Annotated in this window: 111 protein-coding genes, 3 pseudogenes and 1 riboswitch (2 of these 115 only partly in view); of the genes and pseudogenes, 56 read left to right on the top strand and 58 right to left on the bottom strand. The window is 69.5% G+C overall.

Features of this window, described 5'->3' with window-relative positions; translation table 11 throughout:
* From ACIRRY_RS10330 to ACIRRY_RS10310, 5 genes are all read right to left on the bottom strand, one after another.
* A protein-coding gene (locus ACIRRY_RS10330) for a hypothetical protein (RefSeq protein ID WP_403970877.1) crosses the window boundary here: on the bottom strand, positions 1–1,044 show its 5' portion. Its footprint begins 114 nt before the window's first position; 1,044 of the gene's 1,158 nt are visible here — the first part of the coding sequence; the start codon lies at positions 1,042–1,044; its stop codon lies off the left edge, out of view.
* Between the two features lie 63 nt (positions 1,045–1,107).
* On the bottom strand, positions 1,108–2,130 hold the full coding sequence (locus ACIRRY_RS10325) for an NlpC/P60 family protein (RefSeq protein WP_403970243.1): 1,023 nt from the start codon (positions 2,128–2,130) through the stop codon (positions 1,108–1,110).
* Positions 2,131–2,375: 245 nt separating this feature from the next.
* On the bottom strand, positions 2,376–3,410 hold the full coding sequence (locus ACIRRY_RS10320; RefSeq protein ID WP_403970240.1) for an NlpC/P60 family protein: 1,035 nt from the start codon (positions 3,408–3,410) through the stop codon (positions 2,376–2,378).
* Positions 3,411–3,620: 210 nt separating this feature from the next.
* Complete coding sequence (locus ACIRRY_RS10315) at positions 3,621–4,964, bottom strand: NYN domain-containing protein (RefSeq protein ID WP_403970237.1); 1,344 nt, start codon at positions 4,962–4,964, stop codon at positions 3,621–3,623.
* 38 nt (positions 4,965–5,002) lie between these two features.
* Positions 5,003–5,242 carry a hypothetical protein gene (locus ACIRRY_RS10310; RefSeq protein WP_019067815.1) on the bottom strand — a complete coding sequence of 80 codons (240 nt, stop codon included), beginning with the start codon at positions 5,240–5,242 and terminating at the stop codon, positions 5,003–5,005.
* Positions 5,243–5,403: 161 nt separating this feature from the next.
* On the opposite strand from ACIRRY_RS10310, the gene ACIRRY_RS10305 reads away from it, so the two are divergent.
* Positions 5,404–6,138, top strand: coding sequence for a rhomboid family intramembrane serine protease (locus ACIRRY_RS10305; protein WP_403970234.1), 735 nt, complete (start codon positions 5,404–5,406; stop codon positions 6,136–6,138).
* Positions 6,135–6,416: an Lrp/AsnC family transcriptional regulator gene (locus ACIRRY_RS10300; RefSeq protein ID WP_403970231.1), complete on the top strand. Its 282-nt coding sequence runs from the start codon at positions 6,135–6,137 to the stop codon at positions 6,414–6,416. Before ACIRRY_RS10305 ends, ACIRRY_RS10300 begins: the two co-directional genes overlap by 4 nt.
* A 135-nt stretch (positions 6,417–6,551) precedes the next feature.
* Here ACIRRY_RS10300 and ACIRRY_RS10295 read toward each other — a convergent pair whose 3' ends face one another.
* The 6 genes from ACIRRY_RS10295 to ACIRRY_RS10270 form a co-directional block, all read right to left on the bottom strand.
* A complete protein-coding gene (locus tag ACIRRY_RS10295) occupies positions 6,552–7,928 on the bottom strand; it encodes an aminotransferase class V-fold PLP-dependent enzyme (RefSeq protein ID WP_403970228.1) in 1,377 nt (458 codons plus the stop codon).
* A 166-nt stretch (positions 7,929–8,094) separates the two neighbouring features.
* A riboswitch (SAM riboswitch) is annotated at positions 8,095–8,211 on the bottom strand.
* A 76-nt stretch (positions 8,212–8,287) separates the two neighbouring features.
* Complete coding sequence (gene trpD, locus ACIRRY_RS10290) at positions 8,288–9,352, bottom strand: anthranilate phosphoribosyltransferase (RefSeq protein WP_403970225.1); 1,065 nt, start codon at positions 9,350–9,352, stop codon at positions 8,288–8,290.
* A gap of 134 nt (positions 9,353–9,486) precedes the next feature.
* Positions 9,487–11,139: a cytochrome bc complex cytochrome b subunit gene (locus tag ACIRRY_RS10285; RefSeq protein WP_403970223.1), complete on the bottom strand. Its 1,653-nt coding sequence runs from the start codon at positions 11,137–11,139 to the stop codon at positions 9,487–9,489.
* On the bottom strand, positions 11,136–12,191 hold the full coding sequence (locus ACIRRY_RS10280; RefSeq protein WP_403970220.1) for a Rieske 2Fe-2S domain-containing protein: 1,056 nt from the start codon (positions 12,189–12,191) through the stop codon (positions 11,136–11,138). Before ACIRRY_RS10280 ends, ACIRRY_RS10285 begins: the two co-directional genes overlap by 4 nt.
* Positions 12,188–12,997, bottom strand: a complete 810-nt coding sequence (locus ACIRRY_RS10275; RefSeq protein WP_403970217.1) for a c-type cytochrome — start codon at positions 12,995–12,997, stop codon at positions 12,188–12,190. The genes ACIRRY_RS10280 and ACIRRY_RS10275 overlap by 4 nt, the downstream gene beginning before the upstream one ends.
* Before the next feature lie 80 nt (positions 12,998–13,077).
* A complete protein-coding gene (locus tag ACIRRY_RS10270) occupies positions 13,078–13,698 on the bottom strand; it encodes a heme-copper oxidase subunit III (protein ID WP_019067823.1) in 621 nt (206 codons plus the stop codon).
* A 157-nt stretch (positions 13,699–13,855) separates the two neighbouring features.
* Here ACIRRY_RS10270 and ACIRRY_RS10265 point away from each other — a divergent pair, with 157 nt between their 5' ends.
* Positions 13,856–14,257: a hypothetical protein gene (locus tag ACIRRY_RS10265; RefSeq protein WP_200685468.1), complete on the top strand. Its 402-nt coding sequence runs from the start codon at positions 13,856–13,858 to the stop codon at positions 14,255–14,257.
* Between the two features lie 116 nt (positions 14,258–14,373).
* Here the strand turns inward: ACIRRY_RS10265 and ACIRRY_RS10260 are convergent, their stop codons facing one another.
* The 4 genes from ACIRRY_RS10260 to coxB form a co-directional block, all read right to left on the bottom strand.
* A complete protein-coding gene (locus tag ACIRRY_RS10260) occupies positions 14,374–15,639 on the bottom strand; it encodes an Ig-like domain-containing protein (RefSeq protein ID WP_403970213.1) in 1,266 nt (421 codons plus the stop codon).
* Positions 15,640–15,769: 130 nt separating this feature from the next.
* The gene (locus ACIRRY_RS10255) at positions 15,770–16,168 is read right to left on the bottom strand and encodes a cytochrome c oxidase subunit 4 (protein WP_403970210.1); all 399 of its coding nucleotides are present in this window, start codon (positions 16,166–16,168) and stop codon (positions 15,770–15,772) included.
* Entirely contained in the window at positions 16,165–17,901 is a 1,737-nt protein-coding gene (gene ctaD, locus ACIRRY_RS10250; RefSeq protein WP_393042638.1) for a cytochrome c oxidase subunit I, read from the bottom strand. The genes ACIRRY_RS10255 and ctaD overlap by 4 nt, the downstream gene beginning before the upstream one ends.
* Positions 17,898–18,890 (bottom strand): cytochrome c oxidase subunit II, encoded by a 993-nt coding sequence (gene coxB / locus ACIRRY_RS10245; protein ID WP_403970206.1) that lies wholly within the window; start codon positions 18,888–18,890, stop codon positions 17,898–17,900. Before coxB ends, ctaD begins: the two co-directional genes overlap by 4 nt.
* Positions 18,891–19,197: 307 nt before the next feature.
* Between coxB and ACIRRY_RS10240 the strand changes: the two genes are divergently transcribed.
* Positions 19,198–20,571 (top strand): cysteine desulfurase/sulfurtransferase TusA family protein, encoded by a 1,374-nt coding sequence (locus ACIRRY_RS10240; protein WP_403970203.1) that lies wholly within the window; start codon positions 19,198–19,200, stop codon positions 20,569–20,571.
* 95 nt (positions 20,572–20,666) lie between these two features.
* Here ACIRRY_RS10240 and ACIRRY_RS10235 read toward each other — a convergent pair whose 3' ends face one another.
* Positions 20,667–21,641, bottom strand: a complete 975-nt coding sequence (locus ACIRRY_RS10235) for a carbohydrate kinase family protein (RefSeq protein WP_403970200.1) — start codon at positions 21,639–21,641, stop codon at positions 20,667–20,669.
* A 131-nt stretch (positions 21,642–21,772) separates the two neighbouring features.
* Between ACIRRY_RS10235 and ACIRRY_RS10230 the strand changes: the two genes are divergently transcribed.
* Both ACIRRY_RS10230 and ACIRRY_RS10225 read left to right on the top strand, forming a co-directional pair.
* Positions 21,773–22,042, top strand: coding sequence for a hypothetical protein (locus ACIRRY_RS10230; RefSeq protein WP_403970198.1), 270 nt, complete (start codon positions 21,773–21,775; stop codon positions 22,040–22,042).
* A gap of 170 nt (positions 22,043–22,212) precedes the next feature.
* Positions 22,213–24,156 (top strand): hypothetical protein, encoded by a 1,944-nt coding sequence (locus ACIRRY_RS10225; RefSeq protein ID WP_403970195.1) that lies wholly within the window; start codon positions 22,213–22,215, stop codon positions 24,154–24,156.
* Positions 24,157–24,292: 136 nt separating this feature from the next.
* Here the strand turns inward: ACIRRY_RS10225 and ACIRRY_RS10220 are convergent, their stop codons facing one another.
* Positions 24,293–24,649 carry an iron-sulfur cluster assembly accessory protein gene (locus ACIRRY_RS10220; protein ID WP_019065032.1) on the bottom strand — a complete coding sequence of 119 codons (357 nt, stop codon included), beginning with the start codon at positions 24,647–24,649 and terminating at the stop codon, positions 24,293–24,295.
* 286 nt (positions 24,650–24,935) lie between these two features.
* Here ACIRRY_RS10220 and nadA point away from each other — a divergent pair, with 286 nt between their 5' ends.
* A complete protein-coding gene (gene nadA / locus ACIRRY_RS10215) occupies positions 24,936–26,120 on the top strand; it encodes a quinolinate synthase NadA (RefSeq protein WP_403970192.1) in 1,185 nt (394 codons plus the stop codon).
* A 21-nt stretch (positions 26,121–26,141) separates the two neighbouring features.
* Here nadA and ACIRRY_RS10210 read toward each other — a convergent pair whose 3' ends face one another.
* From ACIRRY_RS10210 to ACIRRY_RS10195, 4 genes are all read right to left on the bottom strand, one after another.
* Entirely contained in the window at positions 26,142–26,825 is a 684-nt protein-coding gene (locus ACIRRY_RS10210; protein WP_403970189.1) for a response regulator, read from the bottom strand.
* Positions 26,822–28,051, bottom strand: a complete 1,230-nt coding sequence (locus tag ACIRRY_RS10205; protein ID WP_403970186.1) for a sensor histidine kinase — start codon at positions 28,049–28,051, stop codon at positions 26,822–26,824. Before ACIRRY_RS10205 ends, ACIRRY_RS10210 begins: the two co-directional genes overlap by 4 nt.
* 185 nt (positions 28,052–28,236) lie before the next feature.
* Entirely contained in the window at positions 28,237–28,515 is a 279-nt protein-coding gene (locus ACIRRY_RS10200) for a hypothetical protein (RefSeq protein ID WP_403970184.1), read from the bottom strand.
* 34 nt (positions 28,516–28,549) lie between these two features.
* Positions 28,550–29,344: a PspA/IM30 family protein gene (locus ACIRRY_RS10195; protein ID WP_200690067.1), complete on the bottom strand. Its 795-nt coding sequence runs from the start codon at positions 29,342–29,344 to the stop codon at positions 28,550–28,552.
* Between the two features lie 259 nt (positions 29,345–29,603).
* Between ACIRRY_RS10195 and ACIRRY_RS10190 the strand changes: the two genes are divergently transcribed.
* From ACIRRY_RS10190 to ACIRRY_RS10180, 3 genes are all read left to right on the top strand, one after another.
* Positions 29,604–30,242: a DUF3043 domain-containing protein gene (locus ACIRRY_RS10190; protein ID WP_403970875.1), complete on the top strand. Its 639-nt coding sequence runs from the start codon at positions 29,604–29,606 to the stop codon at positions 30,240–30,242.
* An 83-nt stretch (positions 30,243–30,325) separates the two neighbouring features.
* Positions 30,326–31,027, top strand: a complete 702-nt coding sequence (locus ACIRRY_RS10185) for a class I SAM-dependent methyltransferase (protein ID WP_403970181.1) — start codon at positions 30,326–30,328, stop codon at positions 31,025–31,027.
* Between the two features lie 81 nt (positions 31,028–31,108).
* Positions 31,109–32,203: a S1C family serine protease gene (locus ACIRRY_RS10180; RefSeq protein ID WP_403970178.1), complete on the top strand. Its 1,095-nt coding sequence runs from the start codon at positions 31,109–31,111 to the stop codon at positions 32,201–32,203.
* A 77-nt stretch (positions 32,204–32,280) separates the two neighbouring features.
* Here the strand turns inward: ACIRRY_RS10180 and ACIRRY_RS10175 are convergent, their stop codons facing one another.
* Positions 32,281–32,493, bottom strand: coding sequence for a hypothetical protein (locus tag ACIRRY_RS10175; protein ID WP_403970176.1), 213 nt, complete (start codon positions 32,491–32,493; stop codon positions 32,281–32,283).
* Positions 32,494–32,674: 181 nt separating this feature from the next.
* On the opposite strand from ACIRRY_RS10175, the gene ACIRRY_RS10170 reads away from it, so the two are divergent.
* Positions 32,675–33,877, top strand: coding sequence for a bifunctional adenosylcobinamide kinase/adenosylcobinamide-phosphate guanylyltransferase (locus ACIRRY_RS10170; protein WP_403970173.1), 1,203 nt, complete (start codon positions 32,675–32,677; stop codon positions 33,875–33,877).
* Here the strand turns inward: ACIRRY_RS10170 and ACIRRY_RS10165 are convergent.
* Positions 33,866–34,402 (bottom strand): class I SAM-dependent methyltransferase, encoded by a 537-nt coding sequence (locus tag ACIRRY_RS10165; RefSeq protein ID WP_403970170.1) that lies wholly within the window; start codon positions 34,400–34,402, stop codon positions 33,866–33,868. The genes ACIRRY_RS10170 and ACIRRY_RS10165 overlap by 12 nt on opposite strands.
* Positions 34,403–34,540: 138 nt before the next feature.
* On the opposite strand from ACIRRY_RS10165, the gene cobT reads away from it, so the two are divergent.
* The 3 genes from cobT to ACIRRY_RS10150 all read left to right on the top strand — a co-directional run bounded on the left by cobT (position 34,541) and on the right by ACIRRY_RS10150 (position 38,289).
* The gene (gene cobT / locus ACIRRY_RS10160; protein WP_403970167.1) at positions 34,541–35,794 is read left to right on the top strand and encodes a nicotinate-nucleotide--dimethylbenzimidazole phosphoribosyltransferase; all 1,254 of its coding nucleotides are present in this window, start codon (positions 34,541–34,543) and stop codon (positions 35,792–35,794) included.
* 69 nt (positions 35,795–35,863) lie between these two features.
* Positions 35,864–37,630 carry a phosphatidylglycerol lysyltransferase domain-containing protein gene (locus ACIRRY_RS10155; protein ID WP_403970164.1) on the top strand — a complete coding sequence of 589 codons (1,767 nt, stop codon included), beginning with the start codon at positions 35,864–35,866 and terminating at the stop codon, positions 37,628–37,630.
* Positions 37,627–38,289, top strand: a complete 663-nt coding sequence (locus tag ACIRRY_RS10150) for a hypothetical protein (protein ID WP_403970161.1) — start codon at positions 37,627–37,629, stop codon at positions 38,287–38,289. Before ACIRRY_RS10155 ends, ACIRRY_RS10150 begins: the two co-directional genes overlap by 4 nt.
* A 17-nt stretch (positions 38,290–38,306) precedes the next feature.
* Here the strand turns inward: ACIRRY_RS10150 and ACIRRY_RS10145 are convergent, their stop codons facing one another.
* Positions 38,307–39,074: a hypothetical protein gene (locus ACIRRY_RS10145; RefSeq protein ID WP_403970158.1), complete on the bottom strand. Its 768-nt coding sequence runs from the start codon at positions 39,072–39,074 to the stop codon at positions 38,307–38,309.
* Between the two features lie 60 nt (positions 39,075–39,134).
* Between ACIRRY_RS10145 and cobS the strand changes: the two genes are divergently transcribed.
* Positions 39,135–39,920, top strand: coding sequence for an adenosylcobinamide-GDP ribazoletransferase (gene cobS / locus ACIRRY_RS10140; RefSeq protein WP_403970155.1), 786 nt, complete (start codon positions 39,135–39,137; stop codon positions 39,918–39,920).
* Between the two features lie 232 nt (positions 39,921–40,152).
* On the opposite strand, the pseudogene ACIRRY_RS10135 reads toward cobS, so the two are convergent.
* Positions 40,153–40,566 (bottom strand): annotated as a pseudogene (locus ACIRRY_RS10135) (hypothetical protein); the annotation flags it as partial.
* 334 nt (positions 40,567–40,900) lie between these two features.
* On the opposite strand from ACIRRY_RS10135, the gene ACIRRY_RS10130 reads away from it, so the two are divergent.
* The 3 genes from ACIRRY_RS10130 to sucB all read left to right on the top strand — a co-directional run bounded on the left by ACIRRY_RS10130 (position 40,901) and on the right by sucB (position 45,968).
* On the top strand, positions 40,901–42,424 hold the full coding sequence (locus ACIRRY_RS10130; RefSeq protein ID WP_403970152.1) for a leucyl aminopeptidase: 1,524 nt from the start codon (positions 40,901–40,903) through the stop codon (positions 42,422–42,424).
* A gap of 304 nt (positions 42,425–42,728) precedes the next feature.
* Positions 42,729–44,117, top strand: coding sequence for a dihydrolipoyl dehydrogenase (gene lpdA, locus ACIRRY_RS10125; RefSeq protein ID WP_200691806.1), 1,389 nt, complete (start codon positions 42,729–42,731; stop codon positions 44,115–44,117).
* Positions 44,118–44,174: 57 nt separating this feature from the next.
* On the top strand, positions 44,175–45,968 hold the full coding sequence (gene sucB / locus ACIRRY_RS10120; protein WP_403970149.1) for a 2-oxoglutarate dehydrogenase, E2 component, dihydrolipoamide succinyltransferase: 1,794 nt from the start codon (positions 44,175–44,177) through the stop codon (positions 45,966–45,968).
* Between the two features lie 84 nt (positions 45,969–46,052).
* On the opposite strand, the gene ACIRRY_RS10115 is transcribed toward sucB, so the two are convergent.
* Complete coding sequence (locus tag ACIRRY_RS10115; RefSeq protein ID WP_403970146.1) at positions 46,053–46,703, bottom strand: hypothetical protein; 651 nt, start codon at positions 46,701–46,703, stop codon at positions 46,053–46,055.
* Positions 46,704–46,958: 255 nt separating this feature from the next.
* Between ACIRRY_RS10115 and ACIRRY_RS10110 the strand changes: the two genes are divergently transcribed.
* The 8 genes from ACIRRY_RS10110 to ACIRRY_RS10075 all read left to right on the top strand — a co-directional run bounded on the left by ACIRRY_RS10110 (position 46,959) and on the right by ACIRRY_RS10075 (position 56,118).
* Complete coding sequence (locus ACIRRY_RS10110) at positions 46,959–47,582, top strand: GntR family transcriptional regulator (protein WP_019065401.1); 624 nt, start codon at positions 46,959–46,961, stop codon at positions 47,580–47,582.
* 1,198 nt (positions 47,583–48,780) lie between these two features.
* Positions 48,781–51,492, top strand: coding sequence for a pyruvate dehydrogenase (acetyl-transferring), homodimeric type (gene aceE / locus ACIRRY_RS10105; protein ID WP_403970143.1), 2,712 nt, complete (start codon positions 48,781–48,783; stop codon positions 51,490–51,492).
* A 242-nt stretch (positions 51,493–51,734) separates the two neighbouring features.
* The gene (locus tag ACIRRY_RS10100) at positions 51,735–52,715 is read left to right on the top strand and encodes a helix-turn-helix transcriptional regulator (RefSeq protein WP_403970140.1); all 981 of its coding nucleotides are present in this window, start codon (positions 51,735–51,737) and stop codon (positions 52,713–52,715) included.
* 174 nt (positions 52,716–52,889) lie between these two features.
* A complete protein-coding gene (locus ACIRRY_RS10095) occupies positions 52,890–53,411 on the top strand; it encodes a DUF4240 domain-containing protein (RefSeq protein WP_403970873.1) in 522 nt (173 codons plus the stop codon).
* Positions 53,412–53,480: 69 nt separating this feature from the next.
* Positions 53,481–54,008, top strand: a complete 528-nt coding sequence (locus tag ACIRRY_RS10090; protein ID WP_403970137.1) for a carboxymuconolactone decarboxylase family protein — start codon at positions 53,481–53,483, stop codon at positions 54,006–54,008.
* 139 nt (positions 54,009–54,147) lie between these two features.
* Entirely contained in the window at positions 54,148–54,927 is a 780-nt protein-coding gene (locus ACIRRY_RS10085; RefSeq protein ID WP_403970134.1) for an SDR family NAD(P)-dependent oxidoreductase, read from the top strand.
* 187 nt (positions 54,928–55,114) lie between these two features.
* Complete coding sequence (locus tag ACIRRY_RS10080; RefSeq protein WP_403970131.1) at positions 55,115–55,594, top strand: hypothetical protein; 480 nt, start codon at positions 55,115–55,117, stop codon at positions 55,592–55,594.
* A 146-nt stretch (positions 55,595–55,740) separates the two neighbouring features.
* Entirely contained in the window at positions 55,741–56,118 is a 378-nt protein-coding gene (locus ACIRRY_RS10075; RefSeq protein ID WP_403970128.1) for a hypothetical protein, read from the top strand.
* Positions 56,119–56,205: 87 nt separating this feature from the next.
* Here ACIRRY_RS10075 and ACIRRY_RS10070 read toward each other — a convergent pair whose 3' ends face one another.
* Positions 56,206–56,436 carry a hypothetical protein gene (locus tag ACIRRY_RS10070; protein ID WP_403970125.1) on the bottom strand — a complete coding sequence of 77 codons (231 nt, stop codon included), beginning with the start codon at positions 56,434–56,436 and terminating at the stop codon, positions 56,206–56,208.
* 247 nt (positions 56,437–56,683) lie between these two features.
* On the opposite strand from ACIRRY_RS10070, the gene ACIRRY_RS10065 reads away from it, so the two are divergent.
* The 3 genes from ACIRRY_RS10065 to ACIRRY_RS10055 are packed head-to-tail and all read left to right on the top strand — an operon-like array spanning position 56,684 to position 59,651.
* A complete protein-coding gene (locus ACIRRY_RS10065) occupies positions 56,684–58,102 on the top strand; it encodes an ATP-binding protein (protein WP_403970122.1) in 1,419 nt (472 codons plus the stop codon).
* Positions 58,090–58,464 carry an ATP-binding protein gene (locus tag ACIRRY_RS10060; RefSeq protein WP_403970119.1) on the top strand — a complete coding sequence of 125 codons (375 nt, stop codon included), beginning with the start codon at positions 58,090–58,092 and terminating at the stop codon, positions 58,462–58,464. The genes ACIRRY_RS10065 and ACIRRY_RS10060 overlap by 13 nt, the downstream gene beginning before the upstream one ends.
* Before the next feature lie 56 nt (positions 58,465–58,520).
* Positions 58,521–59,651: a lipid II:glycine glycyltransferase FemX gene (locus ACIRRY_RS10055; RefSeq protein WP_403970116.1), complete on the top strand. Its 1,131-nt coding sequence runs from the start codon at positions 58,521–58,523 to the stop codon at positions 59,649–59,651.
* Between the two features lie 122 nt (positions 59,652–59,773).
* On the opposite strand, the gene ACIRRY_RS10050 is transcribed toward ACIRRY_RS10055, so the two are convergent.
* Positions 59,774–60,598, bottom strand: a complete 825-nt coding sequence (locus tag ACIRRY_RS10050) for a peptidoglycan recognition protein (RefSeq protein WP_403970113.1) — start codon at positions 60,596–60,598, stop codon at positions 59,774–59,776.
* Between the two features lie 188 nt (positions 60,599–60,786).
* On the opposite strand from ACIRRY_RS10050, the gene ACIRRY_RS10045 reads away from it, so the two are divergent.
* Positions 60,787–61,971 carry a MarP family serine protease gene (locus ACIRRY_RS10045; RefSeq protein ID WP_403970110.1) on the top strand — a complete coding sequence of 395 codons (1,185 nt, stop codon included), beginning with the start codon at positions 60,787–60,789 and terminating at the stop codon, positions 61,969–61,971.
* A gap of 25 nt (positions 61,972–61,996) precedes the next feature.
* Here ACIRRY_RS10045 and ACIRRY_RS10040 read toward each other — a convergent pair whose 3' ends face one another.
* A complete protein-coding gene (locus ACIRRY_RS10040; protein ID WP_403970107.1) occupies positions 61,997–62,485 on the bottom strand; it encodes a GNAT family N-acetyltransferase in 489 nt (162 codons plus the stop codon).
* Between the two features lie 74 nt (positions 62,486–62,559).
* Here ACIRRY_RS10040 and ACIRRY_RS10035 point away from each other — a divergent pair, with 74 nt between their 5' ends.
* The 4 genes and pseudogenes from ACIRRY_RS10035 (at position 62,560) to ACIRRY_RS10020 (ending at position 65,802) form a co-directional block, all read left to right on the top strand.
* Positions 62,560–63,456, top strand: coding sequence for a TIGR01777 family oxidoreductase (locus tag ACIRRY_RS10035; protein WP_403970104.1), 897 nt, complete (start codon positions 62,560–62,562; stop codon positions 63,454–63,456).
* Between the two features lie 167 nt (positions 63,457–63,623).
* Positions 63,624–63,794: a hypothetical protein gene (locus tag ACIRRY_RS10030; protein ID WP_403970100.1), complete on the top strand. Its 171-nt coding sequence runs from the start codon at positions 63,624–63,626 to the stop codon at positions 63,792–63,794.
* Between the two features lie 190 nt (positions 63,795–63,984).
* Positions 63,985–64,260 (top strand): annotated as a pseudogene (locus ACIRRY_RS10025) (FAD-dependent oxidoreductase); the annotation flags it as partial.
* A gap of 171 nt (positions 64,261–64,431) precedes the next feature.
* On the top strand, positions 64,432–65,802 hold the full coding sequence (locus ACIRRY_RS10020; RefSeq protein WP_403970871.1) for an FAD-dependent oxidoreductase: 1,371 nt from the start codon (positions 64,432–64,434) through the stop codon (positions 65,800–65,802).
* Positions 65,803–65,903: 101 nt separating this feature from the next.
* Here ACIRRY_RS10020 and ACIRRY_RS10015 read toward each other — a convergent pair whose 3' ends face one another.
* Positions 65,904–67,340, bottom strand: a complete 1,437-nt coding sequence (locus ACIRRY_RS10015; RefSeq protein ID WP_403970097.1) for a regulator — start codon at positions 67,338–67,340, stop codon at positions 65,904–65,906.
* A gap of 284 nt (positions 67,341–67,624) precedes the next feature.
* On the opposite strand from ACIRRY_RS10015, the gene lipB reads away from it, so the two are divergent.
* The 4 genes from lipB to ACIRRY_RS09995 all read left to right on the top strand — a co-directional run bounded on the left by lipB (position 67,625) and on the right by ACIRRY_RS09995 (position 70,713).
* On the top strand, positions 67,625–68,422 hold the full coding sequence (lipB, locus tag ACIRRY_RS10010; RefSeq protein ID WP_403970094.1) for a lipoyl(octanoyl) transferase LipB: 798 nt from the start codon (positions 67,625–67,627) through the stop codon (positions 68,420–68,422).
* A 105-nt stretch (positions 68,423–68,527) separates the two neighbouring features.
* Entirely contained in the window at positions 68,528–69,493 is a 966-nt protein-coding gene (gene lipA, locus ACIRRY_RS10005) for a lipoyl synthase (protein WP_403970091.1), read from the top strand.
* Positions 69,494–69,747: 254 nt separating this feature from the next.
* Positions 69,748–69,948, top strand: a complete 201-nt coding sequence (locus ACIRRY_RS10000; RefSeq protein WP_329248202.1) for a hypothetical protein — start codon at positions 69,748–69,750, stop codon at positions 69,946–69,948.
* 60 nt (positions 69,949–70,008) lie between these two features.
* Entirely contained in the window at positions 70,009–70,713 is a 705-nt protein-coding gene (locus tag ACIRRY_RS09995; protein WP_403970088.1) for a DUF4191 domain-containing protein, read from the top strand.
* A 267-nt stretch (positions 70,714–70,980) separates the two neighbouring features.
* Here the strand turns inward: ACIRRY_RS09995 and ACIRRY_RS09990 are convergent, their stop codons facing one another.
* The 4 genes from ACIRRY_RS09990 to ACIRRY_RS09975 all read right to left on the bottom strand — a co-directional run bounded on the left by ACIRRY_RS09990 (position 70,981) and on the right by ACIRRY_RS09975 (position 74,358).
* Positions 70,981–71,742: a polymorphic toxin-type HINT domain-containing protein gene (locus tag ACIRRY_RS09990; RefSeq protein WP_403970085.1), complete on the bottom strand. Its 762-nt coding sequence runs from the start codon at positions 71,740–71,742 to the stop codon at positions 70,981–70,983.
* A gap of 61 nt (positions 71,743–71,803) precedes the next feature.
* On the bottom strand, positions 71,804–72,310 hold the full coding sequence (locus tag ACIRRY_RS09985; protein WP_403970082.1) for a flavin reductase family protein: 507 nt from the start codon (positions 72,308–72,310) through the stop codon (positions 71,804–71,806).
* 202 nt (positions 72,311–72,512) lie between these two features.
* Positions 72,513–73,682: an acyl-CoA dehydrogenase family protein gene (locus ACIRRY_RS09980; protein WP_403970079.1), complete on the bottom strand. Its 1,170-nt coding sequence runs from the start codon at positions 73,680–73,682 to the stop codon at positions 72,513–72,515.
* Positions 73,683–73,887: 205 nt separating this feature from the next.
* Positions 73,888–74,358 (bottom strand): RDD family protein, encoded by a 471-nt coding sequence (locus ACIRRY_RS09975; protein ID WP_403970076.1) that lies wholly within the window; start codon positions 74,356–74,358, stop codon positions 73,888–73,890.
* A 198-nt stretch (positions 74,359–74,556) separates the two neighbouring features.
* Here ACIRRY_RS09975 and glnA point away from each other — a divergent pair, with 198 nt between their 5' ends.
* The 3 genes from glnA (at position 74,557) to ACIRRY_RS09960 (ending at position 77,456) form a co-directional block, all read left to right on the top strand.
* Positions 74,557–75,966 (top strand): type I glutamate--ammonia ligase, encoded by a 1,410-nt coding sequence (gene glnA / locus ACIRRY_RS09970; RefSeq protein WP_019064482.1) that lies wholly within the window; start codon positions 74,557–74,559, stop codon positions 75,964–75,966.
* A gap of 234 nt (positions 75,967–76,200) precedes the next feature.
* On the top strand, positions 76,201–77,130 hold the full coding sequence (locus ACIRRY_RS09965) for a restriction endonuclease (RefSeq protein ID WP_403970073.1): 930 nt from the start codon (positions 76,201–76,203) through the stop codon (positions 77,128–77,130).
* A 113-nt stretch (positions 77,131–77,243) separates the two neighbouring features.
* The gene (locus ACIRRY_RS09960) at positions 77,244–77,456 is read left to right on the top strand and encodes a hypothetical protein (protein ID WP_403970070.1); all 213 of its coding nucleotides are present in this window, start codon (positions 77,244–77,246) and stop codon (positions 77,454–77,456) included.
* Positions 77,457–77,501: 45 nt separating this feature from the next.
* On the opposite strand, the gene ACIRRY_RS09955 is transcribed toward ACIRRY_RS09960, so the two are convergent.
* The 16 genes from ACIRRY_RS09955 to ACIRRY_RS09880 form a co-directional block, all read right to left on the bottom strand.
* Complete coding sequence (locus ACIRRY_RS09955; protein WP_403970067.1) at positions 77,502–78,743, bottom strand: tyrosine-type recombinase/integrase; 1,242 nt, start codon at positions 78,741–78,743, stop codon at positions 77,502–77,504.
* Positions 78,744–78,828: 85 nt separating this feature from the next.
* Positions 78,829–79,080 (bottom strand): helix-turn-helix domain-containing protein, encoded by a 252-nt coding sequence (locus ACIRRY_RS09950; RefSeq protein ID WP_403970869.1) that lies wholly within the window; start codon positions 79,078–79,080, stop codon positions 78,829–78,831.
* Positions 79,081–79,564: 484 nt separating this feature from the next.
* Positions 79,565–81,040, bottom strand: a complete 1,476-nt coding sequence (locus tag ACIRRY_RS09945) for an ATP-binding protein (protein WP_403970064.1) — start codon at positions 81,038–81,040, stop codon at positions 79,565–79,567.
* Positions 81,041–81,042: 2 nt separating this feature from the next.
* Positions 81,043–81,930, bottom strand: coding sequence for a bifunctional DNA primase/polymerase (locus tag ACIRRY_RS09940; protein WP_403970062.1), 888 nt, complete (start codon positions 81,928–81,930; stop codon positions 81,043–81,045).
* An 84-nt stretch (positions 81,931–82,014) separates the two neighbouring features.
* Positions 82,015–82,452 carry a hypothetical protein gene (locus ACIRRY_RS09935; RefSeq protein ID WP_403970060.1) on the bottom strand — a complete coding sequence of 146 codons (438 nt, stop codon included), beginning with the start codon at positions 82,450–82,452 and terminating at the stop codon, positions 82,015–82,017.
* Positions 82,449–83,051 (bottom strand): hypothetical protein, encoded by a 603-nt coding sequence (locus tag ACIRRY_RS09930; protein WP_403970058.1) that lies wholly within the window; start codon positions 83,049–83,051, stop codon positions 82,449–82,451. The genes ACIRRY_RS09935 and ACIRRY_RS09930 overlap by 4 nt, the downstream gene beginning before the upstream one ends.
* A gap of 14 nt (positions 83,052–83,065) precedes the next feature.
* A complete protein-coding gene (locus ACIRRY_RS09925) occupies positions 83,066–83,260 on the bottom strand; it encodes a hypothetical protein (RefSeq protein ID WP_142154060.1) in 195 nt (64 codons plus the stop codon).
* The gene (locus ACIRRY_RS09920; protein ID WP_403970054.1) at positions 83,260–83,448 is read right to left on the bottom strand and encodes a hypothetical protein; all 189 of its coding nucleotides are present in this window, start codon (positions 83,446–83,448) and stop codon (positions 83,260–83,262) included. Before ACIRRY_RS09920 ends, ACIRRY_RS09925 begins: the two co-directional genes overlap by 1 nt.
* A gap of 17 nt (positions 83,449–83,465) precedes the next feature.
* Complete coding sequence (locus tag ACIRRY_RS09915) at positions 83,466–83,720, bottom strand: hypothetical protein (protein WP_403970051.1); 255 nt, start codon at positions 83,718–83,720, stop codon at positions 83,466–83,468.
* 140 nt (positions 83,721–83,860) lie between these two features.
* The gene (locus tag ACIRRY_RS09910) at positions 83,861–86,098 is read right to left on the bottom strand and encodes a cell division protein FtsK (protein ID WP_403970049.1); all 2,238 of its coding nucleotides are present in this window, start codon (positions 86,096–86,098) and stop codon (positions 83,861–83,863) included.
* 127 nt (positions 86,099–86,225) lie between these two features.
* Positions 86,226–86,543, bottom strand: a complete 318-nt coding sequence (locus ACIRRY_RS09905) for a hypothetical protein (protein ID WP_403970046.1) — start codon at positions 86,541–86,543, stop codon at positions 86,226–86,228.
* A 13-nt stretch (positions 86,544–86,556) separates the two neighbouring features.
* Positions 86,557–86,940, bottom strand: a complete 384-nt coding sequence (locus ACIRRY_RS09900; RefSeq protein ID WP_403970043.1) for an RRQRL motif-containing zinc-binding protein — start codon at positions 86,938–86,940, stop codon at positions 86,557–86,559.
* A complete protein-coding gene (locus ACIRRY_RS09895) occupies positions 86,940–87,938 on the bottom strand; it encodes a DUF2637 domain-containing protein (RefSeq protein ID WP_403970040.1) in 999 nt (332 codons plus the stop codon). The genes ACIRRY_RS09900 and ACIRRY_RS09895 overlap by 1 nt, the downstream gene beginning before the upstream one ends.
* Positions 87,935–88,618 carry a GGDEF domain-containing protein gene (locus ACIRRY_RS09890; RefSeq protein WP_403970038.1) on the bottom strand — a complete coding sequence of 228 codons (684 nt, stop codon included), beginning with the start codon at positions 88,616–88,618 and terminating at the stop codon, positions 87,935–87,937. Before ACIRRY_RS09890 ends, ACIRRY_RS09895 begins: the two co-directional genes overlap by 4 nt.
* Entirely contained in the window at positions 88,615–88,944 is a 330-nt protein-coding gene (locus ACIRRY_RS09885) for a hypothetical protein (protein ID WP_403970035.1), read from the bottom strand. Before ACIRRY_RS09885 ends, ACIRRY_RS09890 begins: the two co-directional genes overlap by 4 nt.
* Entirely contained in the window at positions 88,941–89,228 is a 288-nt protein-coding gene (locus tag ACIRRY_RS09880) for a hypothetical protein (RefSeq protein WP_403970033.1), read from the bottom strand. The genes ACIRRY_RS09885 and ACIRRY_RS09880 overlap by 4 nt, the downstream gene beginning before the upstream one ends.
* 976 nt (positions 89,229–90,204) lie before the next feature.
* Here ACIRRY_RS09880 and ACIRRY_RS09875 point away from each other — a divergent pair.
* Together ACIRRY_RS09875 and ACIRRY_RS09870 are read left to right on the top strand one after the other, a co-directional pair.
* Entirely contained in the window at positions 90,205–90,963 is a 759-nt protein-coding gene (locus ACIRRY_RS09875) for a helix-turn-helix domain-containing protein (RefSeq protein ID WP_403970030.1), read from the top strand.
* Between the two features lie 2 nt (positions 90,964–90,965).
* Positions 90,966–91,439, top strand: a complete 474-nt coding sequence (locus tag ACIRRY_RS09870) for an NUDIX domain-containing protein (RefSeq protein WP_403970027.1) — start codon at positions 90,966–90,968, stop codon at positions 91,437–91,439.
* On the opposite strand, the gene ACIRRY_RS09865 is transcribed toward ACIRRY_RS09870, so the two are convergent.
* The 4 genes from ACIRRY_RS09865 to ACIRRY_RS09850 all read right to left on the bottom strand — a co-directional run bounded on the left by ACIRRY_RS09865 (position 91,427) and on the right by ACIRRY_RS09850 (position 95,483).
* Positions 91,427–91,993 carry an HD domain-containing protein gene (locus tag ACIRRY_RS09865; RefSeq protein WP_403970024.1) on the bottom strand — a complete coding sequence of 189 codons (567 nt, stop codon included), beginning with the start codon at positions 91,991–91,993 and terminating at the stop codon, positions 91,427–91,429. The two genes, ACIRRY_RS09870 and ACIRRY_RS09865, sit on opposite strands and share 13 nt — an antisense overlap.
* A gap of 1 nt (position 91,994) precedes the next feature.
* Positions 91,995–92,456 carry a GntR family transcriptional regulator gene (locus tag ACIRRY_RS09860; RefSeq protein WP_403970021.1) on the bottom strand — a complete coding sequence of 154 codons (462 nt, stop codon included), beginning with the start codon at positions 92,454–92,456 and terminating at the stop codon, positions 91,995–91,997.
* A 463-nt stretch (positions 92,457–92,919) separates the two neighbouring features.
* Positions 92,920–94,020 carry a DUF5677 domain-containing protein gene (locus ACIRRY_RS09855; RefSeq protein WP_403970018.1) on the bottom strand — a complete coding sequence of 367 codons (1,101 nt, stop codon included), beginning with the start codon at positions 94,018–94,020 and terminating at the stop codon, positions 92,920–92,922.
* A gap of 380 nt (positions 94,021–94,400) precedes the next feature.
* The gene (locus ACIRRY_RS09850) at positions 94,401–95,483 is read right to left on the bottom strand and encodes a DUF5677 domain-containing protein (RefSeq protein ID WP_403970015.1); all 1,083 of its coding nucleotides are present in this window, start codon (positions 95,481–95,483) and stop codon (positions 94,401–94,403) included.
* Between the two features lie 531 nt (positions 95,484–96,014).
* Between ACIRRY_RS09850 and ACIRRY_RS09845 the strand changes: the two genes are divergently transcribed.
* The 5 genes from ACIRRY_RS09845 to ACIRRY_RS09825 all read left to right on the top strand — a co-directional run bounded on the left by ACIRRY_RS09845 (position 96,015) and on the right by ACIRRY_RS09825 (position 99,230).
* Positions 96,015–96,275 carry a hypothetical protein gene (locus ACIRRY_RS09845; RefSeq protein WP_403970013.1) on the top strand — a complete coding sequence of 87 codons (261 nt, stop codon included), beginning with the start codon at positions 96,015–96,017 and terminating at the stop codon, positions 96,273–96,275.
* 2 nt (positions 96,276–96,277) lie between these two features.
* A complete protein-coding gene (locus ACIRRY_RS09840) occupies positions 96,278–97,324 on the top strand; it encodes a hypothetical protein (protein ID WP_403970010.1) in 1,047 nt (348 codons plus the stop codon).
* A 3-nt stretch (positions 97,325–97,327) separates the two neighbouring features.
* Positions 97,328–97,588, top strand: a complete 261-nt coding sequence (locus ACIRRY_RS09835) for a hypothetical protein (RefSeq protein WP_403970007.1) — start codon at positions 97,328–97,330, stop codon at positions 97,586–97,588.
* Between the two features lie 122 nt (positions 97,589–97,710).
* On the top strand, positions 97,711–98,634 hold the full coding sequence (htpX, locus tag ACIRRY_RS09830; protein ID WP_403970004.1) for a zinc metalloprotease HtpX: 924 nt from the start codon (positions 97,711–97,713) through the stop codon (positions 98,632–98,634).
* Positions 98,635–98,636: 2 nt separating this feature from the next.
* Entirely contained in the window at positions 98,637–99,230 is a 594-nt protein-coding gene (locus ACIRRY_RS09825) for a hypothetical protein (RefSeq protein WP_403970002.1), read from the top strand.
* A 2-nt stretch (positions 99,231–99,232) separates the two neighbouring features.
* Here ACIRRY_RS09825 and ACIRRY_RS09820 read toward each other — a convergent pair whose 3' ends face one another.
* Together ACIRRY_RS09820 and ACIRRY_RS09815 are read right to left on the bottom strand one after the other, a co-directional pair.
* The gene (locus ACIRRY_RS09820; RefSeq protein WP_403969999.1) at positions 99,233–99,553 is read right to left on the bottom strand and encodes a hypothetical protein; all 321 of its coding nucleotides are present in this window, start codon (positions 99,551–99,553) and stop codon (positions 99,233–99,235) included.
* 545 nt (positions 99,554–100,098) lie between these two features.
* A complete protein-coding gene (locus ACIRRY_RS09815; RefSeq protein ID WP_403969997.1) occupies positions 100,099–101,439 on the bottom strand; it encodes a DUF2252 domain-containing protein in 1,341 nt (446 codons plus the stop codon).
* Between the two features lie 185 nt (positions 101,440–101,624).
* Between ACIRRY_RS09815 and ACIRRY_RS09810 the strand changes: the two genes are divergently transcribed.
* Positions 101,625–102,809, top strand: a complete 1,185-nt coding sequence (locus ACIRRY_RS09810; RefSeq protein WP_403969994.1) for a winged helix DNA-binding domain-containing protein — start codon at positions 101,625–101,627, stop codon at positions 102,807–102,809.
* A 263-nt stretch (positions 102,810–103,072) separates the two neighbouring features.
* On the opposite strand, the gene ACIRRY_RS09805 is transcribed toward ACIRRY_RS09810, so the two are convergent.
* Positions 103,073–103,387 (bottom strand): hypothetical protein, encoded by a 315-nt coding sequence (locus ACIRRY_RS09805; RefSeq protein WP_403969991.1) that lies wholly within the window; start codon positions 103,385–103,387, stop codon positions 103,073–103,075.
* Between the two features lie 163 nt (positions 103,388–103,550).
* Here ACIRRY_RS09805 and ACIRRY_RS09800 point away from each other — a divergent pair, with 163 nt between their 5' ends.
* Together ACIRRY_RS09800 and ACIRRY_RS09795 are read left to right on the top strand one after the other, a co-directional pair.
* Positions 103,551–103,910: an arsenate reductase family protein gene (locus ACIRRY_RS09800; protein ID WP_403969989.1), complete on the top strand. Its 360-nt coding sequence runs from the start codon at positions 103,551–103,553 to the stop codon at positions 103,908–103,910.
* Positions 103,911–104,181: 271 nt separating this feature from the next.
* Positions 104,182–104,868 (top strand): hypothetical protein, encoded by a 687-nt coding sequence (locus tag ACIRRY_RS09795; RefSeq protein WP_403969986.1) that lies wholly within the window; start codon positions 104,182–104,184, stop codon positions 104,866–104,868.
* A 3-nt stretch (positions 104,869–104,871) separates the two neighbouring features.
* Here the strand turns inward: ACIRRY_RS09795 and ACIRRY_RS09790 are convergent.
* Positions 104,872–105,246 (bottom strand): annotated as a pseudogene (locus tag ACIRRY_RS09790) (alpha/beta fold hydrolase); the annotation flags it as partial.
* Between the two features lie 393 nt (positions 105,247–105,639).
* Here ACIRRY_RS09790 and glnII point away from each other — a divergent pair.
* The 5 genes from glnII to ACIRRY_RS09765 all read left to right on the top strand — a co-directional run.
* Positions 105,640–106,668 carry a glutamine synthetase gene (glnII, locus tag ACIRRY_RS09785; protein ID WP_019064469.1) on the top strand — a complete coding sequence of 343 codons (1,029 nt, stop codon included), beginning with the start codon at positions 105,640–105,642 and terminating at the stop codon, positions 106,666–106,668.
* A 374-nt stretch (positions 106,669–107,042) separates the two neighbouring features.
* Entirely contained in the window at positions 107,043–107,612 is a 570-nt protein-coding gene (locus tag ACIRRY_RS09780; RefSeq protein WP_403969983.1) for a winged helix-turn-helix domain-containing protein, read from the top strand.
* 59 nt (positions 107,613–107,671) lie between these two features.
* Positions 107,672–108,709: an NAD-dependent epimerase/dehydratase family protein gene (locus ACIRRY_RS09775; RefSeq protein ID WP_403969980.1), complete on the top strand. Its 1,038-nt coding sequence runs from the start codon at positions 107,672–107,674 to the stop codon at positions 108,707–108,709.
* 174 nt (positions 108,710–108,883) lie between these two features.
* Positions 108,884–110,140, top strand: coding sequence for a sensor histidine kinase (locus tag ACIRRY_RS09770; protein WP_403969977.1), 1,257 nt, complete (start codon positions 108,884–108,886; stop codon positions 110,138–110,140).
* Positions 110,125–110,457 carry the 5' portion of a response regulator gene (locus ACIRRY_RS09765; protein WP_403969975.1) on the top strand. The gene runs 321 nt beyond the window's last position, so the window shows 333 of its 654 coding nt (coding positions 1–333); it begins with the start codon at positions 110,125–110,127; its stop codon lies beyond the right edge, outside the window. Before ACIRRY_RS09770 ends, ACIRRY_RS09765 begins: the two co-directional genes overlap by 16 nt.

The raw sequence follows: 110,457 nt of genomic DNA, 5'->3' as shown, positions 1-110,457 counted from the left end.
GCCGACCGCCCGGTAGAACCTGCCCAGTTGGGCGACCCCCCACCGGTCCTCGATCATCCGGCAGGCCAGCCAGCCGCCCTCGTACGCCTGGGCCAGCTTCGTGGGGTCGCTGCTGAAGCCGAAGTCCTTGTCGGTGGGGAGGGCGGTCGGGACGTCGCCGTCCAGGACGGCGCGGTACAGCTCCGGGGCGGCCTGGGTGGGGGTGCGGCCGGTGCCTCGGTAGCCGATCCAGTCGGCGTAGCCCTCCGAGAGCCAGAGGGGGGTGGCGGCGGTGGTGTGGGCGCGGGTGGCGACGTGGGTGGTCTCGTGAGTGAGGACGACCTGTTTGCCCACCGGGCCCAGCAACGCGTACGCGTCCGGGTTGACGATGATCCGGTCCGCAGGCGCGCTGCCCGAGCCGCCCGCCTCGCCCGTCGTCACCGCGGCGATGCCCCGGTAGGAGGCCGCCGGTGCGCCCAGGAGCCCCGCCATGCCGTCCAGGGAGCCAGGAACGAGCACGACGACGTGCCGGGTCCAGTCCGTGCCCCAGGCGTCCGACACGGCCGGTACGGCGTGATCCGCGAGGGAACGGAAGGTCCGGAGACTGTCGGCGCCCTGCCCGACGCCCATCACGAGGCTGTGCGCGCCCTTGACGACGCTCACCTTCCCCTGGTCCCACAGCTGTTGGCCGGACTTCTTTCCGGGCTTGTCGGTGCCGACGTACCACTGCCCGTCCGCGGTGAGACGCAGGCCGAGCGTGCGGCCGACCGTGACGGGTGAGGTGTCGTAGCCCTTGACCCGGTAGCTCAGTTCGGCGTCGGCGGTCGCGGTGGCGCCGGTGCGGTGCAGCGAGGTGAGGCGGTAGGACCAGGAGGCGAAGGGGACGGCGCTCAGGTTCTCGTACGCCGTGCGGGCACCGGTCCTCGTGTACGCCGTCTCGTCGTGGTGCAGGACGGCCGTGGACTGACGGTCGAGAAGGCTCTGGACCGCAGCCTTCGCGCTGTCCGCCGCCGGCGGGCCACCGCACCCCACCAGCGAGCCGAGCAGCAGACACAGCGCGAGCACTCCGGAGCGCGACGCCCGCCTACGACCAGTCACTTCCCGATCGTACGACCCTTTCGCGACGGTTCAGACCCGCGTGACCGACGAGATCGGCATCATGCCGACGGGGTCGTAGCGCACCGGCGCACCGGGGTAGGGGGCGTGGATGACCTGGCCGTTGCCCACGTACATGCCGACATGGCTGGCGTCGGAGCGGTAGACGACCAGGTCTCCGGGCTGGGCCTGGGAGAGCGGGATCCGTCGGCCGGCGTAGCGCTGCTCCTGCGAGGTGCGCGGGAGGTGGACGCCCGCCTGGGAGTACGACCACTGCATCAGGCCGGAGCAGTCGAAGCCGCCGGGGCCGTTGGCGCCCCAGATGTACGGCTTGCCCAGGGCCATGCGGGCGGCGGCCACCGCGGCGGCGGCGCGGCCCGAGGACGGGACACCGGCGCCGAGGTCGGGGATGTCCTCGCGGGCGGAGCGGGAGGCCCGGTCGAAGGAGGCGCGCTCGGCGAGGGGCATCTGGTTGAGCAACTGCCGGGCCTTGGCGAGTTTCCGTTCGACGGTCTTCTTGTGGGTGGCGACGGCCTTGCGGCTGCGCTCCAGTTCGGCGAGGTGCCCGGCGGCCTCGGTGCGTTCCTGCGCGAGCTCGCGCATGGCCTCCTGGAGGTCCTTGAGCTGGCCCGCCTGCTGGTTGGTGATCCGGTCGAGGACGGAGGCCTTGTCGAGGTAGTCGGCCGGGTCGTCGGAGAACAGCAGCGCGACGGTGGGGTCGATGCCGCCGGAGCGGTACTGGGCACCGGCGAGCGAACCCAGCGCGTCCCGCATGGTGTTGATGCGCTGCTGCTGCCGGGCGATCCGGTCCTGGGCGTCGCTCACCTGCCGGTGCAGCGCCCCGGCGCTCTCGTCGGCCTTGTCGTAGGCCTCGGTCGCCCGCTCGGCCTCCTGGTAGAGCCGGTCCACCTCGGCCCGGGAGTCGTCGTGCGGCGCGGCCACGGCGGAGCCGGCCGGCAGGGCGCCGAGGGCGGCTGCGGCGGCGGACAGGACACAGACCGCGGCACTGGCGCCTCGGTCGAACCCGGACGGTGCAAGGCGACGACGGGATCCCACGGGAAGCCGCACTTCCTTCCGCTGGCGGACACGGACCGCTCCCCCTGTGCGGGGAAACGCGCCAGACAGTAGCTCTGTGAAGGGGTGCGGGCCAAAGACCTCCGCGGACACATAACGTGACGCCCCGCCCAAGACGCAGGTCATGGGCGGGGCGTGGAGTCAGCGTGGTGTGTCGCGATTCGCCCGTTCGGGCGGTCCGGAAGGACCGAACCGGGCCGGAGCGAACCGGAGGAGACCGGGTCGGATCAGATCCGGACGCCGAACTCGAAGGTCATGTTGCCGATCGCCTCGTAGCGGACCACGGCACCGGTGTGCGGGGCGTGCAGCACCTGGCCGTTGCCCGCGTAGAGACCGACGTGGTGGTAGTCGCCGTAGAAGATGACCAGGTCGCCGACCTTGAGGTCGCTCTGGCTGTAGATCCGGGTGCCGGCGTTGGCCTGCGCCTCGGACGTGCGGGGTATGGAGACGCCGGCCTGCGCGTAGGCCCAGGAGGTGAGGCCCGAGCAGTCGAAGGAGGACGGTCCGGAGGCGCCGTAGACGTACGGCGAGCCGATCACGGACTGGGCGGCGGCGAAGGCGGAGGCGGCGCGGCCGGAGGCGGAACCGGTGGTGCCGAGGTTCACCCGCGAGGTGGAGCGGCTGGCGGCCTGCGCCTGCTGCGCGTCCAGGGCCGCCTTCTCCTTGGCGGTCAGGGTGTTGAGCAGTTTGTTGGCCGCGGCCAGCTTGGCCTTGACCTCGTCCTTCTTCTTCTTGAGCTCGGTGCGGGTGGCGGAGAGGTCCTTGAGCTTGGTGCTCGCCTCGGCGCGCTCCTGCGCGAGTTCACGCTGCTTGCCCTGGATCTTCGTGAGCGCCTCGACCTGCTGGGCGCTCAACTGGTCCATCGTGGACGCCTTGTCGAGATAGTCGTCCGGGTCCGAGGACAGGAACAGCTGGATCGAGGGGTCGATGCCCCCCGTGCGGTACTGGGCGCTCGCCATCGTGCCGAGGCCGTCCCGGAGCTTGTTGAGCTCCTCCTGGCCGCGGGCGACGTTGTCCTGGATGGTGGAGATCTCCTTCTGGAGCTTCTCCTGCTTCTCCTGGGCGCCGTCGAGCTTCTCGGTGGCCTGCTCGGCCTGCTCGTAGAGGGCGTCGACCTTCGCCTTGACCTCGTCCTTGGTGGGCTTCTCGCTGGGCGCGGCGTTCGCGGCCTGGGAGCTGAGAACAACGGCGGCAGCGGCTGCGGTGGTCAGCACGGTCACACGCGCGCGGCTCGGCTGCTTCGGTCGACGGTGGGACGCCACGGAGTCGGGCTCCTTCTATTGAGTGATCACCCGTTCGGAGGTTCGAGGCCTGACCCTAGTGATGTTTCTGTGATCAGTTCAAATCCTCACACGAAAAAATGCTGTCACTCAAAGCATTCTTTGCACATAACCAACAAGCAGTGATGGTCGATTGACGCTACGTTGCGTGACGGTTCGGTCAATTCCGGCATTAAACCTGTACGTTGACGTTCACGACAGTCGCTTGAGGAGTACCGCAGAAGCGACGGGCCGGGCGCCCGCCTTCGCGATGCCGTCGGCCACCTCGCGGTCGGTCGACGCGACGATGACGGGCCGGCCCGGCGGCTCCGCGCGCACCAGCTGGCGGATCAACTCGTCGGCGGTGACGCCCGGTTTGGAGAACAGCACCCGCACTCCGCGCGGCGGCGCGAGCAGCACGGGCGCGGCCAGCTCGGCCCCGTCGAAGACACAGGTGACCTCGGCGCCGGTCTGCGCGGCGAGCTGCGAGAGCTGCCCCAGCAGCCTCAACCGCTGCTTCTCCAGGGGCATTTGGGGATAACCGGTCTTGGTGACGTTGTAGCCGTCGACGACCAGGTGGGCCTGCGGCAGCGCGAGCAACTGGTCGAGGATCGCGGGGTCGTTCTCCGACAGCGCCCGCGCGGCGATGTCCTTCGGGGTCATTCGTCCCGGTTCGACCGCGTCGACGGTCTCGGCGGGCCGTACGGAGACGGGCGGCAACGCCAGTTCCCTGCGCAGCCCCTGGGTCGCCTCCAGCACGGTGTCGAGCAGCAGCCGCACCCGCATGTCCTCGACGCTGCGCCCCTCACGGGCGGCCTTGCGGGTGGCCTCCAGGGCCGCCTCCGACTCGCTGAGGCGCGCCTTGAGCCGCCGGGTCTCGATCTCGCCCGCGGACACCTGTGCCTGGCCCTCGGCGCGCGACGCGTCCGTCTCGGACCGCAGCTTGCGCAGGGCGGCCTCGCCGCGCTTGATGTCACTGTGCGCGGAACGCAGCTTGCGGTGCAGCGACTCCGCTTCCTTCTTCGCCGCGTCCAGTTCGGTGCGCAGCCGCTCGGTCTCGGTCCGGGTCGCCTCCCGCGCCTGGTCCAACTCCTCGCGCAGCCGCTCCAGTTCGGCCCGGCTCTCCTCGTCGGCGCGCTCGGCGTCGGCGCGCAGCGCCTCCTCGCCCGCGGCGGTGACGAGCTTCACCCAGCCGGTGGGGCGCAGAACATAGGCCGCGGCCGCCACGTCGAGCGGGTCCGCGGCCGGGGGCGGTGAGCCGGAGTCGAGCGCGCCGGCGAGCTCCGACTGGGCCTCTCTCAGCTTCTCCCCGATCCGCTGCCGGAACAGCGGATCGGTCTCCAGGGCGGCGGCCATCGCGTTCCCGGCGAACTTGGCGCGGCGGTTGGGGGCGAAGCGGGCGTACTGTCGTAGCTGCGCGGGCAGTTCGGAGACGGTGAGGCCGCCGAAGCCGTCGGAGACGATCTGTACGACCCTTCTCCGCACGCCGTCGGGCAGCGGGCGGTCGAGCACCTCGGCGGCGCCGTCGCCCGGCCCTCCGCCTGAGTTCTCCACCATCCCTCACACCCCAACCGTCTGTGCGGGGCCACTCCCTCTCAGGAGCCGGCGCCCGGCCTGTCCACGAGTTCCACCTGATCCACGGCGTTGCACCAGCGGCAGCGCACCGACTCGATGGTCTCACTGACCACCTCGCGCTCCTCCACCTTCGGCTCACCCGCCAGGTCCAGGTGGAGGTACTCCACGACCTTCGACGAACGCGTCACGTCGAAGCGCGTGAGGTTGCCGCAGAGGGTGCAGCGCCACCGCGTCGAGGCGGTCGGCAGGGGTACCGTCATCGTGGCTGTCCGCTTCCTTCTCGTTCGAGTTTCCGTGATCGCCGGTTTCCCCGGCGAGTGTGGCTCGTAACCCTACGGCCTGGCGGGTACTCGCCGCTCGGCCGTCCACAGCGGCGAGGCACTCCGCCCGACTGCGTCCCGTTACGTCATGCTCTGTGGTCATGATCAGCAACTGGGGCCCGGCGCTCGTCAGGACGTTCCGCGGCACCTCGACGCCCATGACGTACACCCTGATCGGCCTGTGCTGCCTGATCTTCGTCCTCGGCCCGGCCTCGGGTTTCGTCCCGTCCTACGGCACGGGGGACGCGCTGCTGGTGGCGCAGCGGGCGTACTTCCGCCGCTGGGGTGTGGTCCCGGCCGACCTGTTCGCGAGCCCGGCCCGAGAGGCCCTCACCCCGGTCACGGCCCTGTTCATCCACGGCAGCTGGATCCATCTCCTCGGCAACATGCTCTTCCTCTACGTCTTCGGAGCGATGACCGAGGAACGGCTGGGCCGGGTCGAGTTCACCCTGTTCTACGTGGGCTGCGGCTACCTGGCGCTGCTGGGGTACGCGGTGGCCAACGCCGGCTCCGCGCAGTCCCTCGTCGGCGCGTCCGGGGCGATCTCGGCGGTCCTCGGGGCGTTCCTGTACTTGTTCCCCCGGGCCCGCGTGACGAGTCTCCTCCCCTTCCTCTTCTTCCTGCCGCTGCGCTTCCCCGCGTGGGTGGTCCTGCCCTTCTGGGCGGCCCTGCAGTGGCTGGCGGCGGGGCAGGCGGCGCAGGGGCCCGGGGTGGCGTACCTCGCCCACCTGGTGGGCTTCACGCTGGGGTTCGGCTACGCGTGGGTGAGATTCGGTCGTACGACTAGAGTTGGGCCCGCCCCAGTAACGGTCCCCGAGGGAGAGAACCAGCCGTGATCACCGCGATCGTCCTCATCAAGACCAGCGTGGACCGGATTCCGGAGATCGCCGAGTCGATCGCCGCGCTCGAATCTGTGAGCGAGGTCTTCTCTGTCACCGGTACGTATGACTTGATCGCGATGGTGCGGGTGCGGGAGCACGAGGATCTGGCCGAGATCATCCCCGGGCGGATCAGCAAGATTCCCGGGGTGGAGGGGACGGATACGCACGTGGCGTTCCGGACGTACTCGCAGCATGACCTTGAGGCGGCGTTCGCGATCGGGTTGGACTCGTGAGGTTGAGCGCCTAGTGGGGTGGGGGCGCGGATCGTTTGCGGCTGACCGTCCGTTGTGGCTGGTCGCGCAGTTCCCCGCGCCCCTAGGGGGTTGCCCTTGGCGTGCGTCGAGACGGCGCCGTCGGGACAGTCGGAATCACACCGCCGGGACGCAGCGGCCGTTCTCCGTGTGGTAGTTCCACTTCGCGCCGTTCGTCACCAGTTCTCGTACCGCCGTCACGAAGCGCTCGACGTGCTCGTCCGGGGTGCCCGCGCCGAAGCTGACTCGGATCGCGTTGAGGGACTTCTCGCCGGGGGCCGCTTCGGGGGCGCCGCACTCGCCCTGGGTCTGGGGGTCGCTGCCCAGGAGGGTGCGGACGAGGGGGTGGGCGCAGAAGAGGCCGTCGCGGACGCCGATGCCGTACTCGGCGGAGAGGGCCGCGGCGAAGTGGGAGCTGTTCCAGCCGTCGACGACGAAGGAGATCACGCCGACGCGCGGGGCGTCGTCGCCGAACAGGGACAGGACCTTCACCTGCGGGACCTCGGCCAGGCCCGCGCGGACCTCGGCGATCAGGTGCTGCTCGCGGGCCACCAACGTGTCGAAGCCCGCCTCCGTCAGCGCCTTGCAGGCCGACGCGATGGAGTAGGCGCCGATGACGTTCGGGGAACCGGCCTCGTGGCGGGCGGCGCTGTCGTGCCACTCCACGTCCACTCCCCCGTCCTCGCGCCGGGTGACCTTGCGGCTGGCGCCGCCGCCCGCGAGGTAGGGGTCGGCCGCCTGGAGCCAGTCCGCGCGGCCGGCCAGGACGCCGGAGCCGAAGGGGGCGTAGAGCTTGTGGCCGGAGAAGGCGATCCAGTCGACGTCGAGGTCCTGGACGGACACCGGGTGGTGCGGGGCGAGTTGGGCGGCGTCCAGGACGATCCGGGCGCCGTGGGCGTGAGCCGCCGCCGCCAGCTCCCGTACCGGCCACAGCTCGCCGGTGACGTTCGAGGCGCCCGTCACGCAGACCAGGGCCGGGCCCTGACCCTCTTCATTGGACACAGTGCGGGCGGCGAGGGCCTGCTCCAGGGTCTCGACGGCCTGGGCCGGGGTGCGCGGGGCGTTGAGGTAGGTGACCTCGGCGTCCTTCCAGGGGAGGAGGGACGCGTGGTGCTCGGTCTCGAAGACGAAGACCTGGCAGTCGGCGGGAAGGGCCGCGGCGAGGAGGTTGAGGGAGTCCGTGGTCGAGCGGGTGAAGATCAGCTGGTCGTCGGGGCGGCAGTCCAGGAACTCCTCGACCGTCCTGCGGGCGTTCTCGAACAGGTCGGTGGAGAGCTGCGAGAGATAGCCGGCGCCGCGGTGGACGCTGCCGTAGTACGGGGCGTAGGCCGCCACGTCGTCCCAGACGCGCTGGAGGGCGGGGGCGCTTGCCGCGTAGTCGAGGGCCGCGTAGGTGACCTCGCCACCCGTCACGAGCGGGACGGTGACATCCCGGCCCAGAACGGGCAGCGGGGGACAAACGGTCTGGGCGACGGCAGCGGTGGAGACAGACATGGCGAACTCCCGTGAGAGGCAAGGCGGTTCCGCCGTGCGAGCGCGGACGACTCAAGCACGGTGAAGGGTGAAAGGGGGTATGCGGAGGCGGGGCTCGACGCCCTATCGCATTCGCTTGCTCACAGAGGGCTCCCTCGATGACCAGGACCCCTGGTGTCTTTCGAGGGGCCCGCGCTTGCCGCAGACCTCGCTGCCTACGGCCTGGTCTTCACCCGGGGCACCCCGCCACGGACGGAGGGTTGCCGGACAGTCGGCCGGGGCCTCATGACTGTCACTCATGACCTGATCAGAAAACTTACGTGAGGTGATCGCCGTCCCGCAACCCGTGTCCGGATCGCGGGACGACAACCCCCGTGGCGCTACGCGTTGCTGGCCGCGGCCCAGCGCTCCAGGGTCCGCTTGGCCGCTCCCGAGTCGATCGACTCCGCCGCCTTCTCCATCCCGGCCCGGAGCTGATCCGCCAGCGGCCCGTCCCCCGGCTCCAGGGCCACCAGGGCCGCCGCGGAGTTCAGGAGTACGGCGTCCCGTACGGGGCCCGTCTCGCCGTCCAGGAGGCGGCGGGCGACGCCGGCGTTGAACTCGGGGTCTGCGCCGCGCAGGGCCTCCACCGGGACCAGTTCGAGGCCGACGTCCCTCGGGTCGAAGGACTCCTCGGTGACCTTGCCGTCGCGGACGATCCACACCCGGGAGGTGGACGTGGTCGTCAGCTCGTCGAGGCCGTCGTCGCCGCGGAACACCAGGGAGGAGTTGCCCCGCTCGGCGAAGACGCCCGCGATGATGGGCGCCATCCGCGGGTCCGCGACCCCGACCGCCTGGGCCCGCACCTTGGCGGGGTTGGTCAGCGGGCCCAGCGCGTTGAACACCGTGCGGATGCCCAACTGGCCGCGCGCGGCGCCCGCGTGACGCAGCGCCGGGTGGAACTTGACCGCGAAGCAGAACGTGATCCCGGCCTCCTCGGCGACCTCGGCCACCCGCCGCGGGGTCAGCTCCAGGTTGACGCCGAGCCGCTCCAGGACGTCGGAGGCACCGGACGCGGAGGACGCGGCCCGGTTGCCGTGCTTGACGACCTTCGCGCCCGTGCCGGCGATCACGATCGAGGACATCGTGGAGATGTTCACCGTCTTCGCGCCGTCGCCGCCGGTGCCGACGATGTCCACCGTCCGCCCCGACACCTCGATCACGTTCGCGTGCTCGTACATCGCGCGCACGAGCCCGGTGATCTCCTCGACGGTCTCGCCCTTGGCCCGCAACGCCACCACGAACCCGGCGATCTGCGCGTCCGTCGCCTCGCCGCGCATGATCTGGTCCATCGCCCAGAACGTCGCGTCGGCGTCCTGGTCCTGGCCGTACAGCAGGGCGTTCAGTACCTCGGGCCAGGAACGGGCCGCCGCGGTGTCGCCTCCAGCGGGGGTCACAGCGCTCATACGGCCGCTCCTGGGTGTCGTAGAGAAATGGTTCAGCGATGTGCCCCCACCCTATCCAGCGCGGGACACGGCGAAGGGCCCCGTCCGGTGTTCGGACGGGGCCCTTCGACTGTGGCGTGGCGACGCCTCAGCGATCAGTGGTGGCCGTGGCCGCTCGTGATCTCCTTGTACTCCTCGACGGTGGGCTTGGGGATCTGGGACTCCTCGCCGTAGTACGCCTCGCTCAGCTTGGCGCGCAGCTTCTGGGAGCCCTTCACCTTGCGCTCGACGCCGTTGTCGTCGACCGTCGCGCCGATCGCGGCCGGCACGTACTGCTCGTGCGCGGTGAGCGTGTGCAGCGCGTCCTGGCTGAGCGGCTCGTGGATCTCAACGAACTCACCGTGCGGCAGGCGCTTGATGACGCCGGACTCGCGGCCGTGCAGCACCTTGTCCTTGTCGCGGCGCTGGAGGCCGAGGCAGACCCGCTTGGTGGCGAGGAACACGAGGACCGGCACGACGAAGAAGCCGACGCGCACGAACCAGGTGATCGAGTTGATCGACAGGTGGAAGTGCGTGGCCCAGATGTCGTTGCCGCCACCGACGAGCAGGACGAAGTACCAGGAGATCCACGCGACACCGAAGGCCGTACGGGTCGGGGCGTTGCGCGGGCGGTCCAGGATGTGGTGCTCGCGCTTGTCGCCGGTGACCCAGGACTCGATGAACGGGTAGACCGCGATCGAGACCAGGACCAGCGGGAAGATCACCAGCGGGATGAACACGCCCAGGACGAGCGTGTGACCCCAGAAGTTGATCTCCCAGCCCGGCATGACACGGATCAGACCCTCGGAGAAGCCCATGTACCAGTCGGGCTGGGCGCCCGTGGACACCATGTCCGGACGGTAGGGACCCATGGTCCAGATCGGGTTGATCGAGGCGAGCGCCGAGACGGCCGCGATGACACCGAAGACCAGGAAGAAGAAGCCTCCGGCCTTGGCCATGTAGACCGGCAGCAGCGGCATGCCGACGACGTTCTTGTTGGTCTTTCCGGGGCCCGCGAACTGCGTGTGCTTGTGGTAGAAGACCAGGATCAGGTGGCCGACCACCAGGCCGAGCATGATGCCCGGCAGCAGCAGGATGTGGATCGAGTAGAAGCGGGACACGAAGTCGCCGCCCGGGAACTCGCCGCCGAAGAGGAAGAACGACAGGTACGTGCCGACGATCGGCACGGACAGGACCGCACCCTCCATGAAGCGGACACCGGTGCCGGAGAGCAGGTCGTCCGGGAGCGAGTAACCGGTGAACCCGGTGAACATGCCCAGGACGAACAGCAGGAAGCCGAACAGCCAGTTGACCTCACGCGGCTTGCGGAACGCGCCCGTGAAGAACACCCGCATCATGTGCACGAACATGCCGGCGAGGAAGATCAGCGCCGCCCAGTGGTGGATCTGCCGGATCAGCAGACCACCGCGCACCTCGAAGGAGATGTGCATGGTCGAGTTGAACGCCTCCGACATCAGCTGTCCCTGGAGCGGGACATAGCTGCCGTGGTACGTCACCTCGTTCATCGACGGGTGGAAGAACAGCGTCAGATACACACCCGTGAGGATGATGATGATGAAGCTGTAGAGGCAGATCTCGCCCAGCATGAACGACCAGTGGTCGGGGAAGATCTTGCGCATGTTGGACTTGGCCAGGGAGTAGATCCCGAGCCGGCCGTCCGCCCAGTCGGCGATCTTCTCGCCGGCCGGTGCTTTCTCGCGCCGCTCGCCCGCCGCGGCAGCCGATGTCTGCGTCTCGTTGGTACTCATCCGCGCTCCCAGAATGCAGGACCGACGGGCTCATCGAAGTCGCCGAGCGCCTCGAGGTAGCCCTCGTCGCTCACGCCGATGCGCAACTGCGGCAGGGCGTGACCGGCCGGGCCGAAGATCACTCGGGCACCGTCGGAGAGGTCGAAGGTGGACTGGTGGCACGGGCACAGCACGTGGTGCGTCTGCTGCTCGTACAGGGAGATCGGGCAGCCCACGTGGGTGCAGATCTTCGAGAAGGCGACGATGCCCTCGTGCGCCCACTCCAGCTCGCGCTTGTCCTTGATGTTCTCCGGCTGGAGCCGGACGATCATCAGCGCCGACTTGGCGATCTCCGTCTGGAACTCCTCGTCGGTCTCCTCCAGGCCCTCGGGCTTGGCGAAGGTGAGCGAGCCGACGGCCACGTCCGAGGGACGCAGCGGCAGGTTCGTGTTCATGTTGACGAGCAGCTTGCCCTTGGACCACAGCGTGTGGCGGAGCTTCGTCCCCGGCAGCGGGCCCAGGTCGCGCAGCAGCATGACGCCGGAGAGCGGGAACAGGGCCAGCGCGCCGAACATCGTGTTGCGAATCAGCTTGCGACGGCCGAGCGCCGACTCCTTGGCACCGTCCTTGAAGTCGGCCATGACCTTGGCCTTGACCTCGGGGGGCGCCTCGATCGCGTGCCGCTCGTCGGCGATCTCCACGTCGGACATCAGGGTGCGGGCCCAGTGGACCGCGCCCGCGCCGATGGTGAACAGCGCCGTACCGAGGGTCAGACCCAGCGCGAAGTTGAGCGCGTTGATGTGACCGATCGGGAAGACGAAGATCGCCTTGTCGTGCGGGATCCCCACGTACGAGGCGATGAAGCCGACGGTGGCGAGCATCGACAGCGTGAACAGGAAGGCGACGACGCGCTCGGACCGCTTGGCGGCCTGCTCGTCGATGTCCTGGACACGGTGCTCGTGCGGCGGCAGTCCCGGGTCGGCGAACGGGTCGTTCTCGTCCGCGACCGACACCGCGCCGTGCGCGTCCTGCTCAGCGGGCAGGTTCTCTTCTGGAATGTCTTGGCTACTCATGACTTCTTGGCCTTTGCGGTCCGAGCGGCGACCCAGACGGCTACCGCGATCAGCGCGCCCAGACCGAAGATCCAGGCGAAGAGACCCTCACTGACCGGACCGAGACCACCCAGCTCAAGACCGCCGGGGCTCTCGGTGTTGTCGCTGTTGACCGCGTCGAGGTACGCGATGATGTCCTTCTTGTTCTTCGACGACAGCGTGGTGTCGGGGAAGGAAGGCATGTTCTGCGGGCCGGTCTGCATGGCCTCGTAGATGTGCTTCGGGGCAACGCCTTCGAGGCTCGGCGCGAACTTGCCGTGCGTCAGCGCGCCGCCCTTGCCGGTGAAGTTGTGGCACTGGGCGCAGTTGGTGCGGAACAGCTCGCCACCCTTGGCGATGTCCGAACCCTCCGGCCCGTACTCGTTCTTCGTCGGGATGACCGGACCGGCGCCCAGCGAGGCGATGTACGCCGCGAGCTGGTCGATCTCGGCCTGGGAGTAGATGACCTTCTTGGCCGGGATCTGAGCGCCCGGCTGCTGGGCCGGCATCCGGCCGGTGCCGACCTGGAAGTCGACCGCCGCGGCGCCGACACCCACCAGGCTCGGACCGTCGGAGGAGCCCTGACCGCCGGTGCCGTGGCAGCTTGCGCAGCCGACGGCGAACAGCTTCTTGCCCTCGTCGATGGCGAGGGACTGGGCGGACTCGTCGGCCTGCGCCTTGCTCGCGGGCGCGAGCAGGCTGAACACCCCCCCGGCTGCCGCCAGCGCGAAGAGTAGTACGACGACCGCCGCCAGCGGATGGCGTCGTCGTGTGGAGAGCTTTTTCACGGATTACCCCGGTGTCAGGATCTTCTGCGTCGATGCTTCTGGAATGTGCGCTTCTTGGCTGCGCGCGGGATCGGGCCCGACTACTTGATCAAGTAGATCGTGGCGAAGAGGCCGATCCAGACGACATCGACGAAGTGCCAGTAGTAGGACACGACGATGGCCGCGGTCGCCTGTTCGTGAGTGAACCTCTTCGCCGCGTAGGTACGTCCGAGGACGAACAGGAAGGCGATGAGGCCGCCCGTCACGTGCATGCCGTGGAAACCGGTGGTCAGGTAGAACACCGAGCCGTACGGGTCGGAGGACAGCGACAGGCCGTCCTTCTTCACCAGCTCCGTGTACTCGAAGATCTGACCGCCGATGAAGATCGCACCCATCACGAACGTGATGATGAACCAGCCCCGGAGCTTCTTCACGTCCCCGCGCTCGGCGGCGAAGACGCCGAGCTGGCAGGTCAGCGAGGAGAGCACCAAGATCGTGGTGTTGGTCGCGGAGAACGGAAGGTTGAGATGGCTCGCCATCTCCTTCCAGTGATCCGGACCGGTCACCGATCGCAGGGTGAAGTACATCGCGAAGAGGGCCGCGAAGAACATCAGCTCGGAACTCAGCCAGATGATGGTTCCGACGCTGGTGAGGTTCGGCCGGTTGACCGACGGGTGCGCGTGCCCGGTTTCTACTGTCGTTGCTGTCGCCACGACCGACATTATGTCGGTCGCTTATCCCGCCCTCACTCCGGGGGGTGCCGTTCGGAGTGTCCGCAGCGTGTGTACTGCCCGTATGGCCCATCGCAGGGGTGTTCCAACAGGTGTTGACGGGGTGTTCAAGGGAGTAGCATCCGCGCAACGGACCTTGGGAGGAAGAATGCAGGCGACCGCCACGGTGCTGGTCTACAGCGATGACTCCAACACCCGCGAGCAAGTCCGGCTGGCTACCGGGCGCCGGCCGGCTCCGGACGCGCCGTTGGTCGAGTTCCTGGAGTGCGCGACGCAGGCGGCGGTCGTCAAGGAGCTGGACCGGGGTGGGATCGACGTCTGTGTCTTCGACGGGGAGTCCGCGCCGATGGGTGGCATGGGGTTGTGCCGCCAGGTGAAGGACGAGGTGTTCAACTGCCCGCCGGTGCTGGTGCTCATCGGGCGGCCGCAGGATGCGTGGCTGGCCACGTGGAGCCGGGCGGATGCCGCGGTGACCCTGCCGGTGGATCCTGTCGAGTTCGCTGCCTCGCTCGCCTCTCTGCTGCGTCACAAGCGGGCCTTGAGCGCCTAGTGGGGTGGGGCGCGAGGCAGTTGGCGACTGCGGGCTCTCCGTGGGTGGTCGCGCCCGCGCGGCGGAGCCGCACATGTCACAGCCCCGCGCCCCTGGGTAGGTCGCCCCTAGGTGGGTCACACTGACTCGGGGCGGAGTCTCGCCGCGTCTTCAGGCCTTGGTCCATCCGGTGTTCCGCCCACCAACGCGCTGCCGCCCCGCCATTTCTTCCAGCCGAGGTTCCAGTCGCCGTAGCCGTTGCCGAAGGGTTCCATGTCGTCGCCTTCGGAGTTGACGACCTTGACGACGTCGCCCTCGTGGATGGTGTCGAAGAACCACTCGGCGTTGCTGGTGCTCATGCCGGTGCAGCCGTGGCTGACGTTCGCGGAGCCCTGGGAGCCGACGGACCAGGGGGCCGCGTGGACGTACTCGCCGCTCCAGGTGACGCGGGTCGCGTAGTACACGGGGAGGTCGTACGAGTCCGAGGAGCCCTCGGAGATGCCGACGGTGGTACCGCGCATCCGTACGAAGTACTCCTTGCCCAGTACGACCTTGACGCCGTTTCTGGTCTCGAAGCCGGGCTTGCCGGTGGTGACGGGGATCTCGTTGATCTCCTCGCCGTTCCGGTAGACCGTCATCTCGTGGGACGAGGCGTCCGTCACGGCGACGATCTTGTCGCCCGTGGTGAGCTTGAGCCCCTTCGAGGCGCCGCCCCGGAGGCGGTCGCTGATCTTCACGCCGTCGAGGTCGCTGCGTACCTGGACGGTGGCGTGGGCGGGCCAGTACTCCTTGGGGCGGTAGTGGAGTTCCTTGTCGTCCACCCAGTGCCAGGCGCCCTCCACCGCGGGCACGGAGTCCACCCTGAGGGCGCGTTCCACGATGGCCCGCTGCGCCTTGTCCTTGACGGGCATGTTCAGTTCGGCGGTGACCGGCTGGCCTACGCCGTACGTGCCCGCGTCCGGACCGAACTTGACGGTCAGGCTCTTCTTGGCGGTCGGCCTGGTGGTGTCGAAGGTGAGGACCTTGCGGCCGGGGGCGCCGTCCTCGTCCTCCGTGCTCACCCGGACCGTGTAGCGGGCGTTGGCGGCCAGCGGGGAGGTGCTGTGCCAGCGGGTGCCGTCGGCGGTGAGTTCGCCCGTGACGTAGCGTCCCGTGGCGTCCATGGCCGTGACGTCCGTGATCCGCCCGTCGTCGCCGTCGACGGTGACGACCAGAGGCTTGTCGGGGTCGGCCTTCTTGCCGTTGCCGGACGGGCCGTTGAAGGAGATCTGCCCGGCCGCGTCGTACGGCTCGGCCGACAGCGGGTTGCCGCCGCCGGACCCGCAGGCGGTGAAGCCCGCGCCGAGCGAGATCACCAGCAGGGTGCAGCCGACGACGGTGCGGGTGCGCGGTGTGTGGCTCATGAGCCGAGGCTATGAAGCTTCGTCAACGACGGCGCGGTGGGTGACTCGGACGAGGGACCCGCGTTACGGCAAAAGCACGAGCCCGGACCCTCCTGACGGAGTGTCCGGGCTCGTGAGGGCTCAGCGCGTGCTACTGGGTGCGGTCTTCACCGCGGTAGTACTCGAAGACCCAGCCGTACAGGCCGACCATGATGATCGGCGCGGAGAAGTAGAGCAGCCACCAGCCGATCGCGATCGACAGGAAGGCCAGTGCGCCACCGACACCGAGGGCGAGGGGCTGCCAGCTGTGCGGGCTGAAGAAGCCCACCTCGCCGGCCTCGTCCGCGACGTCGGCCTCCTTGTTGTCCTGTGCGAGGGTGTCGATCCGCCGGGCCGTGAAGCCCAGGTAGAAGCCGATCATGATGCACAGGCCGAAGGCCATGAAGAGGGCCGTGGTACCGGCCGCCTCCTTGGACCAGTAGCCGTAGACCACCGCCATGACCAGCACGAAGACGGCCAGCCACATGAACATCCTGCCCTGGACCTTCACTTGCCCGCCTCCTTGCCGCCGACGAGGGCCTTGTCAGCGTGATGCGCGTTCTCGAGCTGGTCGAGCGCGGCGATCTCCGGGTGGTGCAGGTCGAACGCCGGGGATTCGCTGCGGATGCGGGGGAGGGTGAGGAAGTTGTGCCGCGGGGGCGGGCACGAGGTCGCCCACTCCAGCGAACGGCCGTAGCCCCACGGGTCGTCGACCTCGACCTTCTTGCCGTACTTGGCCGTCTTCCACACGTTGTAGAGGAACGGCAGGATCGACAGGCCGAGCAGGAAGGAGCTGATCGTCGAGATCGTGTTCAGGGCGGTGAAGCCGTCCTGCGCCAGATAGTCGGCGTAGCGACGCGGCATGCCCTCGGCGCCCAGCCAGTGCTGGACCAGGAAGGTGCCGTGGAAGCCGATGAACAGCGTCCAGAAGGTGATCTTGCCGAGGCGCTCGTCGAGCATCTTGCCGGTCATCTTCGGCCACCAGAAGTGGAAGCCGGAGAACATCGCGAAGACGACCGTACCGAAGACCACGTAGTGGAAGTGGGCGACGACGAAGTACGAGTCCGAGACGTGGAAGTCCATCGGCGGCGAGGCCAGGATGACACCGGTCAGACCACCGAAGGTGAAGGTGATCAGGAAGCCGGTGGCCCAGAGCATCGGGGTCTCGAACGATAGGGACCCCTTCCACATCGTTCCGATCCAGTTGAAGAACTTCACGCCTGTCGGCACGGCGATGAGGAACGTCATGAAGGAGAAGAACGGCAGCAGCACTCCGCCGGTGACGTACATGTGGTGGGCCCACACCGTCACGGACAGGCCGGCGATGGAGATCGTCGCGGCGACCAGGCCCATGTAACCGAACATCGGCTTGCGCGAGAAGACCGGGATGACCTCGGAGATGATGCCGAAGAACGGCAGGGCGATGATGTACACCTCTGGATGGCCGAAGAACCAGAAGAGGTGTTGCCACAGCAACGCACCGCCGTTGGCAGCGTCGAAGACATGTGCCCCGAATTTTCGATCCGCCTCCAGCGCGAACAGCGCGGCGGCGAGGACGGGGAAGGCCAGCAGGACCAGGACGGCGGTCAGCAGCACGTTCCACACGAAGATCGGCATGCGGAACATCGTCATGCCCGGTGCGCGCATGCAGATGATCGTGGTGATGAAGTTGACCGCGCCGAGGATCGTGCCGAAGCCGGAGAAGGCCAGACCCATGATCCACATGTCGGCGCCGATGCCCGGCGAACGGACCGCGTCCGACAGCGGCGAGTACGCGAACCAGCCGAAGTCGGCCGCGCCCTGCGGGGTGAGGAAGCCGCCGACCGCGATCGTCGAGCCGAACAGGTAGAGCCAGTAGGCGAACATGTTCAGCCGCGGGAACGCCACGTCGGGCGCGCCGATCTGCAGCGGCATGATCCAGTTCGTGAAACCGGCGAACAGCGGCGTCGCGAACATCAGCAGCATGATCGTGCCGTGCATCGTGAACGCCTGGTTGAACTGCTCGTTCGACATGATCTGCAGACCCGGCCGGGCGAGCTCGGCACGCATCAGCAGCGCCATGACGCCGCCGATCAGGAAGAACGCGAACGACGTGACCAGATACAGCGTGCCGATCGTCTTGTGGTCGGTGGTGGTGAGCCACTTGATCACGACGTTACCGGGTTGCTTGCGCCTCACCGGCAGCTCGTCCGCGTAATGGGACTCTGCCGCGGCGGCACCCTGAGGTTCGTTGAGGATGCTCACAGGTTGTTCGTCTCCCGGTTCTTCTCGTGGCTCGTCTGCGCGATGCCAGCGGGGATGTAACCGGTCTGCCCCTTCTTGGCAAGGTCCTTGAGGTGCTGCTGGTAGCGCTCCGGCGAGACGACCTTCACGTTGAACAGCATCCGGGAGTGGTCGACGCCGCAGAGCTCGGCGCACTTGCCGAGGTAGGTGCCCTCCTTGTTGGGAGTCACCTGGAAGGCGTTGGTGTGGCCCGGGACGACGTCCATCTTCATCAGGAACGGCACCACCCAGAAGTCGTGGATGACGTCACGTGAGGTGAGGACGAAGCGGACCGTCTCGCCCTTGGGGAGCCAGAGGGTCGGACCCGGGTTGCCGGTCTGCGGGTTCTTCGAGGCGGGCGTACCCACGTCGTAGACACCGCCGGCGTTCGCCGGGAACTCCTTCTTGAACCGGTCCGGAATCGCGGCCAGGTTCTTGTCCGTCGTCGCGTCACCACTGACACCGTCGACGTTCTCGATGTAGTTGAAGCCCCAGCTCCACTGGAAGCCCACGACGTTGACCGTCACATCGGGCTTCTTGTCGAGGCTCAGGAGCTTCGTCTCGTCTCGGGCCGTGAAGTAGAACAGCACGGAGACGATGATGAGCGGGACCACCGTGTACAGCGCCTCGATGGGCATGTTGTACCGGGTCTGCGGGGGGATCTCGACCTTGGTGCGGCTGCGCCTGTGGAACATGACGCTCCACATGATCAGGGCCCACACCAGGACACCGACGGCGAGCGCGGCAGCCCAGGATCCCTGCCACAGGGAGAGGATCCGCGGACCCTCCTCCGTGGTCGGGGTGGGGAAACCAAGGCGAGGAAAGTCCTTGGATGTGCAACCGGTCGCGGTAGCCAGGACCAGGCCCGCAGTCATCGCCTGCAGCAGCCTCCGCCGCATCGGGCGCCGCGACGTGGGGGTACCACCCGCGCCCTTCAGGCAGCGGGGGAGGTCGGAGCCGTTGGGACTCACGTAGCGCCTTCCCGAGAGTCTCGCCCGCGCGGATTGGCTGCGGCCTGCCTTCACGCGGGTCGGTCGCCGCCCTGCGTCGGGCAGGGGTTTGGATGTTTATGCGGACCAAACCCTAGCCGACGCCCTCCGGGGGTTCGCGGGGAGGGTGGCATACGCGCCGCCCGTTACTCCTTGCGCCTAATAGCTCGCGGGTTCAGGTGATTTGGGCGGGTGCGGCGTGCGTTGTGGTTGCTCGCGCCCCGCGGCGGAGCCGCTGTGTCACAGTCTCGCGCCCCTTTGTAGCCCGCCCTCGTTTTAACGTTGGCGTGTGTCCTACTTTGATGCCGCCTCCGGCCATCCCCTTCATCCCGTAGCGCGGCAGGCGCTGTTGGCGTCATTGGACGAGGGGTGGGCGGACCCTGCCCGGCTGTACCGGGAGGGGCGTAAGGCACGACTGCTGCTGGATGCCGCGCGCGAAGCGGCTGCCGAGGCCGTCGGGTGCCGTCCCGACGAATTGGTGTTCACCGCCTCCGGTACTCGGGCCGTACACACGGGAATTGCGGGGGCTCTGGCAGGGCGGCGGCGCGTCGGGCGTCACCTGATCGTGTCAGCGGTTGAACACTCTTCCGTGCTCCATTCGGCCGAGGCGCTGGTCGCGGAGGGCGGTTCGTCCACCGAGGTGCCCGTGGACCGTACGGGGGCGGTGAGCGTGGCGGCCTACGCGGACTCCCTCCGGTCGGACACCGCGCTGGCGTGTCTTCAGTCGGCCAACCACGAGGTGGGGACCGTGCAGCCGGTCGCCGAGGTGGCCGAGGCGTGCCGGGCGGTGGGAGTGCCCCTGCTGGTCGACGCGGCGCAGTCGCTGGGGTGGGGACCGGTCGAGGGCGCCTGGTCGCTGCTCACGGCGAGCGCGCACAAGTGGGGCGGGCCGGCCGGGGTCGGGCTGCTGGCGGTGCGCAAGGGAGTACGGTTCGCGCCCCAAGGGCCCGTCGACGAACGGGAGTCGGGCCGCGCCCCCGGCTTCGAGAACATCCCCGCCGTCGTGGCCGCGGCGGCCTCCCTGCGCGCGGTCCGCACGGAGGCGGCCCAGGAGGCGCTACGGCTACGGGAGTTGACGGAGCGGATCCGGGCGCGGGTGCCGCGGCTGGTGCCGGGGGTGGACGTGGTCGGCGATCCGGTGCGCCGGCTGCCCGGGATCGTCACCTTCTCCTGTCTCTACGTCGACGGGGAGAGCCTCCTCCACGAACTGGACCGCGCCGGCTTCTCCGTCTCCTCCGGCTCGTCCTGTACGAGCAGCACGCTGACGCCCAGCCATGTACTGAAGGCGATGGGGGTGCTGAGTGAGGGGAATGTGCGGGTGTCGTTGCCGCTGGGGGCGACGGAGGAGGACGTCGAGCGTTTCCTCGCGGTGTTGCCGGGGGCGGTGGCGGGGGTGCGGGAGAAGTTGGGAGCGCAGCCGCCGATGACTGTCGTAGAAGAAGGAGAGGACTCCCTCGTCGTGGACGCCCTCGGCAAGCTCTGCCCGATCCCCGTGATCGAGCTGGCGAAGGTCATCGGCGATGTACCGATCGGCGGCACGGTCAAGGTCCTGTCCGACGACGAGGCGGCACGGCTGGACATCCCGGCGTGGTGCGAGATGCGGGGCCAGGAGTACGTGGGGGAAGAGGAGGGCCCGGCGTACGTGATCCGCCGGACCAGCTGACGCGCCTTCTCTTCTTTTAGGGGCGCGGGGCTGTGTCGATATGCGGCTGTCGCCGCGTGTGCACGACCAGCCCCCACGCACCCGCACCCGACCAATCAGCCCAGGTACTTACGAACCTCCACCGCCGCGTCGTCTCCGTACGCCTTGGTGAACCGGTCCAGGAAGTGCACCCTCCGCAACTGGTACTCCTGCGTACCGACAGTCTCGATGACCAGCGTGGCGAGCATGCACCCGACCTGCGCCGCCCGCTCCAGCGAGACCCCCCACGCCAGCCCCGAGAGGAACCCCGCGCGGAACGCGTCGCCGACACCCGTGGGATCGGCCTTGCGCTCCTCCTCCGCGCAGCCGACCTCGATCGGGTCCGCGCCGACGCTCTCGATGCGGACGCCGCGCGCGCCGAGGGTGGTGACGCGGTAGCCGACCCTCGTCAGGATCTCCTCGTCGCTCCAGCCGGTCTTCGACTCGATGAGGCCCTTCTCGTACTCGTTCGAGAAGAGGTACGCCGAACCGTCCAGCAGGATGCGGATGTCGTCGCCCTCCATGCGCGCGATCTGCTGGGAGAAGTCCGCGGCGAAGGGGATGGAACGGGTCCGGCACTCCTCCGTGTGGCGGAGCATCGCCTCGGGGTCGTCGGCGCCGATCAGGACCAGGTCGAGGCCGCCCACGCGGTCGGCGACGGTCTTCAGCTCGATCTGGCGGGCCTCGCTCATGGCGCCGGTGTAGAAGGAGCCGATCTGGTTGTGGTCGGCGTCGGTGGTGCACACGAAACGGGCGGTGTGCAGCGTCTCCGAGATACGGACCGAGTCGGTGTCGACGCCGTGGCGGTCGAGCCAGTCGCGGTACTCGGCGAAGTCGGAGCCGGCGGCGCCGACCAGGATCGGCGCGGTGCCGAGCTGGCCCATGCCGAAGGCGATGTTGGCCCCGACGCCGCCCCGGCGTACGTCGAGGTTGTCGACCAGGAAGGAGAGCGACACCGTGTGCAGCTGGTCCGCGACCAGCTGGTCGGCGAAGCGGCCGGGGAAGGTCATGAGGTGGTCGGTGGCGATGGAGCCGGTGACTGCGATGCGCACGGCGAGGACTCTCCTGAGGGAGGCTGCGTTGACAGTTCACGCTACCCGGTCGGCGCGGCGGCTCTGAAGCGGCCAAAACTACCCGATAGTAGATCTTTCTTCGCGAGGCCGAGCATGCCTACGGTGCCGCTATGACGAACCTCGAAGTCGATGGCTCCGTTCCGGTCGATGTTCCGGTCGGTGTTTCGGTCAACGTTCCGGTCACCGTTTCGGCCCATCTCGAAGGCGAAGGTGCGGCGGACCTCGCGGCGCTGCGCGGCGACTGCGCCCGGATGGCTCCCCACTGGACGGTGCCCGACCGGATCGTCTCCCTTCCGGTGTCCCCGTCGCTCATCCACGGCGTGTCGGTGCCGTCGAAGTCCGCTCGGCTGCTGGACGGCATGTCGGAGTACGGCGACTGAGTTCCGGGCCCGTCGGCTCGATCGGCGCGTTCAGGGGAACCGCGCGCTCCCCCGCTGCGTCCCATCGCTGTCCCCCGTAAAGGGGATGCGGGATACGACCCTTCTGCCTGCCCCTTTGACAGGGCCGGGTCAGGGTCAAGGGACAGTTGCGCAGCCGAAGGAGCGATGCGGTGAACACCGAGCGACCCGACAACGACGACACGACCGGCACGGCCGGTGACGTGCGGGGCGTGGGGGACGCCGCGAAGGGCTCCGCCGAGGGGCCGGCGGATGGGAGTACCGGCGTAGCGGCCGGGGCGGGGAGTGGTTCCACGGCGGCTGGTACGGGGGGCGGTTCTACGGCGGCTGGTGCGGAGGCCGGTCACAGTCGGCCGGACGAGACCGGGCACTCGGTGTCCGACGTAGAGGCGGACCTCGCGAAAACCGGCGCCGCAGCGCCCGAGGCTGACGCGGACGAGCCGGAAGCAACCAGCGCCACGACAACCGCCGCCACCCCCGCAGCACCCGCCCCGGAAGCCGATCCAGCGTTGCCCGGCGCCGAAGCCACCCACCCAGAACAGTCACATCCGGCAACCCCCGACACGGACCTCCCCCTCCACACCCACTCCCCCGAACCCGAACCTGACCCCGCAGAGAGTCACCCCACCCGATCCCGCTCCCCCCTCGTCATCGCCTCCGTAGCCGCCGCCGTGCTGCTCGTCGGAGGGGGTGGGGCGTATCTCGCGTCCTCCTCGTCGTCCTCGTCGTCCTCGTCGTCCTCGTCGTCCTCGGGAGGTTCAGGGGACGGGACGGGGTCCGCGGCCTCCGGTGCGGACGGGACTCCGCCGCCGCTCGCGCTCGACGGGTACTCGGCGGGCGGCACCGGTGGGATCGCGGTCGGGGAGCCGAATCCGTACGGCCAGACGTACCGCGCGGCGGGCACGCTGCCCGGTGGGCCGAAGTCCGCCGCTGTCTACTCCGCCGAGGGCACGGTCACCAAGGACGATGTCGCCCGGCTCGCGAGGGCGCTCGGTGTCGTGGGGACACCGGTCACCGAGGGGCTGTACTGGAAGGTGGGCGGGCAGGACGCGAGCGGTCCGAGTCTGCAGGTGAACAAGGCGGCGCCGGGCATGTGGACGTTCAGCCGCTACGCACCCGGCACCGACGACTGCACCGGCTCCACCCTCAAGTGCACGCACGATCCCGGCGCTTCGACCACCACCCCGGTGAGCGCGGCCGTGGCGAAGAAGGCCGCCGCCCCGATCCTCAAGGCCGTCGGCCAGGACGACGCGAAGGTAGACGCGAGCCAACTCATGGGCGCGCAGCGGGTGGTGAACGCCGAGCCGGTGATCGACGGACTGCCCACACAGGGGTGGACCACCGGGCTCACCGTCAGCGCTCAGGGTGAAGTGGTCGGCGGAAGCGGGCAGTTGGCGGAGCCGGTGAAGGGCGACGTCTATCCCGTGCTGAGCGCGGACAAGACGCTGGGCCTGATGAACGCGGCGCCGAAGTCCGATCACCGTATGGGCATCGGCGGTTGCGCCAGTCCCGTACCGCTGAAGGACCGGCTGGAGGCGCCCTGCGGACAGTCCACCGACGCCGCCTCCGCCTCCGCCACGCCCACACAGGCCGCGGCCACCGTCGAGCACGCGGTGTTCGGGCTCGCCGCGCACTCCGTGAACGGGCAGCAGACGCTGGTGCCGTCGTGGTTGTTCGAGGTGCGGGGGTCGAGCGGGCAGGACGACTACACCGTGACGTACCCGGCGATCGACCCGACGTATCTGGCCTCGGCCGACACGCCCACTCCTACGGCGAGTTCGACGTCCACCGCGGCGCCGCACGACGTCAAGGCGGATGGTTACAAGGCCGACGGGAAGAGTCTCACCGTGGCCTTCACCGGCGGGGTGTGCGACGACTACAAGGTGTCGGCCGTCGAGAGTTCGGACAAGGTGACGGTCACGGTGACCGCCACGCCCTGGCCGAACAAGGTCTGCATCCTGATCGCCAAGATGTACCACCAGACCGTGCAGTTGAAGGCGCCGGTCGGTGACCGCGCGGTCGTGGGACCGGACGGCACGAAGATCCCCGTGGAGCAGAGGGTGGACGTGGGGGCAGGACCCTCGCTGGCCCGCTGAGAGCCGTACGGACACCGGAAAGGCGCGCACGGACTCCGGAAAAGGGGCCCGTACGCGCACCCGAAAAGCCCGAAGGCGGCGGCCCTGTCGGAGGGGGCCGCCGCCTTCGCCTTGCTGCTCAACCGCCTCGCGGGGTTTAGCTGAACGAGTCGCCGCAGGCGCAGGAGCCCGTCGCGTTCGGGTTGTCGATCGTGAAGCCCTGCTTCTCGATGGTGTCGACGAAGTCGATGGAGGCGCCGCCCAGGTACGGGGCGCTCATCCGGTCGGTGACGACCTTGACACCGCCGAAGTCCTTGACGACATCGCCGTCGAGGGAGCGCTCGTCGAAGAAGAGCTGGTAACGCAGGCCGGAGCAGCCGCCGGGCTGGACAGCGACACGCAGGGCCAGATCCTCACGGCCTTCCTGGTCGAGCAGGGCCTTGACCTTCGCCGCGGCGGCGTCGGACAGAAGGATGCCGTCGGTGACGGTGCTGGTCTCGTCCGATACGGACATCTACATCTCTCCCGGGTTGTACGGAGACTGCTTGCCGACATGTCAACCGGCGTGGCCGCGGATTCATTCCGGGCCGGGTGGCGTTCTTTTCGCCTGTATCTCTTCTGCTCTCCCATCCATGCTCGCACACCCCCGCAAGGTCCCTCGCCGGGCGCATGTCGAGCGACCGCCGGGATTGATGTCACATCGACGCTATCGGCATCGTCAAACTGACATGAAGCAGTTATGATAGATAACGTCAATTCGACGAAAAGGCTTGTCCGTCAGAACAGAAAGGGTGCGTGTCGTGACCACCGCCCAGACCCAGGAGCTCGACGTTCAGCCGACGCCCCTCGCCCTGCTGCTGCTCGGCCGTGAGGCCGACCCGAGGAGCGAGCGCGGTGTCGAGTGCCCCGGCGACCTGCCCTCGCCGTCCGACCCGGACCTGGTCGAGCGCGCCCGTGCGGCCAAGGAGAAGCTCGGCGACAAGGTCTTCGTGCTCGGCCACCACTACCAGCGCGACGAGGTCATCCAGTTCGCGGACGTCACGGGCGACTCCTTCAAGCTGGCCCGGGACGCGGCCGCGCGCCCGGAGGCCGAGTACATCGTGTTCTGCGGTGTGCACTTCATGGCGGAGTCCGCGGACATCCTGACCGGCGACGAGCAGAAGGTCGTCCTGCCGGACCTCGCGGCCGGCTGCTCGATGGCCGACATGGCCACCGCCGAGCAGGTCGCCGAGTGCTGGGACGTGCTGACCGAGGCCGGCATAGCCGAGCGGGTCGTGCCCGTGTCGTACATGAACTCGTCCGCCGACATCAAGGCGTTCACGGGCAGGCACGGCGGCACGATCTGCACCTCCTCGAACGCCGAGCGGGCCCTTGAGTGGGCCTTCGAGCAGGGCGAGCAGGTGCTGTTCCTGCCCGACCAGCACCTCGGGCGCAACACGGCCGTCCGCGACCTGGGCATGAGCCTGGAGGACTGCGTCCTCTACAACCCGCACAAGCCCAACGGCGGCCTCACGAACGACCAGTTGAGGGCCGCGAAGATGATCCTGTGGCGCGGCCACTGCTCGGTGCACGGCCGCTTCTCGCTGGAGTCGGTGGAGGACGTACGGGCCCGGATCCCGGGTGTCAACGTCCTCGTCCACCCCGAGTGCAAGAACGAGGTCGTGAACGCGGCGGACTACGTCGGCTCGACGGAGTACATCATCAAGGCGCTTGAGGCGGCCCCGGCCGGTTCGAAGTGGGCCATCGGCACCGAGCTGAATCTCGTACGACGCCTCGCGAACCGTTTCGCGCCCGAGGGCAAGGAGATCGTCTTCCTCGACAAGACGGTCTGCTTCTGCTCGACGATGAACCGCATCGACCTCCCCCACCTGGTCTGGACTCTGGAGTCCCTCGCCGAGGGCAACCTGGTCAACCGCATCGAGGTGGACAAGGAGACGGAGGCGTTCGCCAAGCTCGCGCTGGAGCGGATGCTGGCGTTGCCGTAAGCCCGTGGTACGTCTGCGGTGCTACTCCACCCGCGGCCGGACCAGGCCCGACTCGTAGGCGATGACGACGAGTTGGGCCCGGTCGCGGGCGCCCAGTTTGGACATGGCGCGGTTGACGTGGGTCTTCACCGTCAGCGGGCTGACCTCCAGGCGTTCGGCGATCTCGTCGTTCGAGAGGCCGCCGGCGACGTGGACGAGGACCTCGCGTTCACGCACGGTGAGGGCTTCGAGGCGTTCGGCGCGGGCCGGGTCGCGGTCGTCGTCCAGGTCGCCCTGGGCGAGGAAGCGGGCGATCAGGCCCTTGGTCGCCACGGGGGACAGCAGCGCCTCGCCGGCCGCGGCGACCCTGATCGCGCTCAGCAGTTCCTCGGGCTCGGAGCCCTTGCCGAGGAAGCCGGACGCGCCCGCGCGCAACGACTGCACCACGTAGTCGTCGACCTCGAAGGTCGTCAGTATGACGACCCGGACATGGGCCAGCGACGGGTCGGCGCTGATCATGCGGGTGGCGGCGAGGCCGTCCGTGCCGGGCATCCGGATGTCCATCAGCACGACGTCGGCCCGCTGTTGCTTCGCCAGCCGTACGGCCTCCGCGCCGTCCGCGGCCTCTCCTACGACCTCCATGTCGGGCTCCGAGTCGACGAGTACGCGGAAGGCGCTGCGCAGCAGGGCCTGGTCGTCGGCGAGCAGGACACGGATCGTCGTCATACGGGGTCCCCCGAAGCGCGTGGGCGGGTCTTGACCGGCAGGATCGCATGGACGCGGAAGCCGCCTCCGTAGCGGGGACCGGTGGTGAGGGTGCCGCGCAGGGCGGTGACGCGCTCGCGCATGCCGAGCAGGCCGTGGCCGCCGCCGGAGTCGGCGGCCTCCTCCTCACCGGACTCGCCGGAGCCGTTGTCGAGGACGGTGACCTCGACGTTCGGGCCCACGCGGACGACGCTGACCTCGGCCTTCGCCTCGATGCCGGCGTGCTTCTGCACGTTGGTGAGGGCTTCCTGGATGACGCGGTAGGCGGCCAGGTCCACGGCCGCGGGGAGCGTGGTGCCGTTGTCGGCGCGGGCGACCAGGACCTGGAGGCCCGCGCTGCGGAAGGTGCCGGCGAGTTCTTCGAGGCGGTCGAGGCCCGGGGCCGGTTCGGTGGGTGCCTCGGGGTCGCCGGACTGGCGCAACAGGCCGACGGTGGCCCGGAGTTCGTTGAGCGCGGAGCGGCTGGCCTCGCGTACGTGCGCGAGGGCCTCCTTCGCCTGGTCGGGGCGCTTGTCCATGACGTGCGCGGCGACTCCGGCCTGCACGTTGACCAGGGCGATGTGGTGCGCGACCACGTCGTGCAGGTCACGGGCGATGCGGAGGCGCTCCTCTGCGACCCTGCGGCGGGCCTCCTCCTCGCGGGTGCGTTCGGCCCGTTCGGCGCGCTCGCGGATGGCGTGCACGAATTCCTTACGGCTGCGTACGGCGTCGCCGGCGGCGGCCGCCATGCCGGTCCAGGCGAAGATGCCGAGGTTCTCCTGGGCGTACCACGGGAGAGGGCCGCCGAGCATCGCGGCGCCGGTCAGCACGGTCATCGTGAGCAGGGCGACGCGCCAGGTGGTGGAGCGGTCGGTGGTGACGGCGACGGTGAACAGGGCGACCACCGCACACATCGCGACCGGGGCGCGGGGGTCGCTGGTGACGCTCTCGATGAGGGACGCGGTGGCGGTGACGGCCAGCACCAGCATGGGGGCGCGGCGCCGGTGGACCAGCGCGGCGGCGCCGACCGCCATGAGGATCAGGCTGAGGGGGTCGGGGGTGCGGATGCCCCAGCTGACGCCGTGCCCTCCGTGCGGGTCCACGAACGAACCGGCGACCATGCACACGAGCACCGCGGCGGCGAGGACCGCGTCCAGCGCGCAGGGGTGCGCCGTCGCTTGGCAGCGGGCTCGGTCGAGGACGCTCATTCCGGCAACGGTACGGGGTCCCTGCCGGGGGTGGAACGGGGGTTGGGTGTACGTTCCCTGTGCTTGTGCCGGGTGTTGGTGTGGGCGTCCCTGGGGGCTGCGCCCCCAGACCCCCGCTTCGGCCCCGAAAGGGCCTCGTCCTCAAACGCCGGACGGGCTGATGTACGCCAGCCCTCTGAAGATGGTCACCCCGGGATCAAGCCGTCGTCGCTCAGCAGGTCCCGGACCTCCTCCAGGGTCGCGTCCTCGGCCGGGAGGATGAGTTCGGAGGGCTCCAGGGAGTCGTCCGGGAGGGGGTCGCCCAGTTCCCGGACCTTTGCCAGGAGGGCCTGGAGGGTCTGTCGGAAGGCTGGGACGTCGCCGTTCTGTACTTCTGTCAGGAGTACGTCGTCCAGCTTGTTCAGCTCGGTGAGGTGGCTGTCGGCCAGCCTCGCCTGCCCCTCCCCCATGATCCGTACGATCATGTCGCCCTCCTCAGGCGTGGGCCGTCACATCACGTCACTGCTTGTCGAAGCGCGGAGCGTCCTTCGGCTGCTGGGACTGCGCCTTGTCGGTGCCGCCCTCGATCGCCTGCTGCTGAGCGGACGAACCTCCGGCCAGCTCCGCCTTCATGCGCTGGAGTTCCAGCTCTACATCCGTACCACCCGACAGCCGTTCCAGCTCGGCCTGGATGTCGTCCTTGGCCATGCCGGTCGGGTCGTCCAGGGCGCCGGAGGCGAGGAGCTCGTCGATCGCGCCGGCGCGCGCCTGGAGCTGCTGGGTCTTGTCCTCGGCACGCTGGATGGCAAGCCCGACATCGCCCATCTCTTCGGAGATGCCGCTGAAGGCCTCGCCGATCCGGGTCTGTGCCTGGGCCGCCGTGTACGTGGCCTTGATGGTCTCCTTCTTCGTACGGAAGGCGTCCACCTTGGCCTGGAGGCGCTGGGCCGCGAGGGTGAGCTTCTCCTCCTCGCCCTGGAGCGTGGTGTGCTGTGTCTCCAGGTCCGTCACCTGCTGCTGGAGCGCGGCGCGGCGCGAGAGCGCCTCGCGGGCCAGGTCCTCACGGCCCAGCGCGAGCGCCTTGCGGCCCTGGTCCTCCAGCTTCGAGGACTGCGACTGCAACTGGTTGAGCTGGAGCTCCAGACGCTTGCGTGACGTGGCGACGTCGGCCACACCCCGGCGCACCTTCTGAAGCAGCTCCAGCTGCTTCTGGTACGAGTAATCGAGGGTTTCGCGCGGGTCCTCGGCCCGGTCAAGGGCCTTGTTCGCCTTCGCGCGGAAGATCATCCCCATACGCTTCATGACACCGCTCATGGGCTTCGCGCGCCCCCTTCTGACGGACTCCAGCTCCAGCGACTGCAACAGAACCCACAGTACGGGCCCTGCATCCATTACCGCACTGTTCGGGGACGGATGCGCTCATCCCCAAGGACGACTGCCTACGGTCCCGCTCCGGCGTAAGGAGTAGGTGTTCCCCGGGTAACACCCCGGAGTCGACCCTGAACTCGACCGTCTGCGACGTCCCCCTTGTCCCGTACAGACGTCTGGTGTTGCCGGATCGTTCCCACCCGGACTGGGGTCCAACCCCATTCACCCCTTACCCTTGGGTTTTGTGTTCCGTAGCCGTGCCAAGGAAGAGAAGGCAGCGCCCACCGACAAGGTGTCGCTGACCGACTCCAAGCAGCCCCGAGACCCGCAGGCCCCGAAGGGTCGGCCCACGCCCAAGCGCAGTGAGTCACAGACTCAGCGCCGCAGCGTCGCCAACACTTCGACGACGCGGAAGGACGCCTCCAAGCGTCAGCGCGACGAGCGCCGTGCGCAGATGGAGCGCCAGCGCACCGCGCTGGCCACCGGTGACGAGCGGTATCTGCCCGCCCGTGACAAGGGCGCGGTCCGCAAGTTCGCGCGTGACTACGTGGACTCGCGCATCAACATCGCCGAGTTCTTCCTGCCGCTGGCCGTGGTGATCCTCGTGCTCAGCGTGGTGCAAATGCCCGCGTTGCAGAACATCGCGCTGCTGCTGTGGCTCGTGGTGATCATCCTGATCGTGGTGGACTCCTTCTGGAGCGCGTTCCGGCTGCGCAAGCTGCTCTCTGAGCGCTTCCCGGGCCAGAACACCAAGGGCTCGGTCCGCTACGCCCTGATGCGCTCCCTCCAGATGCGTCGACTCCGGCTGCCGAAGCCGCAGGTCAAGCGCGGAGAGCGGCCCTGAGCGCGGATTCCTTCTCCGGGGGCGCGGCGGATGCCTGGCTGAGCAGGCTGGGCGGGCTGCGGGATGTCGTACGACAGGAGCTGGTGGCCCGGCAGCTCGACGAGCAGATAGCCGGCCGGTATCCGGTCGGACAGCGGCTGCGGGTGCTCGACGTCGGGATGGGGCAGGGCACGCAGGCGCTGCGGCTGGCCCGGGCCGGGCATCAGGTGACCGGGCTGGAGCAGGAACCGAAGATGGTCGCCGCGGCCCGAGCGGCGCTGTCCGGCGAGCCCGAGGGCATCCGGGAGCGGGTGCGGATCATCGAGGGCGACGGCCGGGACACGGGCGTGCACTTCCTGCCGGGCAGTTTCGACGTCGTGCTCTGTCATGGCGTACTCATGTACGTATCGGAGCCCGACCCGCTGCTCGCGGGGCTTGCGCGGATGCTGGCGCCGGGCGGGCTGCTGTCGCTGCTCGTGCGGAACGCCGACGCGCTGGCGATGCGGCCGGGACTGTCCTGGGACTGGGCGGGCGCGCTCGGCGCGTTCGACTCGACGGCCTACCGCAACCGGCTGGGCCTCGATGTCCGGGCCGACCGGCTGGACACGCTCACCGCGACGCTGGCGGGGATCGGGGCGCCGTTGCAGTGTTGGTACGGCGTGCGGGTCTTCACCGACACCGCTCCCGAAGGGGTCGAGATCCCGGCGGACGTCGAGTCGCTGCTGGCCGCCGAGGAGCGGGCCGGGCGGACGGATCCGTATCGGGCGGTGGCGGCGCTGCTGCATCTGTGCGGGGTGCGGGGCTGAGCGCAGCCCCGTGAGGACGGGCGGGGCCCGTTCGGGTCAGCAGTACAAGCCGGATATTCACCCCAAAGAGACACTCGGCGTATGGACTCTCCCCGTACCCGTGCCCTCCGGCCCGTGGCTCTCCTCGCCTCTCTCGTCTGTTCGCTCGCGTTGGTCGCCGGATGCGCCGACTCCGGGTCGTCGTCCTCATCGTCCTCGTCGTCCTCTTCGAAGAAGGACGCCACGACCGCGCAGGCCGCCGTGCCCATGGCGAGTGACGATCTCCAGAACGACTACCTGAAGGTGATCAAGGAGGTCCTGCCGTCGGTCGTGCAGATCCAGGCCAGCAGTGATCTGGGGTCGGGGGTCGTGTACGACGACCAGGGGCACATCGTCACCAACGCGCATGTCGTCGGGGACGAGAAGACCTTCAAGGTGACCACCGCGAACAGCGAGGACGTGCTCACCGCCAAGCTCGTGTACTCGTATCCCGCGCAGGACCTGGCCGTCGTCAAGCTCGACAAGGTGCCGGACGGGCTGAAGGCGGCGACCTTCGCCGACTCCTCCAAGGTCGAGGTGGGGCAGATCGTCCTCGCCATGGGGTCGCCGCTGGGGCTGTCGTCCAGCGTGACGCAGGGCATCGTGTCGGCGACCGGACGGACCGTCAGCGAGGGCAGTACCGGGGGCGGTACGGGCGCGACCATCGCCAACATGGTGCAGACCTCGGCCGCGATCAACCCCGGCAACAGCGGGGGGGCGCTCGTCAATCTGAACGGGCAGGTCATCGGCATCCCGACCCTCGCCGCGACCGACCCGAGCTTCGGGGGCGGTGCCGCGCCCGGTATCGGGTTCGCGATCCCGTCCTCGATGGTGAAGACGGTCGCCGACCAGATCGTCAAGGACGGCAAGGTCACCGACTCTGGGCGGGCCGCGCTCGGGATCACCGCCCGTACGGTCGTCGACGACAGTTACCAGGCAGCCGGGGTCGCCGTGGTCGAGGTGAAGAGCGACGGGGCCGCCGACAAGGCCGGCATCCTGGCCGGCGACATCATCACGCGGCTCGGGGACACGGACATCACCACGATCACCTCGCTGTCGGAGGCGCTGGCGTCCGACAAGCCGGGGCAGCGGACGACGGTGACGTACTCGCGGAACGGGGCGTCGAAGAAGGTCGATGTGACGCTGGGCGAGCAGTAGCCCTCCGGGGAACGGGGTGGGGGCGGCCGGTGCCTTCTCCGGCCGCCCCCACCCGCGCTGTTCTGTCCTACGGCGGGTTACGCGTCCTCGGCGTGCAGGCTCATCGGACCGTAGATCTGTGTGTCGTCCTCGGAGAGGAACACCTGGTCCGCGCCGCCCGCGACGAGGTCCTTCCACACCTCGCCGAGCCAGGACTCCGCGTCTCCCTGTGTGGTGAACTCCTCCGGCGTGACCGCGGGTTCGACCTCGGTCCCGTCGGACTTCTCGAACCGCCAGATCCATGCCGCCATCTACGCCTCCAAAGTCTGACGCGTGCAGAGCAGAAGCCTATGCGCTCTGCTGGGTTAGTCGTGATCAAGTTACGGGAGATTCTTCGTCTGCGGGCCGGTGGGGGCTTGTCGCGCAGTTCCCCGCGCCCCTTAGGGGGTCTCGGCCTCGCGCGCCAACAAGTGACCGGTGAAAATCGAACCTGTGGAACTGACTCTGCTCGGCACCGGTGCCCCCGCTGGACTCCCCCGCCCCGAATGTCCCTGTGCTGCCTGTGCCGTGTCGCTCGGGGTGGATGCCCGGGCGGCCACCGCCGTGCTGGTGGACGGGACGTTGCTGCTCGATCTGACGCCCGGTGCGGCCTTCGCCGCGGCTCGGGCGGGGCATTCCCTGAGTGGCGTACGGCAGGTGTTTTTGTCGCATCCGCACGACGGGCCCGCCGTGGAGGTGCCGGCGGGGCTGCCGCAGCCGGGGCGGGTGCCGGACGGGCGGGAGTTGGCGTTGTTGACGGGGCATCGGGTGCGGGCGGTGGCGATGGACGCGCCCGGTACCGGGTACGCCGTCACCGGGCCGGACGGGCAGCGGGTGCTGTATCTGCCGCCGGGGGGCGCGCCGGCCGGGCTTGAGGAGGGGGCCGTCGCGTCGTACGACATGGTGCTCGCCGATGTCGTGGGGCGGCCGGACGCGCTGGCCAAGCTGCGGGCGGTGGGGGCGATGGGGCCCGCGACGGATGTCGTCGCCGTGCATCTCGATCATGATGTGGCGCCGGGGGCCGAGTTGACGCGGCGGCTGGCCGCCGTGGGGGCGCGGGCCGTGCCGGACGGGACGACGTTGACCGTGGGGGTGTACGAGGACGTGCCCGATGTGCCGCGGCGGACGCTGGTGCTGGGCGGGGCGCGGTCCGGGAAGTCGGTCGAGGCGGAGCGACGGCTGGAGGCCTTTCCCGATGTGCTGTACGTCGCGACCGGCGGCTCGCGCAACGGGGACACCGAGTGGACCTCCCGGGTCTCCGCGCACCGGGAGCGGCGGCCGGGGTCGTGGCGTACGGCGGAGACGTGCGATCTGGTGCCGTTGCTGGCGGCGGACGGGCCGCCGTTGCTCATCGACTGTCTGTCGCTGTGGCTGACGGACGCCATGGACTCCGTGGGGGCGTGGGACGACACGGAGTGGGGGGACGGCGGGGAGAAGCAACTCCGGGAGCGCGTACGGGAGTTGACCGCGGCGGTGCGGGCCACTCGGCGGACCCTGGTCGCCGTGTCCAACGAGGTGGGTTCGGGGATCGTGCCGGCGACCGCGTCCGGGCGCCGGTACCGGGACGAGCTGGGGCGGTTGAACGCCGCGGTCGCCGGTGAGTGCGAGCACGTGCTGCTGGTGGTGGCGGGGCAGGCGCTGGCGCTACGGGGCTGACGGCTTCCGGCGCGCGATGATCCGTTGCGGAGGCGGGAGCCGGTCCTGGAAGCCGCGATGCTCGGTGACGATCTCGCAGTCCTGGAGCGGCAGTTGGGCGCGGAGGGCGTCCGGGCGGCCCTCCAGCAGCAGGAGGCCGCCGGGGCGCAGGACGGTGAGGGCGGCGCGGAGTTCGGCGGCGCGGTCGGGGGCGGGTGAGCGGTCGCGGAGGAGGGTGACGACGTCGTAGCGGGCGCGCAGGGCCGAGGTGATGTGCGGGTCGGTGAGGTGGCCGGCGTGGGCCTCCTCGATGCGTTCGGCGGCGCGGGCCCTGACGACTCGGGGGGTGGGGTCGAGGCCGTCGAAGGACGTGTACGGGAAGAGTTCCTTCGCCGTCCCGGGGAAGTGGGCGTCGCCGGTGCCGACGTCGAGCCAGCTCTCCGGTTCGGGGAGGAGCCGCAGGATCGCGCGGGCCAGCGCGCGGTGGCGGCGGCGCGCGTCGAGGGTGCTGACACGCGTGCTGACGCGGGTGCGCAGGCTGTTCATGGGCGGCTCCCGGAGACGTACGACAATACGGTGCAAAACGATACGTACGGGATCCCGATCTTGAGGGCAAGGACGCCCGGGGCGCGCGGTGGCCATGTGGCGCTGTCGCGTTCGATCGCTGCCGGTACTGTTCGGCGAATGAGCTCGCTTAATCTCGACGACTTCACCGATCTGATCGAGCGCCCCGACGGCGGTGTACGCCGTGACGCGGAGGCGCGCCGCGAACGTCAGATCGTGCCGCCCGGGTCGCTGGGGCGACTCGACGACCTGGGTGAGTGGCTGGCGGCGGCGCAGGGCGCCGTGCCGGTGCGGCCGGTCGAACGGCCGCGGGTGGTGTTGTTCGCGGGTGACCACGGGGTCGCCGCTCTCGGTGTGTCGGCCCGACCGGCGGGCAGCGCCGGGGAGTTGGTGCGGTCGGTGCTGGAGGGCGGCAGCCCGGCGGCGGTGCTCGCGCGGCGGCTCGGGGTGCCGGTACGGATCGTGGACATGGCCCTGGACTGCGAGCGGGGCTCACTGCCGGACGAGGTCGTGAAGCACCGGGTGCGGCGGGGCAGCGGGCGGATCGACATCGAGGACGCGCTGACGCTGGAGGAGGCGACGGCCGCGTTCGAGGCGGGTGTCGCCGTAGCGAACGACGAGGCCGACTCCGGTACGGATCTGGTGGTCCTCGGCGATGTGAGCGTCGGCGGTACGACCCCGGCCTCCGTGCTGATCGCCGCGCTGTGCGGCACCGACGCGTCCGTCGTCACCGGGCGGGGCGGCCTCGCGATCGACGACCTGGCGTGGATGCGCAAGTGCGCGGCGATCCGGGACGCGCTGCGGCGGGCCCGGCCGGTGCTGGGCGACCAGTTGCAGCTCCTCGCGACGGTGGGCGGGGCCGACCTCGCCGCGATGACCGGGTTCCTGCTGCAGAGCGCCGTACGGAAGCTGCCGGTGATCCTCGACGGCGTCGTGGCCGCCGCGTGCGCGCTGGTGGGCCAGCGGGTCGCCTTCCGCGCACCGGACTGGTGGCTGGCCGGCCAGAACAGCGGCGAGCCGGGCCAGGCGAAGGCCCTGGACCGGATGGCCCTGGAGCCGCTGCTCGACCACGGTGTGACCGTCGGGGAGGGCGCGGGCGCACTGCTCGCGCTGCCTCTGGTGCAGGCCGCGGCGGCGCTCGCGGCCGAACTCCCGCTCAAGCCGGAGGAGTTGGCGGAGCCGGAGAAGGCGGAGGAGTCCTCCCCTGCCGTGGAGCCCGTTGCGGCGGCGGAGCCTGTGGCCGCCGCGGAGCCGCCCGCACCCGTCACGGAGCCGGAGAGTGCCGCGAGGTCGGACCAGGCCGCGCGGCCCGAAGCGGCCGTGGGCTCGGAGAAGGCCGAGGACTCCGCCGAGGTCGAGAAGCCCGAGGCGTGACCCGGGTGTGATCGTTGCGGCGACGGAAAAGAACTGTTCGCCGCAACAACACCCATATGATCCTCCTTCATGGGAGATGTCCGGGTCGGGCCCGTTCAGGAACGTCACAGCTCAGGCGCCTCGCGGCGGGCCGCGGCCTTCGCCGTCTGGTATCTGCGGGCCGTCGCGTTCATCAACTTCCTCAGCGCGGCGTGGGTTTCGCTGGGGCAGGACGTACGACGGCACAACCAGGAGAACTTCTTCACGCCGTATCTGCTGACCGCCGGCTTCGCCTCCGGTGTGTTCACCGCGTTCCTCGCCATCACCATGCGGCGCCGCAAACGCGCCGCCTGGATCCTGAACCTGGTGGTCAGCGGGCTGTTCCTCGCGTTGTTCGGGTTCGCCATGTCGTTCCAGGAGATCCGCCAGTACCCGCAGAACTGGATCTCCCTGGGGCTGACCGCCGCGTTCGTCGCCGCGCTGGTGGTGGGGCGGCGGGAGTTCTACGCGAAGGGCGACCGGTCCAACCCCCGGCTCGCCGCCGTCGTCGCCGTCGGCGGGACCCTGGCCGCCTCGCTGCTGGCCGCGCTCCTGGTGACGGTCACCAACCAGGCGCACGACGCGTCCCGTTCGACCTTCGTGGAGCGCTGGCGCTACGGCGCGTTCCGGCTGGTGTCCATCGCCGCCCCGGAGAATCGCTTCCCCGGCATCTGGACCCCGAACTGGGCCAACGTCGCCATCAACGTCCTCAGCACGGTCCTGGTCCTCGCCGTGTTCTACGCCGCGTTCCGCTCCCGGCGCGCCGTCGACCCGCTCACCGAGGACGACGAGAAGAAGCTGCGGGTGCTGCTGGAGCGACAGGGCGAGCGGGACTCGCTCGGGTACTTCGCGCTGCGCCGGGAGAAGAGCGTGGTGTGGTCGCCGACCGGCAAGGCGGCCGTCGCGTACCGGGTCGTCGGCGGGGTGTCCCTGGCGTCCGGTGACCCGATCGGCGACCCGGAGGCATGGCCCGGCGCGATCGAGCCCTGGCTCGCGGAAGCCCGGGTTCACGGATGGATTCCGGCCGTGATGGGCGCGAGCGAGGAGGCGGGCACCGTCTACGCGCGGCACGGGCTCGACGCCCTCGAACTCGGGGACGAGGCCCTCGTCGAGGTCGCCGAGTTCACGCTGGAGGGCCGTGCCATGCGGACCGTACGGCAGGCCTTCAACCGGGTGAAGCGGGCCGGCTACACGGTCCGGATCCGCCGCCACGAGGACATTCCGGCCGACGAGATGGCGTATCTGCTGAAGCGCGCCGACGACTGGCGGGACGGGGCCACCGAGCGCGGGTTCAGCATGGCGCTGGGGCGGCTCGGGGATCCCGACGACGGACAGTGCGTGATGCTCGAATGCACCGACGGGGACGGTGAGTTGAGGGCAGTGCTCTCCTTCGTGCCGTGGGGTCCCCATGGCCTGTCCCTCGACCTGATGCGCCGGGACCGCGACTCCGACAACGGGCTCATGGAGTTCATGGTGATCGAACTCCTCCGCCGCGCCCAGGAAATCGGAATCACCCAGGTTTCGCTCAACTTCGCCATGTTTCGTTCGGTCTTTGAACGTGGGGCGCGGATCGGCGCCGGGCCGGTGCTGCGGCTGTGGAGGTCACTTCTCAGCTTCTTCTCCCGGTGGTGGCAGATCGAGTCGCTGTACCGCGCCAACGCCAAGTACCGGCCCATCTGGGAACCCCGGTTCCTGCTCTTCGAGAAGAGCGCGGACCTGCTGCGCATCGGCCTCGCGGCGGCGCGCGCGGAGGGGTTCCTGGAGGCACCGGGACTGCCGAAGTGGCTGCACCGCAAGCACCTGGAGACGCACAGATGAACCGCCTCGCCCGCTGGGCCCGCGCCGAATGGGGACTGCTCTACGTCACCGTGCGCGAGCCGCTCCTGAAACGGCGCCGGCGGGCGATCCCGATGACGATCGGCGCGGTGCTGCTGACGGCGGCCCTGCAATTCGTCCAGAACCAGTCGTGGGGCTACCGGTTCGTGCAGGACACGGGCGCGGTCCGGGCCGTGGACCCGCTGTGGCTGGCACTCCTCCGCACCCCGCTCTCCCTCTTCGTACCGGCCCTCGACCTCCCCGTGTGGGGCGCCCTGGTCCAGATCCTCTTCGTCTTCGGCATCGCGGAGATCTGCCTCGGCCGCTGGCGCACCCTGGTCATCGCCTACGCCGCGACCCTCGCCGGCACGCTGTACGCCCGCCTCGGCATCTGGCTCGGCTTCGACAACCCGTTCGGGCTGCCCTCCTCGGACCGGCTGGTCGTGGACACGGGCCCCTCGGCCGCGGTGGTCGGCCTCGCGGTGTTCGTCGCGTGGCGCTACGGCGCGTACGCGACGGCGCTCGCGGTCACCGGCGCGATGGCGATCGAGGTCATGCTGAAGGGCAACCTCGCGGGCAAGGAGCACCTGGCGGCGATCATCGCGGTGGGGCTGCTGTGCCTGGTCTCGGCGCTACGGCATCGGCGGCTGCGCGTGCGGTAGGCGCGGCGAGGGCTCACTCACCGCCGGCCGGGGATCCGCGCCGGCATCGGGTCCGGCTTCCCCCCGATCCAGTCCTGGAAGGCGCGGCGCGGGCCCGCCCAGCGGCGGTCGTGGTGGTAGGCGCGGAGAGTGGAGCGGGCTCGGGCCCGGTGGCGGCGGGTGCGGTAGAAGCGCTTGGCCCAGGGGGAACCCGGGCGGGCCAGCCGGACCGCGCCGACGAAGGCGACCAGCGGGACCAGGACGCCGAAGACCGCCATGCGGGCCTTGCCCTTGCTCAGGGCGATGAGGGAGAAGAAGAAGTTCACGGCGACGCTCACGATCACGCTTGCGCGGTCGTGGAGTTCGGAGTCGGTGAGGTCGTTGACGCCGAAGGGCGAGAAGCCGGCGAGGACGAAGCCGACCAGGGCCGCCGTGAGCACCACCGCCTCGACGCTCTTGCGGCCGGCCTCGGTCCAGTACACGTCGTCGAGGTAGAGGATCAGCGCGAACTCGTCCAGCACCAGGCCCGCGCCGATCCCGAAGACGATCGCGAACAGGGCCGATCCGACGCCGTAGCGTGTGCTGGCCACCGCGCCGAAGCCGCCGAGGACGGTGAGGACGACCCCCGGGACGACGTGGTGGATGTGTACGTCACCGGCCTTGATGTTGCCGAAGGGGCCCTTGCCCGCGCGGATCAGCCGGGTGATGACCCGGGTGACGAGGAAGGTCAGGACGAAGGCGGTGAGCGCGAGGAGCAGCGGGAGTTTGCCCGGCTCGACGATGTTGCGGTGCAGCCAATGTCCCATATGGGCACTTTAGCGAGGGCCGCCGGGACCGCCCTCCGGACCGCCGGGTAACCTGCGCCGGTGTCCAAGACCCCGCCCCTCGACAGCCTCCGCTTCGCGTTCGGCACGCTGACCGTTCTCCCGGTCAGGGTGACCCGCTGGGACCGGGAGAGCGCGCGCGCCGGAATGATGGCCGCCCCGATCGTCGGGATGGTCGTCGGCACGTGCTCGGCGGGGCTCGGGCTGTCGCTGCTGTTCCTGGGCGCGGGCCCGCTGCTCGCCGCGGTCGCCACGGTCGCCGCTCCCGCGGTCCTCACCCGGGGCTTGCACCTGGACGGGCTCGCCGACACCGCCGACGGGCTCGGCAGCGGGAAGCCGGCGGAGGACGCGCTGCGCATCATGAAGCAGTCGGACATCGGACCGTTCGGGGTCCTCGCCCTCGTCTTCGTCCTCCTCGCTCAGGTGGCCGCGCTGACGCAGCTCTACGGCGACTCGTGGGGCCGGGGGGCGGCTGCGGCGATCGTGTCCGCGGTCGCCGCGCGGCTCGCGTTGACCTGGGCTGCCCGTGCGGGGGTGCCTGCGGCTCGGCCCGAGGGGCTGGGGGCCGCGGTCGCGGGGGTCGTGCCGGTGGGAGGTGCGGTGGCCATGACCGTGTCCTACTTGGTGATCTCCGCGGCGCTCGGGCCGTTCTTCGGGGGGCAGGGCAGGGTGCGGGCGGTTGTTGCCGTTGTCGTGGCGCTGGTCGTCGCCGAGGTTCTTCTGCGGCACTGTCGGCGGCGGTTCGGCGGGGTCACGGGGGACGTGTTCGGGGGGCTTGCGGAGACTGCCGCGACGACTGCGCTCGTGGTGCTCTCACTGGGTGGGTGAGTGCTGAGGCGGGTCGGCCTCAAGGAGGAGCGCCGACAACAGGGCGGGGCGTCTCACGGGACCGGATCCAAGGTGTGGGGCAAGGCGCCCCACGGATGATCTCCCGTACCCAGTACCGCGCAGTGCACCGAGGCACCCCGGGCCCGGGCCTCGGCCTCCGGGTCGACCTCGGGTGGGACGCCGTGGACGAGGTGGCCCAGGCGGGTTCCCTCGGTGGCGCGCCAGGGTTGCTGGGCGTGGCCACGAAGCCGTAACCCTCCTGCACGGACGCGGAGTTGTCCTCGAACGTGAGCGGCCCGTCGAGACAGCCGAAGGAGCCCGCCCCGCCGTCCGCCGTGACATCTGCCTCATGCCCGTCGAGTGCCCCGGCGTAGGCCGCGTAGTCGAGACCGACCTCCGGGTGCGCCCAGGTGCAGGCGTCGACCTGCGGGATGCCGTACGTCGTCTCGTAGGCCTCCAGCGCGGTCTGTTCCGGCGAACCCGCCCCGAACGGCGCCTCGTTCGGCAGGACGACGCCCTGGTACCTCGCGCGGGGCGTGCCGTCGACCGTGTCGCTCAGGAAGGCCGCGTCGCTCGTGGCACGGCCCGGGTCGCCGAGATTCACGGTCGTGTACGGAATGCCCTCGCTCCTCAACTCGGCGGCGACCATGTCGCCCCTCCCCCAGGCGATCCGCCCTGTGGTCGTCCGGCGGAGGATCCCTGGAAATCATGCAAATCGATGAGCATGGGCCCGCATGAACCTCACGAGGGTGGCGCAGGGCATCCGGGGCCGGGATCGAGAAGTGGCCACTCCGCTTCCGGCACGTGAACCCCCGCGCGAACGCCCTACCGCGCACACGCGCGTAGGCTCCGTCTTGGGCCGCCACCAGCCCCCTGTGTCCACCGCCGCCGCAGGTCGGAAATAGGGTCGGTTGTCGGGCCCGGTCGACCCACCCCGTTCGACCACAGCAACTTCACACCGGAAGCGAGAATTCACCACTGTGACTGCTCTCACTCTCAGCACCGCCGCGGCGCCCGGCCTGCGGGCCGACGCGATCGTGATCGGTGTCGGCAAGGGCGGCAAGGGCCCGGTCGTCGCACCGGGCGCCGACGCCGTGGACAAGGCGTACAACGGCAAGCTCGCCGGCGTCCTGGAGACCCTGGGCGCCTCCGGTGCCGAAGGCGAGATCACGAAGCTGCCCGCACCGGCCGGCTTCAAGGCACCGCTCGTGCTCGCGGTGGGGCTCGGCAAGGAGCCCGAGGAGGGCGAGGCGTACGACGCCGAGGCGCTGCGCCGGGCCGCCGGTGTCGCCGCCCGCGCCCTCGCCGGCGCCAAGAAGGCCGCGTTCGCGCTGCCCCTCACGGACGCCGCCGACGCCGGCGCGATCGCCGAGGGCGCGCTGCTCGGCGCGTACTCCTTCGACGCGTACAAGGGCGGTGCCAAGGACGCGAAGGCGGGCGGCAAAGCCCCGCTCGGCGAGGCCGCCCTGCTCGGCGGCAAGCCGCGCGACAAGGAGTACAAGGCGGCCGTAGAGCGTGCTCTGGCGGTGACCGAGGAGCTCAACCGCGCCCGCGACCTCATCAACACCCCGCCGAACGACCTCGACCCGGAGGCCTTCGCGGCCGTCGCGCAGACCGCGGCGAAGGAACACGGCATCAAGGTCGAGGTACTCGACGAGAAGGCCCTGGAGAAGGGCGGCTACGGCGGCATCCTCGGCGTCGGCATCGGTTCCGCGGCCGGTCCGCGGCTGGTGAAGCTGTCGTACACGCACGCCGCGGCGACCAAGCACCTCGCGTTCGTCGGCAAGGGCATCACGTACGACTCGGGCGGCATCTCGCTCAAGCCGGCCGGGCACAACGAGACGATGAAGTGCGACATGAGCGGTGCGGCGGCGGTCTTCGCCGCCGTGGTCGCCGCCGCGCGGCTGGGACTTGAGGTCAATGTCACCGGCTGGCTGGCGCTCGCCGAGAACATGCCGTCCGGCTCCGCGACCCGTCCCGGTGACGTGCTGCGCATGTACAGCGGCAAGACCGTCGAGGTCCTCAACACGGACGCGGAGGGCCGGCTGGTCCTCGCGGACGCGCTGTGGGCGGCGTCGGCGGAGAAGCCGGACGCGATCGTGGACGTGGCGACGCTGACCGGGGCGATGGTTCTGGCTCTCGGGAGCCGGACGTTCGGGGTCATGGCCAACGACGATGCCTTCCGCGCGGCGATCGTCGACGCGGCGGAGGAGGTCGGGGAGCCGTCCTGGCCCATGCCGTTGCCTGAGCACCTGCGCAAGGGGATGGACTCTCCCACCGCCGACATCGCCAACATGGGTGAGCGGATGGGTGGCGGGCTGGTCGCGGGGTTGTTCCTGCGCGAGTTCGTGGGCGAGGGGATCGCCTGGGCGCACCTCGACATCGCTGGGCCGGCGTTCAACGAGGGCGGGCCCTTCGGGTACACGCCCAAGGGTGGGACCGGGTCTGCCGTGCGTACGTTGGTGCGGCTTGCGGAGTTGACTGCTGCGGGGGATCTGGGCTGACGTTTTTCGCCCAGTAGTTCGGCTCCTTGGGTGCGTGGGCGGCTGCGGGCCGGTTGTGGCTGGTCGCGCAGTTCCCCGCGCCCCTCGGGGGTCGCACCTAGGTGTCTCAACAATTCAGCGTCTCTCATGTGAGCGTGTGGTGTCTCACACCCGGGCCCGGCGTCTCGAACGGCCCCGACAAGTGCGAAGATGGGCTCGGCAGGACAGGGCCCCCACCACAGGGCCGATGAAAGAGCGGCCGGACACCAGCCGCCGCGCGGTCACTGAAGACCGGCGTACGGCGCACATGCATGGAGGACGTGACGTGGCGAACGACGCCAGCACCGTTTTCGACCTAGTGATCCTCGGCGGTGGCAGTGGCGGTTACGCCGCGGCCCTGCGCGGGGCCCAGCTGGGTCTGGACGTCGCTCTGATCGAGAAGGACAAGGTCGGCGGCACCTGCCTGCACCGAGGTTGCATCCCCACCAAGGCCCTGCTCCACGCGGGCGAGATCGCCGACCAGGCCCGCGAGAGCGAGCAGTTCGGCGTCAAGGCCACCTTCGAGGGCATCGACGTACCGGCCGTCCACAAGTACAAGGACGGCGTGATCTCGGGTCTCTACAAGGGCCTGCAGGGTCTGATCGCATCCCGCAAGGTGCACTACATCGAGGGTGAGGGCAGGCTCTCCTCCCCCACCTCCGTCGACGTCAACGGCCAGCGCATCCAGGGCCGTCACGTCCTGCTGGCGACCGGCTCCGTGCCGAAGTCGCTGCCGGGCCTGGAGATCGACGGCAACCGGATCATCTCCTCGGACCACGCCCTCGTCCTGGACCGTGTGCCGCAGTCCGCGATCATCCTGGGCGGCGGTGTCATCGGCGTGGAGTTCGCCTCCGCGTGGAAGTCCTTCGGCGCCGACGTGACGATCATCGAGGGCCTCAAGCACCTCGCCCCCCTTGAGGACGAGAACTCCTCCAAGCTTCTTGAGCGCGCGTTCCGCAAGCGCGGCATCAAGTTCAACCTGGGCACCTTCTTCTCGAAGGCCGAGTACACCGAGAACGGTGTGAAGGTCACCCTCGCCGACGGCAAGGAGTTCGAGGCCGAGCTGCTGCTCGTCGCCGTCGGCCGCGGGCCCGTCTCCGCCGGTCTCGGCTACGAGGAGCAGGGTGTCGCGATCGACCGCGGCTATGTCACGGTCGACGAGTACATGCGGACGAACGTCCCGACCATCTCCGCCGTCGGCGACCTGGTCCCCACGCTCCAGCTCGCGCACGTCGGCTTCGCCGAGGGCATCCTGGTGGCGGAGCGTCTGGCCGGTCTGAAGACCGTTCCGATCGACTACGACGGTGTCCCCCGGGTGACGTACTGCCACCCGGAGGTCGCCTCCGTGGGCATCACCGAGGCCAAGGCCAAGGAGATCTACGGCGCGGACAAGGTCGTCGCTCTGAAGTACAACCTCGCGGGCAACGGCAAGAGCAAGATCCTCAACACCTCGGGCGAGATCAAGCTCGTCCAGGTGAAGGACGGTGCCGTGGTCGGCGTCCACATGGTCGGCGACCGCATGGGCGAGCAGGTCGGCGAAGCCCAGTTGATCTACAACTGGGAGGCGCTGCCCGCCGAGGTCGCCCAGCTGATCCACGCCCACCCGACGCAGAACGAGGCGCTCGGCGAGGCCCACCTGGCACTGGCCGGGAAGCCTCTCCACTCCCACGACTGACCCCCTCGGTCGGACGACGACACAGACTTCCGCAATTCGTAAGGAGCAACCGAAACCATGGCGGTTTCCGTAACCCTTCCGGCGCTCGGTGAAAGCGTCACCGAGGGCACAGTCACCCGCTGGCTGAAGGCCGAGGGCGAGCGAGTCGAGGCCGACGAGCCGCTGCTCGAGGTGTCGACCGACAAAGTCGACACCGAGATCCCCTCCCCCGTCGCCGGCGTACTGGCCTCCATCAAGGTGGCCGAGGACGAGACCGTCGAGGTCGGCGCCGAGCTGGCCGTGATCGACGACGGCAGCGGCGCCCCTGCCGCGGCCCCCGCCCCCGCTGCCGAGCCGGCCCCCGTGGCCGCTCCGGCTCCGGTCGCCGAGGCCCCCGCGGCTCCGGCGCCCGCCCCGGCCGCGCCCGCCCCCGCTGCCGCCGCTCCGGCGGCCGGCGCCTCCGGTACCGACGTCGTGCTGCCCGCACTGGGCGAGTCGGTCACCGAGGGCACCGTCACCCGCTGGCTGAAGCAGGTCGGCGACGAGGTCGCGGAGGACGAGCCCCTCCTCGAGGTCTCCACCGACAAGGTCGACACCGAGATCCCCTCGCCGGTCGCCGGCGTCCTGCTGGAGATCCTGGTCGGCGAGGACGAGACCGCCGAGGTCGGCGCCAAGCTCGCCGTCGTCGGCGCCCCGGGTGCCGCTCCGGCGGCCGCCCCGGCTCCGGCCGCACCGGCGCCCGCTCCGGCGGCTGCCGCTCCGGCTCCCGCCCCCGTCGCACCCCCGGCTCCGGCGCCCGCTCCGGTCGCCGCCGCTCCGGTCGCGGCTCCGGCTCCGGTCGCCCCCGCCGCCCCGGCCCCCGCGCCGGTCGCCGCTCCGGCTCCGGTGGCCCCGGCCGCTCCGGCACCCGCCGCCGCCCAGGCGACGGACGACGGCGCCTACGTCACTCCCCTGGTGCGCAAGCTCGCGTCCGAGAACGGCGTGGACCTGTCCACCGTCAAGGGCACCGGCGTCGGCGGCCGTATCCGCAAGCAGGACGTCCTCGCCGCCGCCGAGGCCGCGAAGGCCGCCGCCGCTGCTCCGGCTCCCGCAGCCGCCGCCGCTCCGGCCGCCGTCGCCGCGAAGAAGACGCCGACCCTGGAGGCCTCTCCCCTCCGTGGCCAGACCGTCAAGATGCCCCGCATCCGCAAGGTCATCGGCGACAACATGGTCAAGGCGCTGCACGAGCAGGCGCAGCTGTCCTCGGTCGTCGAGGTCGACGTCACGCGCCTGATGCGCCTGCGCGGTCAGGCGAAGGACTCCTTCGCGGCCCGCGAGGGCGTCAAGCTCTCCCCGATGCCGTTCTACGTCAAGGCGGCGGCCCAGGCGCTGAAGGCCCACCCGGCCATCAACGCCCGGATCAACGTCGACGAGGGCACGATCACCTACTTCGACACCGAGAACGTCGGTATCGCGGTGGACTCCGAGAAGGGCCTGATGACCCCGGTCATCAAGCACGCGGGCGACCTGAACATCGCCGGTATCGCCAAGGCCACCGCCGAGCTCGCGGGCAAGGTCCGGGCGAACAAGATCACCCCGGACGAGCTGTCCGGCGCGACCTTCACCATCTCCAACACCGGTTCGCGCGGCGCGCTCTTCGACACGATCATCGTGCCCCCGAACCAGGTCGCGATCCTCGGCATCGGCGCCACGGTCAAGCGCCCGGCCGTCATCGAGACCGAGGACGGCACGGTCATCGGCGTCCGCGACATGACGTACCTGACCCTCTCCTACGACCACCGCCTGGTGGACGGCGCGGACGCCGCCCGTTACCTGACGGCGGTCAAGGCGATCCTGGAGGCGGGCGAGTTCGAGGTCGAGCTCGGCCTGTAGTCAGCAGCCGCCCGGCCAGTTGTTCGTACGGTGCCCCCATCCTGGAGCTCTCCGGGCGGGGGCACCGTGCGTTTCCCGCTGTTCCTACCGCGGCCGCAGCGCCCTGTCGCTCCACAGCACCAGCGTCTCCACCCACACGTTCGGGATGTCCAGCTTCGGCGCGGGCGTCAGATGCCGGGCGCGGTACGCGCGCAGTACGTCGTACGTGGCGTCCAGGCAGTCCCGTGAGGTGAGTTTCCCGGTCCTCGGGTCGATGCCGACGAGGAAGCCTCGGGCCTCCACCTTCCCGACCATGGCCCGGGCCGCGCCCACGTCACCGGTCGACGAACCGGTGCAGCGGTAGCGGCTGTACGGGTGGGTCGAGTGCCCGGGATAGTGGGCGTCCCGGGACATGTCGCTCAGCATCCGGGCGTACGATCCCGTCGTGTGCCAGGCGCCGATGTCGCCGCCCGGCGGGGTGTAGAGCTTGTTGGTGGGGTTCTCGACGGCGCCGTACTCCCATGTGTTCGTGCCGGTGATCCGGAAGCCCCAGCCGACATGACCCAACTTCTGGGCGCCGTCCGGTTTCACGAAGACACAGGCGGCGCCGGAGCCGCCGGCGGCGGTCATGTTCCGTACGGGCGTGGTGGTCACCCCCACCGCGTGCGAGGGCGTCGGCCGACACCCGGTCATCCCGGTGGCCAGCGCCGCCATCATCACCAACCCCAGCCCCACGTTCCGAAAACCACTGTTCATGTCGTCCCCCGACGTGCCGAGGGGTGCCTCTCACGGGACCCCCTGCCGACCGCCACACCACAAGGGGCCGGGTCGGTTCTGCCGGTGACACGGTGGTGACGGCTCCGCGCCGGACCCGGTACGGGTCTTTACACAGGACACCGCCCCGACAGCGTGTAAGTCTCGTCTCACCTGCATGAAAGCGCCCCCGTGCGCCCCTCCCGAGCGGGCGTGCGGCCTTATTGTCTAAACGTCAAACGCCCTTAAGGAGCTCTCATGACCGCGCCCGTCGTCCACTCGCTGCGCGAACAGATCCGCGAGCACATCGTGGAGGGGATCGTCAGCGGGCGCTGGAAGCCGGGCGAGCGGATCGTGGAGCGACGGATCGCGACGGAGCTGGAAGTCAGCCAGACGCCGGTGCGGGAGGCGTTGCGCGAGCTGGAGTCACTGCGGCTGATCGAGTCCGCGCCGAACAAGGGCGTACGCGTCCGGAATCTGACCGCGGCCGACCTGGAGGAGAGCTACCCGGTGCGGGCCGGCCTGGAGGCGATCGCGGCGGAGCTGGCGGCGGAGAAGCTGGCCGAGGACTGCTCGGCACTCGAACCGCATGTCGCCGCCCTCTACGAGGCGGACCGCGACGCGGACGGTACCGGCCAGGTACGGCACACCGTCGGCTTCCACCGCGAGCTGGTCCGAGCGGCCGGCAACTCGGTGCTGCTGCACACCTGGGAGGGCCTGGGCATCGAGGTGTTCACCGCCCTGTCGATCCGCTGGCTGGGCACCGTGCAGCAGTCCTACGCCGAGGAGCACGAGGAACTGGTGGCCGCATTCCGCCGCCGGGACCCGCGCATCGCGGAACTGGTCAAGGCCCACGTCCTCGGATGCGCACCCCGCCCCTGAGATCCCACCACCACGCCACCACCCGGCCGTCCGCACACTCGCCCCGCACGACCCCCAGCCCGCACGCCACCCGACGAAGTCGGCACCAGGCCCAAACCACGCCCAGCCCGGACGACACTCAGCCCGGACGACACTCAGCCGGAACGGCGCACAGCCGGCACAGCGGCTAACCCGAACCACGCCCAGCCGGGACGACACTCAGCCCGGACGACACTCAGCCGGAACGGCGCTCAGCCGGGACAGCGGCTAACCCGAACCGCGCACAGCCGGGACGGCGCTCGGTCACGACGGCATACAGCCGAGACGGCGGCCAGCCGGGACGACACCCGTGCCAGGACAGCGGTCAGCCGGGACGACACTCCCCGGACCCCGGACAGCCAAGACGGCGGCGCTCGGCGAAGGCAGTCAGCCAGGACGGCGACCAGCCCAAACCGCGCTCAGCCACAACGCCGCTCAGCCACGACGGCGGCGAGCCCGAACGACACTCGGCCCAAACCGCCCACAGCCACAACGGGCACTCGGCCACGACGGCGCACAGCCACAACGGCGCTCAGCCGGGACGACGCTCGGTCACGACGGTGCACAGCTGAGACGGCGGTGAGCCGGGACGGCACCCGTGCCAGGACGGCCGTCAGCCGGGGCGACACACACCCCGGACCCCGGACAGCCAAGACGACGTTCGGCGAAGAAGGCGGTCAGCCAGAACGGCGACCAGCCCGAACCGCCCACAGCCAAGACGGAGCACAGCCGGGACGACACCCGGCCGGGACGGCACGCGGCCCGGTCAGCGGTCAGCGGTCAGCCAGGACGGCAGTCTCCACCGGCCGCACCCACCACAGCCCGCCCAACTCCACCCCACCCCACCCCGCCCCACCACAGCCCACTCCGCCCCACCACAGCCCACCCCGCCCCGACCCCCCAACACCGGAGCACTCCCCCGCTCAAAAGCCCCCTCCCACCTGCGAAAACCCCGCCAAACCAAGACACCCGGTGCCGCCGCCGGAGGCACCCCGTGCCGACTTTCCGGTATTCAAGATATTTTGCCCGGGAACCTTTGATCGATCATCGATCAGGGAGTTACAGTCACCGACGGGCTCCCACCACAGGGCCCGCCGCCCTGTCCTGCCAAAGACCAAGGGCACCCCCGAAATCCCCTTGCCGATGAGGGAACCCCCCTTCGACCGAGGAAGGCGGCGTTATGACCGACCCCTACGCCATCCAGCCGAGCGAGCTCGACCAGCTCCCGGACCGCGACCCCGAGGAGACCGCCGAATGGCAGGCCTCCCTGGACGCCGTCACGCAGGCTGCGGGTCCGCACCGTGCCGCGTATCTGATGCGCCGCACACTGGAGCGCGCGGAGGGCAACGGACTCGCGCTGCCCAAGCTGCTTGAGACGGACTATCTCAACACCATCCCGACCGCCGCCGAGCCGTCCGCGCCCGGCGACGAGGCGCTGGAGCGCCGGATCACCGCGTGGAACCGCTGGAACGCGGCGGCGATGGTGACCCGCGGCGCGAAACACGGCGTCGGCGGCCACATCGCGACCTTCGCGTCCGCGGCCTGGCTGTACGAGACCGGCTTCAACCACTTCTTCAAAGGCAAGGAATCCGCGGAATCACCGGGTTCCGGCGACCAGCTCTACATCCAGGGCCACGCCTCCCCCGGCATCTACGCCCGCGCCTTCCTCGACGGCCGCCTCACCGAGGCGCACCTCGACAACTTCCGCCAGGAGGCCGGCGGCAACGGCCTCCCGTCGTACCCGCACCCCCGCCGCCTCCCCTGGCTGTGGGAGTTCCCGACGGTGTCGATGGGCCTCGGCCCGCTGTCCGCGATCTACCAGGCGCGCTTCAACCGCTACCTCACCGCGCGCGGCATCAAGGACGTCTCCGAGTCCCACGTCTGGGCCTTCCTCGGCGACGGCGAGATGGACGAGCCCGAGTCGACGGCGGCCCTCGCACTGGCGAGCCGTGAGGGTCTGGACAACCTGACCTTCGTCATCAACTGCAACCTCCAGCGCCTCGACGGCCCGGTCCGCGCGAACTTCAAGATCGTGCAGGAACTGGAGGCCCAGTTCCGCGGCGCCGGCTGGAACGTCATCAAGTCCCTGTGGGGCAACGCCTGGGACGAGCTGTTCCGCCTCGACACCACGGGCGCGCTCGTACGACGGCTGCGCGAGGTACCCGACGCCCAGGTGCAGACGTACCAGACGCGTGGCGCCGCCTACATCCGCGAGGACTTCTTCGGCAAGGACCCGGCGCTCGTCGAGCTGGCGAAGCTGCTCAGCGACGACAAGATCCTCGAGTGTTTCCACCTCTCGCGCGGTGGTCACGAGGCGCGCAAGGTGTACGCCGCGTACAAGGCGGCCGTAGAGCACAAGGGCGGCCCGACGGTCATCCTCGCGCAGACGGTCAAGGGCCACACGCTCGGCGAGGGCTTCGCGTCGAAGAACGCCAACCACCAGATGAAGAAGCTGTCGACGGACGAGTTCAAGCAGATGCGTGATCTGCTCGAACTCCCCATCAAGGACAGCGACTTCGTCGACGGGGTCGTTCCCTACGGCCACCCCGGCGTCGACTCCCCCGAGGTCCGTTACCTCCAGGAGCGCCGCGCCGCGCTCGGCGGTCCGGCCCCCGCCCGTCGTACGCACGCGCTGCCCGCGCTGCCCGCCCCCGCCGAGAAGACGTTCGCGTCCTTCGACAAGGGCTCGGGCTCGCAGAACGTGGCCACCACCATGGCCTTCGTCCGTCTCGTCAAGGACCTGGTCCGCGACAAGGAGACCGGCAAGCGCTGGGTGCCGATCGTGCCGGACGAGGCACGGACGTTCGGCATGGAGTCGCTGTTCCCCTCCCTCGGGATCTACTCCCCCAAGGGCCAGACGTACGAGCCCGTCGACCGCGACCAGCTCATGTACTACAAGGAAGCCAAGAACGGTCAGATCCTCAACGAGGGGATCACCGAGGCGGGCTCCATGGCGGACTTCATCGCCGCGTCGACGTCGTACGCGACGCACGGCGAAGCGATGATCCCCTTCTACATCTTCTACTCGATGTTCGGCTGGCAGCGCACGGCCGACCAGATGTGGCAGCTCGGCGACCAGCTCGGCCGCGGCTTCCTCGTCGGTGCGACGGCGGGCCGTACGACGCTGACGGGCGAGGGGCTCCAGCACGCGGACGGGCACTCGCCGGTGATCGCGGCGACGAACCCGGCGGCGATGTCGTACGACCCGGCCTTCGCGTACGAGGTCGCGGCGATCGTGCGCGACGGCATCCGCCGGATGTACGGCGAGGCGGCGCCGGGTGAGGACCCGAACGTCTTCTACTACCTCACCGTCTACAACGAGCCGATCCCGCAGCCCGCCAAGCCGGCCGGCCTCGGTATCGACGAAGGCATCGTCAAGGGCCTCTACCGCTTCAACACGGCGGAATCGGCGGGACTTTCGCCCGCTGCCAACGCGGCGCGCATCCAGCTCCTCGGTTCCGGTACGGCGATCCACTGGGCGCTGAAGGCGCAGCGGTTGCTCGCCGAGGACTGGGGTGTCGCGGCCGACGTCTGGTCGGCGACGTCCTGGACCGAACTGCGGCGGGACGCGCTCGACGCGGACGCGGCGTTGCTGCGCGGCGAGGAGCGGGTGCCGTACGTCCGGCAGGCGCTGCACGGCGCCGAGGGTCCGGTGCTCGCCGTCTCCGACTACATGCGGCAGGTTCCCGACCAGATCGCGCAGTGGGTCGAGCAGGACTGGTCGTCGCTGGGCGCGGACGGCTTCGGCCTGTCGGACACGCGGGACGCGGCTCGCCGGTACTTCGGTGTCGACGCGGAGTCGATCGTGGTCGCCGCGCTCGCCCAGCTGGCGCGGCGCGGGGAAGTGAAGGCGACGGCGGTGAAGGAAGCGCGGGAGCGGTACGGGTTGTAGGGGTTGTTTCTTCGCCCCCGCCGCCTCTACCCGTCCCGTCCCTGGGGGCTGCCGCCCCCAGACCCCCGCTTCGGCCTGAACGGCCTCGTCCTCAAACGCCGGACGGGCTGAAAGTCCAGCCCCTCCGGCGTTTGAGGAGCGGGGGTCCAGGGGGCAGAGCCCCCTGGCGGGGTCTGGGGCGGAGCCCCAGGAGGATGGGACGGGTAGAGGCGGCGGGGGCGAAATCCCTCATCATGAGACCCATGCGCGCTGCCCGCCTCATCAAAATGGTGCTGCTCCTCCAGTCCCGCCCCTCGATGACCGCCGCCGAGCTGGCCCGCGAGCTGGAGGTCTCCGAACGCACCGTCACCCGGGACGCCCAGGCGCTGTCGGAGGCGGGCGTCCCCGTGTACGCGGACCGGGGCCGGGCCGGCGGATACCGGCTCGTCGGCGGATACCGGACCCGGCTCACCGGCCTGGCCCGCAACGAGGCCGAGGCGCTCTTCCTGAGCGGAGTACCGGGAGCGTTGCGCGAGATGGGCCTGGAGGACGCCGCGTCGGCCGCCCGCCTGAAGGTGTCGGCGGCCCTGCTCCCGTCCCTGCGGGACGCCTCCCGCGCGGCGGCACAACGCTTCCACCTGGACGCCCCGAGCTGGTTCACTGAACCGAAGACCCCCGAACTGCTCCCGGTCGTGGCGGACGCCGTGTGGGACGACCGCAGGGTGCTCGCGCGCTACCGCCGCGGCGACTCCGCCGTCGAACGCGAGCTGGACCCGTACGGCCTCGTCCTCAAGGCGGGCATCTGGTACCTGTGCGCACGGGTGACCGGCCGCGATTCCTACCGGGTGTACCGGATCGACCGCTTCACGGCGGTGGATCTCGTCGACGGCGACCGCTTCACACGGGAGAAGGACTTCGACCTGCCGGCGTTCTGGGAGGAGCAGGCGGAACAGTTCGCGCGCTCGATCCTGCACACCGAAGTGGTGGTACGACTCTCCCCCGACGGCGCGCGAAGACTCCCGTACACCGTCGATCCGGTCACGGCGAGGGAGGCGCTGGAAGCGGCGGGCCGTCCCCGGAGCCACGACGGGTGGGTGACGGTGACCCTGCCGGTGGAGTCCGAGGAGGTGGCACACGGCCAGCTCACGGGGCTGGGCCCGGAGGTGGAGGTGCTGGCGCCGGAGGTACTACGGGTACGGTTCGCGCGGGACGCGGCACGGCTGGCCGCGCTGTACGGGTCATGACGGCCCCGCACCCCCCGCCAACGATCCGCCCCGCACCGCCCGACACCGATCCGCCCCGCGCCACCCGCCAATGATCTGCCCCGCACCGCCCGATAACGATCTGCCCAGCGCCAGGTGACAATCCGCCCCACTCCACATGCGCACCACCCCTCCAGGCCCGATGCTTGACCCGTGATGGACGAGACGGAGTTCTGGGAGCTGGTGGACGCCACCCGCGAGGCCGCCGAGGGCGACCCCGAGGAGCAGGCCGACCTGCTGGTGGACCGGCTTCTGCTGCTGGACCCGGAGCTGGTCCTGGACTTCGCCCGGCACTTCGAGGCCCGCTACAACCGCGCCTACACCTGGGATCTGTGGGGTGCGGCGTGGGTGCTGCTCGACGGGGCGAGCGACGACGCGTTCGACTTCTTCCGGTGCTGGCTGATCGGCCAGGGCCGCGAGGTGTACGAGGGTGCGGTCCACGATCCCGACTCGCTGGCCGAGGCCCTGGACGACTTCGACGACGAGATCGACGGCGACGGGGAGGAACTGGGGTACGCGGCGGACGAGGCGTACGAGCAGCTCACCGGCGTCGTCGCCCCCGACCTGGGGATCCCGCCGCCGCCCGCCGAGCCGCTCGGGGCGGCGCTCGACCTGGAGAACGACGAGGTGCTGGCGGAACGCTTCCCGAAGCTGCGGGAGAGGTTCCGGCAGGAGTGAGCACGAGGGAACGGGGTACGGCGATGGATGCCCCGTCCGCCGTCAGTCCCTGATCCCAGTGAGGTCGCCGTGGCCCGAATACCGTACCCGGAGCGTTCCGCCGAGGCCGTCGACAGACTCCCCACCCCGTTGAACGCGTTCCGCATGCTCTCCCACGCTCCCGAACTGCCGGGCCCCGCCATCGAGTTGGGGCTGGCCGTGCTCGGTTCGTCGTTGCCGGTGCGGTTGCGCGAGCTGGTGGTGATGGCGGTGGCGGCACACACGGACTGCGCCTACGAGATCGTCCAGCACCGCCCGATCGCGGTGCACGCGGGGCTCACGGTCGACCAGTTGGCGGCGGTCGTCGAACTCCGCCCCGAGGAAGGCGAGTTCGACCCGGTCGAGTCGGCCCTGCTGACGGCGACGGACGAACTCCTGACCCGACACACCCTCACGGACGCCACGTTGGGCACCCTGCGCAAACACCTGACGGACCGCCAGGTGGTCGAACTGATCACGACGGTCGGCTACTACACGATGCTGGCCGGCCTCATGAACGGCCTGGGCGTGGACATCGACCCGGCGGGCGAACAGTACTTGGAGATGGGCAGGCACTGAGCGTGCCGGAGCGGATGCGCTCCCGCCTGTTACCAGTTGGTGCGGATACCAGGATCACCACGCTCTGGCACCCCCATGAGCCGGTCCGCAGAGTGGTGGTGTCACGGAGGCGCACATCACTGTTCCGGAGGTCACCGCCATGCCCACCACCACGTCCACCACCATGACCCTGAAGTCGACAGTCGCCCTGGTCACGGGTGCCAGCAGCGGTATCGGGCAGGCCACCGCGCGCCGGCTGGCGGCCGAGGGGGCCGCCGTCGTGCTGGTCGCTCGGCGGCAGGACCGGATCGACGTGCTGGCCAAGGAGATCGCCGAACTGGACGGCAGGGCGGTCGCGTTGGCCGCCGATCTCACGGATGCCGACGCGGCCGCCGGCCTCGTCGCCACTACCGTCGAACGGCTCGGCCGACTGGACATCCTGGTCAACGCGGCCGGTGTCATGTTCACCGGGGACTCGGCGCAGGCCTCGCTGGGTGACTGGGAGCAGATGGTCGACATCAACGTGAAGGGGCTGCTGTACGTCACCAAGGCCGCGCTGCCGCACCTGATCGAGGCCGCCGTCTCCAGTCCGCGGCGGGTCGCCGACGTGGTCAACATCAGTTCGATCGCCGGCCGCTACGCCATCCCGTCCGGCGCGGTGTACAACGCGACGAAGTTCGGCGTCACCGCCGCGACCGAGGCCTGGCGGCAGGAGTACGCGCGGCGCAACGTCCGCTTCTCCGTGGTCGAACCGGGCCTCACCGAGACCGAGTTGTTCGCCCACCAGGAGCAGGCCGTGCGGGACCGTATGGCGGCCAGGTTCGCCGACGTGGAGCAACTGCACGCCGACGACGTCGCCGAGGCCGTCGAGTACGTCGTCACCAGCCCGCGCCGCCGAGCCGTGGCCGAGATCGTCATCCGCCCCACCGACCAGGTCTGAGCGAGCGGCCCCGCCGTATCCGGTTCCCCTCCGTAACGGCGGGTCGACCCATGTGTCACAGAGCCGTCCTGATGCCCCGCCGGTCACAACGCCCACCGATCCCCGGATGTCCTACGGAGCGACAACGCCCGCTCGGCACAACCGAGTTGGGCGACGAGATCGCCGCTTCCCGGTCCCCGGAGGACACATGTTCCCGATCGTCCGCCCGCGCTCGATGATCCTGCTCGGTGCCGCCGTCGTCGTCGTGGGAGCCGCCGTACTGGGCGGAACCCTCCTGCTGGTCGGACAGGACGCGGAGGGCAAGGACCTCAACGACCCGGACCCACAGGCGGTGAGCACGGTCTCCGTCTGCTCGGACGTGAAGGTCCACGCATGGGTCACGATGAACGTCGGGACGGTCGCCGAGCCCGACAACAAGAACGTCGACTACGACATCGACGCCACCCGGCACGACCACGACCCCTTCGGCCTCACCCTCGCGAAAGGGTGCAACAGCGCGGCCGGAGCGTTCAGTTCGCGCGTGAAGCTCAGGGCACCCGGCCTCGACAAGGGCCGACCGCTCTACGTCACCGCACCGGCCGACCGCCGCCACGTCCTGGTCGTCCGCCTCACCCGGCACACCGACGGCACGGTCACCAGCACCCAGGAACTGGTCGCCGCGCGCTGATGACGCAGCTCAGGGGAACCCCAGGCCGTTGTGCCGTCCGACCAGCGTGATTGGATCCTGGTACCGCGGCCCGACAAGAACGCTTGCGGCATGAACGGGATCCGCGGCGGGAAATGAGAACGAGTCAGTCAGCAGTGGCCGTGGCCATGACGCTGTCCCTGGCAGCCGTGGTTCTCACCGCGTGCGCCAACTCCCGTACCGGCGACGGCGAGTCCCAGGGCAAAGCCCTGGACGGAGGAACGCAGTCGCAGGCGGAACTCGGCTTCGAGCATGCCCAGGTCGGCCAGGAGTACTGGGTGAGTCTGCCCGGGACGAGCAACGTGCCGTCGACTCCGGTGACCCTTCTGAACGCCGAGATCGTCCATGTGCCGAAGGGGCTCAGAGTCCTGGAATACAAGGCGGTCAGCGAGAAGGACACCGACGGCCATGCGATGGGCGTGTCCCTCGTCGGCGATCGGGCCACAGCGGAAATGGACCACGCCCGTAACCACGCGGGCCGTTCGATCACCGTGAAACCGACCTGAGGTGCGTCACACAGATCCGGCTCGGCGAAGCGCTGAGGAGCGGCCACTGAAGGGCATGTCGCCGCTCGGCTCCCGCCGGTGGCTGTCTCAGGCGGCGGTCCGGCGCCGTGACGTGTCCGTCGAGATGTAGGCCTGGTTCTGGTCGGCCCGTACCGAGTGGTGCATCGGCGCCGCGTTGGCCTGGTCGAGCGCGGAGGCCGTGACGGCGGCCGGGCCGAGGATGACGGTAGCGACGGCGCAGACAACGGCCCACGGCCCACGGGCGGACTTGGCCCAACCTGCCGACTTCTCCGTGGTGTTGGAGTGACTGCTGTTCATGTTCCCCACCTCCGTGTCAGTGCGTGTGCATGACGATAGGGAGCTTGTTTCGGTGGACCCGGTGAGTTGCCTGCGAGAAACCTGTGAGCGCGTGACCGCTGTCAGGCGCGCAGCGGCGACGGATACCGGTGTCGACACCTCGCGGCAACAGGTCCCCACACTGCTGTCGCCGGGCGACGAGGAAAGCCGAGCGGACATCCGCGTTACTAACATCAATGTTAGTAACTTTGATGTTAAGTTCGCCGGTATGGGCAACTTCGTAGGACGGGTACGCGAGCTCGACACCCTGGACCGTGAGCTGGGCAAGGTGGCGGCCGGGGTCGGCGGCGAGCGGCCGGGGCGGTGCGTGATGCTGCGGGGGCGTCGCCGTGTGGGCAAGTCGCGGCTCGTCGAACGCTTCGCCGAGCGGTCCGGTGTGCCGTTTCTCTTCTACGCCGCCACGGGAGCGTCGCCGCACGCCGATCTGGAGCGGTTCGCCCAGGACGCGCAGTCCTCGAATCTGCCCCTCGCCGGCCTGCTCGCCTCGGCCCGCCCCGCGAACTGGGACGCCGCCCTCGACGTACTGGCGGCGGCTCTGCCGCACGACCGGCCCAGCGTGGTGGTCATGGACGAAGTGCCGTATCTGATGGACGCGGAGGGCGCGTTCGAGGGCACGCTGCAACGGGCCTGGGACAGGCTGCTGGAGACGAAGCCGGTACTGCTGGTCCTCATCGGCTCCGACCTGTCGATGATGGAGGCGCTGAACAGCTACGGCCGTCCGTTCCACCAGCGAGGCCGGGAGATGGTGCTGGGGCCGCTCAATCCGGCGGAAGTGGGCGCGATGCTGGGCCTGGACGCGGCCGGAGCGTTCGACGCGGCCCTGGTCACCGGCGGGCTGCCCCTGATCTGTGCGGAATGGCCGCACGGCGCCGGGCTGTGGGACTTCCTGTCGGCTGCCCTCAGCGATCCCGTCTCGGCGCTGCTGGTCTCGGCGGAACGCTCGCTGGCCGCCGAATTCCCTCAGCAGGTGCAGGCACGCGCGGTGCTCGCGGCGATCGGAAGCGGCGAGCGGACCTTCACCAACATCGCCCGTGCGGCCGGCGGAATCAGTGCGACCCCCCTCAACAGGTCACTGGGGATCCTCGCGGACAAGCGGGTGATCGCGACCGACCTCCCCCTGTCCACGCGGCCCTCGAAGGACCGTCGCTACCGGGTCGCCGACCCCTATCTCCGCTTCTGGCTGAAGCTGCTCGGCCCCGCGATGGAGGAGATCGAGCGGGGCAGGGGTGATCTGACCTTGCGACGCGTCCGGGACAACTGGACCAGTTGGCGGGGCCGGGCCGTCGAACCCCTGGTACGCGAGGCACTGGCCCGTCTGCTGCCCGACGGGGGCCTTCCGGCGGCGCCCGCCATCGGCGCGTACTGGACCCGTACAAACACCGTGGAGATCGACCTCGTCGGAGCCGACCGGGCTCCCATCGCCAAGGAGCTGCTCTTCGTCGGCTCTGTGAAGTGGCTGGAGAACGCGCCGTTCGACCGCCACGACCTCGCTGCGCTGCATCACCATCGAGCCGCCCTCACGCACGACCCGGTCCCGGTGGTCGCGGTCTCGCGCAGCGGAACCGACTGCACGGGGCTCGACGCGGCGTACGGCCCGGCGGACCTGCTCGCGGCATGGCCCGCCTGAGTCACTTCCCGGCGGCGAAACCCACGAACGCCGCCCATGAGCAGCTCACCGCCTGGGGGTATCCCGAACTCGCCGACGGCGCGACGCTCTGCGTGACCGGGATGCCGGCCAACGTCCAGCGCCACGTGAAGTCCCCGGAGTGCGAACTACGCCTCCGCACCCTCCCGGAAGGCGGGGTTCGCGTGGCCGTCGCCGACCGTTCGCCCGAACTGCCCGTCTGGTACACCGAACCCGACTGGGATACGGAGAGCGGACGGGGCGTCTACCGGATCGCGTCCGTGGCCGGCCAGTGGGGTGTCACGCCCCGGCAGGGCCGACGCGGCAAGCAGGTGTGGGCGGAGTTCACAGCCGTGAAGTCTTGACCCCTCCGGTACGCCCCGGCTTACGGTGGCCGCCGCCGAACAGGAGCGTCGTGCCCATGACCAGCCCGTACGTGAAGGGGATCACCCGCGAGGAGCACCTCGACCATCTCCGGCTGCACCCCGACGCGAGCCATCTCCAGATCCCCGAGTGGGCCGACGTGAAGCCCGACTGGACCGCGGAGAGCGTGGGTTGGTTCGAGGGGGATGTGATGGTCGCCGTCGCGCTCGTGCTGTACCGGGCGTTTCCCGGCACCGGACGCTTCCTCGCCTACCTTCCGGACGGCCCCGCGATCGACTGGCACAGCCAGCGCCTGGAACGCTGGCTCGACCCACTGCTCGCGCACCTGGAGAAGGAGGGCGCGTTCTCGGTCCGGATCGGCCCGCCGCTCGCCGTCCGGCACTGGGACGCGGCCACCGTCGCGGCGGGCGTCGCCGACCCCGCCGTACGGCATCTGCGGGATCTGCCGACGGACGGCCTCGACGGGTACGCGCTGGACGCGGCGGAGCGGCTCAAGCGGTTGGGGTGGCGGCGGTGCAAGGAGAACGAGGGCAGCGGATTCGGACTCGGGCAACCACGGTACGGGTGCCGAATTCCCTTGACCGGGCGGTCCGTTGACGAGTTGCGCCGGAGTCTCGCACCGCACTGGTTGCAGGCCCTCCAGACCGCCGAGGGTGGCGGTGTCGGTGTCTTCTGGGGCTCGGCGGACGACCTCCCCGCGTTCCATCGCCTGTACCGGGCCACGGCCGAGCGGGACGGTTTCAAGGCCCGCCCCCTGGACTACTTCCGGCGCATGTGGCAGGCCCTCAACGCCGAGGAGTCCGACCGGCTGCGGATCTATCTCGCCGAGTACGACGACGAGGTGCTGTCCGCCGCCCTCATGATCAGCGTCGGCCCCCGCGTCTGGCACTCCTACCCCGCGTCCGGCCGCCGGGGCCGCGAACTCCGCCCCAGCAGCCTCCTGTTGTGGCGCATGCTGTGCGAGGCCCTGGACTCCGGCGCCGACACCTACGACCTCCGCTCCATCACCCCGTCCCTCGACCCCACCAACCACCTCCTCGGCCGCCTCCTCTTCAAGACCGGCACGGGCGCCCAGGCAGTGGAGTACTTCGGGGAATGGGAACGCCCGGTGGGCACCCAAGGGAAGGTCCTGCAACGGGCGTTGGGGGTCTATCTCGGGCGCAGGTAACGGCCTTTGGGGGCGCGGGGAACTGCGCGCCCAGCCCCCACCGACCCGCACCCGGCATCCGACCGAGCGGGGCCCGGGGGCGCAGCCCCCGCGGATGGGACGGGTAGGGGCGGCGGGGGCGATCAACTCCGCCCCTGCAACCGCGCCGCCACCCCCCGAACCTCCGGCAACCGCCCCAACAACGCCGCCCCCGGACAACTCGTCATGTACCCGTCCTTGTGCCCCGCCAGCGCAGGCAGCACGGCAGTCGTCCCAGACGCGTACCGACTGAGGTTGTTACTGGACACCAGCCGCGCCTTGGACCGCGGATCCACATCCGCCAGCCCCAACTTCCACGCCGCCAGCGCGGCGATCGCATCCGTCATGGCCCGAGGCACAGCCATCCCCGCAGTGAACGTCCCGATCGCCGCGATCCCGGCAGTCCGGTGGTTGAACCCCTGCGTGTGCGCGCCGGTGACCGCCCGGTCGACACCCCCCGCCCGCCCCTCGTAGATCGTCCCGCAGTGGTCGACGAGGAAGTTGTAGCCAATGTCGTCCCAGTCCCGGACGCCGGTCTGCCCGGCGTAGAGGTAGCGGATGACGCGGGGCACGTCCGCGCAGTCGTAGCCGTTGGGCGAGTCGGTGTGGTGGACGAACACGGCGACGACCTTGTCGTCGTAGCGCGGCGGCGGCTGCGCGTGCCGCGAGAGGGCGTCGAGCCAGGCCGAACGCGGGACGATGCGCGGTCGGGGCGCGGTGTGCTGGAGCGCGACCGGGTGGGCCGCGAGCGGGGGGTGCGCGGCGGCGGAGGCCTTGTGTCCGATGCCGTTCGCGCACAGGGCGAGCACCAGGACGGCGGCGAGACCGGGGAGGCAGGCCAGCAGCACGAACGCGGAACGGGGTACCCGGGGTATTCGTACCCGCTGCCGCCATCCTCGTGCACCCGGCGTTCTTCTCTGGACACGCATGGTCACACTCTCGGCCGGATTCGCTCCGCCCGCGATGTGTGCTGTGCCACCCGGTGGAACCATCGTCCTGGTCCGGCACGTTTCTGGGGGTACACGCACGCGTGGAGGTTCCTGGGGGGCCACGCGCGCGTGACTGATCAGTGCGCCCGTTCCTCGCGTACTAAGGGTTCCGAGAGAAAGGCGGCTCCGTGGACCTGCTCGACCTGCTGTTGTTGCTGGTGATCCTCGCCTACGCGGCGTCGGGGTACCGGCGCGGCCTCGTCGCCGGATGTGTGTCGCTCGCCGGGTTCGTGGGCGGTGCGGTCGTCGGCGTGTGGGTGCTCCCGTGGGTGATGGACCTGGTGACCCCGGGGACGACGACGGCGACGGTGACGGCCGTGCTCACCGTGCTGACCCCGGCGGTGGTCGGGCACGAACTGGCGGGGCGGCTCGCGCTGAAGCTGCGCAGGGAGCTGGACCAGGGGCCGCTGCGGGTGGCCGACGGGATCGGCGGGGCCGCGGCGAACTCGGTGGCGGTGATGATCGTGGCGTGGGTCGCCGCGAGTGTGCTCGGCGCCTCCTCGTCCGCGACGGTCACGACGGCGATCCAGGACTCGACGCTGCTCGGCAGCGTGCAGAAGCTCATGCCGGAGGCGACCCCGACCTGGTTCTCGCGGGCCACCTCCGCGCTCACCGAGGCGGGCTTCCCGCAGGTCTTCAACCCGTTCGAGAACGAGTCGACGGCCGAGGTCGCCAAGCCCACCGGCGACAGCGTCACGGCCGCCGCGACGAACGCGTCCAAGCGGAGCACGGTCAAGATCGAGGGCTCCTCGGGCACCCAGGGCCGCGAGGGCAGCGGCTTCGTGTACGCGTCGCAGCACGTGATGACCAACGCCCACGTGGTGGCCGGCATCGACAACCCGACCGTGCGTATCGGCGGGGTCGGGCGGTCGTACGAGGCACGGGTCGTCCTCTTCGACCCGAACAAGGACGTCGCCGTGCTGTACGTGCCGGGGCTGAAGGCACCTGTCCTGAGCTTCGACGACAGCGCCTCGCGCGGCGACTCGGCGGTGGTCGCGGGCTATCCGCAGGACGGCGACCTGAACCTCCAGGCGGCGACCGTCGCCAACCGCGTGAACGCGACCGGGCAGAACATCTACAACAACGGGACGGTCACCCGCGAGATCTACTCGATCCGCTCCACCGTCCGCCCCGGGAACTCCGGCGGCCCGCTCCTGACCACCGGCGGCAAGGTCTACGGCGTCGTCTTCGCCCGCTCCACCTCGGACGACGAGACGGGGTACGTGCTGACGGCCGACGAGGTCTCCGGGGACGCGCGGAAGGCGGCGACCGCGACGGCCGAGGTGGACACGGGCGACCTGGTCACGTCGTAGGCCAGCAGATCACCAGGTCACCGGTTCACAGGGATCGGCCCATCAGCACGTCGTCCACGTACTGCCCGTCGAGCAGGAACTCCTCGGGCAGTACGCCCTCGACGACGAAGCCCTCGGCCTCGTAGAGCTTTCGCGCCGGCGCGTTGTACCCGAGCACGCGCAGGGTGAGCCGGCGCGCGCCCCGGCGCCGGGACTCCTCGACGGCGGCCCGGACCAGCGCCCGGCCGACCCCCTTTCCGCGCGCCTCGTCGGCGACGGCGAGCCCCTGGATCTGCCGGACGTGCGCGTTGCACGCGAGCTCGGTGGCGGGGACCAGCCGGATGTAGCCGACGATCCGCCGGTCGAGTTCGGCGACCAGGTGCTCGCCGGGCAGATGCCGCTCGTCGAAGAAGGGGCGGTACGGCGGCTGCGGCCGGGACTGGACCGAGTGCAGGGGCGACCAGGCGGCGCGGTCCAGCGCGGCGAGTTCCTCTTCGTCGTCGGGCAGGGCGGTGCGTATGTACGGCTCGGACATGCGGGCCACCCTACGACGGCGAACGGCGGAGTCCTCATGGGGTTTTTACCGATCGGCGGGGCAGGATGGGCGCCATGGAACGCTCGCGAATCGCGGTGACCGGCGCCTCCGGTCTGATCGGCAGCGCACTGGTGCGGTCCCTGACCGCGGACGGGCACGAGGTGGTGCGCCTGGTGCGGCACGGCGCCCGGGGCGCGGACGAGGTGTGCTGGGACCCCGAGGGGCAGTACGTGGACGCGGCCGGGCTCGACGGCTGCGACGCCGTGGTCAACCTCGCCGGCGCCGGGGTCGGCGACCACCGCTGGACGGACGCCTACAAGAAGACGGTCCGCGACAGCCGCGTCCTCGGCACGGCCGCCCTCGCGGAGGCCGTGGCCGCACTGGACCGGCCGCCGCGGGTGTGGGTGAACGGCAGCGCGATCGGCTTCTACGGCGAGACGGGCGACCGCGCCGTGGACGAGGACGCGCCTCCGGGTGACGGTTTCCTGCCCTCGCTGTGCGTGGAGTGGGAGGAGGCGACGGCACCCGTTCAGGAGGCGGGCGTACGGACGGTGTTCGCGCGGACCGGTCTGGTCGTGGCGCGCGAGGGCGGCGCGTGGGCCAAGCTGTTCCCCCTCTACAAGGCGGGCCTCGGCGGCCGGTTCGGCGACGGGAAGCAGTACTGGTCGTTCGTCGCGCTGCACGACGAGGTCGCCGCGATCCGCCACCTCATCGACACCGAGGGCCTGTCCGGCCCGTTCAACCTCACCGCCCCGAACCCGCTGACGAACCGTGAGATCTCGGCGGCGATGGGCCGGGTGCTGCACCGGCCGTCCCTCTTCACCGTTCCGGCACCCGCGCTGAAGGCGGTGCTCGGCGAGATGTCGGGGGATGTGCTGGGGAGTCAACGGGTGCTGCCGAAGCGGCTGTTGGAGTCGGGCTTCACGTTCGCGTTCCCGGAGATCGAGGGGGCGATCCGGGCGGCGTTGTGAGCGCCGGGCGGTGAGGACGGGGCGGTGACGGCGGGCACGGGGATACCGGTCGCCTGGCACAGAAGAGCGCGGCGGAACAAAGAACTCGGCCTGGATCAACGGGACTTGAAGAATGACGGCCATGCGGACCGGTCGCCGACGAGCCGTACTCGGCGGAACTCCGCCCGATGGTGCACTGCCACCACCTCGGGCGGGTCTTCACGGCGGCCGTCCCCTTGAGCGCCGCTCAGCTGATCGAGACCGCGGCGGAAGCGGACCGGCTGAGCGTGTGCGAGGACCACGGCGTCTGGCAGCCCGTCTCGCAGGGCTTCGCCGAGGAGTGCCCGGACTTCCTCTGACAGCGAGGGACGCGTTCGCACCCGTTGATGACGCTCGGCGACCGTATGCGACCGCCGTGCGACCGTGCCCTGCGTATGCGCGACTCCCCTTGACCGATCACGGCCCTAACCTCGACCCGAACTCGGGTATCCCTGGAGGCTGTTGGGGGCATGACGTCTCCACCGGCCGCGCAACCTCGAGGAGGGGCACGTGCTTGAGCCCGCGTACCAGGCGGACGTCGTCGTCGTGGGAGCCGGGGTCGCCGGACTCGCCGCGGCGCATCGGCTGATCAGCGCAGGAGTAACGACCGCAGTCCTGGAGGCCGCCCCTTACGTGGGGGGCCGTATGTCGACCGAGAAGGTCGACGGGTTCCGGCTCGACCGGATCGGACAGTTCCTGTCCACCTCGTACCCCGAACTACGCCTGACCCCGGGCCTGGACGCCCTGGTGCTGCGCCCCTTCGCACCGGGGGTCCTCCTCCACAGCGACGGCCGCCACCACCACGCGGGCACCCCGGCGCCCGGAGGGAGCGCGTGGGGCGCACTCCATGCCGTACGCGCCCTGGCGAGCGCCCCTCGGGTGGGGGCGGTACCGAGGGTGCGGACGGGGTCCACGTGGGGTGGAGCGGCACGGAGGGGCTCCTTCTGGGGCGCGCCGGTGACGAAGGGACGAGCGGGCTCCCCCTGGGGCGGCCCGACGGCGAGGGGCCTCGGAGGCGCCGCCCGGGCCGCGGCCGCACCGGGGGACGGGACGGGCGCTTCGAGGAGTGGGCCGACACCCGGGGACCGGGCAGACACCTCCGGGGACGGGACGACCCTCACCGACCGGGCCGGAACCCCTGCGACAGGGCCCGCGCCCAAGTCCCGGACCGCGTCCCGGGGCGGGCTGACGGGCGCTTCCTGGGAGGCGCTCAGGGACCGGGCCGGCGCCCCCTGGGGCGGGGCGCCTGCCCGTGACCGGGCCGGTGCCCCTCCCGGCGGCCGTACGGACCCCTCCTGGGGTGGCCCCACGCTCAAGGACCGGCCCGTGGACGCCCGAGGGGCCGCCGCCGTCCCCAGGTCCCGGGCCGGTGCCCCGCTCGGTGGCCCCGTGGACCAGGCCCGGCTCGGAACCGCGCTGTCGCGCCTCGCGGGCACCCCGGTCGAACGGCTGCTGGCGCGGCCCGAGTTGGCGGCAGGGCAGGCGCTCGCGGCGCGCGGGGTACCCGCGCGCACCATCGACGGTTTCCTGCGCCCCCTGCTCGCCGCGCTGCTCTGCGACCCGGAGTTGACGACCTCCAGCCGGTGCGCGGACCTCGCGCTGCGCGCCTTCGCGGGCGGACGGCTGTGTCTGCCGGAGGGCGGCGCGGAGATGCTGCCCGAGGTGCTCGCCGCGGCGCTGCCGCCGGGGACCGTGCACACCGGCGTGCGCGTGACGGCCGTATCGACGACGTCGGTGACCACCGCCGAGCACGGCGAGATCCGCTGCCGGGCCGTGCTGGTCGCGACGGACGCGCGCGCGGCGGCCGAACTCCTGCCCGGCCTGCGCGTACCCGACTTCCACCAGGTCACGGTCGTCCACCACACGACCGACGATCCGCCCGCGACCGGAGCCGCCCTGCTCCTCGACTCCGACCGCGGCGGCCCGGTCGCGCACACGGCGATCGTCAGCGAGGTCGACCCGAGCCGCGCGCCCGCCGGCCGCGCCCTCGTCTCCTCGACGGTCCTGGGCCCTCCCCCACCGGACGTCGAGACCGCCGTACGCACACATCTCGCACGTCTCTACGGCACCTCGACCACCCGCTGGGAAACCCTCGCCGTGCACCACACCGCCACGGCGGTCCCCGTCATGCGCCCCCCGCACGATCTACGGCGTCCCGTACGGCTGTTGGCCGGCCTCTACGTCTGCGGCGATCACCGGGACACGAGCACGGTGCAGGGCGCCCTGCACTCGGGACACCGGGTGTCGGCGGCGATCCTGGCGGACCTGGGCGCGGCGGGCTCGATGCACAGGGCGGAGCAGATGCAGACAACGACACAGGCCGCCTGAAGGTCTTTCAGGGGCGCGGGACTGTATCGACATGCGGCTCCGCCGCGTGGGCGCGACCAGCCGCAACGGAGCCGCACAGTCCCGCCCCCTCGTCACTCACCTCACCCGAACGCGGCGACCTTGTCGCGATACCCCCGAACCGGCGCAGCGTCCTTGTACGGCTCAAGCCGCCGCTCGAAGTCCCGCACATACTCGACCGCCCGCACCGACCGCATCTCCGCGGCCTGCCCCGCCGCCTCCGCCCCCAGCACACACGCCTGGTCCAACTCCCCCAGCCCGAGCCGGGCGGAGGCGAGCACGACCCGGCAGAACAGCCGACTGCGGGCGAACGCGGGCGCCCGCAGTTGCAGCGACCGCTCCGCGTGCTGCGCGGCGGCCCGGAACTGCTGAAGGTCCCGGTGCGCGTGCCCGAACTCGTCGGCGAGCTGTGCCTCGTCGAAGAACCGTGCCCAGTACGGCACTTCGTCCCCGGCGCGCGCCGTCTCCAGCGCGCGCTCGGCCCGGACGAGCGCGGACGTGCACGCCCGCACCTCCCCGAGCACCCCGTGCGCCCGCGCCTCCACGGAGTGCAGCAGCGCCTGCACGACGGGCGGCGCGCTGGTCCCGACCCCCTGCTGCGCCACCCGCGCGAGCTGCACGGCCTCCCGCCCGTGCCCGAGGTAGACGGCCTGCCTGCTCATGGTCATGAGCACGTACGAGCCGTAGGCCCGGTCCCCGGCCGCCTGCGAGAGCCGCAGCGCCTGCACGAAGTACCGCTGCGCGAGCCCGTGCGCGGCGATGTCGTACGACGTCCAGCCCGCGAGCCGAGTGAGGTCGGCCGCAGCGGCGAACAGGCGGCGGCCGGTCTGTTCGCCGTAGGTGCCGCGCAGCATCGGCTCGGTCTCGTGCTCCAGGTAGCGCACGAGGGCCTGCCGGGCGTGGCCGCCGCCGTAGGCGTTGTCGAGGGTGCGGAAGAGTTCGCCGACCGAGCGGAGCGCGGAGATGTCGCCGCCGGTGACCTTCTGGCCGGGGCCGCGCTCGGCCGCACCGCGCTGCCGGGGTACGGCGGGGCGGCCCTGCGGGGGCACCCGGTTCGCGGCCTCGGCGCGGCCGACCCGGTCGTCGGCGCGGCCGATCAGCCAGTCCCGGCTGGGCACCACCAACCCGGCCGGCGTGAAGGCGATCTTGCGCAGTTCGGCGTGGCTGCCGGAGTCCTTGCGCCACAGCCCGCTGACGATGTCGACGGCCTCCTCGGGGGTCGCGGCGAATTCGAGCCCGGCGTACACCGGCGCGCAGGCGTCGAGCCCGAGATCCTGCGCGGTGAGCCGGCGGCCGAGCCGACGGGTGAAGACCTCGGCGATGAGCGCGGGCGTGGTGCCTCTGGGCTGCTGGCCGCGCAGCCACCGGGTGACGGATGTCTTGTCGTATCTGAGATCGAGTCCGTGCTCCAGACCGAGCTGGTCCACGCGACGGGCGAGACCTGCGTTGGAGAACCCCGCTTCTGCGATGAGCGCGGCGAGCTGACGGTTGGGAGTGCGCTGCGCGGGTCGTTCCGTCATCTGCGGTGCGGTCTCCTGCCTTTCGGGCCTCAACAGAGGCCTGTGCGGCCACTGCCTGCCCGGATTGCCTGTGAGCAGCCCTTTTGGCCTCGTGAACGGCGCGAATGTAGCGGAGCGTAAGCATCCCGTCGCACATTCCGACGTGCATTCATCCGATCGTGTGAGGATTGGTCGTAGGGCTGACGGCCCCGGCCGCCCGGAGCGCTGTCAGCGGTCGGTCGTACAGTGGCGTAGGCATGTTTCGTGCCTTACGACTCATAGGTGCTGCTGAGGAGGCGCTTGCCGTGGGTGAGTTGCGGTTCGTCCGGATGGGGTTCGGCGCGGACGCCGTCGAATACCGGGAGGCGTGGGACGAGCAGCGCCGGGTGCACGCGGCCCGCTTCGAGGACGCGGTCGCCGACACCGTGCTGCTCCTGGAGCACCCGCCGGTCTACACGGCGGGCCGCCGCACGCAGGACAACGAGCGCCCCCTCGACGGCACCCCGGTCGTCGACGTCGACCGCGGCGGCAAGATCACCTGGCACGGCCCCGGCCAGCTCGTCGGCTACCCGATCCAGAAGCTGCCCCGCCCGGTGGACGTCGTCGCGCATGTACGACGCCTGGAGGAGGCGCTGATCGGCGTGTGCGCGGAGTTCGGCGTCGAGACCAGCCGGGTCGAGGGCCGCAGCGGGGTGTGGGTGCTGGGCGATCCGGTCGAGCAGCGCCCCAAGGTCGGTGGACTGTCGCTGGACTTCGATCCGCGGCTGCACGACGAGGAGTTCGACCCCCGGATGAACGGCCCGGAGTACGCGCCGTCGAACGCCGGCCAGCGCCGCGAGGACCGCAAGATCGCCGCGATCGGCATCCGCGTGGCCAAGGGCGTCACGATGCACGGCTTCGCGCTGAACGTGAACCCGGACAACCGCTGGTTCGACCGCATCATCCCGTGCGGCATCCGCGACGCCGGCGTCGCCTCACTCGCGGCCGAGCTGGGCCGGGACGTCACGATCGACGAGGTGCTGCCAGTGGTCGAGCGTCACCTGAAGGACGTACTGGAGCACGCGGATCCGAAGCCGCGGGAGATCGAGAAGGCCACCGCCTGACCCGGGAATGTGACTTTCCGCTCTGCGGTTGGCCTCAAGGCGGGGGCCTGAAATCACGGGCGTACCCTGGTGTACGCCGAAGAATCGAAGCTACAGGGAGCCGATGTGTCCGCAGTCACCCCAGACGGACGCAAGATGCTGCGCCTGGAGGTCCGGAACGCCCAGACCCCCATCGAGCGCAAGCCCGAGTGGATCAAGACCCGGGCGAAAATGGGTCCCGAGTACACGAAAATGCAGGCCCTCGTGAAGAGCGAAGGTCTGCACACGGTCTGCCAGGAAGCCGGCTGCCCCAACATCTACGAGTGCTGGGAGGACCGCGAGGCGACCTTCCTCATCGGCGGCGACCAGTGCACGCGGCGCTGCGACTTCTGCCAGATCGACACCGGCAAGCCCGAGGCCCTGGACCGCGACGAACCGCGCCGGGTCGGCGAGTCCGTCGTCACCATGGACCTCAACTACGCCACGATCACCGGCGTCGCCCGCGACGACCTGGAGGACGGCGGAGCCTGGCTGTACGCCGAGACGGTCCGCCAGATCCACCAGCAGACGGAGTCCCGCGAGGCCGGCCGCACCAAGGTCGAACTGCTGGCCCCGGACTTCAACGCGGTGCCGGAGCAGCTCGCCGAGGTCTTCTCCTCGCGCCCCGAGGTCTTCGCGCACAACGTCGAGACGGTCCCGCGCATCTTCAAGCGCATCCGCCCCGGCTTCCGCTACGACCGCTCGCTCAAGGTCATCACCGAGGCCCGCGACTACGGTCTGGTCACGAAGTCGAACCTGATCCTCGGGATGGGCGAGACCCGCGAGGAGGTCAGCGAGGCGCTGCGCCAACTGCACGAGGCGGGCTGCGAGTTGGTCACGATCACGCAGTACCTGCGGCCTTCGGTGCGGCACCACCCCGTGGAGCGCTGGGTGAAGCCGCACGAGTTCGTCGAACTCAAGGAGGAGGCCGAGCAGATCGGCTTCTCCGGGGTCATGTCCGGCCCGCTGGTGCGGTCTTCGTACCGTGCGGGGCGGCTGTACCAGATGGCGGTCGAGAAGCGAGGCGCGTACGTGGCCTCGCAGGCGGTCTGAGACCACGTCCGCTTTACCGTCCTGTGAACTCGCGCACAAGCAGCTACTCGCGAGTAGCACCCGCCGTTGACGCGGTCCTGACCATCCTCCCAGTTGAGGGCGTCCATCAGGGCCGCGTCAGCGTTTCGGCCCACCGCATCAAGGTTTCATTGGCGTTTGACCGGTCGGTCACGCCCTGGTAACACCAAACAGTGACACTGGATTTACAGCACGTAGCCCCATACCCAGAGCCGTTCCGAGGGGGGACCTCCACGATGCAGGCCGCGCCCGTTCGTGCCACCGCCATCCCGTCCGTCACCGACGCCCTGCGCGCGGTCGAGTCGCTGCTGCTGAGCAGCGGCCAGCGCACCGCCCGTCGCAACGCGTGGACCTCCGTCCTGGAGGACCGCCGCCGCGCCAAGGACCGGGTCGAGGCACAGCTCGTCCTGGAGCAGTCCCTCACCTCGCACTCCTGAATCCCCGTCCTGCGGGCACCGCCGTCGTCGGCGCTCCCGCGGGCACGTAGACTTCCCCGCATGGCGAGGAAGGACACGACAGCGGACAACGCTGCGAACCCCGGGCGACTCAAGCAGATCGCTCTGACGTACAAGATGACGCGCAAGGCCGACAAGACGATCGGTCTTGTACTCGCGGCTGTCGGAATTGCCACCTTCGGTGTCTTCCTCGCGATCGGCTTCTTGCTCGGTCACCCCATCTATCTGGGCATTCTCGGCCTCCTGCTCGCCTTCCTCGCGGCGGCGATCGTCTTCGGACGACGCGCCGAGCGCGCCGCCTTCGGGCAGATGGAGGGCCAGCCGGGCGCGGCCGCGGCGGTACTGGACAACATCGGCCGGGGCTGGACGACGACTCCGGCGGTGGCGATGAACCGCAGCCAGGACGTGGTGCACCGCGCGGTCGGCAAGGCCGGCATCGTGCTGGTCGCCGAGGGCAACCCGAACCGGGTGAAGTCCCTGCTGGCCGCCGAGAAGAAGAAGATGAACCGCATCGTCGCGGACGTCCCGGTGCACGACGTGATGGTCGGCACCGGCGAGGGCCAGATCCCCCTCAAGAAGGTCCGCACGACGATGCTGAAGCTGCCCCGCGTCCTGACGGGTCCGCAGGTGACGGCCACGAACGACCGCCTGCGCGCGATGGGCGACCTGATGAGCAACATGCCCCTCCCGAAGGGCCCGATGCCGAAGGGCATGAAGCTCCCCAAGGGCGGCGGCAAGACCCGCTGACACCCCCGCATTTCGACTCCTACGACGTTGGGGGCGCCCGGATCACTCGGGGCGCCCCCAACGTCGTAGTGCTGTCGTGGGTCGTGGGAGTGCCGACTACCTGCTGGTGAGCTGGGCCTTGGCAGGGGCTCGCGGCACGTGTTCGAGGGCGCGGGAGGTCTGCCCCGTGGACCCCGCGCACCGGTTCCAGCCTGCGATTCAGAAGCTCTCCCACGCAATGGGCCGGGCGCCCCAGACGGACGCCCGGCCCGCCCACTCGATCCCGCCCTAGCCGAGCCGCCCCACGGGCACGGCCGTGTCCCCCTGCCACTTCTTGTGGACCCACAGCCGCTCCCCGGCCAACTCGGTCTGCGCCCAGGTGCCGGACAGGGCACCGATGGCTGTCTCCTTCGGCAGCCGTGCGATGACCTTGCTCGGCTGCACTCCGCCGAACCGTCCGTACTCCAGCACCACGAGCCCCCGATCGGTCGCGAGCACCACCCTCCGCGTCGTCAACACCGCGGCGATCATCGCCCCGGCCAGTGCGCCGAGTACACCCCCGAGCGCCCCGACCCCACCTGACGCCCCCGCTGCAACGGCCACGGCCCGGACCCCGATCAGACCCACCGGAGGAAACCCGACCTGCGCCCAGGGATTGATCCCGCCCTGCGCCAGCAGAACCCGCTCCACCCGCTCACCGGGTTCCAGGAAACCCTGCGAACGCGCCGTGATCTGAATTCGGGTGCCGGCACCGGTCTGGAGCCATTCGCCGGCGTTCAGGTCGGTGGCGTCGAGCCATTCGCCCAGGGCCGGGACCCAGAAGGGATGGTTGTCGGTGGCTGTGACGGTGGCTGTCTCGTCGCCCTCGTCGCCCTCGTCGCCGTCCGTGTCGACGGTGATCTTGACGAGGTGCTTGATTCCCTGGCCGAGGATCGTCGTGGTGACGGTCTCGGTCGTGGTCTCGCCGGTCTCGGGGTCGGTGGCGGTGGCGGTGGCGGTGACCTTGTCACCCAGTTCGAGTTCCTCGATCGGCAGTGCCGCGGAGGTCATCAGCGCGAACACCACCTGGTTCGCGAAGCTGGCCCTCGGCTGATCCCCGTGCGAGGCAGCGTCAGGCCAGGGTCCTGAACGCCCGGTCGTAGTAGACCATCGGGGATCCCTCCCCCAGTCGCACCCCCGTCACCCGGCCGATCAGGACCGTGTGGTCCCCGGCCGGGTGACGTGCGTGTGCGGTGCAGTCGAGTTCGGAGAGGGCGCGTTCGACCGTCGGCAGGCCGGCCGGGCTGAGGCACAGGCCGCCGGAGGCGAACTTGTCGGTGCCCTTGGTGGCGAAGCGCAGGGCGAGGGGGCGGTGGTCGGGGGCCAGCACGCTCACGGCGAAGCGGTCGCAGTGGCCGAACGACTGTGCCGAGTCCGCCGAGTTCGCCAGGCAGACCAGGACCATCGGCGGCTCCAGCGAGACCGAGCAGAACGAACTGGCCGTGAAACCGCGGGGAGTTCCGTCCTCGCAGCATGTGGTCACGACCACGACACCCGAGGGGAAGCGGGCCATCGCCGCCCGGAAATCCTCGGGCTGCACCGCGGCTTCGGCTTCCAGTACTTCCTGACGCTCCGTCATGACGGTGCACCACCTGTTGGCCTTTGCGGGCCTTCGTGGAGGCCGCCGCGAGTTCAGCGGCCTCGATACGGCCTCGGACACGGCTCACCGATAGTGATCGAGATCGTCACCCGGCTCCAGATCGACTATGCGGTCACCGTCCCGGACCGGCAACCGGGAAGCGGAACACCCCCGGGCGGGCGGCACCTGGAGCGGGATCGAGTCAGTGCACCGCCCCGGCCCGTTCCCCGCCGGACAGCGCCCAGGCGCCGTAGGCCGCGCCCGTGGTCTCGAAGGAGAGGGCGACGTGCGAGGCGGCGCTGTTCACATCGCGCCAGAAGCGCTGCACGGGGTCGGACGAGGACTGTCCGGACGTGCCGCCGGCGCGGAAGACCCGGTCGACGGCCGAGACCAGCAGCTCCACGGCGAGCGCGAGGTCCCGGGCGCCGCGGACCGCCGCCTCGCCCTCGGGCGGGCACTCGGTGCCGTCGGCGACCGCCGCCGTACGCAGGATGAGGAGCTCGGCGGCGTCCACCTCGGCCGCCGAGCGGGCCAGGGCGACCTGGGTCGAGGGCTTCTCGCCGACGGACTGGCCCCGGCGGTCGACACGCGTCCCGGTCCGCGCGATCCAGGCCCGCAGCGCGCCCCGGGCCGCGCCGACCAGCGGGGCGGCGAACGGCAGCGCGTTCACGGCGTGCATCGGGACGAGGTGACAGCGGGCGTCGGAGGCGGGCGCCCGGCCGGCGTGGACGGCGGACCGGGACAGGGTCCGGTGCTCGGGCACGAAGACGTCGGACAGGACCAGGGTGTCGCTGCCGGTCCCGCGCATCCCCACGGTGAACCAGCTGTCCTCGATGGCGAAATCGGCCCGCGGCACCGCGAAGAACCGCACCTCGGGGCGTACGTCGGGATCCACCGGGCCTTCGGCGGGTACGGCCGCGCAGGCCAGCGCCCAGTCGGCGAAGTGCACCCCGCTGATGTACTTCCACTCACCGCTCAGCCGCCAGCCACCGGCCATCGGTTCCGCCTTGCCGGACGGCATGAGCGCGCCGGCGAGCAGGACGTCGGGGCCGTCCGCCCAGATGTCGGCCTGTCCCTCCTCGGACAGGAACGCCCCGTACCGCCCGGCGTAGGCGGCCAGCGAGGCGGCCCAGGCCGCCGAGGTGCAGCCCTCCCCCACCAGGCCGACCGCGGAGGTCACCTCGGCGAAACCACCGGCTTCGCCACCGTGGGCCCGCGGTACGAAGTGCCGGGCGAAGCCCGCGTCCCGCACCGCCTCGACCACCTGCGGCGAGAGCCGCCGGGCGCTCTCCGCCTCGTCCGCGTACCGGGCCGCGATCTCCGCGACCATCGGTGCCCCGGCCACGACCGTCGCCTTGTCGCCTGCTGCCATCCTGCCCACCACTTCCGTCGGGAACGGCGACAGTGTCCCGGTCACGGCCCGTCACGGAGCGCACCCCGGGCCGAGACCGGCCGACGGTCACCCGCCCGGCACGAAAACCGGCACGGAAACCCACATGGAGACCCGCATGGAGACCCACACGGAAAAGGGGGCGGCCCTGGTCCTTCCGGGCGCCCCCTTCGCCGTACGACCGCTGCTAGATCCGGATCTCCACCGTGCGGGCCAGCCGGTCGTGCAGGCCGCGGCCGTCGCGGTCCCAGATCAGGGCCGGGATCGCGACGCACAGGAGGGCGGTGCGGAGCAGGGTGCGCAGGAAGTCGGGGCGGCCGGTGGCGAGGGCGGCCACGCGCAGGCCGAAGAGACGCTTGCCCGGGGTGAAGCCGACCGTACCGACCGTGAGGGCGCTGAGGACGAAGAAGACGAGGAGGGCCCAGTTACCGGTCGCCCCCTGCTTGTAGCCGTGGGTGAGCAGGCCGTATGCGATCAACAGGCACAGGGCCCAGTCGACGGCGAGGGCGCCGAGGCGGCGGCCGGGGCGGGCGATCGAGCCGGGGCCGTCCTCGGGCAGGCCCAGCTGCTCGCCGCGGTAGCCGAAGTCGACACCTGCTCGTTCCGCGGCCTCGCGGGGACCGGAGAGCCATGAGCCGATTGCATCCCTGTTGTCCACCCGTCCACGGTACTGCCCCCGTTCTGCCATGCGGACAGGAGGGGCCAGGCGGCTCAAGACCGGTTAACTTGGGCGAAACAAATGGGTCACGCCAGAGAAATCCCCCGTCCCTAAGGTCGGGTCCGGCGTGTGCCACCGCACTGGCCGCACGAACGAACTACCACCCCGGCACGGACGGTCGGGAGTAGGAGGAGCTGGATGTTCCAGAACGCCGACGAGGCCAAGAAGTTCATCGCGGACGAGGACGTCAAGTTCGTCGACGTCCGATTCTGCGATCTGCCGGGTGTGATGCAGCACTTCACACTGCCGGCGACGGCCTTCGACCCGGACGAGGAACTCGCCTTCGACGGCTCCTCGATCCGCGGCTTCCAGGCCATCCACGAGTCCGACATGGCGCTCCGCGCCGACCTGTCGACCGCGCGCGTGGACCCCTTCCGCCGCGACAAGACGGTCAACATCAACTTCTTCATCCACGACCCGATCACGGGCGAGCAGTACTCCCGTGACCCGCGCAACGTGGCGAAGAAGGCCGAGGCGTACCTCGCCTCCACCGGTATCGCGGACACCGCGTACTTCGGTCCCGAGGCCGAGTTCTACGTCTTCGACAGCGTGCGCTTCGAGACCAAGGCGAACGAGTCCTTCTACCACATCGACTCCGAGGCGGGCGCCTGGAACACCGGTGCGGTCGAGGACAACCGCGGTTACAAGGTCCGCTACAAGGGCGGCTACTTCCCGACCCCGCCGGTCGACCACTTCGCCGACCTGCGTGCGGAGATCTCCCTGGAGCTGGCCGCGTCCGGCCTCCAGGTCGAGCGCCAGCACCACGAGGTGGGCACCGCCGGCCAGGCCGAGATCAACTACAAGTTCAACACGCTGCTCGCCGCGGCCGACGACCTCCAGCTCTTCAAGTACATCGTGAAGAACGTGGCCTGGCGCAACGGCAAGACCGCGACCTTCATGCCGAAGCCGATCTTCGGTGACAACGGCTCGGGCATGCACGTCCACTCGTCGCTGTGGGCGGGCGGCACCCCGCTCTTCTACGACGAGGCCGGCTACGCGGGTCTGTCGGACCTGGCCCGCTACTACATCGGCGGCATCCTCAAGCACGCCCCGTCGCTGCTCGCGTTCACCAACCCGACGGTGAACTCGTACCACCGTCTGGTGCCGGGCTTCGAGGCGCCGGTCAACCTGGTGTACTCGCAGCGCAACCGCTCCGCCGCGATGCGTATCCCGATCACGGGCTCCAACCCGAAGGCCAAGCGCGTCGAGTTCCGCGCGCCCGACTCCTCCGGCAACCCGTACCTCGCCTTCTCGGCGCTGCTCCTGGCGGGCCTGGACGGCATCAAGAACAAGATCGAGCCGGCCGAGCCGATCGACAAGGACCTCTACGAGCTGGCTCCCGAGGAGCACGCGGGCGTCGCCCAGGTCCCGACCTCCCTCCCGGCCGTCCTCGACCGCCTCGAGGCCGACCACGAGTTCCTGCTCGCGGGCGACGTCTTCACTCCCGACCTGATCGAGACGTGGATCGACTTCAAGCGCACGAACGAGATCGCGCCGCTGCAGCTGCGTCCGCACCCGCACGAGTTCGAGCTGTACTTCGACGTGTGACATCGCCCCAGGTCAGAGCGGGTAGCCGCTCCCCTGGGCCGTCTCTGGGCCGTCGGCCGGCTCTCCGCCTTCAGGAGAGCCGGCCGACGGCTTTTGGTTTGTAGGGCCTCGGGCGTGCAATTGGCGATCGGCAATGTAGTGGGCTGTTGAAAAGCAATTGAGGTTCACGTTAGAGTCGTGAGGCTGGGTAGGGTATAGTTTTAGGTGTCGAAATGGACCTAAAGACAGGCGGACATGGAAGTCAGGTCAGCAGCCGATCCAGCAGCGTGGGACATCGCCGTTGGCGAGGTAGTGAAGCGCGTCGACCTGCATGAGCGTTACGGGGGACGGCGACAAGGTGGCATTGGTCCCTCGCGCGTCTCGCACAACGTGTTCGTCTTCACCGACCCAGCCAAGGGCCACAAGCACGGTTACTTCGACGGCTGGGGCGAGGACGGGTTCTACCACTACGCCGGCGAGGGACAGATCGGCGATCAGAAGATGACCCAGGGCAACCTGGCCATCCTGAACCACGCGCAGGAAGGCCGCGCCCTGCGCGTCTTCAGGGGTGTCGCCTCCGGCATGTGCGAATACCTCGGCGAGTTCACTCTTCCTGAAGAGCGTCCCTGGTACCGCACGCAGGCGCCGGAGACTAATGGCGGCCCCATTCGCAGCGTCATCATGTTCCGGCTCCAACCACTCTCGGCAGAGGTGCCCGTCGGAACCCAGCTCCCCCATACGCCAAGCGACAAGCTGGTGGTGGAATCCATAGATGTCGAGGCGCAGCACACCGAGCGTATGCAGGTGGATCCGTCGCGCGAGCCATACGAGGCTGAGCGCGCAGAAGCCAAGCTGGTTCGTGCCTACGCCGATCATCTGCGACTACAGGGGCATGCCGTTAGCCGTCACCGGATTTCCCCGGCCGGTGTCGCGAAGCAGCTACTGACGGACCTCTACGACGTCACAGCCAACCGCTTGTACGAAGCCAAGGGTTCGGTCGCACGCGAGGCGATTCGTATGGCGATCGGCCAGCTCCTCGACTACGCGCGTTTTTTGCCGCAGCCGGAGCTGGCTCTTCTCGTGCCATCGCAACCCGAACCCGACCTGCTCGATCTGTGCTCTCGGCTACAGATCGTCGTCGTGTGGCCGAAGGGAGACGGTTACCTGTCCACCGACGCGGCTTGACCGCACGCCACAGATGTGGCGCCCGAAAGGGAGCAGGCCACCCGCCGCGCCTACGAAACGATGCGGGTGGCCCCTGCTCACAGCCCCTCTTAAGAGACAGGAGCAAGTCAAGTATGTCCGATGAACCGGAGGGGCGCGCAGCCCTGCTCGCGCGAGCAGCAATGTACGGCGGTGCGCTCGCATCCGGCGTAGCGCTCGTACTGTCCGGCAAAACGACGCCGCTGGAGGCTTCGGCCTTCACATCGCCGTTTTTGATGTACCTCCAGAAGGCAGCCACTGTGCCGGCCTTCCGTGCTGCCGATCGCCAGCAGCCGGCCCGGAAGTAGCGGCCGCCCTTGCCGCGTGAGGGAGCGTCCTACCCGGACACCCCCTCACGCGGCCTCGCGACCGATGCCCTGAAACATCCGGTCGATAGCTTTACGGGCCCGATCTTGGCTATTCGGCATCAAGTGCGTGTACGTGCGGAGCGTGAAGCCAGGGTCAGAGTGCCCCAGGTACTCGGCAAGCGCCTTGATGTTTTCCCCTGCGTCCAGCAGTACGGACGCGTAGTAGTGGCGCAGGGCGTGCATGCCGTGCTCGCGTGACTGTCGAAAGTGTTCGCCTGGTGACCGCTCCGGGATGACATCGGCAGAGACCAAGGCCGGCTTCCACAGGTACATGTTGAAGTAGTTGCGGTTCAGAGCCTTACGCTCGCGCGAGTAGAAAAGCAGCTTCGCGGTGACAAGGGGCCCGTCCGGGGTCTTCCACGGCAGCGTGACGTCGATAGGGGGACGGCGTGTGATGTGGGTGGCGAGCGCATACGACACGACGTCGGCCATCGGCACGTCACGCAACTTGCCGCCCTTCGGAGGGGCAAAGACCATATCTGAGCCGAGCAACTTGACCTGCTTCACGACGTGAATCACTCCCCCATCGAAGTCCACTTCATCAACGGCAAGCCCGAAGATCTCGCCTTGTCGTAGCCCGCATCCGGCGCCAACGTCGACCGTGGTTGCGTAGTGCGCGGGGAGGCCTTCCCGCACTGAGAAAACTCGCTCACGCGTCCATGGCTTGATCCTCCGAGCATCCAGCTTGGGGGCCTTTACGGAGCCGGCGCGGCAAGGGTTTCGACCGATAATGCCGTCATCCACAGCAGCACCGAACACGGCCGATACGTTCGCGAACACAGTCCGCTGGTATGACGCCGCCATCCCTGAGTCCTTGAGAGCTCGCGCCCACACGCGGATGTGGCCAGGTTGGAACGTGTTCATTGCTCGGGAGCCGATGTACGGAAAGGCATGCAGTCGAAACCGCAGCTCCATGTTCACGATGGTCGAGGGGTCCGTGGTCTGGGAGGCCAGCCACTGAGTAGCAAAGCTCTTGAAGGTCACCTTGCCCTCTGACGGATCGACGTACAGCCCTCGCGTCATGTCCGCCTCGATCCCGGACAACCACTTCTCTGCGATGCGCTTCTGACCGTCGCGGAAGCTCTTCGACTTCTCGGTGCCGTCGGGGCCGATGTAGCGGGCGCGGTAGCGGAGGCCGGTTCCGTAGCGGTCGGAGCGGATGCGGGTGGTCTTGCCGTTGGCGTCGGTTTCGGTCTTGTACCAGCGGTCTTGGATGTGGCCTGCCATGTGGCGGCGGTCCCTTCGGGGCATGGGAAGGGAGGGCCACGGTGTGGCCCTCCCTGGGGTGTTGAGGTGTGGGGTTGTGGCTGGGTCAGGCGGCGGTGCGGTCGACGTTCTTGAGCTGGGTGACGTAGGTGCGGACGTCGGTGGGGTCGTAGCGGAGGTGTTTGCCGATGCGGAATCCGGGCGGGCCGACGTGCTTCTTGCGCCACTGGTAGACGGTCTCTTTGGGGACCTCGAAGATCTCGGCGATGTCGTCGGGGGTGAGGTACCGGTCCGGGATGCCTTCCCGGAGGATCGCGCGGGGGTCCGGGCGGTCAGGGGGTTCGGGGAGTTCGAGCATCTTGGGGCGGGCCACGGTGCGACTCCTTCGGGGCTTCAGTCTCGGGGGCAGGGGGCGCGTCTGTCCGAGGTGTGGATTTCTGCGTCATTGCGTCATCAGCGTCATACGGGGCGCTGACCTGCGGCTTTCGATGACTCAGAGGTGTCCGTGTGCGTCATGGGTGCGTCATGGGCTGTGTCATCGGTGACGTGGTCCATGACGCAGATGACGCAGGATGACGCAGAGGCCGCCGTCTGCGTCATGGGTCTATTCGCAGGTCGGGTGCTGTTTTCCGGCGGGCATGACGCAGATGACGCAGCGTCTTCCCTCTTAGGACAAAAGAGGGGGTGTCTGTTGGTAGTGCGGTGTGCCTGAAAGCGTGAAGAAGGGGCCGCTGCGCGGCGCGTTCTTGGGGCGGCGCGCGCGCCGAACAGCAAGAGGAGCACGCCTCGCGCGGCGCGGGGTGCTCCTCTTGTTTGTCCGCGTGAGCGTGCCGGAGCGGGGGTCAGTGCATCCGCTGTTGCTGGTGTGGGGGTGGTGCGGTGGGGCGGGTCATTTCGAGGTAGCGGCCGTCCATGGTGCGGCCGGAGTCGATGAGGACGCCGCGGGCGGCGAGGGTGGGCTGTAGGCGCTTGAGGCGGTCGGAGAGGACTTTGCCGGTGGTGGGCCAGCCTTTGGGCACGGACCGGAGTTCGTCGCCGCTGTAGAGGAGGCTGAGGCAGTACAGCCACTCCGTGGAGGTCATCCGCTGCGCGCTGCCCGGCTCGATGGTGTCCGCGTGCCGCAGGACGGTCTGTGCCAGCAGGTCGCCCTCGATCACGTCGTCGTTGAGGTCGTCCAGCCGGGCCCGGTACGCGGCCAGAGCCCCGAGCCCGGTGGCCGCGTCGAACTGCGCGCACAGGTGGGCGAAGTCGGCCATGCGCAGGTCGGTGGGGGTCTCTGCCTGCGCCGCGCGGACCTTGACTGTGAGGTCGAGCAGGGACCCGAGGACGACGGGCAGCACTTCCTTGTACTCCGCCCACAGTTCCGCCTCGGTGCGCCGCACGCGGGGCCGCTCCAACCGGAGCGGGAGCAGGCGGTCGGCGAGGTCGGGCCGGATGACGCCCACGTCGATGCCGGTGAGGAGCAGGGGCCGGCGGTAGCCGACGCGGAACACGTCGCCGTCCGTGAACAGGGCGCGCTTGACGCTCTCGGCTCCGGTGACGATGCAGCACATCGCGTCGGACAGGTCCGGTGACATGTGCGAGAGGTTGTCCAGCGCGGTGACCCATCCCGCTGCGACGGCGGCGATCAGGTTGTCTTCGTCTTTCGGTGCCCGGCGCAGGTCGCCGCTCATTCCCTCGATGATCCGCACCAGCATCCGCCCGCCGGTCGACTTCCCGGCGCCCTGCGGTCCGGTGAGGAACGGGGCGGGGACGGGCACGGACGGTCCGAGGCAGCCGATCAGCCACGCGATGGCTAGGCACTCGGTTTCCGCGTCGGAGAAGTTGCACAGCCGCATTAGCCGGTCGATGCCCTTGCCGTTGGTGTCCTTGGCGGGCAGGGGGAGTTCGCCGGTGAGCTGGGTGCGTCGCCAGCACACTTCCTGCGGGTCGGGGACGGTGATGTCCCATCCGGTGGGGTGGATGCGCACGGACTGTCCGTCGTCGCGGCCCAGGTCCAGCCAGGTTGCCCCGTCGAATCCGGGGGCGACGCGGATGTGTACGGCGTGTGTGTCCTCGTAGAGGGCGAGTGCTTCGATCAGGTCCAGCGCCTCTTTGAGCGCGGTCCCGTTGAAGACTCCGACCCCGTCGCGGTACATGCCGACGATGAGTTCCTGGCGGTGGCTTCCGGTGGTGCCCTGGGAGCGCATCGGGCGGGCGATGGGGTGGCCGTTGCGCTGCGCGTACACGGTCCCGTCCGGCGTGCGGAAGTAGCGGAAGTGGGATTGCGCGTAGTCCGCGATGATCTCGCGGGCGGGGTTCTTCTCGTCGTCGGACATGGTCACAGTCCCAACGTGGTCAGGGCGTTGGTCCACGCGTCCGTGCAGTGCCGGACCGATTCGCCCTTGGCCTGTGCGGCGGTGAACAGCCGCGCGGTGTGAGCGTCGGTGAGGCAGCCGCACCGCCCGTGGGTGGAGAGCACGGCGAGGAACGTCCGGTAGACGGTCGCGTGCACCGCCTCGCGGGCCCCGGTGATGCGCTGCTCCGCCATGGCGATCCCACGGTCCAGGAACACGGGCGTGCGGTGGCGGCACTCCCCGCTTTGGCCTCCCAGGGGTGCCGAGAGGGTCTGTGGTGCCCTGCGGGCGGCTGGGGGATCCGTTAGAGCCAGAGCGCGCACAGCGTCCGGGAGAGCGGCCATAGGACTGCTGCCCCGTCCGAGCCAACGGGCGTATGCCATAAGGGACTTGATGTCCACACCGGGCAGTACGGCGTTGGCGGACGGCATGGCGCCCTGGTAGATCCAGTGCTGCCCGCGTGTGGTCGGCACGGTCCGGGTGGCGGGCAGCGTGTCACGGGCCCACGTGATGGCCGTCGGGTTGTCGAGGTCGACTACAGTCAGCCCTACGCCTCCGGGGTGGTAGCCGACGCATCCGGCCTGGCGCCATGCCGCCACCCACGCAGGCGAGTTGAGGATGTTCGGGTCGGTGGTGGCGGCGGCCCACGCGTGGCAGACGCCGGGGCAGTGGCAGGGGCCCGCGCTCTTCATGTTCGGCCGGCCGCCGCACGCGTTCTTCGCGCACCTCCGACAGTTCCCGAACGGGCCCTTCCCTTCCCGCAGCGGCAGCACCGGAACACCGGCCCTGGCCAACTCCAGCGCGGTGCGCAGGTGGTCATAGCCCAGGTTGTGTGTGGTGCGTGAGCGGGGGGTCTTGCGGTCAGGTGTCATGCTGGGGGTCTCCTGTTTCTGTCGAAGGGACGGAGAACCGGGGCGGTCGCGGTCTTTGGCGAGAGGCGACCGCCCCAGCCACAGCTACTGGTGCCTGGCCCAAGCGGCGTACTGCTCGCGGACGTAGTCGCGGGGGTGGTCCGTCACATCCGCGCCGTCCAGGGTGATCAGGGCGCGGGCGATGTAGAGGGCCTGTTCGTCGGGGTGGCACCGGTCGGCGAGGGCGGCACGGCGCAGCCACCATTCCCGGTCGCACCGGCCCTCGTTGGCCTGGGAGATCAGCCAGTCCATTTCCTCGCGCTGGCCGGGTGCGCCGACGTAGGCCGGGTGGGTGCGGGCCCGCTCGTGCTCGATGAGGTCCAGGGTGGGGGCGAGGTGGTCGGCGGTGACGTACAGCCGCCTGCTCTGCCCGTCCCGGCTGGGGGCGGAGCGGAACAGGCCGGTCTGGAACGCGTTGCCCAGCGCGGTGGAGATGCGGACCATGTCGGCCGGTGTGCAGACGACGCGGATCTCGAAGCTCATACGAACTTCCTTTCAGTGGCGGGGAGTTGGGGCAGTCCGGCGGTTTCCAGGGCGGTGGGGTCGAAGCCGGGCAGGGTGGCGCGGGTGACGAGCGCGGCGGCGAGTTGTTCGGCGTAGGCGGCGCCGGTGCGGGCCACTTCGATCTGTGTGGTGGCGTGGAGGGTTTCGACGCGTTCGATGTGGGCGTACTCCTCGCGCCGGTCACTCACATGCCGCTGGTACGCGACGGTGTCGCGGCGGTCGGTGCGCCAGTAGCGGGCGGCGAGCGCGTAGGCGCCGGCGGTGGCCAGCGACCACAGCAGCAGGGGCAGCGGGAGGCCGTCGGCGTATCCGGCCACGCCTGCGAAGGCGAGCGCTCCGGAGGCGGCGAACGCGGTTCCGGCGAGCACGGAGTCTCCGGTGCTGTTGCCCGCGGCCACCCCCGCGGCGGCGGCCCCGGCGGACAGCACGGTCATCAACGCGGCGTTGCCCACGGAGTGTTCGGCGCCGTTGGCGTTCCAGATCCGGGCGAGTGCGAGCACGGTGGTGGTGGCGATGGCGGGCGCGGCCTTGGGCGCCACGATGACGAGCCAGTGCCGGGCGACGATGGGTTCGTTCATGACGGTTCTCCCGTTCAGTTGCCGAGTGCGGACAGGGCGTCGGCGGACGCCTGCACGAGGTTGTGGATGGGCTCGTACGCGCCGGTCCCGGCGACGAAGAACCCGAACAGGAACAGCACCAGGGCGGCACCGCCCCCGGCGGACCGGGTCTTGACGGCGAAGAACGAACCGGCGCCGAACAGCAGCACGGCGGAGATGTTCAGGATCATCAGGAGCCCTCCGGGCGGGTGGAGTTGGCGAACCGGGCGCGCATGTCGGCGAGTGCGCGGCGCAGGTCGGCGGCGCTGACCGGATCGGCGCGGAAGCGGTCCTGGACTTCGGCGAAGGGCAGGAAGTCGCTCGTCTCGTCGTGGCAGACGATGACGGGCGGCCGACGGGACTCGTGGTTGTGGGTCATGGGTGCTCTCCCGGGGTTCAGTCGGCGGTGCCGGCGCGGTAGATGCGGGCCCACCGGTTGTAGAGCCAGCGGCCGGCGCGTATGCGTTTGCCGGTGGCGTGGCAGCGGCGGCAGTCTTTGCCGCGCTTGAGCTGTCCCTTGCGGTTGGTCTTGAGCTGGTGGCCCATGCCGCGGCACTTGCGGCAGTTGCCGAACGGCGAGGAAGCACACACAGCGACGTAACAGAGCGTTACGCCGAGTAGGAGTGTGATAGCGAGCAGAGCAAGGGTCATGAGGGGCCCTCCGGGCGGGTTTCAGGGGTTTCCGCAGGTGGGCCGCTATGCGCTAGCGACCTGATCAGGCTGGGTTTGGGGCGCTAAGCGAGCCGCTAACGCTAGCGGGGCACCCCGCTAGCGCTAGCGGCCCTCGAAGCTCAGCCCGCGTCCCGCTTCCCGTCACGCTCCGCAATTGCGGCTGTGATGTGGGAGCGGTCGACGCCGCGCCGGTTGACGACCTTGCCGTCGATGCGGCGGCCCACCTGGATCGTGGACAGGCCGCGCGGCTTGAGCGCTGCGGCGAGGGTCTCGGGCTCCCAGCCGTCGTAGACCTCGGGGCGCAGGTCGGCGAGCCGCATGACGACGGTCTCCGACCACACCTTGGTCTCCTTGACCGGGATCACGGCGAGCAGGTCGGCGAGCAAGTCGTACGCGCTCGCCACGGTCTCCGGCTCCTCCCCCAGCGCATGCCCGGACAGGAGTCCGGCCGTCTCGCGCACCTTGCGGGCGCGGGCGGCGATGCTGTCGGCGCCGGGTCCGTCGACGTAGACCGAGCCGACGATGCGGGCGTCGGAGCCTTCACCGATGAAGTAGTGAATGCCCTTGTCACCCCAGCTGAACATGGTCGCCCGCACGCCGCGCTTGTAAGCGGACGTGCCCAGCACCATGTCGTTCTCCAACTGGCCCATGACCTTCAGGCACCAGCGCGCCGACGCGTTCGCGCTGATGCCGGTGGGCAGGGCCTTCGCGTCCGGGCGCTGGGTGGCGAGCAGCAGCACGATGCCGGTGGCGGGACCGCGCTTGACCAGGTCGGTGGCGATTTCCTCGAACTCGTCCTTGTGCTTGGGGTGTTCGAACAGGACCTGGCACTCGTCGACCCCGATCACGATGGGGTGCAGACCGAGCGAGCGCTTGTCGGCGAGTTCGCTGGTCACCTTCGACTCCGGGCAGATGTCCCGCGGAAGCGAGCGGATCACCTTGGTACGCCGGCGCAGTTCCTCCCGCAGCGCCCGGAAGTCGTTGAGGCAGTACTCGATGGCCTCGTCGTCGTCGCCCGCGGCGTGGCGGTGGGAGACGGCGTTGCCGACCGGGTCCAGGTCACCAGTGCCCTTCATGTCGTAGGTGTGCAGCTCAGCGCGCGGGTCCAACGCCGCGATCAGGAGCAGGAGGCGGAGCAGGAAGGTCTTGCCCATGCGCGGGATGGCGCCGATGATGCCCGCGATGTACATCAGCGTGACGTCGACCCAACGTCCACGCTGGTCGGTGCCGTAGGCGACCGGCTTGAACAGGTTGACCGAACCGCTCGTGTGTAGTGGCCACTTGGGCTTCTTCGAGGTCGACATGTCCTGATCTCCGACCCACAGCACGAGATGCCCAGTGTGCTCGTTCGGCACCGCCTCCGGCCACACGCACCCGAGCGGGCGGCGCAGACCAGACGCGAGCCGGTCGCGGCGCTCGATCACGTCGGTCACCGTGACGCCGTAGGGGAGGTTGCCCTCCGCACGCCACCCCGGACCGTCACGCGTGATGGGGGCGGTGAACTCGAAGCCGTCACGGCCCTTGCCCTGGGCCTGGTTGATGGCGGGGATGCCGAGCGCTCCGAGCGCACGCAGCACGATGTCACTGGTGAGCTTGACCGCGGTGGGCAGTTCCACCGCGCGGTGGATGACCGGGTCGTCCGCGCGGCGGCCGGCGAAGCCGAGCGCCATCACGACCGCGCTCACCGACACGGCCTGAAGCCACTCCGGGGCCAGGACGTACATGGCGAGTGCGGAGGCGAGTCCGATGAACATGGCGAGGACGGCGGCGAGGGTGCGCAGTCGGACCCGTCCGTCGCGCTGCCGTGAGAGCTTCAGGTACTCGGCAGCGTCCTCGCGGCGCACGGCGGCGAGCCGGACCGGTTCGCCCTCGCGGTCGGCCATCCACCGCACCGTGCCGCCCACGAACTTCGCAGCCCCGGACGGGGCTTGGAGTGTGAGGCGCAGGGCGTAGACCGGGGAGCGCAGCGCGTGATAGCCGACCGAGTGCGCGTAGTGGCGGGCCACCCATCCGGTGGCGGTCTTCAGTTCCGCCACGGACTGAAGCCACGGCGGCACGACCGGACGGCGCTGCGCGGCGAGCAGCCGACCCAGGTAGCCCGGACCGGCCGCCTTGACGGTCGGAACGTCGACCAACCGGCGGGTGGTCGGGTCGCCCGACTCGGCACCCGACCGGTCCGCGCCGGAGTCGGCCGACCGGTCGGTGTCGGGTCGGGTGGTCGGGTCGGCCGACTCGGTACGGGCCGAGCGTGCCTTGTCGAGGTCGACCACCTCGCCGCCGGAGTCGGGTGCGGGGTCGGTGTTCAGTTCTGCTTCGAGTCGGTTGAAGAGTTCGTTCTCATCGTCGGGGTGATTCACTGACAGTCCTTCCAAGGGGAGGAAAGGCGGGGTCGGTCCGTCGCTGTAGGAGGTGGGCGGACGGACCCCGCCGGATGGTGGTGCGGGGATGTTCAGGCAGTGGTGCGGGCGCGCGTCGATGACGCGGTCACCACCAGCCCGAGGACTTCTTGGCGGCCTTCGCGGCGGCGGCTTCGGTCACGATCCGCTGCCGCTCGTTCTGCAACGTGGTGATCTCGGAGTTGAGCCGGGTCTGGACGGACACCCAGAGGGACTCCAGCCTGCGTTCGGCGCGCGTCGTGCTCTTACCGCGCACGACCCGGAAGGAGCCGCCGGCCAGAGCGCCGATGACCGCGCGGCGCTCGGAGCCGGTCAGCGGCCACATCTCCTGCTTGCGGACGGCTTCGAGCTTGCGGGTGGTGAGCCGGATCTCGCGGTCCACACGGCCCGTGTTGGGCTTGGCCATGGTCAATCCCCCTTCAGGGAGAGGCAGTTGGGGCGGTGGGGGTGTCGGGGTAGGCGCAGGGCACGCACATGCCGAGCGAGCTGGGGATGACGTATCCCGCGTCCGTGCGGCAGGCCGGGCAGGTGCGGCGCGCTTGCATCGCCTTGGCGAGCGCGGCCCGTTTGCCGGGCGTCATCGGCCGGACCGGCTTGGCCTGGTCGAGGCGGTAGAGGTAGGCGACCAGCGGGCCGCGCCGGTAGCGCGGGCGCATGATCTGCGCCGCTATCGACTGCCCGCCCGGACGTAAGCCACGGGCCCGCAGTTGACGGCGCGTCGCGTAGCCGTCGGGGGCGTAGCGCCACGGGTAGGTGGGCACTCCGTACGTTGCGCCGGTCGGGTCGAAGCACTTGCCGAACATCAGGCGGCCTCAGCCGTCGCGTTGTCGGCCTCCGCAGCGTCCACGGAGTACAGCGGGTAGTCGGCGGCGCGCTCCGACTTCAACGCGTCGCGCAGCGTGCGGGCGTTGACTGCCGAGCAGTGCACCGCGGTACGGATACGGTCCGCGGTCAATTCCGCATCCGGCCACAGTGCGGTGGCCGTGCGCGCCTCGCTCAGCAGTTCCTCGAAGGTGCGCTGTGCCTTCGCCTTGCCCTTGGCGGGGGTCCGGCGCGGGCGCGGTGTGGCGTCGGCCGGGGGCGCCGGCGCGGTCCCTGCCGGGTCCGGGGCGGGGGTGGTGTCTTCGGTGGCGGGGGCGAGGTCGCCCATGCGGAGCATCACGCGCTCGCGCCGCGGGGTCTTGGTCCGCCACTGTCGGCCGTGGGTCTCGCGCAGGTCCGCGCGGGCCAACTGCCGTTCCTTCTCCCGCGCCAGCGCCTCGCTGTAGGAGGTGATCTCCCACAGCGTCATCCGGCGCCACAGCGCGAACGTGGACGGGAACGCCAACAGCCAGCGCGAGAACCGGATCTTCTCCATGCGGCGGCCGGTGGCCGCGCCGATCCGCACGGCGTAGACGTGCGCGCCGATCTCGGAAAACACCACCCACAGCAGCGGCATCGTCCCGTGCGCCACCTTCGCCGACAGGCTGTGTCCGGCCGCCACGTTCAGCCCGCACGTGATCAACGTCAGCACCCAGGGCACGAACCGCACCCACGCGAGCGCCATGTCCATCCTGATCAGGAGCAGGTTGGCGACGGTGAACACCGGGATGGATACGTCGATACCGACCGGCAGCATCCACGGTGCGGAGAATCCCCAGCTTGTCGCGGCAGCGGACACCGCGTCGAAGGAGGAGATCAGACCGAGCGCGCCGACACCGGCCGCGCCGAACGCGCCGACACCGGCGAGGCCCATTTCCGGGCGGGTCAGGGGCGGCACCCCGGACGGCAGGGCTTCGGGGGCGGGGGTTGTGGTGGTCATGCCGCCGTCTCCTCGGGGTGCGGGGTGTGGGTTCCGGGCCGTCCGGTGCGCCGTCCGGCGGTCGTGGTGCAGACCGGTGCGGAGGCGGCGGGGTCGCACCAGCCGCCACCGGCGCGTTTGGCCGTGTACATGGCTTCGTCCGCAAGCCGCATCAGCAGCGACAACGCCACCAATCCGCCCTGCGGGGCATCGGGACGGAGGTCGCTGGAGAGCGAGGCACCGATAGAGACACCGACGCTCAGGTCCGTGCCCTCGAAGCGGAACGGAGCGGTGATCACGTCGTGCAGCGCGCCCAGCAGCCACGCCAGGCGGTGCGCGGCGGGCAGCGGGACGGCCGCGATGAACTCGTCACCCCCGAGCCGTCCCACGACCGCGCCGGGGTACGTGGACAGGGCGTCGGTCAGGCTCGCGGCGGTGTTGCGGATCGCCGCGTCCCCCGCCGCGTGGCCGGCCGTGTCGTTCAACGCCTTGAAGCCGTCGAGGTCGATGAGGATGACCGCCGTGTGCATCTGGCGGCCCAGAATCCGCAGGGACCCCCGCTCGAACGCGGCACGGGTGAGCAGACCCGACAGCGGGTCACGGCGGGCAGCCGTCAGACGGCGGCCCATCCACAGCCCGTGGACGCCCCATCCGCAGGCCAGGGGACCCGCCACCGAAAGCGCCGTCAGCAGAGCGTTCATGCCGCACCCCCGACCGGCACCGGGGCGACGATGTCCGCGTAGGCGGTCAACTGCACCGTGGCGCCCGCATGGTCGACGCTCGCCCGCAGGACTCGGGTACGACCGTTGCTCTGCTCGCGGTAGGTCACCGCATCCGGGGTGATCCCCAGGGCTTCGCGCCACATCTCGAAACCGGGCAGGTCGTCGTAGAACGTCAGGTCCAACTGCTCCGGGTAGATGGTGGACACGTGCACGACCGGCGCGGGCAGGTGCCCGAAGTCCACGGCCAGCAGGCGCAGCACGCGCAGCGGCACCGCCAGATCATCCAGCGTCAGCGCGTCACTCATGCCGCAACCCCCCTGCGCACGGTGCGACGGCGGGCGGAGCGGACCAGGGGGACCACGTCGAACAGGTCCGGGTTGTCCTCGATCACCTGCGCGGCGATGCGGACCAGGTCGTCGGGGAAGGTGGGGTTGTCGGCGAGGATGTCGCGCGCCGCATCCTCACGGGCCGCGCGCTCCTCCCCGCTCTCGCCCTCGACCCCGAGCCACAGCTCAACCGGGGTGCCCAGGGCCAGTTCGATGAAGTCCTCGGCAGAGACGGCCTGTTGACGGCCGATGTACGTACGCATGAGTAGATCTCCTGGCATCGAAGGGATGGATGCCGGGGCGGTCGCGGTCTTCTGGCGAGAGGCGACCGACCCGGGTCCCGCGCCGTGAGCACGGCGGGGATGGCGCCCCGGCAGGGAGTCGGACCCTGCCTGCGACCATCGGGGCGGTTGAATCAGCGGCCGGTCACTCCCACAGGTAGGGGTGCGGGCCGCGGGGGCGCGGCGGTAGCGGGTCCTTCGTCTTCTCGTGCTCGGTGCCGGCCATCAACAGCCGCCCCGTGCACGCGAGTTGTCCTCGCTGCGCTTGTTCGCCTCAGACGCCTTACGGGCCAGTTCCGCCCGCTCCGTATCTGTCAGACTGGTGATCACAGGTGCCTCCCAATCAGGTGCCTGGCCGCGGTCCTTCGGGGTGCCACCCGGAGGGCCGCTCTGCTTCCTCATCAAACGGGCAGGGCACCGACGTGACGCCGGCGCCCTGCCCGCATGACGAGTGACGGGAAAGCCCGTCACTGTCGTCTCGCGGCTCCCGTATGCGCCTTGCTCCGCCTCCTTGGACGGCGCGCGGTCACCGCGTCACTCAGTCGTCACTCGCTGAGTCGATCTCCCTGGAATGGCTACCTGTCATGGACCGGGTGCAGCCCAACCACCGGGATTCCCGCCGATCCGGTCCCTGGGTCTACGCCCGGGGGTCAGACCAGCGGCTTAGCCGATGACACCGATCGATCCGTGAAGACGACGGACTTCTACGTCTCCCCTACCGCTCGGACCGCGTGTAAGCGGGTCCGGCGGGTTCACGCTGCTTGCAGTACCTGTTTTACAGGTACTGCATAGTGGTCCGTCAAGTACTGGCACGGAACTCGTTGGTGTTCGCGCCGGGATTTCTTGGCGCACAATCAGAATCGCCCCAGGTCAGGGGAGTTGGTCACCCCACTCGTGGACAGCTTCGATTGATCTCGCTACCGTCAAGAGCTCCCTAGATGTCCAACGGAGGGGACGGATGTCCAACGAGCGCTTGCGATCAGCCCTGTTGGCGCGAGGCATGACCATTCAGGGCCTCGCTGAGGAGATCAAGGTCAACCCGAAGACGGTTGAGCGCTGGATCACGCAGGGCAACCCGCCCTACAGACGGCATCAGTACGCAACGGCGGCAGCGCTCAAGGTCGACGTGACGATGTTGTGGGACGACAACCGCAATGCCGAGAGCGCAACGGACCTGTCGCAGGCCGAGATCGTCACTGTCTACCCGCATCGCCACATGGTGCCGTCAGACCTCTGGCGTGAGATGTGTGAGCGCGCGACGGAGCGCATCGACATCCTCGTGTACGCCGGCATCTACCTGGCCGAGGATCCTCGCTTCTTTTCGACGCTCAAGAAGAAAGCAGAGTGTGGCGTCCGCATCCAAGTCCTCATGGGCGATCCAGCGTGCGAAGCCGTCATACGACGCGGTGTCGACGAAGGGCATCGCATCATGGACGGCAAGATCCGCAATGCGCTCGTCAACTACCGCCCGCTGTTCACCAGCCACCCCGCGATCGCTTTCCGCCTGCACGACACTGTGCTCTACAACTCGATCTACTGCGCTGATGACGAGATGTTGGCCAACACGCACGTGTACGGCATCGGCGCCTACATGGCGCCCGTGTTTCACCTGCGGAGGCTCCCCGGAGGCGGTCTGTTCGACACTTTCGCCAATAGCGTTCAGCAGACCTGGGAAGGTGCCAGGCCAGTAACCGAACACGACATCGCGGGAGCTTGAGCATGGGACGCATCGACTACTTGCACGACCCGGACGCCCCGTCGGCCAACTCGGTTGTGCCCTCGGTCGTGGCGTTCGTCCAGAACGACGCGGGCCAGGTTCTCATGATTCAGCGCTCCGACAACGGACGTTGGGCGCTACCTGGCGGGGGCCACGACGTCGGCGAGTCGATTAGTGACACGGTGATCCGTGAGGTCTGGGAAGAGACGGGGATCAAGGCCGAAGTCGTCGACCTGTCCGGCATCTACACAGACCCTGGGCACGTCATGCAGTACGACGATGGAGAGATCCGACAGCAGTTCAGCATCTGCTTCCGAGCGCGACCTGTCGGCGGCGAGCTGCGTACGAGCAACGAGACGACGCAGGTCCGTTGGGCTGACCCAACGGACCTGCGGGAGCTGGACGTCCACCCCACGATGCGGCTCCGTATCGAGCACGCCATGGACCAAGCGCGTACCGCTCCCTACATCGGCTGACGCTTGGCGGCGGCGACGCGTTCGAGGACGCGAGACGTGCAGCCGAGAATCTCGGGTTCGGCCCGCCGGATGAACTTACCGATCAGACTGTCCGGCCCGTACCGTCCGGTGATCTCGTTGATTCGCTCGATCGGGTTCGTGGGGGTCCCGTCCGGTGTGGTGTTCATGTCGCAGTAGCAGAGCGCGTCGTTCAGGTGCGCACTCTCGCGGGGGAACTCGCTCTCCAACTCCTCACGCAGGTCGCGCGCTTCCGCCTCCAGCCAGGAACAGGAGTGATGGGCGACAAGGTTGATGACCCGCTCGTCGGCGTTGGCCGTATCCCGCAGGTAGCGAGCCCCGTCCAGAGGATGGAAGCCCGTCTTGGCCAGGTCCGGTGCATAGCCAATGTCGTGCAGTACCGCCGCGGCCTCCAACAGATCCGCGTCCTGGCCAAGAACGAGAGCGATCGTGCGTGCCCTCTCAGCGACCCCTTGGCAGTGTTTCCACCGCCGCGGTAGCGACTCGGCGAGCAGGGACTCAGCCAGGGGATAGGCCCACTCCGTCAACGTCGGCAAGCTACGAACGCTCCTCTCGCGTCGGCACGGCGCGGACTGTCCGCACCCTGCCCTGTCCTCCCCCCGCCAGCACGCCGGCGGTTTCCAACTTATCCAGAGCTTTGGTCACCGTGGGACGGGAGACCCCGAACCGTTCGGCGAGCACGGAAGCACTTGGGAACGCTTCCCCTACCGCAAGTCCGTCAGCCGTGATGATGTCTGCGATCCGCTGATCGAGGGGACGCCGGTCGACTCGATCACCCGAGCGCACGACGCGCCACCGCTCACCTGGCGCAGGTTCGGCCAAGCCTTCCTGCCGCAGTACCCCGTACGCGCGAATGGCAACGCCGCGCGAGACACCGTGTTCGCGCATGACCTCCGTCAGGGACGGCAGCTCTATCAACTCCGGGTCGCCCTCGATCAGTACCTTCACTGAGTCGGCAATCTTCAGGAAGGTTCCCCGAGGGCTGGCCTGCTGCGACACTCCCTCTCCCTTTCCGCTCGCCGTCGTTACCCCGCAAGAATCCCACGACTCGTGACCACTGCGAAGGGGCTGACGGTAACCCGAGATCACTACGCCGGTGGTGAGGTGGCACCGCATCACAGCTTGGCCGTGCCGCTCGCAGGCCAGGAAGCCAAGGCATGGGCGCGGCTCAGGGTCCGCCGTCAAGTAGAGGTCGCCCTTGACAAGGGGCGGCGCCTACTCGCAGGGATGCCGCACTCCGAAAACCTGGACAGCCACCTCGTTGTTGACCCCGCCAAGTTCGACTGTTACTTGATGGACTGTGACCGTCAATCGGTGCCGTCGCTCGTCATGACCGGCCGCGAACTCGCTGCCGAAACGAAGCGCCTTGCGCATCGGAACCTGTCGCACAGGACTCCCTTGCGCGGTTCCATTCATTCGACCACTAGAAACCTGGGATTTGCCGCAGCGGGAAAGTTTAGTCCTATGCCGGATCAGTTTCCTGCAAAATCGACTCTGCGGGATACCATTTAGACTTCGAACTCACTGTAAGCGGCACTCCATGCACCGCCACTGTTACCGGCTTACCGTCAAGATCTGTCTTGAAGTAGTCGGGGATGTTTACTCCCAGATGCTTTCTCGCTCCGTCTTCAAAAACTCTCGCATCTTGAGGCGGAGGGGCCTGCGTGACGACCGAGAATGCCGGTTCCCAAAGGAACCACCTCGCTCCGCCACCTGGATAAAGAGCCAAAATGGAGGTTGGTCGCGGTGGGGGCGAATTCGGCCAAAGCTGCTTATCGAGCCATTCGCAGGCGCCTTTATATATGGGCCACGCTTGAATTAGAAGATTGATGGCGTCAACCAATTCGCACGCATCTACTCCATCGATAATCTCAATCCTGCGGCATAGGTCACGAAAAAATGACAGCCCTTCAGGATATGCGAGCACGGCCAATTCGAGGGAGGGGCCCACGCGGTGAATAGGTAATCCCTGCCCCTCCCTCCGGGTGCCCAGGGTTCCACCGAAGCTTCCATGTGTCACCTGCGACAGCAGTTTGTACGTGTCGTATGAGGAGCCGAATCCGCAAAGCTCTGCACGCTCACGAAGGCTAACTGCGGCCCAATCTCGCGCGAATGATTTCCCATACTGCTTGTAAGTGGCCGCCAATTTTGACCTATTGCTACGTTCAATCTTATTGAGGCGATGCAATTCCCGCTTCCTCTGAACGCTACTCAGAAGCATCGCGCCGCGCCGCATCTTCGCAAGTAGTTCGAGTGTCACAGATGCGTGTGCAATATACCGCTCCTTGGCTTCTTCGTGAGCGGTCACCCAACAGTAATTCACTAGGTGCTCATACAGGGAGCGGGAAGTTCTGGCACAGTTCCTGCCATCTCCCTCTTGCAATTGATCAATCAGCGAACTGAAGTCGTTGATGGCGTGGTTGAAGATTGATGTTCGTGCTTGATCATCGATTCTCGGCCAATAGCTACGGGAGACGTACAGCAGGGATCCCTGTACCTCCTCAATTATCGGATTCAAGGAGCCTAGCGCTTTTCTGAGGTTTCTACCCAATTCATCGTCCATACCCAATCCTGCGCGCTGTGCAGGAGGGACAGAGAAATCAACCCGACTAAACATTTCCATGCTTCCGCCCCATCTCGTGAAGGGTCCGAACATGCTACCTGCTGATCGCTAGAACGAGATGTTTCCGAGTACGCCTGGTGCACTGCCTCGCAAACACCCTCGCTAGGGCGCGTGTGTAGGTCGCGGAAGAGTGTCCCATGACCCGCGAGCGACGCCCACTCGCGCACCGATCAGTGCAGGCGGAAGTCCGGTTTCAGGTGGCGGCAGCTCTCGCGCGTTGCTGCCCGCCGAAGTTGCGCACTCACTCCCTCAATGATTTCCGAGGGACGGTAGCATGCTCGCGCAGATTTACACCCGGAATTCATTGGAATGCCCTCCAGTCACAGATTTACTGACCGGAGAAATTCCTCTTCATCTTTCATGATCCTCGAATCAATTTCCAAGAACATTTCCGATGTCCGCGTACACATTTCATCCAAAGCCTTCATGGTTACGACCTCGGCTATATCCACACTATCGGGAAGTCCCTCGGTTAGAAGCATGACTGTAACTTGGTAGAGTGAAGTCAGCGCCATTGAGGCAGGGTCGGTAAGGCCTACATTCGTCTTTCCTGCACGCAGTATGTCTTCTCCTCGAAATTCTGTAACGTTCAAGATGAGACTTCTTGACCCTGCGTGGACTTCATTACTTGCCCATTTGTAGTAACCGCGCATGTGGTTCATCTGGACCTTAGTTTCAAGGCCTTCGAATTTGGCATTTGGGCAGTATCTTTTGGCCCAACCGTAGGCACCTTTAAAGTCTGTTCCGTATTTTGCGATTACGGCATTGAATCGATTCTCCACCTTGTCTAGAAATTCCTGTTCGAGTGGCTCCATGCCTAGAGTCTGGTAGGCATCTTGGTACTGTTGGGCACTACGCCATTGGTCGACTACTGCGTGATCGAGATATCTAATCGCCAAGTCTTCGTTGTCGGGATCTCCGACACAGTCGGCGATTGCAGCGGCTACTACTGCCATTTCGTGTAGTGTCCGGCACCGCGCTAGGGCCCCCTCAGGAAAGCCGTTAGTGAGTAGCGCGTAAACCTCTCCTGCAACCCTGCATGCTTTGGCGTGCAGCCAGACCAGGGCTGTAAAAGTCGCACTCTGATGGTCATTAAGGCTCGTACGCTCCTTGGCGGCTACAGCTTCTCCGGCTTCTCGCGCACAGGAGGAAGTGACGATGTATGCTTTGAATGCGGGACGGTATCGACGATGTAGGCGCTTGTTGAATCCTCTTTCTACTCTTTGATTTGCGCGGAAAGTTCTACCATTTTGCAGCGCATGTCCTGCCACGCTTTTCCCCATTTGGTCGACGAATTTATCGACCGATTCTGTAGCGAGATCCGTGATGTTCTGTTCGTTGGCCACCTCGATTCCTGAATCCTCTATGACCTTCATGACATAGTCTCTGAACTTTTCGTCCACGCTAGAAGGCTTAGTGCGTCTGAACATGAGAATTGCTCCTACTGGGGGGCCGGAGGATGTAAGGATAGGGTTTCAGTGTCCGCTCCTACTCACGTTTTTCCAGGTGTGACTATCTGATGATTTGTGATCTCTATTGATTGATTGGCCGATACCGTCCGGCTTCGAGCAACGGACGCCGTTCCTTCCGAAGTTCCCGGCACCGGCACCTTTGAAGAAAGCTACAGGTCGTCATAGTGAGGGATCGGAGCTCGCTGGCACTTGCGGAGCTCGTGGATGGGGCCGTCTGTGGGCCGTCGGAGGGCGGCCCAGGGTGACCAACGACGACCAACGACGACTGCTTGAACGCGTGTTTGTGCTGCGTGGACATCGATCGCCCGAGGTCGCTTCGGGGCCATGTCACTTCTTCGACGTGTGATCGAACCGATCGGACTGTGATCCAGCCGATCGAACCGATCGTCACGTGCCCCCGTCTCTCTTGCAGAGGCGGGGGCACCGTCGTACGCGGAATGTCTTCCGGGAGGGGCAACGGGGATGGGACACCAACAGGACGACGCGGAGCGGGAGTTCGACATCAAGTGGGCCGACAATGCCGAGCACAAGGAGCCCTCCGCACGGGCCCGGATGCTCGCGGCCCGCTGGAAGGAGAACCCTCCTGGGCCGGTGCCGTTCCGGGGTGAGGCCGAGGGGGTGGGGCCGCGGCGGTCGTCCTGGATATCGACGGTGATCGTGCTGGGGAGTGTCGTCGCGGTCATCGTGCTGCTGGGGTACGTCAACTCCCGGGCGCCGTACTAGAGGTGCGTGCGGACATCAGACGTGGAGCGGCGGCCGCGGTGCGGCTCGCGCAGGGGGAACCGGTACGGGACGTGCTCGACGTCAGCGATCCGCGCGCGTGGCTCGGGCTGGACACGGGTGCGCGGGTGGACGAGTTCCGCTGCCCGCCGGGCGTCGTGCCGTGGGACCGGATCGCCGGCGCCCGCGAACTCACCGCCGTCCTGCGCGGTCCCGGCCCGCTCACCGAGTCCCGGCTCGCCCTGGCCCTGTGCCACCGGGACGGCCGGATCCGGCAGGCGGCGCTGGACCGGGTCGGCGGGCACCCCGTGCTGCTGCCCTTGGTCGTGCTGCGCTGCGCCGAGTGGGCCCCGCCGGTGCGTGACCGGGCCCGGCAGCGGCTGGCCGAGGGCCTCCACGCCGTGACCGCCGCCTCGCTCGCGCCGATGATCCTGCTCGTCGGCTGCCGCGACCGGGCCGATTTCGCCGTACGCCTGCTCGACGAGACCCTGCGCCGAGCCCCGCGCGAGCGGATCGTCGCGCTCTGCTCCGGCGCCGACCCCGCCGTACGCCGCTACGCCTACCGCCTCGCCGTCGAGGACGGTCTCCTCTCCCCCGCCGAACTCGCCCGTGCCGCCGCCCAGGACTCCGACGCCGTCGTCCAGACCGTGTGCGCGGACGCCGCCCTGGCCGCCGCGGCGAAGGGCGGGGCGTACGACGAGGTCTTCGAACCGCTGCTCGGGGCGCGCAGTCCGCGCGTCCGTTCCGCCGGCGTCACCGTGCTGCGGCCGGCCGGGCGGACCGAGCTCGCGGTGGGGTTCCTGGCCGACCGGGCCCCGGTCGTGCGGGCCTGTGCGCGGTATGTCGTACGGCGGGACGGGGTGGATCCGCTGCCGTTGTACCGGGCCTGGTGCGCGACGCCGGAGCCGGTACCCGGGGCCGTGATCGGGCTGGCGGAGTGCGGTGGGCGGGCGGACGCCGAGCTGCTGTGGACACTCGTCGGCCATCCGACGGGTGGGGTACGGGCACGGGCCGTGGCCGGGCTGCGGGTGCTGGACGCGGCGGACGTATGACGGTTGCGGCCGCTGCTGGACGATCCGGCGGCCGGGGTCGTGCGCGAGGTGACCGCCGCGCTGTTGCCGTCCGCGGAGCTGGTGCCCGAGGAGTGGCTGGCGGAAAGGCTGGGGGCAGGGTGGCCCCGGCCGGTGCGGGTCGCCGCGTTCCGGCTGCTCGACGCGCGGGGCGGGATCGTACGGCGGCGGGCGGCCGAGGCGTTGTTGGACGATTCGGATGTGAAGCTGCGCGGGTGGGCCGGGCACGCCGTAAAGCGGGGGTGAGGACAGGACCCGGATTCACAGGCACCTTTTGCTCCGCCTAGGGCCGATCAGGACCGCTTCATGGGAAGGCGCGGGTGCACACTGGGCGGTGGGACGAGTGCCTGACTGCGGGGTGATGGCAGATGCAGAGCCGCTTCCGGAGCGACCGGCGGTTGACCATACGTATGGGTCTGACGCTGTTCCTGCTCGGGCTGTTGTACGTGGCGTTCGTGGCCGCGCTGATCGTGTTGCTGAAGTCCTGGGTGCTGGTCGTGGTGCTGGCCGGCGGGCTGCTCGTGGCGCAGTACTGGTTCTCCGACCGGATCGCGCTGTACGCGATGAAGGGCCGGATCGTGGAGCGGGAGGAGTATCCCGAACTGCACGGTGTGATCGACCGGTTGTGTGCCGTGGCCGACATGCCCAAGCCCGTCGTCGCCGTGTCGGACATCGACATGCCGAACGCCTTCGCCACCGGGCGCAACGCCGACCACGCCGTCATCTGCGTGACCACCGGGTTGCTACGGCGGCTGGAGCCGGCCGAGTTGGAGGGTGTGCTCGCGCACGAGTTGTCGCATGTCGCGCACAAGGACGTGGCCGTGATCACGGTGGCCTCGTTCCTCGGGGTGCTCGCCGGGCTCATGGTCCGGTTCGCCTTCTACTCGCAGATCTTCCGGGGGCGCAAGGACCAGAACACCCTCGCGATCTTCGCGGGGATCATGGGGATCTCGGCGGCCGTGTACGCGATCAGCTTCCTGCTGATCCGGGCGCTGTCCCGGTACCGGGAACTCGCGGCGGACCGGGCAGCGGCCCTGCTCACCGGGAAGCCCTCGGCGCTGGCCTCCGCGCTCACCAAGGTCGACGGTGACATCGCCCGCATCCCGACGAAGGACCTGCGGACGGCCCAAGCCTTCAACGCCTTCTACTTCACCCCGGCGAACGGCGCCGAGCCCGGTATCGCGCGGTTCTTCTCGACCCACCCGAGCCTGGAGCAGCGGCTCGACCAACTGGGGCGGATCTCCGCCGAGTTGGGTGAGGCGGCGGTGCCCGGCATCGGGAAGGCGGACTGAGGATGGGGTTGCTGGACATCCTGCTCGGCCGTACGAAACCGGTCGCACCCGATCTCGACCAGCTCTTCGCGCTGCCCTCGGCGGCGGTGACGTTGGAGGCGGCGGCCGGGTTCCGGGCGACCGGGCGCGGGGCGGTGTGCTTCGCCACGGTGGAGGGCGGGGCCTTCGAGCAGACGCACCGGGAGGTCCAGGCGCTGCTGGACGCGGACGCGGAACGCACCGGGCCGCCGGTGGAGTTGACCCAGGATGCCTACGGCTACTCGTGGCTGGTCTCGCGCCGCTCGCCGGACCAGTTGTCGGCGCTGGTCAATGATCTGCACGCGGTGAACAGCGCGATGGAGGTCAATGGCTTCGGGCCCCAACTGCTGTGCTCGCTGGCCGGGTTCGAAGACGGCGGGGCGGACGGGGGGCGGCGGCTCGCGCTCGTCTATCTCTACAAGCGCGGGACGTTCTTCCCGTTCGCGCCGCTGGCCGGTGACGGTCAGCGGCGCGACAGCTCGCTGGAACTCCAGGTCAAGTCGATGCTCGGAGACGACCTGCGGATCGAGCGGGACCTGAGCCGGTGGTTCCCGGTGTGGGGTGCCCCCGGGTTGTAGTCCTACTTGCTCTTCTCCCGTGCCTGCCGACGCGACTCCAGGGGGCGTTCGCGCTGGTAGCGGCGCTCCCACTTGGCCTGCTTGTCCCGGCGGTCGCGGTACGCGCGGTAGCTCGACGGGGTGGCTCCGCCGCCTGAGGAGGGGGCCGCGGCCGACGAGGACGACGTGGAGGATCTGGCGGACCTGGCGGACCTGGCGGACGACGAGTCGCGGCCGTACTGCACGTACAGGAAGAGAACGGCGACCGCGGCCAGCCACCAGACGTGGTTGCCGAAGCCGAAGAGGACCAGAACGACGGTTCCGGATATGACGATGGTGCCCATGACGGGCCTCCGTGGGCGTGGGTGTGTACGAGCGGTGATCTGTTGTGGGCACGACGGGGCGCTGGGGAGGGCGTCCGGCCGTCGGTGCGTAGAGAGTAGCCCCGAGTCCGCGGGGTGGTGCCTGTCCTGCCGAAAGCGGTGGTGGGCAGCTCCGCAACGTGTGTCCAGCGTAGGGGCGCGATCACTCGGCGTGCATCTCCTTTTCGCGCGGCCTGGAGTCGACCCCATCTGTTCGAATCGATACATAAGGGGTTAACCCCGATGAGCGATCTCCAGCTGCACCAGCGGTGGGGGCGGCCGGGGGTTCGTTCACCGACACGGGTATCAACGACCAACTCATGAAGGACCTCAGCCAGAGCAGGCCGCGCAGGACAAGGTGATCCCTCAACTCACGCCGATCGGCGGCCAGTTGGTGCAGAGCTCACGGAGCAAGGCCGACGAGGACCATCCGCGGGAGGCGATCGCGGCGGCGCGGGAGGCGGAGCCGGCCACCTAGGGCTCGACCACCTGGGCGCCGCCAACCGGCCGACCAGCGGGGGGTGTTGTCAGATCCCCGGCGACGCCGTCACCACGCCCGCCGCCACGGCCGCGACCAGACCGGCGTGGTCGGCGGCGGTCTGGGTGGCGTAGGCCGAGGCGAAGTCGGCCACTGCGTGTTCGAAGGTGTCGGTACCGCCCAGGTAGGCGGCGATGGCGACCCGGTCGCCGGAACGGGCGTGGGCGCGGGCCAGCGCGGTGCCGCACAGCCGGGCGTAGGCGAGGAGGTCGGCCGGGCTCATGCCGGCGACGTCCGCGGAGCCCTTCATGTCGCGCAACTGGCGCCAGTAGAAGGCGCGGCCCTGCGGTCCGGTCATCCAGCCGAGGAAGATGTCGCTGGCGGCCTGGAGCAGCCGTTGGCCCGCGACGACACGATGACCGGGGTGGACGTACGGCCCGCTCGGCAGATGCTCCTCCAGTACGGACTTCCGCGCCTCCTTGATCTGGAGGAACAGCGGGTCGTCCTGGTCGCGGCCGGCGAGCAGCACGATGAAGCAGCGGGTGCCGACGCTGCCGACGCCGACGACCTTGCGGGCGGCGTCGACGAAGCGGTAGCGGTCGAGCAGCAGACGGCGCTCCTCGGAGAGGGTGGAGCGGTAGTCGCTGAAGATCTTGCGCAGGGAGGCCATGTCGGGGGCGCCGGCCGGTTCAAGGAGGGGCGGGTCGTGGACGATACGGCGGCGGCCGTCGACGGTCTCGGTGAGTTTGCCGACGGCGTGCAGGCTGGTGCGGCGGCGGGCGCGGGTGAGGCTGGACTCGACTCGGCGGCGGTTGCGGGCGGAGCGGACCAGGGGCAGCAGGCTGTCGGCGTCGATCCGGTCGTACCAGACCGCGAGTTCGCCCTTGCGGGCCAGGGCGCGCAGCGCCGTACGGTACGTGGCGGTCGCCTCCAGCGCGGCGCGGTGGGCCTTGGTGTCGCCGTGGCCGTTCTCGCGGGCGGCGACGGCGACGCTGGCGGCGAGGCGTTTGACGTCCCACTCGAAGGGGCCCGGGAACGTCTCGTCGAAGTCGTTGAGGTCGAACAGCAGGGCACGTTCCGGGGACGCGTACAGGCCGAAGTTGAGGAGATGCGCGTCACCGCACAGCTGCACGGTGAGGCCGGTGTGCGGCTGGGACGCGAGGTCGGCTGTCATCACGGCGGCCGAGCCGCGGAAGAAGGCGAAGGGGGACGCGGCCATGCGGCCGTACCGGATGGGGAGGAGTTCCGGGAGTCTGTCCCGGCCCTGGCGTTCCAGTACGGCGACGGGGTCGGAGCGGTCCACGGAGGGGATCCAGTCGGCGTGCGCGGAACGGGCGACGCGTTTGCGCGCGGCGCGGCCACGGTCGGCCCGGTCGGCCGGTGCGGTCATGTGCCGTGCCTCTGCATGCCGCCGCCTCCCGGGGTATCACCTCGTGCTGTTGCTACGCAGTGAAAGCGGGCGTCGGGGTGAGCGCATGCCGAGCGCGGCGACCGGGTGAAGCCGAGGCTGCGTCTGCCCACCCGTCCACCCGTTTACTGTGGGCCGAGCAGTGGAGCACTCGAAGTGGAGGCCGGATGACCGTCACCCCGCGTCACATCGCGCCCGCCGAGCGCCGCACCCGTCTCGCCCTCCGCCACCGCCTCACCGCGAGCACCCGCGCCGGCAGCCCCGAGGAGATCGCCGACTCCCTCGTCGCCCTGCACGGCACCGACCCCGCGACGGTGTACCTGGCCGTGGGCGCCCGTCTCGCCGACCCGTCCGGCACCGTGCCGGAGACCGCCCGCGCCCTGTACGAGGACCGCACCCTGGTCCGTATGCACGGCATGCGGCACACGGTGTTCGTGTTCCCCGCCGAGCTGACCGCCGTCGTGCACGCCTCGACCGGACTCGCCGTCGCCGCGCGTGAACGGGCCGCCCTGCTCAAGGACATGGCGAAGGCGGGGGCGCCGGACGCGGTCTGGCTGAAGGAGGTCGAGGACGCGACGCTCGCCGCGCTGGCCCGGCGCGGGCAGGCGACGGCGGCCGAACTCGCCGAGGACGAGCCGAGGTTGAGGGAACAGTGGGTGTACGCGCCTGGCAAGAACTACGAGGGTGTGCACACCGTCTCGACCCGGCTGCTGAGGGTGCTGGGCGTCGAGGGGAAGATCGTCAGGGGCCGTCCGCTCGGCGGCTGGACCTCGAACCAGTTGCGCTGGGCGGTGGCGTCGGCACATCCCGAACTGGACGTCGCCGAGGCCCAGTCGGCCCTGCTGCGGCGCTGGCTCACGGCCTGCGGTCCGGCCACCGAGGCCGATCTGAAGTGGTGGACTGGGTGGCGGGTGACGGAGGTCCGCCGGGCACTGGCGTCGATCGGCGCGGAGCGGGTGGCCTTGGACGAGGGGGTGGGATACGTCGCCGCCGGGGACCTCGCGCCACCGTCGGGCCCCGCCGAACCGTGGGCGGCCCTGCTGCCCGGCCTCGATCCGACGGCGATGGGCTGGCAGCAACGGGACTGGTACCTGCCCCCGGAGCTACGCCCCGCACTGTTCGACGGCAGCGGCAACGTGGGCCCGACGGTGTGGTGGAACGGGCGCGTGGTGGGGAGTTGGGCGCAGCGGCCGGACGGGGAGATCGCCTGGCGCGTCCTCGACCGGACGGCCGTCGGCCGAGAGGCGGAGGCGGCGATCGGGGTGGCGGCGGAGCGGGTGCGGGAGTGGGTGGGGGCGACACGGGTGACACCGCGGTTCCGAACGCCGGTGGAACGGGAGTTGTCGGCGTAGGGGGTGTTGCTCAGGGAGGCCGCCCGACGTTTCCAAGGCGGACCACTGTCGACACGTCCCGCACCTTCAACACCGGCTGGCACCTTCAACACCGGCCGGCACCTCTCAGCCCGTCCGGCGTTTGAGGACGAGGCCCTTTCGGGGCCGAAGCGGGGGTCTGGGGGCGGCAGCCCCCAGGGACGCCCGCACCAACGCCGGCAACCTCCAGAGGCCCCCGCACCAACGCCGGGCGCCGAAAAGACACACGGCACCCGGCGCCACGGTTAGCGCGAGTACCGCATCAGCGCCCGCACCATATGACACGTCGTGTCCGACGGCGCATGGACCCCGATCAGTTCCGCCGCACTGCGGATCGTCTCGTTGCGGGCCTGGTTCGGGACGTACACGCCCGAGTCGAGCAGGGCGATGGCCAGCCGCATCGCCTTGAGGCGGCGGTTGTGCGTGACATACCACTCCCGCGGGCGGCCGGGCGGCAGCGGGCGCTTCTCCACGGGCACGTAGGGCAGGTCGAGTTGGACGGGACGCTTCGCGGTGGACTGGGTCGGCAGCGGCTTCGGCTTCAGTGCGGCAGCGGGCACGGACATCCTCCTGTCGCGGTCAGGGCACCGTCCGGACCCCCCGGCGACACCCTCGAACACTGCTTCTATTCTACCGCCCGCCACTGACAAACGCCCTGGCCACAAAGGCTGTTGAGGGTGCTGTGACGTGGGTGGAAGACGGGTTTCGCGTACCGTGAATCCCATGGAGATCTGGATCAACCCGGCCTGTTCCAAGTGCCGCAGCGCCGTGAGCCTGCTCGATGCCGAGGGCGCCGAGTACACCGTCCGCCGCTATCTGGAGGACGTGCCGAGCGAGGCCGAGATCAGGGACGTACTGGAGCGCCTCGGGCTCGAACCGTGGGACATCACCCGCACCCAGGAGGCCGTGGCGAAGGAGCTGGGGCTCAAGGAGTGGGCGCGGGACGGCAGTTCGCGGGAACAGTGGGTGTCGGCGCTGGCCGAGCACCCGAAGCTGATCCAGCGGCCCATCATCACCGCGGCCGACGGCACGGCGGTGGTCGCCCGCACCGACGAAGCCGTACGGGACGCGCTGTCCCGCTGACGGCCGCGCGAGGTGACCGCCGCCGTGTCGGCCGGCACCTCGTCGAGTGCCCCTCAATTCGTCGCGGGCACATGGCAGTTGGGCACCCTCCTGCCCGCCGACGTACAGCGGCGACGGCGACCGGGTGTACGCCACGATGAACGGACCGGGCGCACTGACCCCAACCCCCTTGTGACGCACGTCACTTATGTGACCTCTGTGTCCGCTGAGTTACATCGTTCGGTATCCCGTACATAGCGGCGTACGGTCCCCTACCCCACAGGAGCCGCGCATGTCGCGCAGGAGAACTGCCAGTACGAAGAAGAAGCTGGCATTGCTGGTCACCGCAGCCGCGGTCGCCGGAGGCGGGGCCTTCGCTCTGGCCACCACGTCGAACGCGTCGCAGTCGACGGCGCAGAACGCCAAGACCCTGTCCGCGCCGAACTCGACGGTCTGCCAGGGGCTCGCCACCGCGCTCGGCAACAACCAGAGCTTCATCGCCGGCCAGAAGGCCAGCCCCGACGCCCAGTCGGCGGCGCGGATCGCCAACCGCGAGGCGGTCATCGCGCAGATCAAGGTGCAGCAGAAGGCGTCCGGTTGTGCGGTTGGGGAGTCGGCTCAGGGCTCCCAGACCACGCAGCCGGCGCAGTCGGCACCCGCGGCCCCGGCCACCTCCAAGGCGACCCCTCCGGCGGGCAACACCGGTAACACGGGTGCCGGCGCCGCCGCGGGCAGCCAGGTGTGCAACGGCTCGACCGTCACGCTCTCCGGCGAGGCCGGTGCGCCCGCCGCCTCCAGCAACCAGTTCCCGGCGGGGACGACGCTGAAGGTCACCAACCTGGACAACAACAAGTCCACGACGGTGAAGGTGACTTCGGTCTCCGGCAGTTGTGTCCTGCTGAACAACGCCGCTTTCGAGCAGGTCCGCGAGCCCGGCAAGTTCCTCATCCGCCGTGCTCTGATCCAGAAGGTGGGGTGACGCTCAGGATCCGAGAAAACCGGTGAGGTGACGGCCCAGTCGCTCCGGCGCGGCCTGCGGAAGCATGTGATGGGAGACGTTCGCGAGGATGTCGGTCTCCACGTGCGGCAGCGGTCCCGCCGCCCGGGTCGCCACCAGGTGCGTGTCATAGGTCCTGCTGCTTCCGGCCAGAAGCAGCAGGACCGACGCGTTCAGCCCACGCAGCGCGTCCGGCGCCGCTCCCCCGGTCTCCCACTCCAGGAACGCGCGGACCCGGCGCCGAGTGGGCCGTAGCAGCATCGGCAGCGCGTGCAGCAGGTACGCCGGCTCGAACCCGGCGAAGCACTGGGTCGGGTCGAGGAGGAACAGACGGCGTACGCGGCCGGGCGCGTGCAGGGCGTCGGGACGGTCACCGCCTCGCGCTCCCCGGGCCACTTCGCCATGACCCTGTCGTAGGCGGACCCGAAGCGGTCGGGGTCGTATGTGCCGCGGATGCTCATGCCCATTCGCCTCTCCCTCCCCTTGACACCCCTGTTGTTACCCCCGCGTCGTGGCCAACCCCATCGCATACGAGCTGTCCGGCCACCCCCGTCTGCGACTGCGAACAGTGCGCCCGGCGAAGGTCACGTGAATCGCGCCACAGCACCACCAGGTAACACGGGGTTCACACTTGAGCAATGATCGGGAAATCGCATGTTGACAGGCTGCCCGGCATGAATCGCGGCGCTCCAGTGCCGCTGCGCCGCAGCACCCGCGAGTGCGACGAACGACCCACCCCGAAGGATGTGGCCCGTGACCTTCAAGGCTGAGTACATCTGGATCGACGGCACCCAGCCGACGGCCAAGCTCCGTTCGAAGACGAAGATCCTGGCGGACGACGCCAAGGGTGCCGAGCTGCCGATCTGGGGCTTCGACGGGTCGTCCACGAACCAGGCCGAGGGGCACTCCTCGGACCGCGTGCTCAAGCCGGTCGCCAGCTTCCCGGACCCGATCCGCGGCGGCGACGACATCCTCGTCATGTGCGAGGTCCTCGAGATCGACATGACGCCGCACGAGTCCAACACGCGTGCCGCGCTCGCCGAGGTCTCGGCCAAGTTCGCCGCTCAGGAGCCGATCTTCGGCATCGAGCAGGAGTACACCTTCTTCGACGGCGCCCGCCCGCTGGGCTTCCCCGAGGGCGGCTTCCCGGCCCCCCAGGGCGGCTACTACTGCGGTGTCGGCGCCGACGAGATCTTCGGCCGCGAGATCGTCGAGGCCCACCTGGACAACTGCCTCAAGGCAGGTCTCGCGATCTCCGGCATCAACGCCGAGGTCATGCCCGGCCAGTGGGAGTTCCAGGTCGGCCCGGTCTCCCCGCTGGAGGTCTCCGACCACCTGTGGATCGCCCGCTGGCTGCTCTACCGCACCGCCGAGGACTTCGGCATCTCCGCGACCCTCGACCCCAAGCCGGTCAAGGGCGACTGGAACGGCGCGGGCGCGCACACCAACTTCTCGACCAAGGCGATGCGCGAGGGCTACGACGCGATCATCACCGCGTGCGAGTCCCTCGGCGAGGGCTCCAAGCCCCTCGACCACGTCAAGCACTACGGCGCCGGCATCGACGACCGCCTCACCGGCCTGCACGAGACCGCCCCGTGGAACGAGTACTCCTACGGCGTCTCCAACCGCGGCGCCTCGGTCCGTATCCCGTGGCAGGTCGAGAAGGACGGCAAGGGCTACATCGAGGACCGCCGTCCGAACGCCAACGTCGACCCGTACCTCGTGACGCGCCTCATCGTCGACACGTGCTGCTCCGCGCTGGAGAAGGCCGGCCAGGTCTGATCGACCCCGCCGCACGTGCGAACCGCTCGTGAGAGGGGCGCCCACCGTCGTGGTGGGTGCCCCTCTCGCGTTGTCACACCGCCCCGGGCCGTCAATTTCCCGCCAAGGCGGCGTCCAAGCTGTGAGAGGAGGGTCCTGTTGCGGGCGTGTGTCTGCTTGAATGGCCTCATGGGCAACTACCAGAAGTGCGGAGCGACGGGTCGCCGTGACCTCGAACCCTTCTGGCCTTCCCGTCAGCACCATGACTTCGACCGGGTGTGTTGTCGCGCGATGAACGCGCCGGCCCTCTAAAGCCGTACCACCTCCGGCCTCCGGCCTGCGCGACTCGACGTACGTCCCTCGACGAACCTCTCGCGCGAAAGAGCTGACCTCTCATGGCGATCATCCGTTCTCTCCCCGCTCTTCCCTCCACCCCCCTCGACACCCCCGCCCCGAACGCCCCACGGCATCATCTGCGCGCCGTGGACCGGGACGAGGTGATCGACGTGGCGGAGTTCCTGCCGCCGGGTGCCACCTGGCTGCCCGCACCCCCGCACACGCTGCCCACCCTGCCGGGGCAGCCGCCGATGGTCGGGTACCTCGTCCTCATCCCGGCCGACAGCCCGCACCTCACCAGGACCAACCCGGTCACCCCCCTCCCCGACGCGGCCGAACCGCTCGTCCGCATCGACACCGTGCAGCGCACCGCCCAGCTCAACGGCGCGGAACTCGACCTGACATACCTGGAGTTCGAGCTGCTCGCCCATCTCGTCGCGCACCCGGGCCGGGTGCACACCCGCGACCAGCTGGTCACCACGGTGTGGGGCTACGGCCATGTGGGCGACGGCCGTACCGTCGACGTCCACATCGCCCGACTGCGCCGCAAGCTGGGCGTAGAGCACCGTAAGGCGATCCAGACGGTTCGGCGGGTCGGGTACAAGTACACGCCGCCGACCGCGCGTTGATCGTCTGCTGACGGCAGATCGACGTTCCGTTCCGCGGGCCGTGCGGGCACAGTCGTCGTATGAGACTTCTGGTGCTGGGCGGTACGGAGTTCGTGGGACGGGCCGTCGTGGAGGCGGCCCTCGGGCGTGGCTGGGACGTGACCGTCCTCAACCGGGGCCGGCACGCTGCGCCTTTCCGGGGGACACCCCCCGGACCCCCGGGCCCGGCCGGGGTACGGGCGTTGCGTGGTGACCGCACCGCGCCCGACGGACTCGCCGCGCTCGCCGAGGGCGAGTGGGACGCCGTGATCGACACCTGGTCGGCGGCGCCGCGCGCGGTCCACGACGCGGCGCGGCTGCTCGCCGACCGGGTGGGGCGGTATGTGTACGTGTCGAGCTGCTCGGTGTACGCGTGGGCGCCGCCGGCCGGGTACGCGGAGGACGCGGCCCTCGTCGAGGGGGCCGCGGCCGACGCCGAGAAGACGGAGTACGCGCGGGACAAGCTGGGCGGGGAGCTGGCCGCGCTCGGGGCGTTCGGGGCGGAGCGGTCCGTGTTCGCCCGGGCCGGGATGATTCTCGGGCCGTACGAGAACGTCGGGCGGTTGCCGTGGTGGCTGGGGCGGGTCGCTCGTGGTGGTCCTGTGTTGGCGCCGGGGCCGCGGGAGCTCGCTCTTCAGTACGTGGATGTGCGGGACCTCGCTGAGTGGCTTCTCGGTTCCGTGGAGCGGGAGTTGAGCGGGGCGTTCAATCTGATGTCCGCGCAGGGGCACGCGACGATGGGGGCGTTTCTGGACGCGTGTGTGGGGGTTACCGGTGGGACGGCGGAGTTGCGGTGGACCTCGCCGGAGGTCGTGCTCGGGGCGGGGATCGAGCCGTGGACTCAGTTGCCGGTGTGGGTGCCGCCGGGTAGTGAGGGGTTCGACGCGTTGTATCAGGCGGATGTGTCTCGGGCGTTGGCTACGGGGTTGAGCTGTCGTTCTGTCGAGGAGACGGTGGGTGATACCTGGCAGTGGTTGCTGAGCGTCGGGGGGTCTGTGCCGCAGCGTGACGGCATGCCGGCGATAGGGCTTGACCCTGCGGTGGAGGCGAAGGTGCTTGGGGTGCCGTTGGAGTGGTGATTTGTTTGCTGCGGGTGCGTGGGGGCTGGTCGCGCCCGCGCGGCGGCGCCGCATATCGACACAGCCTCGCGCCCCCAAAAGCAAAAGAGACAGGGAACCGGTGTTGGTAGCGACACCCCCGTCATGGTGTCCCGGCCCCGTGACCTCCTCGCCCCGCTCCGTGAGACTGGGGGTATGGACACGAACAGGGCCCGCACCGTTGTCACGGCCGGGCTGCGCGGCCTCGCTCTCGCCCTCATCTCCCTCTACGGGTCGCTCGTCCTCCTCATCCTCACCGTCGTGTCCCTCGTGTTCATCCCCCTTGGCCTCGGCTTGATCACCACCCCCTGGGTCCTCGCCGGTGTGCGAGCGCATGCGGACCGGCGGCGGTTGCTTGCCGCGGAGTGGTGCGGGGTGCGGATTCCGCCCGCGTATCGGGTCGTGCCCAGTGGTGCGCGGCCCTGGACGCGGACCTTTCGGATGCTCGGGGATCCCGCGACCTGGCGGGATCTTCGGTGGCTGCCCGTCGACATGACCGCCGGGTTCGTGACCGCGTTGGTGCCCGGCGCCCTGGTGTTCTATCCGCTGGAGGGGTTCGCCCTGGCCTTCGGGCTGTGGCGGGTGTTCACGGACGGGACGTATGTGGGGTGGTGGTACGGGTTCGTGCCGGTGGGTGGGCAGGGCAGTGCGCTGCTCGCCGGGCTGCTGGGCGTCGCCATCCTCGTCGCCTCGTACTTCCTCACCCCTTCTCTCCTGCGCGTCCACTTTCTGCTGACGCGGTCCCTGCTCGCCCCGGGACAGGGTGAACTCGCCGAGCGGGTAAGGGTGTTGACCGAGACGCGGCGGGACGCCGTGGACGGGTCGGCCGCCGAGCTGCGGCGGATCGAGCGCGACCTGCACGACGGTGCGCAGGCGCGGCTGGTGGCGATGGGGATGGATCTCGGGACGATCGAGGCGCTCGTCGAGAAGAACCCGGCCAAGGCGAAGGAACTGCTGGCGCGGGCCCGGCAGTCCTCCGCCGAGGCGCTGGGCGAGCTGCGGGATCTCGTGCGCGGTATTCATCCTCCGGTGCTCGCGGAGCGTGGACTCGCGGACGCGGTGCGGGCGTTGGCGTTGCGGATGCCGGTGGCCACCGAGGTGAGCGCGGATCTCGGGGGCGGGCGCGCGGACGCGCCGGTCGAGTCGGCCGCGTACTTCGCGGTCAGCGAGGTGCTCACCAATGCCGTCAAGCACTCCGGTGGTGATCGGATCTGGGTCGATCTCCACCATGCGGAGGGGGCGCTGCGGATCTCCGTCACCGACAACGGCGGGGGTGGTGCCGTGGTCGGCGCGGGGTCGGGGCTCGCCGGGATCGAGCGGCGACTGGGTACATTCGACGGCGTCCTGGCCGTCAGCAGTCCCGCGGGCGGTCCCACCATGGTCACCATGGAGATTCCGTGCGCGTTGTCCTAGCCGAAGACCTGTTCCTGCTGCGCGACGGGCTGGTGCGGCTGTTGGAGGCCTACGACTTCGAGATCGCCGCCGCCGTGGAGAGCGGTCCCGAACTCACCAAGGCGCTGGCCGAGTTGGCGCCCGACGTGGCGATCGTCGACGTACGGCTGCCGCCCACGCACACCGACGAGGGGCTGCAGTGCGCGTTGCGGGCGCGGCGGGAGCGGCCGGGGCTGCCGGTGCTGGTGCTGTCGCAGCACGTGGAGCAGTTGTACGCGCGGGAGTTGCTCGCCGACGGGACCGGCGCAGTGGGCTATCTGCTGAAGGACCGGGTGTTC

This window comes from Streptomyces sp. NPDC101776 (assembly GCF_044766845.1).
Taxonomy (GTDB): domain Bacteria; phylum Actinomycetota; class Actinomycetes; order Streptomycetales; family Streptomycetaceae; genus Streptomyces.
This window is presented reverse-complemented; position numbering and strand designations above follow the sequence as displayed.

What these genes read in the sequence shown, in the direction of transcription:
- ACIRRY_RS10085 (WP_403970134.1), top strand. Translation starts at nt 54,148, where the DNA reads ATGCCCACCACCACGTCCACCACCATGACCCTGAAGTCGACAGTCGCC.
- ACIRRY_RS09795 (WP_403969986.1), top strand. Translation starts at nt 104,182, where the DNA reads ATGTCGCGCAGGAGAACTGCCAGTACGAAGAAGAAGCTGGCATTGCTG.
- ACIRRY_RS09800 (WP_403969989.1), top strand. Translation starts at nt 103,551, where the DNA reads ATGGAGATCTGGATCAACCCGGCCTGTTCCAAGTGCCGCAGCGCCGTG.
- ACIRRY_RS10080 (WP_403970131.1), top strand. Translation starts at nt 55,115, where the DNA reads ATGTTCCCGATCGTCCGCCCGCGCTCGATGATCCTGCTCGGTGCCGCC.
- ACIRRY_RS10155 (WP_403970164.1), top strand. Translation starts at nt 35,864, where the DNA reads ATGGGAGATGTCCGGGTCGGGCCCGTTCAGGAACGTCACAGCTCAGGC.
- ACIRRY_RS10200 (WP_403970184.1), bottom strand. Translation starts at nt 28,515, where the DNA reads ATGATCGTACGGATCATGGGGGAGGGGCAGGCGAGGCTGGCCGACAGC.
- glnA (WP_019064482.1), top strand. Translation starts at nt 74,557, where the DNA reads ATGTTCCAGAACGCCGACGAGGCCAAGAAGTTCATCGCGGACGAGGAC.
- ACIRRY_RS10315 (WP_403970237.1), bottom strand. Translation starts at nt 4,964, where the DNA reads ATGGTGGAGAACTCAGGCGGAGGGCCGGGCGACGGCGCCGCCGAGGTG.
- ACIRRY_RS10030 (WP_403970100.1), top strand. Translation starts at nt 63,624, where the DNA reads ATGGTGCACTGCCACCACCTCGGGCGGGTCTTCACGGCGGCCGTCCCC.
- ACIRRY_RS10110 (WP_019065401.1), top strand. Translation starts at nt 46,959, where the DNA reads ATGACCGCGCCCGTCGTCCACTCGCTGCGCGAACAGATCCGCGAGCAC.
- aceE (WP_403970143.1), top strand. Translation starts at nt 48,781, where the DNA reads ATGACCGACCCCTACGCCATCCAGCCGAGCGAGCTCGACCAGCTCCCG.
- ACIRRY_RS10265 (WP_200685468.1), top strand. Translation starts at nt 13,856, where the DNA reads ATGCAGGCGACCGCCACGGTGCTGGTCTACAGCGATGACTCCAACACC.
- ACIRRY_RS10210 (WP_403970189.1), bottom strand. Translation starts at nt 26,825, where the DNA reads ATGACGACGATCCGTGTCCTGCTCGCCGACGACCAGGCCCTGCTGCGC.
- ACIRRY_RS10015 (WP_403970097.1), bottom strand. Translation starts at nt 67,340, where the DNA reads ATGACGGAACGACCCGCGCAGCGCACTCCCAACCGTCAGCTCGCCGCG.
- ACIRRY_RS09915 (WP_403970051.1), bottom strand. Translation starts at nt 83,720, where the DNA reads ATGACCCTTGCTCTGCTCGCTATCACACTCCTACTCGGCGTAACGCTC.
- sucB (WP_403970149.1), top strand. Translation starts at nt 44,175, where the DNA reads ATGGCGGTTTCCGTAACCCTTCCGGCGCTCGGTGAAAGCGTCACCGAG.
- ACIRRY_RS10035 (WP_403970104.1), top strand. Translation starts at nt 62,560, where the DNA reads ATGGAACGCTCGCGAATCGCGGTGACCGGCGCCTCCGGTCTGATCGGC.
- ACIRRY_RS10220 (WP_019065032.1), bottom strand. Translation starts at nt 24,649, where the DNA reads ATGTCCGTATCGGACGAGACCAGCACCGTCACCGACGGCATCCTTCTG.
- ACIRRY_RS10230 (WP_403970198.1), top strand. Translation starts at nt 21,773, where the DNA reads ATGACGAACCTCGAAGTCGATGGCTCCGTTCCGGTCGATGTTCCGGTC.
- ACIRRY_RS09940 (WP_403970062.1), bottom strand. Translation starts at nt 81,930, where the DNA reads ATGACACCTGACCGCAAGACCCCCCGCTCACGCACCACACACAACCTG.
- ACIRRY_RS10270 (WP_019067823.1), bottom strand. Translation starts at nt 13,698, where the DNA reads ATGTCGGTCGTGGCGACAGCAACGACAGTAGAAACCGGGCACGCGCAC.
- ACIRRY_RS10095 (WP_403970873.1), top strand. Translation starts at nt 52,890, where the DNA reads ATGGACGAGACGGAGTTCTGGGAGCTGGTGGACGCCACCCGCGAGGCC.
- ACIRRY_RS10295 (WP_403970228.1), bottom strand. Translation starts at nt 7,928, where the DNA reads ATGTCTGTCTCCACCGCTGCCGTCGCCCAGACCGTTTGTCCCCCGCTG.
- ACIRRY_RS10075 (WP_403970128.1), top strand. Translation starts at nt 55,741, where the DNA reads ATGACGCTGTCCCTGGCAGCCGTGGTTCTCACCGCGTGCGCCAACTCC.
- ACIRRY_RS09900 (WP_403970043.1), bottom strand. Translation starts at nt 86,940, where the DNA reads ATGTTCGGCAAGTGCTTCGACCCGACCGGCGCAACGTACGGAGTGCCC.
- ACIRRY_RS10205 (WP_403970186.1), bottom strand. Translation starts at nt 28,051, where the DNA reads ATGAGCGTCCTCGACCGAGCCCGCTGCCAAGCGACGGCGCACCCCTGC.
- ACIRRY_RS09920 (WP_403970054.1), bottom strand. Translation starts at nt 83,448, where the DNA reads ATGACCCACAACCACGAGTCCCGTCGGCCGCCCGTCATCGTCTGCCAC.
- ACIRRY_RS10055 (WP_403970116.1), top strand. Translation starts at nt 58,521, where the DNA reads ATGACCAGCCCGTACGTGAAGGGGATCACCCGCGAGGAGCACCTCGAC.
- ACIRRY_RS09995 (WP_403970088.1), top strand. Translation starts at nt 70,009, where the DNA reads ATGGCGAGGAAGGACACGACAGCGGACAACGCTGCGAACCCCGGGCGA.
- ACIRRY_RS10260 (WP_403970213.1), bottom strand. Translation starts at nt 15,639, where the DNA reads ATGAGCCACACACCGCGCACCCGCACCGTCGTCGGCTGCACCCTGCTG.
- ACIRRY_RS10195 (WP_200690067.1), bottom strand. Translation starts at nt 29,344, where the DNA reads ATGAGCGGTGTCATGAAGCGTATGGGGATGATCTTCCGCGCGAAGGCG.
- ACIRRY_RS10285 (WP_403970223.1), bottom strand. Translation starts at nt 11,139, where the DNA reads ATGAGTACCAACGAGACGCAGACATCGGCTGCCGCGGCGGGCGAGCGG.
- ACIRRY_RS09870 (WP_403970027.1), top strand. Translation starts at nt 90,966, where the DNA reads ATGGGACGCATCGACTACTTGCACGACCCGGACGCCCCGTCGGCCAAC.
- ACIRRY_RS10065 (WP_403970122.1), top strand. Translation starts at nt 56,684, where the DNA reads ATGGGCAACTTCGTAGGACGGGTACGCGAGCTCGACACCCTGGACCGT.
- ACIRRY_RS10305 (WP_403970234.1), top strand. Translation starts at nt 5,404, where the DNA reads ATGATCAGCAACTGGGGCCCGGCGCTCGTCAGGACGTTCCGCGGCACC.
- ACIRRY_RS10150 (WP_403970161.1), top strand. Translation starts at nt 37,627, where the DNA reads ATGAACCGCCTCGCCCGCTGGGCCCGCGCCGAATGGGGACTGCTCTAC.
- ACIRRY_RS10070 (WP_403970125.1), bottom strand. Translation starts at nt 56,436, where the DNA reads ATGAACAGCAGTCACTCCAACACCACGGAGAAGTCGGCAGGTTGGGCC.
- ACIRRY_RS10050 (WP_403970113.1), bottom strand. Translation starts at nt 60,598, where the DNA reads ATGCGTGTCCAGAGAAGAACGCCGGGTGCACGAGGATGGCGGCAGCGG.
- htpX (WP_403970004.1), top strand. Translation starts at nt 97,711, where the DNA reads ATGCAGAGCCGCTTCCGGAGCGACCGGCGGTTGACCATACGTATGGGT.
- ACIRRY_RS09950 (WP_403970869.1), bottom strand. Translation starts at nt 79,080, where the DNA reads ATGCTCGAACTCCCCGAACCCCCTGACCGCCCGGACCCCCGCGCGATC.
- ACIRRY_RS09925 (WP_142154060.1), bottom strand. Translation starts at nt 83,260, where the DNA reads ATGATCCTGAACATCTCCGCCGTGCTGCTGTTCGGCGCCGGTTCGTTC.
- ACIRRY_RS09905 (WP_403970046.1), bottom strand. Translation starts at nt 86,543, where the DNA reads ATGGCCAAGCCCAACACGGGCCGTGTGGACCGCGAGATCCGGCTCACC.
- ACIRRY_RS09895 (WP_403970040.1), bottom strand. Translation starts at nt 87,938, where the DNA reads ATGACCACCACAACCCCCGCCCCCGAAGCCCTGCCGTCCGGGGTGCCG.
- ACIRRY_RS10145 (WP_403970158.1), bottom strand. Translation starts at nt 39,074, where the DNA reads ATGGGACATTGGCTGCACCGCAACATCGTCGAGCCGGGCAAACTCCCG.
- ACIRRY_RS09990 (WP_403970085.1), bottom strand. Translation starts at nt 71,742, where the DNA reads ATGACCTCCGCGGCACTGCCGATCGAGGAACTCGAACTGGGTGACAAG.
- ACIRRY_RS09955 (WP_403970067.1), bottom strand. Translation starts at nt 78,743, where the DNA reads ATGGCAGGCCACATCCAAGACCGCTGGTACAAGACCGAAACCGACGCC.
- ACIRRY_RS10100 (WP_403970140.1), top strand. Translation starts at nt 51,735, where the DNA reads ATGCGCGCTGCCCGCCTCATCAAAATGGTGCTGCTCCTCCAGTCCCGC.
- ACIRRY_RS10000 (WP_329248202.1), top strand. Translation starts at nt 69,748, where the DNA reads ATGCAGGCCGCGCCCGTTCGTGCCACCGCCATCCCGTCCGTCACCGAC.
- trpD (WP_403970225.1), bottom strand. Translation starts at nt 9,352, where the DNA reads ATGAGCGCTGTGACCCCCGCTGGAGGCGACACCGCGGCGGCCCGTTCC.
- ACIRRY_RS10280 (WP_403970220.1), bottom strand. Translation starts at nt 12,191, where the DNA reads ATGAGTAGCCAAGACATTCCAGAAGAGAACCTGCCCGCTGAGCAGGAC.
- ACIRRY_RS09930 (WP_403970058.1), bottom strand. Translation starts at nt 83,051, where the DNA reads ATGAACGAACCCATCGTCGCCCGGCACTGGCTCGTCATCGTGGCGCCC.
- ACIRRY_RS10060 (WP_403970119.1), top strand. Translation starts at nt 58,090, where the DNA reads ATGGCCCGCCTGAGTCACTTCCCGGCGGCGAAACCCACGAACGCCGCC.
- ACIRRY_RS09770 (WP_403969977.1), top strand. Translation starts at nt 108,884, where the DNA reads ATGGACACGAACAGGGCCCGCACCGTTGTCACGGCCGGGCTGCGCGGC.
- ACIRRY_RS09960 (WP_403970070.1), top strand. Translation starts at nt 77,244, where the DNA reads ATGTCCGATGAACCGGAGGGGCGCGCAGCCCTGCTCGCGCGAGCAGCA.
- ACIRRY_RS09845 (WP_403970013.1), top strand. Translation starts at nt 96,015, where the DNA reads ATGGGACACCAACAGGACGACGCGGAGCGGGAGTTCGACATCAAGTGG.
- ACIRRY_RS09935 (WP_403970060.1), bottom strand. Translation starts at nt 82,452, where the DNA reads ATGAGCTTCGAGATCCGCGTCGTCTGCACACCGGCCGACATGGTCCGC.
- ACIRRY_RS09810 (WP_403969994.1), top strand. Translation starts at nt 101,625, where the DNA reads ATGACCGTCACCCCGCGTCACATCGCGCCCGCCGAGCGCCGCACCCGT.
- ACIRRY_RS09885 (WP_403970035.1), bottom strand. Translation starts at nt 88,944, where the DNA reads ATGAGTGACGCGCTGACGCTGGATGATCTGGCGGTGCCGCTGCGCGTG.
- ACIRRY_RS09820 (WP_403969999.1), bottom strand. Translation starts at nt 99,553, where the DNA reads ATGGGCACCATCGTCATATCCGGAACCGTCGTTCTGGTCCTCTTCGGC.
- ACIRRY_RS09945 (WP_403970064.1), bottom strand. Translation starts at nt 81,040, where the DNA reads ATGTCCGACGACGAGAAGAACCCCGCCCGCGAGATCATCGCGGACTAC.
- ACIRRY_RS10115 (WP_403970146.1), bottom strand. Translation starts at nt 46,703, where the DNA reads ATGAACAGTGGTTTTCGGAACGTGGGGCTGGGGTTGGTGATGATGGCG.
- ACIRRY_RS09815 (WP_403969997.1), bottom strand. Translation starts at nt 101,439, where the DNA reads ATGACCGCACCGGCCGACCGGGCCGACCGTGGCCGCGCCGCGCGCAAA.
- ACIRRY_RS09880 (WP_403970033.1), bottom strand. Translation starts at nt 89,228, where the DNA reads ATGCGTACGTACATCGGCCGTCAACAGGCCGTCTCTGCCGAGGACTTC.
- ACIRRY_RS09890 (WP_403970038.1), bottom strand. Translation starts at nt 88,618, where the DNA reads ATGAACGCTCTGCTGACGGCGCTTTCGGTGGCGGGTCCCCTGGCCTGC.
- ACIRRY_RS09825 (WP_403970002.1), top strand. Translation starts at nt 98,637, where the DNA reads ATGGGGTTGCTGGACATCCTGCTCGGCCGTACGAAACCGGTCGCACCC.
- ACIRRY_RS09775 (WP_403969980.1), top strand. Translation starts at nt 107,672, where the DNA reads ATGAGACTTCTGGTGCTGGGCGGTACGGAGTTCGTGGGACGGGCCGTC.
- ACIRRY_RS09855 (WP_403970018.1), bottom strand. Translation starts at nt 94,020, where the DNA reads ATGGACGATGAATTGGGTAGAAACCTCAGAAAAGCGCTAGGCTCCTTG.
- ACIRRY_RS09965 (WP_403970073.1), top strand. Translation starts at nt 76,201, where the DNA reads ATGGAAGTCAGGTCAGCAGCCGATCCAGCAGCGTGGGACATCGCCGTT.
- ACIRRY_RS09980 (WP_403970079.1), bottom strand. Translation starts at nt 73,682, where the DNA reads ATGGCAGCAGGCGACAAGGCGACGGTCGTGGCCGGGGCACCGATGGTC.
- ACIRRY_RS09780 (WP_403969983.1), top strand. Translation starts at nt 107,043, where the DNA reads ATGGCGATCATCCGTTCTCTCCCCGCTCTTCCCTCCACCCCCCTCGAC.
- ACIRRY_RS10040 (WP_403970107.1), bottom strand. Translation starts at nt 62,485, where the DNA reads ATGTCCGAGCCGTACATACGCACCGCCCTGCCCGACGACGAAGAGGAA.
- cobT (WP_403970167.1), top strand. Translation starts at nt 34,541, where the DNA reads ATGAGCTCGCTTAATCTCGACGACTTCACCGATCTGATCGAGCGCCCC.
- ACIRRY_RS10165 (WP_403970170.1), bottom strand. Translation starts at nt 34,402, where the DNA reads ATGAACAGCCTGCGCACCCGCGTCAGCACGCGTGTCAGCACCCTCGAC.
- ACIRRY_RS09875 (WP_403970030.1), top strand. Translation starts at nt 90,205, where the DNA reads ATGTCCAACGAGCGCTTGCGATCAGCCCTGTTGGCGCGAGGCATGACC.
- ACIRRY_RS09985 (WP_403970082.1), bottom strand. Translation starts at nt 72,310, where the DNA reads ATGACGGAGCGTCAGGAAGTACTGGAAGCCGAAGCCGCGGTGCAGCCC.
- ACIRRY_RS10310 (WP_019067815.1), bottom strand. Translation starts at nt 5,242, where the DNA reads ATGACGGTACCCCTGCCGACCGCCTCGACGCGGTGGCGCTGCACCCTC.
- ACIRRY_RS10180 (WP_403970178.1), top strand. Translation starts at nt 31,109, where the DNA reads ATGGACTCTCCCCGTACCCGTGCCCTCCGGCCCGTGGCTCTCCTCGCC.
- ACIRRY_RS10175 (WP_403970176.1), bottom strand. Translation starts at nt 32,493, where the DNA reads ATGGCGGCATGGATCTGGCGGTTCGAGAAGTCCGACGGGACCGAGGTC.